The 115,343-nt window shown below is 52.7% G+C and carries 88 protein-coding genes and 1 tRNA gene (1 of these 89 running past the window's edge); 50 read left to right on the top strand and 39 right to left on the bottom strand.

What is annotated here, in order from left to right; all coding sequences use genetic code 11:
* Positions 1-840: the 5' portion of a sensor histidine kinase gene (locus FHS90_RS00445; protein WP_182511167.1), read on the bottom strand. 294 nt of this gene lie to the left of the window's left edge; 840 of the gene's 1,134 nt are visible here — the first part of the coding sequence; it begins with the start codon at positions 838-840; its stop codon lies beyond the left edge, outside the window.
* Between the two features lie 335 nt (positions 841-1,175).
* Here FHS90_RS00445 and FHS90_RS00440 point away from each other — a divergent pair, with 335 nt between their 5' ends.
* Positions 1,176-2,069 carry a cyanophycinase gene (locus FHS90_RS00440; protein ID WP_066838080.1) on the top strand — a complete coding sequence of 298 codons (894 nt, stop codon included), beginning with the start codon at positions 1,176-1,178 and terminating at the stop codon, positions 2,067-2,069.
* Positions 2,070-2,454: 385 nt separating this feature from the next.
* On the opposite strand, the gene FHS90_RS00435 is transcribed toward FHS90_RS00440, so the two are convergent.
* From FHS90_RS00435 to FHS90_RS22700, 6 genes are all read right to left on the bottom strand, one after another.
* Positions 2,455-3,375: a bestrophin family protein gene (locus FHS90_RS00435; RefSeq protein WP_182511166.1), complete on the bottom strand. Its 921-nt coding sequence runs from the start codon at positions 3,373-3,375 to the stop codon at positions 2,455-2,457.
* A gap of 52 nt (positions 3,376-3,427) precedes the next feature.
* Complete coding sequence (locus FHS90_RS00430) at positions 3,428-3,880, bottom strand: hypothetical protein (RefSeq protein ID WP_182511165.1); 453 nt, start codon at positions 3,878-3,880, stop codon at positions 3,428-3,430.
* Positions 3,881-4,309: 429 nt separating this feature from the next.
* Positions 4,310-5,689, bottom strand: coding sequence for a sensor histidine kinase (locus FHS90_RS00425; RefSeq protein ID WP_066836176.1), 1,380 nt, complete (start codon positions 5,687-5,689; stop codon positions 4,310-4,312).
* Entirely contained in the window at positions 5,686-6,372 is a 687-nt protein-coding gene (locus FHS90_RS00420; protein ID WP_182511547.1) for a response regulator transcription factor, read from the bottom strand. The genes FHS90_RS00425 and FHS90_RS00420 overlap by 4 nt, the downstream gene beginning before the upstream one ends.
* A 246-nt stretch (positions 6,373-6,618) precedes the next feature.
* Complete coding sequence (locus tag FHS90_RS00415) at positions 6,619-6,924, bottom strand: DUF3817 domain-containing protein (protein WP_066836167.1); 306 nt, start codon at positions 6,922-6,924, stop codon at positions 6,619-6,621.
* Between the two features lie 64 nt (positions 6,925-6,988).
* The gene (locus tag FHS90_RS22700) at positions 6,989-7,510 is read right to left on the bottom strand and encodes a copper resistance protein NlpE (protein WP_182511164.1); all 522 of its coding nucleotides are present in this window, start codon (positions 7,508-7,510) and stop codon (positions 6,989-6,991) included.
* 172 nt (positions 7,511-7,682) lie between these two features.
* On the opposite strand from FHS90_RS22700, the gene dnaE reads away from it, so the two are divergent.
* Positions 7,683-11,318, top strand: coding sequence for a DNA polymerase III subunit alpha (gene dnaE, locus FHS90_RS00405; RefSeq protein WP_182511163.1), 3,636 nt, complete (start codon positions 7,683-7,685; stop codon positions 11,316-11,318).
* Between the two features lie 566 nt (positions 11,319-11,884).
* Here dnaE and FHS90_RS00400 read toward each other — a convergent pair.
* Complete coding sequence (locus FHS90_RS00400) at positions 11,885-12,967, bottom strand: J domain-containing protein (protein WP_182511162.1); 1,083 nt, start codon at positions 12,965-12,967, stop codon at positions 11,885-11,887.
* A gap of 1,343 nt (positions 12,968-14,310) precedes the next feature.
* Here FHS90_RS00400 and trxA point away from each other — a divergent pair.
* Positions 14,311-14,637 carry a thioredoxin gene (trxA, locus tag FHS90_RS00395; RefSeq protein WP_062542637.1) on the top strand — a complete coding sequence of 109 codons (327 nt, stop codon included), beginning with the start codon at positions 14,311-14,313 and terminating at the stop codon, positions 14,635-14,637.
* Between the two features lie 102 nt (positions 14,638-14,739).
* Here trxA and FHS90_RS00390 read toward each other — a convergent pair whose 3' ends face one another.
* The 5 genes from FHS90_RS00390 to FHS90_RS00370 form a co-directional block, all read right to left on the bottom strand.
* The gene (locus FHS90_RS00390; protein ID WP_082893665.1) at positions 14,740-16,593 is read right to left on the bottom strand and encodes a hypothetical protein; all 1,854 of its coding nucleotides are present in this window, start codon (positions 16,591-16,593) and stop codon (positions 14,740-14,742) included.
* A gap of 337 nt (positions 16,594-16,930) precedes the next feature.
* Positions 16,931-19,921 carry a M4 family metallopeptidase gene (locus FHS90_RS00385; RefSeq protein ID WP_182511161.1) on the bottom strand — a complete coding sequence of 997 codons (2,991 nt, stop codon included), beginning with the start codon at positions 19,919-19,921 and terminating at the stop codon, positions 16,931-16,933.
* Between the two features lie 31 nt (positions 19,922-19,952).
* The gene (locus tag FHS90_RS00380) at positions 19,953-20,279 is read right to left on the bottom strand and encodes a hypothetical protein (protein WP_182511160.1); all 327 of its coding nucleotides are present in this window, start codon (positions 20,277-20,279) and stop codon (positions 19,953-19,955) included.
* Between the two features lie 408 nt (positions 20,280-20,687).
* Positions 20,688-21,731, bottom strand: a complete 1,044-nt coding sequence (locus tag FHS90_RS00375) for an isoaspartyl peptidase/L-asparaginase family protein (protein WP_182511159.1) — start codon at positions 21,729-21,731, stop codon at positions 20,688-20,690.
* A gap of 561 nt (positions 21,732-22,292) precedes the next feature.
* Entirely contained in the window at positions 22,293-22,856 is a 564-nt protein-coding gene (locus FHS90_RS00370; protein WP_153042762.1) for a hypothetical protein, read from the bottom strand.
* A 186-nt stretch (positions 22,857-23,042) separates the two neighbouring features.
* Between FHS90_RS00370 and FHS90_RS00365 the strand changes: the two genes are divergently transcribed.
* From FHS90_RS00365 to FHS90_RS00350, 4 genes are read left to right on the top strand one after another with little or no spacing between them, the layout of a single operon-like run.
* On the top strand, positions 23,043-23,594 hold the full coding sequence (locus tag FHS90_RS00365; protein WP_182511158.1) for an RNA polymerase sigma factor: 552 nt from the start codon (positions 23,043-23,045) through the stop codon (positions 23,592-23,594).
* Complete coding sequence (locus FHS90_RS00360; protein ID WP_182511157.1) at positions 23,575-23,847, top strand: hypothetical protein; 273 nt, start codon at positions 23,575-23,577, stop codon at positions 23,845-23,847. Before FHS90_RS00365 ends, FHS90_RS00360 begins: the two co-directional genes overlap by 20 nt.
* A gap of 19 nt (positions 23,848-23,866) precedes the next feature.
* Positions 23,867-24,532, top strand: a complete 666-nt coding sequence (locus tag FHS90_RS00355; protein WP_246386538.1) for a ClpP family protease — start codon at positions 23,867-23,869, stop codon at positions 24,530-24,532.
* Between the two features lie 38 nt (positions 24,533-24,570).
* On the top strand, positions 24,571-25,101 hold the full coding sequence (locus FHS90_RS00350; protein WP_182511155.1) for a DUF4385 family protein: 531 nt from the start codon (positions 24,571-24,573) through the stop codon (positions 25,099-25,101).
* Between the two features lie 45 nt (positions 25,102-25,146).
* On the opposite strand, the gene FHS90_RS00345 is transcribed toward FHS90_RS00350, so the two are convergent.
* The gene (locus FHS90_RS00345; RefSeq protein ID WP_066836135.1) at positions 25,147-26,409 is read right to left on the bottom strand and encodes a DUF819 family protein; all 1,263 of its coding nucleotides are present in this window, start codon (positions 26,407-26,409) and stop codon (positions 25,147-25,149) included.
* Positions 26,410-26,760: 351 nt separating this feature from the next.
* Positions 26,761-29,013 carry a protein-disulfide reductase DsbD family protein gene (locus FHS90_RS00340; RefSeq protein WP_182511154.1) on the bottom strand — a complete coding sequence of 751 codons (2,253 nt, stop codon included), beginning with the start codon at positions 29,011-29,013 and terminating at the stop codon, positions 26,761-26,763.
* Between the two features lie 214 nt (positions 29,014-29,227).
* Here FHS90_RS00340 and FHS90_RS00335 point away from each other — a divergent pair, with 214 nt between their 5' ends.
* The 11 genes from FHS90_RS00335 to FHS90_RS00285 all read left to right on the top strand — a co-directional run bounded on the left by FHS90_RS00335 (position 29,228) and on the right by FHS90_RS00285 (position 43,852).
* Entirely contained in the window at positions 29,228-30,538 is a 1,311-nt protein-coding gene (locus FHS90_RS00335) for a hemolysin family protein (RefSeq protein ID WP_182511153.1), read from the top strand.
* 222 nt (positions 30,539-30,760) lie between these two features.
* The gene (locus FHS90_RS00330; protein ID WP_182511152.1) at positions 30,761-31,564 is read left to right on the top strand and encodes a class I SAM-dependent methyltransferase; all 804 of its coding nucleotides are present in this window, start codon (positions 30,761-30,763) and stop codon (positions 31,562-31,564) included.
* A gap of 848 nt (positions 31,565-32,412) precedes the next feature.
* The gene (locus tag FHS90_RS00325) at positions 32,413-33,126 is read left to right on the top strand and encodes an SDR family oxidoreductase (protein WP_182511151.1); all 714 of its coding nucleotides are present in this window, start codon (positions 32,413-32,415) and stop codon (positions 33,124-33,126) included.
* 27 nt (positions 33,127-33,153) lie between these two features.
* On the top strand, positions 33,154-34,272 hold the full coding sequence (locus tag FHS90_RS00320) for an NAD-dependent epimerase/dehydratase family protein (RefSeq protein ID WP_182511150.1): 1,119 nt from the start codon (positions 33,154-33,156) through the stop codon (positions 34,270-34,272).
* A gap of 45 nt (positions 34,273-34,317) precedes the next feature.
* Complete coding sequence (locus tag FHS90_RS00315; protein ID WP_182511149.1) at positions 34,318-36,387, top strand: SDR family NAD(P)-dependent oxidoreductase; 2,070 nt, start codon at positions 34,318-34,320, stop codon at positions 36,385-36,387.
* Between the two features lie 4 nt (positions 36,388-36,391).
* A complete protein-coding gene (locus FHS90_RS00310) occupies positions 36,392-37,396 on the top strand; it encodes an MDR/zinc-dependent alcohol dehydrogenase-like family protein (protein ID WP_220482953.1) in 1,005 nt (334 codons plus the stop codon).
* 243 nt (positions 37,397-37,639) lie between these two features.
* On the top strand, positions 37,640-38,686 hold the full coding sequence (locus FHS90_RS00305) for a Gfo/Idh/MocA family protein (protein WP_182511148.1): 1,047 nt from the start codon (positions 37,640-37,642) through the stop codon (positions 38,684-38,686).
* A gap of 19 nt (positions 38,687-38,705) precedes the next feature.
* Entirely contained in the window at positions 38,706-39,800 is a 1,095-nt protein-coding gene (locus FHS90_RS00300; RefSeq protein ID WP_182511147.1) for a glycosyltransferase, read from the top strand.
* 311 nt (positions 39,801-40,111) lie between these two features.
* Complete coding sequence (locus FHS90_RS00295) at positions 40,112-41,251, top strand: CgeB family protein (protein WP_182511146.1); 1,140 nt, start codon at positions 40,112-40,114, stop codon at positions 41,249-41,251.
* On the top strand, positions 41,241-42,365 hold the full coding sequence (locus FHS90_RS00290) for a CgeB family protein (protein ID WP_182511145.1): 1,125 nt from the start codon (positions 41,241-41,243) through the stop codon (positions 42,363-42,365). Before FHS90_RS00295 ends, FHS90_RS00290 begins: the two co-directional genes overlap by 11 nt.
* A gap of 356 nt (positions 42,366-42,721) precedes the next feature.
* Complete coding sequence (locus FHS90_RS00285) at positions 42,722-43,852, top strand: CgeB family protein (protein WP_182511144.1); 1,131 nt, start codon at positions 42,722-42,724, stop codon at positions 43,850-43,852.
* A gap of 74 nt (positions 43,853-43,926) precedes the next feature.
* Here the strand turns inward: FHS90_RS00285 and FHS90_RS00280 are convergent, their stop codons facing one another.
* Together FHS90_RS00280 and FHS90_RS00275 are read right to left on the bottom strand one after the other, a co-directional pair.
* Positions 43,927-44,718, bottom strand: coding sequence for a polysaccharide deacetylase family protein (locus tag FHS90_RS00280; RefSeq protein ID WP_066836180.1), 792 nt, complete (start codon positions 44,716-44,718; stop codon positions 43,927-43,929).
* A 372-nt stretch (positions 44,719-45,090) separates the two neighbouring features.
* Entirely contained in the window at positions 45,091-48,147 is a 3,057-nt protein-coding gene (locus FHS90_RS00275; RefSeq protein WP_182511143.1) for a PAS domain-containing sensor histidine kinase, read from the bottom strand.
* Positions 48,148-48,561: 414 nt separating this feature from the next.
* Here FHS90_RS00275 and FHS90_RS00270 point away from each other — a divergent pair, with 414 nt between their 5' ends.
* The 4 genes from FHS90_RS00270 to FHS90_RS00255 all read left to right on the top strand — a co-directional run bounded on the left by FHS90_RS00270 (position 48,562) and on the right by FHS90_RS00255 (position 52,573).
* Positions 48,562-49,377 carry a TIGR04290 family methyltransferase gene (locus FHS90_RS00270; RefSeq protein WP_182511142.1) on the top strand — a complete coding sequence of 272 codons (816 nt, stop codon included), beginning with the start codon at positions 48,562-48,564 and terminating at the stop codon, positions 49,375-49,377.
* A 129-nt stretch (positions 49,378-49,506) separates the two neighbouring features.
* Positions 49,507-50,064 (top strand): NUDIX hydrolase, encoded by a 558-nt coding sequence (locus FHS90_RS00265; RefSeq protein WP_182511141.1) that lies wholly within the window; start codon positions 49,507-49,509, stop codon positions 50,062-50,064.
* Positions 50,065-50,227: 163 nt separating this feature from the next.
* Entirely contained in the window at positions 50,228-50,806 is a 579-nt protein-coding gene (locus tag FHS90_RS00260; protein WP_066838373.1) for a Pycsar system effector family protein, read from the top strand.
* Between the two features lie 414 nt (positions 50,807-51,220).
* Positions 51,221-52,573, top strand: coding sequence for a DUF2254 domain-containing protein (locus FHS90_RS00255; RefSeq protein WP_182511140.1), 1,353 nt, complete (start codon positions 51,221-51,223; stop codon positions 52,571-52,573).
* Positions 52,574-52,608: 35 nt separating this feature from the next.
* Here the strand turns inward: FHS90_RS00255 and FHS90_RS00250 are convergent, their stop codons facing one another.
* The 5 genes from FHS90_RS00250 to FHS90_RS00230 form a co-directional block, all read right to left on the bottom strand.
* Positions 52,609-52,893, bottom strand: coding sequence for a hypothetical protein (locus tag FHS90_RS00250; protein ID WP_066838364.1), 285 nt, complete (start codon positions 52,891-52,893; stop codon positions 52,609-52,611).
* 8 nt (positions 52,894-52,901) lie between these two features.
* A complete protein-coding gene (locus tag FHS90_RS00245) occupies positions 52,902-53,444 on the bottom strand; it encodes a gamma carbonic anhydrase family protein (protein WP_182511139.1) in 543 nt (180 codons plus the stop codon).
* Between the two features lie 280 nt (positions 53,445-53,724).
* Entirely contained in the window at positions 53,725-54,705 is a 981-nt protein-coding gene (locus tag FHS90_RS00240; RefSeq protein WP_182511138.1) for a radical SAM protein, read from the bottom strand.
* A gap of 493 nt (positions 54,706-55,198) precedes the next feature.
* Entirely contained in the window at positions 55,199-57,646 is a 2,448-nt protein-coding gene (locus tag FHS90_RS00235; RefSeq protein ID WP_182511137.1) for a TonB-dependent receptor, read from the bottom strand.
* Positions 57,647-58,129: 483 nt separating this feature from the next.
* The gene (locus FHS90_RS00230) at positions 58,130-58,837 is read right to left on the bottom strand and encodes an endonuclease III domain-containing protein (protein WP_182511136.1); all 708 of its coding nucleotides are present in this window, start codon (positions 58,835-58,837) and stop codon (positions 58,130-58,132) included.
* Positions 58,838-58,926: 89 nt separating this feature from the next.
* On the opposite strand from FHS90_RS00230, the gene FHS90_RS00225 reads away from it, so the two are divergent.
* Positions 58,927-59,652 carry an MBL fold metallo-hydrolase gene (locus FHS90_RS00225; protein ID WP_066838342.1) on the top strand — a complete coding sequence of 242 codons (726 nt, stop codon included), beginning with the start codon at positions 58,927-58,929 and terminating at the stop codon, positions 59,650-59,652.
* Positions 59,653-59,746: 94 nt separating this feature from the next.
* On the top strand, positions 59,747-60,388 hold the full coding sequence (locus tag FHS90_RS00220) for a DUF2238 domain-containing protein (RefSeq protein WP_182511135.1): 642 nt from the start codon (positions 59,747-59,749) through the stop codon (positions 60,386-60,388).
* 62 nt (positions 60,389-60,450) lie between these two features.
* Here FHS90_RS00220 and FHS90_RS00215 read toward each other — a convergent pair whose 3' ends face one another.
* The 3 genes from FHS90_RS00215 to accD form a co-directional block, all read right to left on the bottom strand.
* Complete coding sequence (locus FHS90_RS00215; protein WP_182511134.1) at positions 60,451-60,999, bottom strand: hypothetical protein; 549 nt, start codon at positions 60,997-60,999, stop codon at positions 60,451-60,453.
* A 148-nt stretch (positions 61,000-61,147) separates the two neighbouring features.
* Positions 61,148-61,864 carry a YiaD family glycine zipper/OmpA-like lipoprotein gene (locus tag FHS90_RS00210; protein ID WP_066838336.1) on the bottom strand — a complete coding sequence of 239 codons (717 nt, stop codon included), beginning with the start codon at positions 61,862-61,864 and terminating at the stop codon, positions 61,148-61,150.
* A 199-nt stretch (positions 61,865-62,063) separates the two neighbouring features.
* Positions 62,064-62,957: an acetyl-CoA carboxylase, carboxyltransferase subunit beta gene (gene accD, locus FHS90_RS00205; RefSeq protein WP_066838395.1), complete on the bottom strand. Its 894-nt coding sequence runs from the start codon at positions 62,955-62,957 to the stop codon at positions 62,064-62,066.
* Positions 62,958-63,648: 691 nt separating this feature from the next.
* Here accD and FHS90_RS00200 point away from each other — a divergent pair.
* From FHS90_RS00200 to FHS90_RS00175, 6 genes are all read left to right on the top strand, one after another.
* The gene (locus FHS90_RS00200; RefSeq protein WP_153042833.1) at positions 63,649-64,359 is read left to right on the top strand and encodes an OmpA/MotB family protein; all 711 of its coding nucleotides are present in this window, start codon (positions 63,649-63,651) and stop codon (positions 64,357-64,359) included.
* A gap of 253 nt (positions 64,360-64,612) precedes the next feature.
* Positions 64,613-65,608: an OmpA family protein gene (locus FHS90_RS00195; protein ID WP_066838334.1), complete on the top strand. Its 996-nt coding sequence runs from the start codon at positions 64,613-64,615 to the stop codon at positions 65,606-65,608.
* A 134-nt stretch (positions 65,609-65,742) separates the two neighbouring features.
* Positions 65,743-66,210 (top strand): MaoC family dehydratase, encoded by a 468-nt coding sequence (locus FHS90_RS00190; RefSeq protein ID WP_182511133.1) that lies wholly within the window; start codon positions 65,743-65,745, stop codon positions 66,208-66,210.
* Between the two features lie 793 nt (positions 66,211-67,003).
* Positions 67,004-68,410 carry an RtcB family protein gene (locus FHS90_RS00185; RefSeq protein ID WP_182511132.1) on the top strand — a complete coding sequence of 469 codons (1,407 nt, stop codon included), beginning with the start codon at positions 67,004-67,006 and terminating at the stop codon, positions 68,408-68,410.
* Between the two features lie 2 nt (positions 68,411-68,412).
* Complete coding sequence (gene prfH / locus FHS90_RS00180; RefSeq protein WP_182511131.1) at positions 68,413-69,027, top strand: peptide chain release factor H; 615 nt, start codon at positions 68,413-68,415, stop codon at positions 69,025-69,027.
* 219 nt (positions 69,028-69,246) lie between these two features.
* Positions 69,247-70,314 carry an NADH:flavin oxidoreductase/NADH oxidase gene (locus tag FHS90_RS00175; protein ID WP_182511130.1) on the top strand — a complete coding sequence of 356 codons (1,068 nt, stop codon included), beginning with the start codon at positions 69,247-69,249 and terminating at the stop codon, positions 70,312-70,314.
* Between the two features lie 270 nt (positions 70,315-70,584).
* Here the strand turns inward: FHS90_RS00175 and FHS90_RS00170 are convergent, their stop codons facing one another.
* Entirely contained in the window at positions 70,585-73,383 is a 2,799-nt protein-coding gene (locus FHS90_RS00170) for a triple tyrosine motif-containing protein (RefSeq protein WP_182511129.1), read from the bottom strand.
* Positions 73,384-73,709: 326 nt separating this feature from the next.
* On the opposite strand from FHS90_RS00170, the gene FHS90_RS00165 reads away from it, so the two are divergent.
* The 4 genes from FHS90_RS00165 to bglX all read left to right on the top strand — a co-directional run bounded on the left by FHS90_RS00165 (position 73,710) and on the right by bglX (position 82,083).
* Entirely contained in the window at positions 73,710-76,805 is a 3,096-nt protein-coding gene (locus FHS90_RS00165) for a SusC/RagA family TonB-linked outer membrane protein (protein WP_343049527.1), read from the top strand.
* 11 nt (positions 76,806-76,816) lie between these two features.
* Positions 76,817-78,340 carry a RagB/SusD family nutrient uptake outer membrane protein gene (locus FHS90_RS00160; protein WP_182511127.1) on the top strand — a complete coding sequence of 508 codons (1,524 nt, stop codon included), beginning with the start codon at positions 76,817-76,819 and terminating at the stop codon, positions 78,338-78,340.
* Positions 78,341-78,585: 245 nt separating this feature from the next.
* A complete protein-coding gene (locus FHS90_RS00155; protein WP_182511126.1) occupies positions 78,586-79,695 on the top strand; it encodes a family 16 glycosylhydrolase in 1,110 nt (369 codons plus the stop codon).
* Positions 79,696-79,821: 126 nt separating this feature from the next.
* Positions 79,822-82,083, top strand: coding sequence for a beta-glucosidase BglX (bglX, locus tag FHS90_RS00150; protein WP_182511125.1), 2,262 nt, complete (start codon positions 79,822-79,824; stop codon positions 82,081-82,083).
* 105 nt (positions 82,084-82,188) lie between these two features.
* Here bglX and FHS90_RS00145 read toward each other — a convergent pair whose 3' ends face one another.
* Together FHS90_RS00145 and FHS90_RS00140 are read right to left on the bottom strand one after the other, a co-directional pair.
* The gene (locus tag FHS90_RS00145; RefSeq protein ID WP_182511124.1) at positions 82,189-82,584 is read right to left on the bottom strand and encodes a hypothetical protein; all 396 of its coding nucleotides are present in this window, start codon (positions 82,582-82,584) and stop codon (positions 82,189-82,191) included.
* 78 nt (positions 82,585-82,662) lie between these two features.
* On the bottom strand, positions 82,663-83,103 hold the full coding sequence (locus FHS90_RS00140) for a nuclear transport factor 2 family protein (RefSeq protein ID WP_182511123.1): 441 nt from the start codon (positions 83,101-83,103) through the stop codon (positions 82,663-82,665).
* 162 nt (positions 83,104-83,265) lie between these two features.
* Here FHS90_RS00140 and FHS90_RS00135 point away from each other — a divergent pair, with 162 nt between their 5' ends.
* Positions 83,266-84,015: an SIMPL domain-containing protein gene (locus FHS90_RS00135; RefSeq protein WP_182511122.1), complete on the top strand. Its 750-nt coding sequence runs from the start codon at positions 83,266-83,268 to the stop codon at positions 84,013-84,015.
* Positions 84,016-84,070: 55 nt separating this feature from the next.
* On the opposite strand, the gene FHS90_RS00130 is transcribed toward FHS90_RS00135, so the two are convergent.
* From FHS90_RS00130 to FHS90_RS00120, 3 genes are all read right to left on the bottom strand, one after another.
* Entirely contained in the window at positions 84,071-84,754 is a 684-nt protein-coding gene (locus tag FHS90_RS00130) for a hypothetical protein (protein ID WP_182511121.1), read from the bottom strand.
* A 192-nt stretch (positions 84,755-84,946) separates the two neighbouring features.
* Complete coding sequence (locus FHS90_RS00125) at positions 84,947-85,336, bottom strand: hypothetical protein (protein ID WP_066829593.1); 390 nt, start codon at positions 85,334-85,336, stop codon at positions 84,947-84,949.
* 574 nt (positions 85,337-85,910) lie between these two features.
* Entirely contained in the window at positions 85,911-87,050 is a 1,140-nt protein-coding gene (locus FHS90_RS00120) for a cystathionine gamma-synthase (protein ID WP_182511120.1), read from the bottom strand.
* Positions 87,051-87,176: 126 nt separating this feature from the next.
* Here FHS90_RS00120 and FHS90_RS00115 point away from each other — a divergent pair, with 126 nt between their 5' ends.
* The 5 genes from FHS90_RS00115 (at position 87,177) to FHS90_RS00095 (ending at position 92,542) form a co-directional block, all read left to right on the top strand.
* Entirely contained in the window at positions 87,177-87,872 is a 696-nt protein-coding gene (locus FHS90_RS00115; protein ID WP_220482952.1) for a TVP38/TMEM64 family protein, read from the top strand.
* A gap of 399 nt (positions 87,873-88,271) precedes the next feature.
* Positions 88,272-88,345: transfer RNA gene (locus FHS90_RS00110), tRNA-Arg, on the top strand.
* A gap of 148 nt (positions 88,346-88,493) precedes the next feature.
* Positions 88,494-89,567 carry a DUF262 domain-containing protein gene (locus FHS90_RS00105; protein WP_182511119.1) on the top strand — a complete coding sequence of 358 codons (1,074 nt, stop codon included), beginning with the start codon at positions 88,494-88,496 and terminating at the stop codon, positions 89,565-89,567.
* Positions 89,560-90,171 (top strand): hypothetical protein, encoded by a 612-nt coding sequence (locus tag FHS90_RS00100; RefSeq protein ID WP_182511118.1) that lies wholly within the window; start codon positions 89,560-89,562, stop codon positions 90,169-90,171. Before FHS90_RS00105 ends, FHS90_RS00100 begins: the two co-directional genes overlap by 8 nt.
* Positions 90,172-90,469: 298 nt before the next feature.
* Positions 90,470-92,542, top strand: coding sequence for a PAS domain-containing sensor histidine kinase (locus tag FHS90_RS00095; RefSeq protein WP_182511117.1), 2,073 nt, complete (start codon positions 90,470-90,472; stop codon positions 92,540-92,542).
* 363 nt (positions 92,543-92,905) lie between these two features.
* Here the strand turns inward: FHS90_RS00095 and FHS90_RS00090 are convergent, their stop codons facing one another.
* Positions 92,906-93,343, bottom strand: a complete 438-nt coding sequence (locus FHS90_RS00090; protein WP_066829649.1) for a hypothetical protein — start codon at positions 93,341-93,343, stop codon at positions 92,906-92,908.
* A 545-nt stretch (positions 93,344-93,888) separates the two neighbouring features.
* On the bottom strand, positions 93,889-96,111 hold the full coding sequence (locus FHS90_RS00085) for an ATP-binding protein (RefSeq protein WP_182511116.1): 2,223 nt from the start codon (positions 96,109-96,111) through the stop codon (positions 93,889-93,891).
* 390 nt (positions 96,112-96,501) lie between these two features.
* Between FHS90_RS00085 and FHS90_RS00080 the strand changes: the two genes are divergently transcribed.
* Positions 96,502-96,831, top strand: a complete 330-nt coding sequence (locus FHS90_RS00080; RefSeq protein WP_182511115.1) for a hypothetical protein — start codon at positions 96,502-96,504, stop codon at positions 96,829-96,831.
* Between the two features lie 260 nt (positions 96,832-97,091).
* Here the strand turns inward: FHS90_RS00080 and FHS90_RS00075 are convergent, their stop codons facing one another.
* The 5 genes from FHS90_RS00075 to FHS90_RS00055 form a co-directional block, all read right to left on the bottom strand.
* Entirely contained in the window at positions 97,092-97,346 is a 255-nt protein-coding gene (locus tag FHS90_RS00075) for a hypothetical protein (RefSeq protein WP_182511114.1), read from the bottom strand.
* 237 nt (positions 97,347-97,583) lie between these two features.
* Positions 97,584-99,017 carry a TolC family protein gene (locus FHS90_RS00070; protein WP_066829659.1) on the bottom strand — a complete coding sequence of 478 codons (1,434 nt, stop codon included), beginning with the start codon at positions 99,015-99,017 and terminating at the stop codon, positions 97,584-97,586.
* 61 nt (positions 99,018-99,078) lie between these two features.
* Positions 99,079-100,440, bottom strand: a complete 1,362-nt coding sequence (locus FHS90_RS00065) for an HlyD family secretion protein (protein WP_182511113.1) — start codon at positions 100,438-100,440, stop codon at positions 99,079-99,081.
* Between the two features lie 14 nt (positions 100,441-100,454).
* Positions 100,455-102,146, bottom strand: coding sequence for a peptidase domain-containing ABC transporter (locus tag FHS90_RS00060; protein WP_182511112.1), 1,692 nt, complete (start codon positions 102,144-102,146; stop codon positions 100,455-100,457).
* 50 nt (positions 102,147-102,196) lie between these two features.
* Positions 102,197-102,895 carry a TetR/AcrR family transcriptional regulator gene (locus tag FHS90_RS00055; protein ID WP_182511111.1) on the bottom strand — a complete coding sequence of 233 codons (699 nt, stop codon included), beginning with the start codon at positions 102,893-102,895 and terminating at the stop codon, positions 102,197-102,199.
* Positions 102,896-103,674: 779 nt separating this feature from the next.
* Between FHS90_RS00055 and FHS90_RS00050 the strand changes: the two genes are divergently transcribed.
* The 8 genes from FHS90_RS00050 (at position 103,675) to FHS90_RS00015 (ending at position 113,692) form a co-directional block, all read left to right on the top strand.
* Complete coding sequence (locus FHS90_RS00050) at positions 103,675-104,871, top strand: porin (RefSeq protein WP_182511110.1); 1,197 nt, start codon at positions 103,675-103,677, stop codon at positions 104,869-104,871.
* A gap of 60 nt (positions 104,872-104,931) precedes the next feature.
* Positions 104,932-105,933, top strand: a complete 1,002-nt coding sequence (locus tag FHS90_RS00045; protein WP_182511109.1) for a PstS family phosphate ABC transporter substrate-binding protein — start codon at positions 104,932-104,934, stop codon at positions 105,931-105,933.
* Positions 105,934-106,431: 498 nt separating this feature from the next.
* Positions 106,432-107,307, top strand: a complete 876-nt coding sequence (gene pstC / locus FHS90_RS00040) for a phosphate ABC transporter permease subunit PstC (protein ID WP_066829672.1) — start codon at positions 106,432-106,434, stop codon at positions 107,305-107,307.
* Complete coding sequence (gene pstA, locus FHS90_RS00035; RefSeq protein ID WP_066829677.1) at positions 107,300-108,157, top strand: phosphate ABC transporter permease PstA; 858 nt, start codon at positions 107,300-107,302, stop codon at positions 108,155-108,157. The genes pstC and pstA overlap by 8 nt, the downstream gene beginning before the upstream one ends.
* Positions 108,158-108,185: 28 nt before the next feature.
* Positions 108,186-108,935: a phosphate ABC transporter ATP-binding protein PstB gene (pstB, locus tag FHS90_RS00030; protein WP_241498909.1), complete on the top strand. Its 750-nt coding sequence runs from the start codon at positions 108,186-108,188 to the stop codon at positions 108,933-108,935.
* Positions 108,936-109,087: 152 nt separating this feature from the next.
* On the top strand, positions 109,088-109,807 hold the full coding sequence (gene phoU / locus FHS90_RS00025) for a phosphate signaling complex protein PhoU (RefSeq protein WP_066829683.1): 720 nt from the start codon (positions 109,088-109,090) through the stop codon (positions 109,805-109,807).
* A 535-nt stretch (positions 109,808-110,342) separates the two neighbouring features.
* Positions 110,343-110,762, top strand: coding sequence for a SpoIIAA family protein (locus FHS90_RS00020; protein WP_182511108.1), 420 nt, complete (start codon positions 110,343-110,345; stop codon positions 110,760-110,762).
* An 83-nt stretch (positions 110,763-110,845) separates the two neighbouring features.
* Positions 110,846-113,692 carry an endonuclease gene (locus tag FHS90_RS00015; RefSeq protein WP_182511107.1) on the top strand — a complete coding sequence of 949 codons (2,847 nt, stop codon included), beginning with the start codon at positions 110,846-110,848 and terminating at the stop codon, positions 113,690-113,692.
* 126 nt (positions 113,693-113,818) lie between these two features.
* Here the strand turns inward: FHS90_RS00015 and FHS90_RS00010 are convergent, their stop codons facing one another.
* Positions 113,819-114,016 carry a hypothetical protein gene (locus FHS90_RS00010; RefSeq protein ID WP_066829692.1) on the bottom strand — a complete coding sequence of 66 codons (198 nt, stop codon included), beginning with the start codon at positions 114,014-114,016 and terminating at the stop codon, positions 113,819-113,821.
* Positions 114,017-114,260: 244 nt separating this feature from the next.
* Here FHS90_RS00010 and FHS90_RS00005 point away from each other — a divergent pair, with 244 nt between their 5' ends.
* A complete protein-coding gene (locus tag FHS90_RS00005; RefSeq protein WP_182511106.1) occupies positions 114,261-115,223 on the top strand; it encodes a YheT family hydrolase in 963 nt (320 codons plus the stop codon).
* Positions 115,224-115,343: the final 120 nt, after the last annotated feature.

Below are 115,343 nucleotides of genomic sequence, written 5' to 3'. Positions count from 1 at the left end.
CAGCAGGTTGTAGAGAATGCTTCTGAAGTTTTTCCTGGAGAACCGCACCTGGTACACCTGGAAATCAGTTTTCACAAAAAAGCGGTCTCTGCCGCTGGGGTTTTGCAGGTCAGCCATGATGTCTTCATACACCTCTTTCACACTGATGACCTCCTCCCCAAGGCTGGTACTGGCATCTTTCTGCAGCCTGCTGACCCGGGTGAGATCTTCAATGGTGCGTTTAAACCGGTCAACAGACGCCAGCACCCGCTGCAACACCCCTTCGGTTTCCTTGCTAAAGCAATTGGTCTCTCTCAGTTCTAGCTGCAGGAGTTTCATGAGCCCCTCAATGTTATGGATTGGGGACCGCAGATCATGGGAGACGGTGTAGATGAAGTTGTCCAGGTCCAGGTTAATGCGCTGCAGCTCCTCATTCTTATGCCGGAGGCTCTTTCTTCTTGCAGCAAGTTTTTCCTGCAGCTCCTTCTGCCGCGTCAGGTCACCGGTCACTTTGGTGAAGCCAATATGCTGGCCGTCTTCAGCGTAAATAGCCGTTAGGGTGACGCTGGCCCAGAAATGGCTGCCGTCTTTGCGTTTACGCCAGTCTTCGGCCTCATAGGTGCCGTGCTTCAGGGCCAGTTCCAGCTCCTCCTGGGGCTTTCCCGCCTGCTGGTATATATCTGGGAACAGTTTCCCGAAGAAGTGCCCCATGATCTCCTCCTCCTGATATCCCTTTAACCGTTGCGCCCCCTGGTTCCAGGTGGTCACAATGCCATGGGGGTCCAGGGCAAACACCGCGTAATCTTTTATCTGGTTGATAAAGTTGGCACTGGCACTCTCTGATATCGTAAGCGGGCTCATGCAGGCGTAAAGGTCAAGGGAACAGCATTCCAAAATGAACTTTTTACTGGTACTGACCGGAGAAGGTTAGCTCAATTTTTTCTGCAGAGCGGTTTGCCTGCCTCAATGAATCATCTCTGCACAGGGTGGAGGGGCTCAAGAAGCCGCTCTGCGGAAAACCGAAAGCCGCCCCTGACCACCCAGTCCTGGTCACCCATTCTTAAAACCCATAAAACAAACATCTTAAAGTCAATTCTTTACGTTTCACCAGAGGGAGTAGCCAAAATTGCTGACAAACCGTATTTATACCCGTTCCAATTATGGCCACGCTCCCCCTCACCTTCAAAAAATAAAGTATGGCAGACGCTAAAAACGCACCTAAACAGCCGCCAAAGGGCAGCCGCCTCATCCCGAAGGGGAAGTTACTGGCCATTGGCGGGAAAGAGGACAAAGGGCAGGGACAGGCTCAGGACAAAGACCAGAATATCAACTTTGTTGACGAGCAGATCCTGAAACGGTTTGTGACCGAGCTGAAAGGAGACAACCCCCTGGTGGTGGTGATCCCTACGGCCTCACAGGAGCCGGTGCAGTCTGGCCAGGATTACGTGCAGGTGTTCCAGCAGCTGGGAGTAGCCAATGTACAGGTCATGGACATCAGGACCCGCAGAGACGCCCTGCAGCCAGAACACGTTGAAACAGTTAACCAGGCGGCTGGCATCATGTTCACGGGCGGGGATCAGCTCAGGCTTACCTCCATCTTTGGCGGCACAGACCTGCTGGAGGCCATGAAAGAGCGGTATGCGTTCACCAATATCATCATTGCGGGCACCAGCGCCGGGGCCGCGGCCATGTCTACCCCCATGATTTATGAAGGCGAGTCTGACGGCGGCTACATCAAAGGGGATGTTAGACTCACCACCGGTCTTGAGTTCCTCAAAGATGTGGCCATTGACACCCACTTTCTCGCCCGCGGCCGCATTGTGCGCATGACGCAGGCCATTGCCACCAACCCCGAGTGCATTGGCATTGGGCTGGAGGAAGACACCGCCATCCTGGTCACTGAGGGTGGCAAGGTGGAAGTGATTGGCAGCGGCCTCATTACCGTGGTAGACGGCATGGGTATTACGGAGACCAACATCTTTGACATTCAGAACGGGGAGCCCTTTACCGCCAAAGGCTTAAAAGTACACCTGCTGGGAGACAAAGACGAATACTTTATTCCTTCCTATTCACGGGTGCAGTTGAAATAAAGCCTCTTCCCTTGACAGGCAGACTTGCACTTGGAGCCTGGCTGAATTCTGATGTACAGGCGAAAAGTTCCAGAGAGAGGTTCTGCCCAAGCAGTCTTTGCTCCGCGCAGCAGCGCTACTGCGCCAAAAGAAGGGTGAACGCAGGTGCTTTTTATGCAGTTTTGCACTGCTATTTTTTCGCCTGCAAGACCAGAAGTTGAACAACCCCTCAGCGGCTACATTTTAATTTACCGCACACTTAGCAACAGCAGCTACCCCTACAAAAGAATTCCTTCCTGTTTTCGGGCTGTTTTTGAAAAAACAGCCCGAAAACAGGAAGGAAGCACTGCAGTATCAGCTTTATCAATGAAGGCAGGCCACCTGGTGCAGGGGCAACAGCCGGTCCCTACAGAATATAAAAAGTGGCAACTTTAGAAGAGGTTTTAGGCTTTTCCACTTCCTGCGATTCACGCAGCATCTGCTTCAGGTCCCGGTGAATGGTCTGGGCAATAGTGGTCATGGGGGTATCAGTGGGCTTGTTCTCAAACGGGTCCTGCAGGTGAATGGCCATTTTCTCAATGAGCAGGAAAGACGCCGCTACCGCTACCACAAACGGCACCATCATCACCCCAAACACATCAATGACCCCAAACGGAAGAACCAAAATGAACAGCACCAGCGCCAAATGGGTGTACAGGCTGTAGGTAGCGGGGAAAACAGTATTCTTGATGCGCTCACAGCCCCCCATTGCATTGCAGAGGCGGGTTAGGGTACGGTCCAGCTCCACCTGTTGGTACTGGTTGATCCAGCCTTCTTTGTAGGCACTGGCCAGATCTTCGCCGTGCAGCTCCAGCAGCCCCACCGGTTTGTTGGTGTACTCCTGCAGGTATGCCAGCTGGCCTTTGCCCATATGCTCAGAAGCGCCTTTGACCGGGTTCAGCCCCCTCAGCGACTGCCCCAGGCTGTAGCACCAGGCAATTTGCCGTTTCACAAATGTTTCTTTGAAGTAAAGCGCCTCTACAGAATTGTACGGCGTATCTACAAAATTCAGGATCTGGCGCGTGAGCGTGCGGGAGTCATTGACAATGGCTCCCCACAGGGTACGGGCCTCCCACCAGCGGTCATAGGCCTGGTTAGACCTGAACGCCAGCAGCAAAGACAGGATGGTGCCCAGCATGGTAGGCACGGCAATAGGAATGGAGATTCTGGTAAAATGGAAGTTCACGTACACCAACGCTACCAGCGTGGCATACATAAAGACCAGCAGCACTTCTGCCTTTATTTTCCCGAACACATACCTCACAGGGATATTCTTCTTCAACAACATAACTTCAACACGTTTAAAATACTGGAAATGTCTACCCCGCATTTGGGCTTGCTTATGCAAAGGCCTGGGCAAGCTGCGGCTCCCCGGGGGAAATGGTCACCAACGGCAGCACCGCTTTCTCCAGGAAAGGCAAAGGGTTCTGGCTGCGGGTGGACAACGCCTGAAAACAGAAGCCTTTGGGCACGGCCATGAAATCTATTCTATGGGCTTTCAAGAAATTAGTAAACGCTCTTTGGGTATTCCCATAGAAAACCGTGTGGGTCAGTTCCTGTATCTGCCCCAGTTCCTGCACCAGCCGTTGGCACTTTTGGGCGAAGCCTTTGGGGGCTAACTCCTCCCAACCGCCTTCTCTGGGCAGCATCAGTAACTCTGTGATAGAGGTAGGTATCTCTAAGGCATGGAACAGGACTACTTTGAGCGGAAGCCCAGAAAAAGTCTCTGTCAGCTCCACAAGACTGGCGAATGAATCTTCTTGAAAATTGGAAGGAAGGAGTACATGGGTCATGGGACAAAAAGTGGTTTCGGTAAACATACGCGCCCCCCATTAAGCCCATGTAAGAATGAGATTAGAATACCATTAGAAGGTAGAAAACCTTTGTTTGATGAACAGTTGCCGCTCTTTTGACACACCCAACCCCTCTCACCAGCCCCGTTAGGCGCACCTGAAGAAAGGGATATAAAAAGTACCCCGTGTGTCTCCTGGCTGTGTTTCTGGCCTGTTTTTCTGAAAACAGCCCAAAAGCAGAAAGAAGGCCAGCCAGAGAAGAGCGGTGCTTTTAAGCGCTTGTTTATCTTTTGATTAGCAGGCGAAGATCAGCCACGCATGGTTCTGGCTCAGCCCTTTTGAGCAGCAAAGCAACGGCAGATGAACGGGAGGAAAGCAGGTGCTGGCGGTGCCGGTTTGCAGCGCAATAGACAAAACAAATAGGCTCCTTTAAGGGGCACTGGCATCTATGGTGGGCAGGAGCACCTTTATTTCAGTGCCAATATCAACCTGTGTATTGATGATGATGCTGCCTTTGTGGAGGCGCACAATGTTCAGGGCCAGAGGAAGCCCCACCCCGTGCCCCTCAAAGCTGGCCGTGTTGGAAGCCCTGAAGAAAGGAACAAAGATATGCGGCAACTCCGGCTCTGGAATGCCAATGCCCTTGTCCCGCACCACCACCGCCACAAATGTGTTTTCGGCTTTAATGCCCAGCACCACCTCCTGGTTGCGGGAGTACTTACAGGCATTCATGACAATGTTGCTCACAGCCAACTTGAGCAGGTTCACATTGCCTTTTACCAGAAGCTGCTCCTCCTCAGTGGGCATCTGGGCGAAATCTAACCTGATGTGGTTGCCTGGGTACAGCTGGTCTGCAGATTCTTTGACCAGCCACAGCAGTTCGTCTACCCGCACCTGCTCCCAATTCTGCTTTTTGCCGTCAAAGCCGCTCTGCGCCATGCCCAGCAAGCTGGTGAGGATGTCTCTCAGCACGTTGGCCTCCTGGAGAATCACCTCAACCGACTGCCGCTGCACAGGAGTAAGACCAGGGCTGGCCAGGGTTAATTCGGCTTCGCCTTTGATCACCGTTAACGGGGTGCGCAGCTCATGGGAGGCATTGCTCACAAAGTTGTTCTGGGTCTCAAATGCGGTCTCCAGCCTGGTGAGCATATCATTGAAGGTTTGCGCCAGTTCTGCCAGCTCATCTTTGCTGTTCCCCACCACCAGCCGCAGGTTCAGGTTCTCAGCAGAGATGCCCTGCACGTTTTTAATGATGGCCCGCACAGGTTTAAAGGTGTGCCAGGTAAACCGCCTCCCTATGACGTACACCAGGGCAACAGACAGAACAAAGCCAATCAGGAGAACCCGTGACAGGGTGTTGATCTCCTCCAGCCAGTACGGGTCCTGTGCAGACACCACCACTAAGTAGGTTTTCCCGTCAACTTGCTGCAGCTTGCCCAGATACAGGGTATGGCTGGCTCTGTAGCGGGCGGTGCGGTTGGCCAGCGCTTCTTCTAGCAGGGGCTGTGGCAGGCCGCTTGTTTTCAGCTTTTTCAGGGTCCCCTCTTCTGGCACCTCCAACAGATATTCCCGCTCCCCCTGAAGCTTTTCCAGATACGCCTGCCGCATTTGCCGCACCAGCTGCTTGTCACTGTTTGAATTCAGGAACAGGTGCAGGTCAGAGGCTATGTTCACCCGCGTCTCCAGCCGCTGGTAGAAGTCTTCAAAGGCGTAATGGTTGGTGAAAAAATAGATAAAGCCACTGAACACCAGAATGACCAGGGTGGTGAGTGCCGAAAACAGCAGGGTGGCCTTGGTCTGGATTTTCATGCCCCCTCCCCCTCTTTCAGCACATAGCCCATGCCAATGATGGTGTGGATCAGCTTGGGCTGGTAGTGCTTGTCCAGCTTCTTCCGGAGGTAGTTGATGTACACGTCTACCACGTTGGTGCCCAGGTTAAAGTCTATATTCCAGACCTGCTCCAGAATCTCCATTCTGGAGTGTACCCGGTTAGGCCGCTGCACCAGAAACTCCAATAACCTGAACTCAGTGGCCGTGAGCGTGATGGGATTGCCGCTGCGGGTAACCGTTTTGCTTTGGGTGTCTATCTGTAAATCTGCAATAGTCAGGAGGTGGGAGGCCAGCGCCCCATTCTGCCGCCGCCGGGTCAAGGTTCTGATACGGGCGCTCAGCTCAGCAAAATTGAAAGGTTTTACCAGATAGTCATCGGCCCCGCCGTCCAGGCCTGACACTATGTTCTCCGGCGAATCAAGGGCGGTGAGCATGAGAATGGGGGTACAGACCGCCTGCCCCCTCAGTTGCTTGCACACTTCCAACCCGCTTAACCCGGGCAGCATAATGTCCAGAATGATCAGGTCAAAGTTGAATGACTTGGCCATTTCCAACCCAGAGGACCCGGTCATGGCCACGCTCACCTGATACCCCTCCTCCTTCAGTCCCCGTTGGAGCATGGAGGCCAGCTTTGCCTCATCTTCTACTATTAATATCTTCACCCCCATATAAGCACGCAATATTTCCAAAAATAAAGGCTACTGAGCAACAGGCCAAAATGGGAGATGTTTAAGCGCCGCCCCTTTTTTATCAGCTTTTCTCTTCATCTGTGACTTTAAGGGATAACAGGCACTAATTTCATAACCGTTTCAAACGAATGCTCCTGTTTTGGGGCTGTTTTTCTAAAAACAGCCCCAAAACAGGAGCACCTGGCAATTTTGATAAAGTTGAAAAAATGTGCGGCCGCCTTACAGCTGCTTATCATGGGCAATTTTCTTATCCAGGTAAAACGTACCGAAGGGGAGCAACGAAGCCACAAACGCCAGAGCCACCTTCCAGAAAGACCAGCGGTACTGGATCCAGACCTGCAGCAGCAACCCCATAAACAACACAAACAGGGCTCCGTGCGCCCAGCCTACGTATTTAACAGGCTCAGGAATGCCTGCCATATATTTGAGGGGCATGGCAATCAGCAGCAGGACCAGGTAAGAAATGCCTTCCAGAACGGCAATAAGCCTGAAACGGCCAAGGGTAGTATCTAAATGGAAACTCATAACAGAACAGGATTTTGATAACGCAAAGGTACTGGTTCCTCTGCAATTTACCTGCCACCCTGTGTTATTCTGCCATCTCAATATCAGTGGAGTCAACTCTGGCTAACATATAGTCCAGGGAGTTCTCAATGCGCTCTTCTTGGGGCAGCACCACCCGCAGGGTCTTTCCGTCAATCACCTCAAAGTACCGCACCTCTTCCCCCTCGTCTTTCAGAAGCATGACCTGCTCACCGCCTTCCCGCGTAGTCCAGCGGCCCTCGCTTTCCTGGGGGTAGGGGCGTTCACGTATGTATTCTTCTATCAGCAGATATTTCTGGTCTGGCTGCAGCGTGAGGGAGGTGTAGATTCCTTCACAGTCTCCACAGGGCACCGTACCGGAATACGTGCCCACCAAAGCCATTTCATGGGCTGGTTCTTCCACTGCGGCGGCACCTGGTTGTTGCTGGTCGGTTTCCTTCTTTTGGCACGCCACCAGCACGCAGCCCGCCAGCAGAAGGGGCGCGAACGTTGTCATGAAACAGGAAACAGACACTTCCATTTTCATACTCTCATTTTTACTCGCCTCTACCAGATAAAGTTTAGACACCTTAAAAATTTGATTTCCTGTTTTTGGCCTGATTTCCAGAAAACAGCCCGGAAACGCCCTCCGCAGCAGCAACTTTTACTCAGGTTTCCGGTGTTTTCTTCGTATCTTCGTAGTCCGTTTCGGGTTCATTTTCAACTCTGGACTCAAGACTCAGAACTCTAGACTCTTTACCGTGCCAGATTTTTCCCACCTCCATACCCACACCCAGTACTCCTTGCTAGACGGGGCCGCCAGCATTGGCGCGCTCATGAAAAAGGCCCAGGCCGATGGCATGAAAGCCGTGGCCATGACCGATCACGGCAACATGTTCGGAGCGTTCAACTTCGTGGCCGAGGCCAACAAGTACAACGTGAAACCCATTGTGGGCTGTGAGTTTTACCTGGTGGAAGACCGGCACCAGAAGAGTTTCTCTAAAGAGCAGAAAGACGTGCGCCACCACCAGCTGCTGCTGGCCAAAGACCAGGAAGGCTACCAGAACCTGGCCAAGCTCTGCTCCTACTCCTACATTGACGGCCTCTACAGCAAATGGCCCCGCATTGACAAGGAACTGCTGGTGAAATACCACAAAGGCCTCATCGCCACCAGTTGCTGCATCGGGGCCGAATTACCCCAGGCCATTCTCTGGAAAGGCGAAGAAGAAGCCGAGAAGCTTCTGAAATGGTGGCTGGATTTGTTTGGCGACGATTTCTACATTGAGATTCAGCGCCACGGCCTCATGAACATTGACGGCACCGGCCTATCTCAGGAAGACGTGAACCAGGTGCTTTTGAAGTGGGCCATCAAGTACAACGTGAAAGTCATTTGTACCAATGACTCGCACTACGTAGACCAAACCGACTGGAGCGCGCATGATATTCTGTTGTGCGTAAATACAGGTGAGCAGCAGAGCGTGCCCGTGGGCGATTTTAGAACGAACTACTTCCGGTTGATGAGCGGCCGCGGCGAAGTGATTTATGACACCTTAGACAATATTCGGCAGAGTTACAGCCACGACGAGAACGTGCGCCGCATGCTTTACCGCATTGACGAAGAACTGCAGAAACCCCGCCCCGCAGACCGCTTCGGGTTCCCCAATGACCAGTTCTATTTCAAGTCTCAGGCCGAGATGAACGAGCTGTTCAAGGACGTTCCTTTTGCGGTAGATAACACCAACGAGATTGTAGACAAAATCACGCCACCCAAGCTGCAGCGCGATATCCTGTTGCCTAACTTCCCGCTCCCTCCGGAGCACCCCACCGCTGACTTATTCCTGCGCCACCTCACCTTTGAGGGCGCCAAGAAACGGTACATTGACATTACCCCTGAGGTAGAGGAACGCCTGAACTATGAGCTGGGCATCATTGAGACCATGGGTTTTGCGGGGTACTTTTTGATCGTGCAGGACTTCATCAACAAAGGCCGTGACATGGGCGTGGCCGTGGGTCCGGGCCGGGGGTCGGCGGCGGGTTCTGCCGTGGCGTACTGTGTGGGGATCACCAACATTGACCCCATCAAGTACTCGCTGCTGTTCGAGCGTTTCCTGAATCCGGAGCGGGTATCCATGCCCGATATTGATATTGACTTTGACGACGTGAACCGCCAGCGCGTGATTGACTACGTGGTAGATAAATACGGCAAGACGCAGGTGGCCCAAATCATCACCTTCGGTACCATGGCTGCCAAATCGTCTATCAAAGACGTAGCCCGTGCCCTGGATTTACCGTTGTCAGAAGCGAACGAACTGGCAAAACTGGTCCCCGAAGTACCGGGCACTACGCTAGCCAAGGCCTTTGTGGAGTCTCCGGAACTGGCTGCGTTTAGAGAAGGGAACGACCTGAAAGGTGAAACCCTTCGGCTCGCCGAAAAACTGGAAGGCTCCGTGCGTAACACCGGTATTCACGCGGCGGGCGTAATCATCGCGCCAGATGACATCACCAATTACATTCCCGTTTCCACCTCCAAGGACTCTGACCTCTTGGTGACGCAGTTTGATGGCAAGGTGATTGAGAGCGCGGGCATGCTGAAGATGGACTTCCTGGGCCTGAAAACCCTGTCCATCCTGAAAGACGCCATGGCTCTCATCAAGCGGAACCACGGCGTGGAGATTGACATCGACAACATTCCGCTGGACGATGAGAAAACCTACGCCCTCTACCAGCGCGGTGATACCATCGGGACGTTCCAGTTTGAGTCTGAGGGCATGCGCATGTACCTCAAAGACCTGAAGCCCACCAATATTGAGGACTTGATTGCCATGAACGCCTTGTACCGCCCAGGGCCTATGCAGTTCATCCCGAACTTCATTAACCGGAAGCAAGGCAAGGAGGAAGTGGAATACCCGCATGACCTGCTGGAACCTATCCTGAAGAATACCTACGGAATTATGGTGTACCAGGAGCAGATTATGCAAACGGCCCAGATTCTGGCGGGCTACTCTCTGGGTGGTGCCGACTTGCTGCGCCGTGCGATGGGTAAAAAGGACATGAAGAAAATGGCCCAGGAGCGCGAGAAATTCGTGGCCGGAGCCAAAGAGATTCATAACATCCCGGCCAAGCATGCCTCTGAGGTGTTTGACGTGATGGAGAAGTTCGCGCAGTACGGCTTCAACCGCTCACACTCCGCCGCTTACTCTGTAGTAGCCTACCAGACCGGTTACCTCAAGGCGCACTACCCTGCTGAATACATGGCCGCCGTGCTCACCCATAACATGAACGACATCAAGAAGGTGACGTTCTTTATTGAGGAAGCACGTAAGCAGCAAATTCAGGTACTGGGGCCAGATGTGAACGAATCTATCCACCAGTTCAACGTGAACCAGCAGGGGCAAATCCGCTTTGGCATGGGCGCCGTGAAAGGAACTGGTGAGGCCGCCGTGGAAGCCATTATTGAGGAACGCGAAAAGAACGGACCTTACACTGATATCTTTGACTTCGCAAAGCGCGTGAACCTGCGCGCCGTGAATAAGAAGACCTTTGAAAGTCTGGCTCAAGCTGGTGCTTTTGACTCCTTTGAACGTTACCACCGCGCCCAGTATCTGGAAACCCCAGAAGGCGAAAGCATCAACCTGATTGAAAAGGCCGTACGCTTCGGCAACCAGTTCCAGGCCGAGAAAAACGCAGCCCAGCAGTCATTGTTTGGCGGAGGCGGAGCCGTGGACATGCCGCTGCCCAAAGTACCAGACGTACAGCCCTGGACCTTGACGGAAATGCTACGCCGCGAAAAGGAAGTGATTGGTTTCTACCTCTCGGGTCACCCGCTGGACCAATTCAAGCTGGAAATTGACTCGTACTGCACCTGCAGTCTGGACCGCATTGCTGAGTTCAAGAACCGCGATGTAAACGTGGCCGGCATTGTGAGCAACGTGGTGGTACGCACCGGTAAAAACGGTAACCCTTTCATGCTCTTCTCTTTTGAAGACTATGACAACACCATGGGGTTGGCGCTGTTTGGGGAGGATTTTGTGAAGTTCTCGCCATACATCAAAGAAGGCATGTACCTGTTCATAAGAGCCAAAGTAACGCTGCGCTACAAGTCTGAAGACCAATGGGAACTGAAGCCTGTCTCCATGCAGCTGCTTTCTGATGTGGCAGACAAAATGGCCAAAGGCGTGCGCATGGACATTGACATCCGGAACATCAACGCCCTGCTCATTGACCGCCTGGAGGAAGCCGCCATCAACAGCCCCGGCCAGAAGAAACTGGAACTGGTCTTGACGGAGCCTGGGGAGCGGTTAGCGGTGGAATTATTTAGTCGCAAGTATCGCATTGACCCGAAGGCGTTTTTGCAGAATGTGAAGGATTTGGAAGTGGCTACTTGCCAGTTGATATAGCTTCGCAGTATCAGGTAGCACGTATCACGTAGCAAGACTTTTGGAAAAGCCTAGCTGAGGACATTTGATTCTTCGGCTAGGCTTTTCCTGTTTTTGGGCTGTTTTTCAGAAAACAGCCCAAAAACAGGAAAAGTGATTAGTCTTCAGCTCCGTTCTCCTCAGCACTCACAGCTTATTTGCACTTCATAAATCTGCTTTTGTCTGCTCTTCCAGATTTTTCGCTGTTCCGTTTTTACCAATCCCAAGCAGCAGCTAAAGCAACTTCCATTCAGCATTAGCAACCGTACAAACCTTCTTCCGCAGCTTTCACTTACTTCAATGGAAGTCATAACTGAAGATTGCATAAGCCTTCTCTTCCAGAGTTTACCAGCTCTTTCTGAGTAGAACTGGGGAAGAGCAAAAAGTAGAACTCTGATAGAGCAACTAAAATGAAAGGCCAGCCCGAAGAAGCAGAGCATATCCTAGTCCCTCCACCTAGATAACTCTTGGCTAAGAAAATTTGCGTTTTAGGGCTGTTTTTCAGAAAACAGCCCTAAAACGCCATCTATAAAACTCTTTACTTCCCTCTAAAACTTCAGATCCTTTAGGTATTGGCGCAGGAACTGGGGATCCTGAAATTCCAGGGTGTCCAATTGAAGTTGCTTTATCTCAGCTTGGATTTCTTTTTTGGCGCGGTTGAATTTGGCTTCCATTTGTTTGGGTAGCCCTCCAAATTGATAGAAAAGCTGGGCGTCTGGTCCGTAGAAGTAGCTGCTTTGCTCTTCCTGCAGCTCCCGTATTTGCTCGTTGAGCAGCTTCACAAAGTATTTCAACTGTTCTTCAGGAATGCGGTCCAGGTGCAGTTCCTGCTCGTGCATGAACTCCATCTGCAGCCTTAGCAGTTCAAAGAAATCATCCTGGTTGTAGGCGGTGGTAACTTTTTTCATGGCCTCCTCTTTCCAGGCTTTGGCGGCGGGGTCCTGCTCTTTGTCTGGGTGCAGCAGCTTGACCAGGTCTGTGTAGAGGCGGCGGGTGGCTTTGCTGATGTTCTGGAGCTCGGTCTTGGCTTTCTCTTCTTTGGCAAGTTGGGCTTTGGTCTTTTGGCGCTTCTTCTGCTGGGCTTCGCGCTTCTGCTGCTCTTCCCGCATTTGCCCCTCCAGCTTCTCTTGCAACGTTCCAAAATCATCCAGGTCTTTGAGGTCTACGTCTAGGCCCAGCAGGTTTTTGAGCAGGGTTTGGGTCATTTCTTTGGCTTCGGCGTCAGCCAGTTCCTCTTCCTCCTCAAAGGTGGTTTCAGCGTATTTGTCAAAGTACTCCTTCATCTCCTCCACCCCGTAAGTATGAATGAGGGAATAGGAAAGGTCTTCAATCAGATAACCCAGTTTCTCTTTTTCTTTCTTCCGGAAGAAATCTTGCCCGCACATCTGGTCCAGCATTTTCACGTACGCCACCCGTTGCTGCACCAGTTCCTGCACCAGCGGGTGAATCTCCTGCTGCACCCGGGCCCTGATCTCATCCAGCACCCTGACCCGCTCGGCCAGGTCGGCTTTGAGTTTGTCTATCTTTTTCACCTTGCTGTTGAATTGCTGCTGCAACTTAGAAAGGCTGGCTTTTTCCTTCTGCTGAATCTGCGGGAGCAGGGTATCCTGGGCTGGTTTGGTTTTGGCCATGGTAAAAAGCGTTTATCAGTACAAATCAAGTGGCACTAGATGTTCTTCTACTTTTTGCGAACAGTTATGTTGTAAAAACCGCCAAGCTCTTAAAAGAAACTCTGCTCCTCTGCTCTCTTCTCTTTCGGAGTCCTACTGTCTGCTCGTCTGCTCTTTCGGAGTTCTACCTCTGCTCTTTCGGAGTCCTACTCCGAAAGCCATCTGCCGGGGAGTTCCACTGCCCTTCTTCTGCCCGTGGTTCCCGCGGAGTGGAACTCCGTAGCAGATACGTTCGGGAGTGGAATTCCCGAACAGCACACCGTAGAACTCCCAAACAGCAACTACAGGAATCCAAAAGTACCGAACAAATACAACTACTCCACCAGAATCATCTCCAGCAGACCTTTCCCGCCTGCATAATCAATGGCAGAGCTGTAGACCTACTGCTCTGGTTCCTGCACAATCTCCGTGCGTACCGGGCTTTTGTGAATGTAATCCAGTCTCTGTGATGTTGCGGCTGGTAAATTGTTTAAAATCCCGAAGAATGTTAAACAGAGGATACCCATCTTTGGCGGCGGCAATCAAAGGAAGGTGGTTGCTCACCACCACCACGCCTAAATTTCCAGGTCTTTCTTTTCTTGGCAGAATTTAAGAGAGTCTATAAGTCTGCTCCGCTATACTGAACGTGTGAAAAAGTCTACCCAACCTACTACTGCTATGGTTAAAAAGGAAAGGTGTCTTCATGTATTTTACCCTTCACCCCCATAGAAGCCTTACCGGCAACAGTTTGAGCCCGTTCAGGCGAATCTGAAAAGGATACCGGAAAGTAGAAACGCCCTAGCAGTTAGCATACGAAGCAGAACTCCGGTAGGGCAGATGACGGCCTGTAAGGAGACAGGCCACCGTAAAGCTGCAAAGGGGTGCTGGAGCTGGCTTTATAGCCGGCCTTTGCAAAACCATCTCCTTTCGGCTTGCCCGCCATCACAACTTTGCCTATCTTTGTCCCAACCTTCGGGTTCTGGGCTTTTCCGGGTTAAGTTGGCTTCCACCTCTTTTCTCTGGGAAAGCCTTGTTTTTTCAGGGACCTCCCGCTGCCGGGCAGAAACGGCAGCTGCTCAGGCAAGGCACAGACGTTGACATTCTGTCAGGTACAAACTTCCGGGCCAACCTAACCTTTTCACATAGTAATCAGTAGATATACTGACTGTTTTCGGGCTGTTTTCCAGAAAACAGGCCAAAAACGGTATCCTGGGGGAAACTAGATTTCCTGCTAGAAAAGTGGTAGTTTTACCTGAAGACCAAATTTGGTTCTATCTTTGAACAGAGATAATTACGTTAGACTAAGCAATCATAAACTGACAATTATGGCACATAAAGCAATAGAGATCACCGATGCTAACTTTGAGGAGATCATCAATTCTGATAAACCCGTTTTAGTAGACTTCTGGGCCGAGTGGTGCGGACCTTGCCGCATGGTTGGCCCCGTGGTGGAAGAACTGGCCGGCGACTATGAAGGCCGCGTGGTAGTAGGAAAAGTAGACGTAGACGCCAACCCGCAGACGTCTGCCAAGTTTGGTATCAGAAGCATTCCTACCCTGCTGGTTTTCAAAAACGGCCAAGTGGTAGACAAACAAGTGGGCGCCGTTCCTAAGAACGTGCTGGCCCAGAAATTAGACGGTCAGCTGGCGTAAGCTGATTCTGCCCTCATCAAACAGAAAAGCCGCTCCTTTGCAGGAGCGGCTTTTCTGTTTTCGGCCTGTTTTTCAGAAAACAGGCCGAAAACAGAAGTCACGCTAGTCACAGCCACAGAGGGTTTTCTCAGCGGTACAGATATCGGCGTAGCCTTGGTCCAGGAGCTTTAAACGAACGGCCAGACGCTGGTTATGCTCTTTGAGCAAAGATAACTTCAGCTCCTTGGGAGGGGCCTTGTACAGGTTATCCAGCTCTGTCACCTGCTTCCTTAGCTCAACCTTCTTTTCATACAACCGCTGAATGAAGTCAGGCAGGGCGTCTGCCGGATATTGGGTCTTGAAAATAGTATCCAGGCAGTCGTCACGCTTGAGGTAGGCGAAGATCTTTTGCTCCACCTGCTGGTTGAGCTCTTGCAGCTTAATGCGTTCCTGCTGCAGCTGCTGCTCTTCCAGCCGCTGGTTAAACTGCCGGGCCGCCTGCTGCACCTCGTCACGGCAGCTTCGGCACTTGGTGGTGCTGGCTTTCTCCAGCACTGAGTTCCTGAAAGAGACATTCTCCTCAGTGGGCGGGGCATCGCGCAGGCGCACCACGTCTCTGGCGAAGAGGTCTGTGTACTGGGCAGTTTCCAGGCGGTTGAGGTGGCGGGAAATGCCTTCGCCCTCCAGGGTGCTGGTCAGGTAGTCTTTGCTGGGCAGCTCCACTGAATACAGCCGGCTCAGGTAAAACTCGCGCTGGGGCTGGGTGTACGGTTTGGTCTGCTCACGGTCCAGCACCAGCAGGGTGTTCACCAGTTCCTTTCCGTTTTTAAGGTTGTGGTCAGACTCCATGTAGCCATCAGCGTTTGCCAGAATAGACTCATACTCGTTTTTGAAGATGCGCTGGTAGGTGCTGTTGCGTGAAAACTCCTGGTCGCGCAGGCTGGCCATGGTTTTCAGGCGCTTGTACTCCTGAATTACCGCAAAGAGGGTTTTGGCGTTGGCCTCTGGGCTGTTGTTCTTGTAGTTGAGCTGGTAGCTGTTCAGCTTCTGTTTAAGATCTGCGAAGCTGCGCAGGAACTCAATAAAGAACTTTTCCTGCTTATAGGCGTCATCATTCACCAGACCGGCGCCGTAGGCGTTCTCAATGCGCACGCGGCGGCGCTCAATGGTCTCAGAGGTAATCTCAGAGCCGGTGAGGGCATCCATGCGGTACAGTGACTTGTAGTTGGCCACCACCAGCACCGGATAATCTTTATACGCCAGCGCCGCCTCCAGTTTGGCGCGTTCAAAGCCCTGCGGGCTGCTGCTCAGCAGCTCTGTCAACCGGGCTGTGCGCAGCGCCGGAATCTTGGCAAAGCTGGGCACGAAAACATACACGCGCACAGAGTGCAACCGGGTATCAAAGTTCTGCCCCTCATACAGCCTGATGGTAGAGCTGAACTTGTACTCCTTCCGCTGCGCGGAGTTCCGGATCAAATTCCCAAACTCCCCCACCAGGGAGAGCATGGCCGCCTGCAGAGACACCTGCTTGGAGATATTGGTGAGCTGGTTGGCTATGAGGTGGAAGAACAGCTCGCGGCTGTCTGAGGTGAACAGCTTGGCCTCTACCAGGGCGTCAATGTTGCGCTCATCTGCGGCCAGCGGCAGTTTGTCTATGATACGGATGGCGTCAATGTTGTCTGAGGTGGTGGTGGTATAGCCCTGCTTGGAGTTGTCAATAGAGAAATTGTACAACGGGTACACCACCGGTTCCTGCCCAAACAGCTTGGCGTTCTTGAGCTGCGCCGAAATAAACAACGACTCCAGGTTGATGTAGTCCCGCCTCCTGGCTTTGGTAGTGCCCTGCTCCAGCTCATTGATCACCCTGGAAAATTTGCTGGGGTTAAAGAGGTACATGTCTGTTGAGAGGTACTGCCACTCATCTGTAAACTCAAACTTGTCCAGGTAATTATAGCCCAGGCGGGTGTCAATCTGCATGTCCTGCGCTTTTGCAGAGAAAGCGCCTAGTAGTAGAAAAAGCAAAAAGAAGTGGCGTAAGCTACTTGACCTCATGTACTCAATGATTAATTCTGTATCCCTAACGATTTAATTGCCCCAACGCGTGTGTGCCTGCGTAAAGTTCGGTGAATCTGAGGCTTTTGCCAAGCCGGCAGGGCAGGTTTCTCAGCGTACCCCTTTCCTGTTTTAGGTCTGTTTTCTGAAAAACAGGCTTAAAACAGGATTTCTACCCGCCATGGCTCCCTGGGTCTAAGGCAAAAAAAATCCCCAGAGGTTTTTGGTTCCTCTGGGGAAAGGGGGCTTTGTCCCCTTTTCTTTACTGTTTAAGCAGGCGGTAACTACTGGTTACCTCCCCGTTGGTGAGACGCAGAATGTAGGGTCCCGCGGGGAGCCCCTGCAGAGAAAGCGTCTCCAGGTTCTGCCCTACAGCCGCCCGGGGAACAGTCACGGTTTTGCATTCCTGCCCCAGCAGGTTGATAAGTGTCATAGAGACGGCCCCTTTGCCCTTGTAGTCATACCGCACGGTCAACTCTGAGAGGAAAGGGTTGGGATACACCTGCGCATTCACCTGGGTGGCCACATCTTCTTCAGACCCCAGAATGCGGGTGCCCTGGGCATACCAGACGGCCCAGTTGCCTTGCCCAATAAAGCCCACCGGCCCTGCAGAGGCAAGTAATTTATCTTCGGCCATTGGCAGGTAACCTATCAACTCAGAGCCGGTGGTGCTGCGGCCGCCAAAAATAAGTCTGTCATCTGTTCTGGAGAATGACGGGTAGTGCATGACCTGTCCGCCAAAAACCCCTCTGAACACTGACGTTTTCAAGTTTAAGGTAACCAATGTATAAGAGACAGAGGTAGGGTTGGCAGGGTCCTTTCCCACATAGTCAAAAGCTACAATATGGGGAGAGTTCTTGGAAAAAGTGGGGTTGATGATATCTGAGTTCAGCAGAATAAAGTTCTTAGTAGCCCCATCTCCCACGCTTGCACTGGTGTTGCTCCAGGCACTCAGAAGCCCAATGTTTCTGATCTCTTTTTTGGCAGCGCCACTTGTGTAAGAATACAGGGCATCAAAAAGGAGCTTTTCACCGGTGTAGTCCCACTCCAGGCTTTTGATATCAAGTAGCTTCTCATCTTGCAGAAGCGGGTCAGGATTAACGGCAGTCACGGCAGACCACTGGCCCCGGGCTAAGTCATAAATATGGACTACCGGTTCCAGGACAGACTTTACTGCCGCCAGTTTAGAGCCGTCTTTAGATACTGCCACATAGTCCCAAACCGGCTGGCTGTCTATTACCCGCTCGTTTACCGCCCCGGTGAGGTTTACAGCCTTGATCATACCGTTCTGGGCTACAAAGTAGGCGACCGTTCCGTTATCTGTCACACTAGGTTTGCCTTTCATCAGGGTAGTGGTGACGGTGGTGTACGTCATGCTAGCGATATTTACGTTCCGCAATGACTTATCTGGGGCATACTGATACAACAGGAAGTCAGCGCCCGGGTTGGGAGCCATGGTAAATTGGTACCCCTCCTGGGTAGGCCCGGTGCCCGGGTCCACAATCCCCACGGTGGTAAAGGCAGTGCGGGCGGCCGCCACCTCTGCTGAGTTAGCCCCATATAAATCTGTGGCCGCCTGAATTACCGCATACCTGAGGTCAGTAAACTGAGACAGGCTGGTCAGGTAGACACTCAGCGCCCGGTAGTACACCCGCCCGGCTTTGTCTTTACTCATGCCTGTAGCGGTGGCAAACTGATAGAAAGCTTTATTGGGAACCCCGCTGTTTACGTGTACGCCACCATTGTCTTGCGTGCCAGTGTAGCGCTCACTGTAATGCGCCGGCTGCCAGCCTTTGTTGACATCTTGCAACCCGGTGCCGCCGTTATGCGGGTCTTGCATGCTCCTTAGAGCCCCAGACGGGTAAGCGGTAGCCTTGACAATGTCTTCGCCAATCAACCAGTTGCGGCCTTCTACCAACACCCCAAACACATCTGCCATTGACTCATTGATAGCACCAGGCTCATCCTGGTACTCTAACCCTGCGGTGTATTGCACTACGCCATGTGACATCTCATGGCCTGCCACATCTAAGGCGCCCGCCAGAGGTTTGAATGCCTTGTCTCCATTCCCGTAGAAAATTGCCTCTCCATTCCAGAAGGCGTTATCCAATATTTCCCCTTTATCACTTTTCACATTGATGACGGAGACAATGGAACTTCCCTTATTATCAATGGAGTTACGCCCATGCTTGGTTTTAAAATACTCATACACCACCCCGGCATTGTAATGCGCCGAAACGGAGGCAGAGCTAGCCCAGAGGTTATCAGTAGAGGTTACCTGCTGAAAAGCGCCATTGAACGTGTAGGCGGCGTCTCTCAGATCTAAGGTATAGATCACGCCCGTTCCTTTCTCTGGCAGAACAGAACTTGGGTTATACATGGCCCGGGAGGCGTCTATCAGGTAGTAAGAAGCGCCCAGCTGGTAGGTGTTCAAAGACTGGTTGACGTTGTTGAGGTCTTTGCCGGTGGCTGTTCTGGGGCCGTCTGCCGAACAGAGGTGGTTGTACCTGTGGAGCACTTCCCCATTCAGGGCATCAATAAAGTATTCCCACCGGTGCACCAGATCAGGATAGACCGTTACATGCCACGTAAGCCGTTCTGCCAAATGGTTTCTCTTGGGGTGGTAAATCACCAGCCGGGCCTTGTTTTCCCCCTTGCCCAGCATAGAATGGCTTTGCAAATGCGCAGCAGTGCCCGTAGTACCCAGAGAAGCCAGGGCTGTTTTAATGGCCGCCTCCCCAGACACGGTTGGCAACACGCTTACCAGCGAAGGGGTGGGAAAATACTGCCCGTTCAACACAGAAACCTGGTTATTCTGGGTATGCAGCATCACCTCGCCGCCGTACACCGGCACCCCGCGGTACTGCTGGCGCATGCGAAGGTGGGTTTGCTGCAGCTCATCTGTCTGCACGTTGGCCACCACAAACTCCTGGTCTGGTTCAATAATCTGCAGGGTAGCCTTGAGCTCCCTTAAATAGCTATAACCTGCTTCCTGCGGAGAGCTGCTTTTGCGGGCATTTGGTTGGCCCTTGGCCGGCAATTTGCCTGTAATGAAAACAGGCAGGTGCGATTGCTGCGCACGCTTAACCTCAAGGCCTTCTGGCAACGCGGAAAAATGGGGAATTTCTGCCTCTACCACAGAAACATCTGCAGCCGGCAAACGCACCGGCTTCTGCTGCCCGTGGGCCATTGGGAGCTGTAGTAAACAAAACAGAGCGGCAACAGAGGTGGCCCGTGTAAAAATTGACTGCATAAAATTCTGGATATAAGAATAGCTGATTCGTTTATAAAACCAAGGATTGTAACTGACGGTAAAGGGCCTCTATCTCTGCGGGCGGGGTAAACCTGTTTTCTCCCCACACGGCTTCTTTCTGCACCGCGCCTTCTTTTTCTAATTTAATATATTGGTACATGTTGCCAGGCCGGTGAAAGGAAGCCGGCAGGGAGGTCATCTGCCTGAAGAATTGGAGAGTCTCTGCCTGGCCTAACGTTTTCACGTCTTTCAGCTCCCTGGTAAAAGCATCCCTTTCTGAGAGCTGCCCGTTGGGCATAAGCACGTATTCAGTCACTTTACCCGTCACACCGCCGCCTTTGCCCCATACCAGGGCCATACCTGTATACTCACTGGCAGTGGGGGCCTGTGTTACACACGCTGAGAGGCTGCAGGCCAGAAGGAACACCCACCAGCCGGAAAGGTGAAAAAAGCAACTTGGCTTCATGTAAAAAGAATAACAGCATCCTGTTCAGTGGGAACGGCGGAAGGCAGAGGTAGGTAAATGATTTTCAAGTAAATATAGGCAGCAGCCCTGCATGTTTCCAAATGCTTCTACCGGGGAGGACAGAGAAATTTAAAATCCTCATGAACGGCCCCAGCTCAGGCTGCTCCTACCCCCAGAGAGGCGGGCAATTCCAGTGTAGGCAAAAAAAGAGGCCGGAGCGTTTCCGGCCTCTTTTTCTGAAAACAGCGCTAAAACAGAAAACCGCTTGAGGCACAGGCTTTCAGCTGTTCTCCAGCTGCCTCAGTTCTTGTAAATCAGCACTTCGCTTTTCTTCTGGTTGATGTAGCCGCGGTACATGCCCTCAGAGTTGAACGGCATGGCAAAATTCCCATTCCTGTCCAGGGCAATCACGCCACCTTCGCCGCCAAACGTCACCAGCTTGTCATTCACCACCTCCTCGGCGGCTTTCTTCACGCTGGCATTCTTGTATTTCATGATGGCGGCAATGTCATAGGCCACCACTGACCTGATGAAAAACTCGCCGTGGCCGGTGGCCGAAACCGCACACGTGCCGTTGTCTGCGTAGGTGCCCGCGCCAATGATGGGGGCATCCCCAACCCGGCCGTAGCGTTTGTTGGTCATGCCGCCGGTAGAGGTGGCCGCGGCCAGGTTACCGTAGGCGTCCAGGGCCACGGCACCCACCGTCCCAAACTTTTTGCCTTCGGTGAAGATGTTCTCGCCGTTGTTAAGGCTGCTGGTGGTGTCTGAATGGTCCAGGGTGGGTTTCTCCTTATCCTTGGCCCTCTGGAGCTGCTGGAACCGGGTCTCGGTTCTAAAGTACCCCGGATCTACCAGGGTCTGCCCCTGCTCCTTCGCAAATTTTTCTGCGCCGGAGCCAATCATCATCACGTGCTCAGATTTCTCCATCACCGCCCGGGCCGTGGAGATGGGGTTCCGGATGGTGGTGACGCTGGCAATGGCACCTGCTTTGCGGGTCTTGCCGTCCATGATGGCGGCATCCAGCTCATTCCTGCCTTCATTGGTGAACACGGCACCCTTGCCGGCATTGAACAAAGGGGAGTCTTCCATCACGCGCACGGTGGCCTCTACCGCATCAAGGCTGGAGCCGCCTTTTTTGAGAACGGCAAAGCCGGTTTGCAACGCCTGGTTCAGAACCTCCTGATAGGCTTTCTCCCGTTCGGGCGTCATGTTCTTGCGCGTAATGGTGCCGGCGCCGCCATGAATCACCAGTGTGATTTTGCTAAAGTCCTGCTTTGGGGCCTGGGCCCACCCGGTCAGGGCCAAAAAGCAGCAGAACCAGGTAAGGAGTAGTTGTTTTTTCAAGGGATTAAGGTGCTAAGGTGAGAATGGGCTGATGTGCTAATTTACAGAATGTAATTGAGAAATCTGGAGATGTGAGAATTTGAAGATAAAGGGTATTGGGGAGCAATGAAGCGGAGCCCAGGATTGAGAGCATGTCTGTTTTTGACCTGTTTTTCAGAAAACAGGCTCAAAACGCAACCCCCGCAAGTTTAGCGACACCGTAACTTGCGGGTTTACTTGACAGGAAGTTTTCAACTTCCTTCTTCTGCCCGGGCTACACGCCAAGCGGAACAGGCATGCTGGTATTTCAACTGAGACTAATGGGGAAGTTTTTAAACTTACCTTATGGCCCCCATAAGGTATGCTGCCGCTAAACTTGCGGGAAAGGTTTATTATTGAATTGTTACTCTGAAATTGAGTACAGTTCACAGATTGCGCATTTAGAAAAAGCCACTACCGTTCGCCCACAAGATCCTTTCAGGATGACAGGAGAAGTTAAGTGAAGCAACCCATTCCCACATCTCCAAATTGCGAAAAACTTCAAATCCCAATTAGCACATCAGCACATTCAAAAATTAGCAATTACTGGCCCTGCTCTTTCTTGATGCGCTGGTAATCTTTTAAATCAGCCCGGTTCTCCAGGGCCAGGTATTCGGCCTGCAGGGCCTTGATCTTGGTGGCGTGGCGTAAGATGATATCTTCATGCAACACTTTCTCGCGTTCGTTCAGGCGCTTGTAAATGCCGTTGGCGTAGTCCCAGTCTTCCATGGTCCAGACGTCTTTGCGGTCACGCACCTGCTGGAGGAAATGCACGTAGGCATCTTTGATATTTTCTGCCGAAACCTGGGACAGGAAGCGGTACTCCCCCAGCAGCTCCTGCTCCATCTGCTGCTGCTTGCCCGCCACGGGGCCGCGGGCTTTGCGCTCCAATGATTGGGCGCGCTTTCTGGCCAGGGCGGCTTTGGCCTCTTTGGCTTCCTCCCTGGTTTTGTTGGCGGCGCTTTCCACCCGCTCATCCAGCTTGTCCAGCTCCCGGCTAACCGTTTCCTTCCGCTCCCGCGGAGTGGTGTCACAGGAGATGGTGGCCGTGAGCAGGCCGGTGAGAAACATGAACAGCGAAAGCGGGAACAGGAAAGGACGTTTCATGGTACAACAAAGGTTGAAATACCCCTCATACGAAATTCTGCCGTTGCAGATGCTTTTCTGTTGTTCTGCAGGTAGCATCTGTTGGAAAGAGGGCGGGCTAGAAGTCAGCAGGAAAAATTAAACTCAGGTTTTCAGGTGATACGTCTGCTGAATCAGGCACATATAGGCAAACAAAAAAACAAAGCCATGACCCAGAGCATGTTAGTAGCGCCCGCCGCGGCTGAACGGGAGGCGCTCTTTACAGAACTGTACCAGCAGGTATTTCCAGCGGTGGCCAGGTATGTCAGCAGAAGAGGCGGCACGTTAGACCAGGCCAAAGATGTTTTCCAGGACACTGTGGTGGTGTATTATGAGAAAGCGGCCAACGGGCACACCAATGAAATCCCCCATGTGCCCAAGTACCTGATGGGCATAGCCAAACACCTGTGGGCAAAGCGGTATAGCCAAGAGCAGCAACAGAAGTCACTTGACCCGGCGCAGCTGCAACTGGAAACGGCCACGCTAGAACCGCCAACGCCCTCAGTTCAAAAGGTGCTACGGTTCCTGAACACCGCTGGTCAAAAATGCATGGACTTGCTCAAGGCCTTCTACTATGACAGAATCCCCGCTGAGGAAATGGCCAGCTCCTTCGGGTTTTCCGGGCCGCGGTCTGCCACCGTTCAAAAGTTTAAATGCCTGGAGAAAGTAAGAGAAGCCGCACGCACCCAAGCCCTTGACTATGAAGACTTCTGTGATTGAAAGCAAGCAAATAGAACAGCACCTGCTTGGTCTGGGCCCAGCCGAAGACAAGTTGGTTTTTGAGGCAAACCTACTGCTTTCGCCGGCCCTGCAGGAGAAGGTGCAATGGCAGCAGAAGACCTACCAGCTGGTGCAGCTGTACGGCAGGCAGCAGTTGAAAGCCGAACTGGAGGCGGTGCACCAGAAACTGTTTCAGGCACCTGAACACCGCAGCTTCAGGCAACGCATTCTTCAGCTTTTCTCCCACTTATAATACTACCGCTATGTTTCCCATGAATTCTGGCCTTATTCCCATGGTGATTGACAACACCAGCCGCGGGGAGCGTGCCTTTGACATTTACAGCCTGCTCCTGAAAGAGCGCATCATCATCTTGGGCAGCGCCATTGATGACCAGTTAGCCAATGTAGTGGTAGCGCAGATGCTCTACCTCAACAGCCTGAGCCAGACTGAGCAGATCAACCTTTATATTCAGAGCCCCGGCGGAAGCGTTTATGCGGGCCTGGCCATCTATGACGCTATGCAAATGGTAGCAGCCCCAATCTCGACCGTCTCTGTCGGGTTTACGGGCAGCATGGCCACAGCTCTGCTCTCAGCGGGTGCCAAGGGCAAACGGTTGGCGCTGCCGCATGCCACCATTCACATGCACCCCACCACCAGCGGTTCTAAAGGATATACTGAGGATGTGCGCATTGCCACCCGTGAGCAGGAGCGCATTCAGACGCAGTTGTTCCACCTCATGGGCAAGCACTGCGGCCGCTCCTGGCGAGAAGTGGAGGAGTTCTTCATCAGGGACCGCTACATGAGCGTATTGGAGGCCAAGGCGTTTGGGCTGATTGATGAGGTACTGGGGGATACCACTGATCTGATCCAACTGAACCGTCCAGAGCTGGACATAAGGTTTTACAGCCAGGAGAAAGTGCTGAACGCATCAACTTAAGGCTCCAAACTTTTTCCCAGAAAACTGGTTGAAGAGACGTGGCCAAAAACAAATTCCCCTACCACCTAGATTTTACCACCACCAACTTCAGGCTGCACCCAGAGCTGTACCGCGTGGGGGTGGGCGAGCAGGGTGTGCTGCTGGTAGAGCCGTATAAAAGCGAGATACTGCCGCACTGGCGGTTTAAGAACGTGCAACTGGCCACCGCCTCTGCCCAGAAAATCTACCACCTATTTGAGGAGTACCTGGGGCAGCAGGATTTTGTGGGCGCTGACATGGCCCGCAAGTTTCTGCAGATGGGCTTCACCCGCGCCCGCCGCTACGCCAACCACCAGAGCGGCCGCAAATACACCGCCTCCCATGAAGACAAAAGCGCAAGCCTGCCTTACCCCTATTCCTCGGGCAGCGCCCATAAAGGCAACAAAGAGTTACCGCAGGCAGAAGATGCGTTGACCAATGAGAAAGCCCAGGCCGCCGCTATCTTCAAGGAATACTGGTTCAGGGCCAAAGACCACCCGGAGTACCTGCGGCAGAAGCAGTTGTTCAGGGAGAAATATTATGAGACGTAGCGTTTTTGGGCTGTTTTCTGAAAAACAGCCCAAAAACAGAAATCCTTACTGCGGCGCCACCATCTGCATGACCAGTGCACTGAGGTACGCCCCGTAGGTTCCAATGGCATAGCCCAGAATGGACAGCAACACGCCCACCGGGGCCAGGGCCGGATGAAACGCCCCCGCCAGAATAGACGCTGAGGCGGCCCCGCCCACGTTTGCCTGGCTGCCTACGGCGAAGAAGAAGAACGGCGCTTTGATCAGTTTCCCCACAATGATAAGCAGAACGGCGTGAATGGCAATCCAGATAAAGCCCACCAGGAACAGCCCCGGGTTATCAAACACCGCCAGCAGGTCCATCTGCATCCCAATGGTGGCCACCATAATATAGAGGAACACGCTGCCAATGCGGGAAGCGCCCACGCCTTCCAGCTCCCGGGCTTTGGTGAAGGAAAGCAGAATACCCAGGGCCGTGGCAATCACCACCAGCCAGAAGAAGCCGGAGGTTAGGCTGTACTGCTCCAGATACGGGGCATGCTCGGCAATCCAGGGGGCAATGATATCTGCGAAGAAGTGGGAAATACCGGTAATGCCCAGCCCTATCCCCACAATGGCCATGGTGTCTGACAGCGTGGGGATGCGGGTAATGCTTAGGCGGTAGGTTTCAATCTTGTTTTTCAGTTCGGTTACCGCAGTGCTGTCTGCGTTGAAGAAGGCATCTACCTTTTCGCTTTTGCCAATGCCGTAGAGCAACGTGGCCATCCAGACGTTGGCCACCACCACGTCTACCGCAATCATGGCTGAGAAAAGCGTAGGGCTTGGCTGAAACACCTCTTTCATGGCCAATTGGTTGGCGCCGCCGCCAATCCAGCTGCCCGCTATGGTAGAGAGCCCGCGCCACACGGCGTCTGGCCCGGCACCGCCCACCACGTCTGGTGCCACGGCAGACACCAGCAGAATAGCCAGGGGGCCGCCAATCATGATCCCAACGGTGCCCGTAATGAACATGGCCCCGGCCTTGTGCCGCAGCTTCCAGATTTCCTTCAGGTCCAGGCTAACGGTGAACAGCACCAAACTGGCCGGCAGCAGATACCGCGAGGCTACAAAATACAGCTTAGACACCTCCCCGTTAATGACCCCCGCCGAGTTCAGCAGGCTGGGGATCAGGTAGCACAGCAGCACCGAGGGCACAACCCCGTAAAACTTCTTGAAAAACGGGCGGTCACTGGAGGAGGTGGTAAAAACAAAAGCGAGAATGAGCACCAAAATGCCTAAGACAACGGCATCATTGGTAATAAGCGGTTCTGGCGTATGGGCTGGTTCCATGGAGAGAGCGTAAGTGGGTAGGTTAGGGTTTGTCTGTTGGGTTGGAAAGGGTGAAGATAAAGAGCTACACCCGTAAATCACCAGTCTTTTCTATTAAAATGCGCGGCAGGCCGAATCAAAATACGTTTTAAGGCTACTTTTCTAAAAACAGCCCCAAAACAGATTCCTAGGTTGCGCCAAAGGGTGAGCAGTACAGGGGTAGCGCGGCAGCATACCACCCTGCCATCTTAAAAGGACCTTCTGGGCAAACTAGAAAAGCAATTCAGAATCTTTCCTCCTGTTGGCCACCAAGATCCTTCCAGAATAGAAAAGCGTGCGGTTCATCAGAAAAGGGCGGTGCTTATAAGATAATTACTGCGCCTGCTGCCGGGCTTTATAGGCGGCCACACCAGCGTCTAAGAACCGGATGAACTTCTGCACGTCTTTCTCATACGCTACCGGGGCCACCAGTGAGTTCTCGTGTTCATCTAGGAGCACGTAATACGGCTGGGCGTTCACGTTGAACCTGGTGATCTGGTAATCAGCGTACTTCTTGCCTAACGTCTTTTTCTCCTTTCCGTCATAAGTGCTGGTGTACCACTCGCTCTGCGGAAGTTCGGTTTTGTCATCTACGTACAGGGCGGCAATCACAAAATTTTCCTTCAGACGCTTCAGCACCTCGGGGTGCGACCACACGTTGGCCTCCATCTCGCGGCAGTTCACGCAGCCGTGGCCGGTAAAGTCAATAAAGATAGGCTTGCCCTGCTCTGCGGCGCATTTCTTGGCCTGCTCCAGATCAAAATATCCCTGCAACCCGTGCGGGAGGTCCAGAAACTCATCATACTTGGGCGGTTCACAGATTGTGCTGGCCGTAGTAGTTCCCGCGGCACCGCGGTTAGCCATGAGATCAAAATCTAAGGTGGACTGTGGCGGAAGATAACCGGCCAAGGCCTTCAGGGGGGCGCCAAACAGCCCCGGTACCAGATAGACCACAAACGCAAAGGTGGCAATAGCCACAAACAGGCGCGGCACCCCCAGGTACGGCAGGTCTGAGTCATGGGAGAACTTGAGTTTGCCCAGCAGGTAAATGCCCATGAGGGAGAAAATGACAATCCAGAGCGCCAGATAGATTTCACGGTCCAGCAGACGCCAGTGGTACACCTGGTCAGCTACGCTCAAAAATTTCAGCGCCAGCGCCAGCTCTATAAACCCCAGACATACTTTTACGGAGTTCAGCCAGCCCCCAGATTTAGGTAAGCGGCTGAGCCAGTTGGGGAAAATGGCAAACAGCGTGAAGGGCAGCGCAAACGCCAGAGAATAGGCAAACATGCCCGCAATAGGTTTCAGGGTTTCGCCGCCGGCGGAAAGCACCAGCAGGGAACCCACAATGGGCCCCGTACAGGAAAACGACACCAGCACCAGCGTAAGCGCCATAAAAAAGACGCCGTAGTAACCGCCTTTATCGGCTTGGGCATCCGCTTTGTTCACCAGCCAGTGCGGTAGGGTAATTTCGAACATGCCCAGAAAAGACATGGCAAAAAAAAGGAAGATGGCAAAGAACAGGATGTTGGGGAACCAGTGCGTACTCAGGAAATTGGCGGCTTCGGGGCCAGCCAGTTTTGCCACCAGCGTGCCTATCAGCGTGTACACGGCAATGATAGAAAAGCCATAGACCAGCGCTTTCATGATGCCCTGGCTGCGGCTGGAGCTTCCGCCGGTAAAGAAGGTCACCGTCATGGGCACCATAGGGAACACACAGGGCGTAAGCAATGCCAGTAAGCCAGAGAGAAACGCCCCCAGCATGAACTCCCACAGGTTCTCCTCTACGGCAGCCTCTACCGCCGCCGCCGCCACGGGAGCACTGGCCGCCGGTGCAGGCGCCGTTTCAGTTTGTGGCGCAGTGCCACTGTCTAAAACTCCCGGCTGCGCTGAGCCCTCGGCACCGGTACCCAACAAGGAGCTATCTTGCGGGAAAACATCTGTAGTAGCAGCCGAAGCATTGTTTGTAGCCTGTCTGCCTGAACCTGCCCCTGCCGGGGCAGCCGCAGTGGTAGCCGCACCCAAAGCAGGCTGTTGCACAGCCCCAGTACCTGGTGAAGCGCCCGTACCAGAAGCAGGGGAGGCTGCCGGAGCGGCCCCCGCCACAACTTTGATCTGCGTGAAGTTGAAATCGCCTTCGCCGGGAATACACTGGCCACTCACTTCAGAGCAAACCTGGTATTCATAAGTGCCTTTGACCACCAGCGTGGGCTGCAGCACTTTGATGCGCTGCCTGAACTGAGCGGTTTTGGTAAAGTAGGTGTACTCCCCGCCCCACATCTCGTCATACTTTTTCTTGGGGTTGACCGGTTTGATCTTACCCACCAGCGCGTATGACGGGTGCTTCTGAAAGGAAAAAGACGTGACAATAGGCCCCAGGTCAGGATCAAAGTCTGAGGAATACAGGTACCAGTCTGGGATGATCTTTACGTTGAAAACCAGGTCTACCTCTTCGCCCACCTTCACCTCAGAGGCAGACACGTCATGGCTCCAGGTAGAGGGCTTCAGGATCTGGCCCAGAACCGTTTGGCTCAGCAACCACAAGGGCAACCACAACGCCCAGCTGCGTCTCAGGAATATAGTCATTTGTTCTTTTTTCAGTCTAGCAACGGACAAATTTACACAAATCCCTCACACCGTTTACCATTGCCGCCATTGCCTCTAAGGAACCACCCGCAAAATCACCTTTCTTCTGCATTTACCGTAAACCAAACGCAGATTCTCCCTTTGATAGTGTTAACAAACCGCTAAATTTGACGCAAGCTGGTCTGTCACACCCCGACTGCCCGGCGTTGAAACTATGATACTGAACATATTTTGGACCATCCTGCTGGTAGCACTCAACGGTTTCTTTGTAGCCGCAGAGTTTGCGCTGGTAAAAGTACGGTCCTCCCAAATTGAACTGAGAGCCCAGGCCGGAAACCAGCTGGCCAAGATTGCCCACCACATGATCAGCCACCTGGACGCCTATCTTTCGGCTACCCAGCTGGGCATCACCCTCGCCTCACTGGGGCTAGGCTGGATTGGCGAAGGGGTGGTGTCTGAGATTGTCATTGAGATCATGCATGCGTTTGGGGCCGCCCCTGACCCCGAACTGGCCCACCAGATTGCCCTGCCTATTTCCTTTGCCGTAATCACCGTATTGCACATTGTCTTTGGGGAACTGGCTCCCAAATCTTTGGCTATTCAGCGCCCCGAGTCTACCACGCTGGCCGTGGCACTTCCGCTCCGGATTGTGTATTACGTGCTGCTGCCTTTTATATGGGTGCTCAACGGCTTCTCCAACTTCATCTTGAAACGCATTGGGGTCACCCCCATGCACGGCTCAGAGGTACACACCGCTGAAGAGCTGAGGCTGTTGTTTGAGCAGAGCGCTGAAAGCGGCGAGATTGGCGGGAGCCAGCAGGAGCTGATTGAGAATGTGTTTGAGTTCAATGAGCGCATGGTGAAGCAGATCATGGTACCGCGCACCAAACTTATTGCCCTGGACCTAGACTCTACCGAGCAGGAAATCTTTGACGTGGTCTTCAACGAAGGCTACACCCGCATGCCCGTCTACCGTGACTCCATTGACAACATTGTGGGCATTCTCTATGTGAAAGACCTGCTGGTGGTGCTGCGGGCCGGCGAGCCCGTGAACCTGGAGAAGCTCATGCGCCCCGCCTACTTTGTGCCGGAGACCAAGCGCATCAGCCGTTTGCTCAAAGATTTCCAGCGCAACCGCATGCACATTGCCGTAGTCACTGATGAATTTGGCGGCACCTCAGGCATTGTGACCATTGAAGACATCATTGAAGAGCTGGTGGGCGAGATTCAGGACGAGTATGATGAGGAGGTACCGCTTATTGAGAAGATTGGGGACTTTGAGTACAAGGTAAGCACCTCCGTCTCCATTCAAGATGCCAATGACGACCTCCCTTACCCGCTGCCAGAGGGCGAAGACTATGAAACCGTGGGCGGTTACGTGACCATGATCTACGGCCGTATCCCTGAAGTGGGCGAAACGGTAGTACACGGCGTTTATGAAATCAAAGTGCTGGAAAAAACGGAGCGGAACATTGAATCTGTGCTGCTCACCGTGACTGAAGACAAGCGGGATGATATCTTGTAGATTGCCCCTACCATATAGTCTTCATGGTCCCAACCTCCCGTCAGCACCGGACCTGAGGGGTGAAAACGGCTACGGGCAATTTAGTCATTCACCCGCTTTACCTACAGATTGAAAACAAAACCCCGCGCTCACCTCCTGCAGGCGGGGTTTTGTTTTCGGTTTTAAAGTTCCTCATATTGGTTGTCTGTTTATCTTTGAGTTCACTCCTATTCCAGCTAGCCAATGCTCAAGGCGAAAATCAGTAATTTGCTCAGGCATCTTAGATTACTTTACCTAACTGACAAGGCCCGGTTCTATTTCCATTGGCTGAGGTACCGGAAATTGAACCAATCTTTTAGACAAGCTCACCCTGAAGTAAAGTTACCCCCAGATTACCTGCTCTATGAATCGTTCCAGCTGCACTACCCGCTGTACTATGAAGATGGCCAGGAAACCGCACAGGAGCTGGTAGAGTTGTTTCGTCAACATATTGAATTAAAGGATAAGAAAATTTTAGACTGGGGCTGCGGCCCCGGCCGAATTATACGGCACATGCCAGCCTTGATTGGGAATGGCTGTGAATTCTACGGTACTGACTACAACCAAAAATCAATTGCGTGGTGCTCCCAACACCTGAAAGGCATCACCTTCAACACCAACACCTTAGCCGCCCAGTTACCTTACCCAGACAACTTTTTTGACCTTATCTACGGTTACTCAATTTTTACCCATCTCTCTGAAACGCTTCATTATGAATGGTACGCAGAGCTCATCAGGGTTTTAAAGCCACAGGGAATCTTATTTTTAACCACCCAGGGCAACAACTACATAGCCAAGCTCACAGACACTGAACGGGAGTCCTTCAACCAAGGGCAACTGGTAGTGAGAGGGAAGGTAAAGGAAGGCCATAGAACCTATTCAGCGTTTCACCCTGAACCATTTATGCGGCACCTTTTCAGAAAGGAGGAAATTGTAGAGCATCTTACAGCTCCTCCGCACGCAAACGGTTGGCTCCCTCATGACTTCTGGATTGTTAAGAAAAAATAACAACAGCTTTTCTTCCCAACCCCGGGCTGCTGGGTATACCTCTTGGGCCTGTTTACTACCCGCAAGAGGTCTGCCGACTCCCTGTTAGGCGTACCTGGTCAGCAGCAGAACAATAACGATGACAACTTATTTTCTGGATTGAGCTAGCACCGGCTGGGCCAGATGCTCGCGACCAGGCTTTAAGAACGCTTCAAGGCAATGAGGGCGTCTCTTGTTAAAACTTGATTTTCCTTTTGGTTTTGCAGGCGAAAACGGGAGCAAAAGGTTCTTCTACAGCGTATTTTGAGCAGCATAACAGCGCTACGGGGAGAGACAACCGCCAGGTCAGGTTCTGTTGAGGCCCGTTTGAAGCGCAAAAGACAAATGTAAACCAGCTCTTAGATCGAGGTTTTTCAAGTTGCGGTTTTCTGTTTTGGAGCTGTTTTTCAGAAAACAGCTCCAAAACAGAAAACGGTTGTCCTACCTCAAAAAAGCAGATTACTCAACCATCTTCTTCTTGAACGCCTCTTTTGTCTGCCTTCCCTGAACAAGACTTTTCATTTTATCAGAATAGCACAAATCAATCGCATCTCTTTACATAGGCCACCTTTCCACCAAACACCTTGGAACCAGCCTCATACTACCAGGTCGCTCTTTCCCCCTCCATTCACGCTCTCATCTGCCCTCACTATTATTACAATTTCTATAAAAATAAAACTCCGGCAATAGACACAAAGGATAACGCCGTTGCCCTATCCGTATAAATACCTATTCATTGAATTTACCTAAACCCCATGCCGTTGAATCACGTTTTGTTGACTTGAAAGAAAGCAAAATAACTATATATAAATCCGTCAGCATCTTCTTCTATGGCAGCAACCTCTTCCCATACTCAGACTCCCATTGCCCTGGTAAGTGGCGGAGCGTCTGGAATTGGGAAAGCTATCGCGGAGAAACTGGCGGCAGCAGGCATGAACGTCATTGCAGCCGATGTGGCGGCTGGCCCAACAGGCACAGGAGTTGATCATGTCACCTGTGATGTCACCCAACCAGAGGACATTGACGCGCTCTATCCCCACGTAATCCAGACCTACGGCCACCCAGATGTACTAGTATGCTGCGCCGGGCAAGGCATTCATGAGAAACTTACGGAGGGCGATCCCGCCAAATGGCAGAAGGTGCTGGACCTGAACATCATGGGCACGCTGCGGCTCCTCAGGGCCTTTACGCCCGGTATGCTGGAACGCGGCCACGGCGACGTGGTCATCATCAGCTCGGTTTCGGCGGGGCAGGCATACCCGTACGGTGGCATTTACGCGGCCAGCAAAAGCGCCCTCAACATCATTGCCGAGACGCTCCGGCAGGAGACGCTGCCTAAAATACGGGTCACCACCATCGCCCCGGGTGTCACGGATACCTCCTTCTTTGAAAACACCATTTCTGGATATAACACTGTTGAATCTATCGGGTATGGCGCGTTGAGCCCTGCGGAGGTAGCCGAGACCGTGCTGTTTGCGTTGCAGCAACCCCGGCACGTCTCGCTGAACTACCTCACCCTTCGGCCCACGCCACAACCCTTTTAACCCCCTAAAAAACACCCACGAATGACGATGAAAAAGAAAGTATTGATTACGGGCGGTGCAGGCTTCATTGGCTCGCACCTGGCAGATGAACTGATCAACTTTGGGTATGAGGTACGCGCGCTGGACAACCTTTCTGAGCAGGTGCACGGCAAAGACTGTGAGCGCCCAGAATACCTGAACCCGGCCGTTGAACTGCAGGTAGGCGACGTGCGAGACAAGGCCGCCGTCATGAAAGCGTTGGAAGGCGTAGACGCCGTGTTCCACTTCGCGGCCATGGTGGGTGTGGGCCAGAGCATGTATGAGATCAAGGAGTACACAGACGTGAACAACATCGGCACCGCCGTTCTGTTGGAATGCCTCATTGAGAAGCCCGTAAGCAAGCTGGTGGTGGCCTCCAGCATGAGCATCTACGGCGAGGGCCTATATAAATCAGCTTCCGGTGAGACCGTCACTGCCGTTGAGCGCGGCCTGGAGCAATTGAAAGCCGGCAACTGGGAGCTACAGGACGGCCAAGGCGGAACCTTAACGCCCGTACCTACGCCAGAGTCTAAAATCCCGTCACTTTCGTCGGTGTATGCGCTGTCTAAGTATGACCAGGAGCGCCTTTGCCTTATGGTAGGCCGCGCCTATAACATCCCCACCGTGGCCATGCGTTTCTTCAACGTGTATGGCACGCGGCAGGCGCTTTCCAACCCGTACACGGGCGTGCTGGCCATCTTCGCGTCGCGCTTCCTGAACAACAACGCCCCTATGATTTTTGAGGACGGAAACCAACAGCGCGACTTCGTGCACGTGCGCGATGTGGCATTGGCCTGCCGTCTGGCCATGGAAAAAGAAGAAGCCAATGGGCAGGTTTTCAACGTGGGCAGCGGCAACAACTACACCATCAGAGAAATAGGCGAGCGTCTGGCCGAAGTAATGGGCAAACAAGACTTGATGCCAGAGATTACGGGCAAGTACCGCGTGGGCGACATCCGGCACTGCTACGCCGATATCAGCCTGGCCAATAAAGTGCTCGGTTTCTATCCGCAGGTTGAATTCAACAGCGGCTTAACCGAGCTGGCCGACTGGCTGGAGGGACAGATTGCGTACGACCGCGTGAATGAGGCCAGCGCCGAACTGGCGGCCAGAGGCTTAACCGTTTAACGATGCGTTTCTGACCTGTTTTTCCCAAAAGAAGCTAAAAACGCTATGACTAAAATCGCTAAAACTCAACCTATACATACTCCCCTCGCCGCCCCTATCATCGGCTTGGTTGAATGGTTCCAGCCCAACGAGCACGCCCGCGTGGAGAAAGTGCTCGCGGAACTGAAGGAACTGGGCGTGACCGAACTGCGCACGGGCATCTCCTGGGCCGACTATTACACCCCCAGCGGCAAAGACTGGTACGCCTGGTTAATCCCCACCCTCGCCCAACAGGTGAAGGTGCTGCCATGTTTCCTGTACACCCCGCCGTCCCTTGGCGAGGTCGCCAAAACCTCTTCCCCACCCAGAGACCTAAAGGCTTTCGCCGATTTCCTGGACGTGATCATCACCGACCTGGGCCAGCACTTTGAGTGGGTAGAGCTCTGGAACGAACCTAACAACAAAGTAGAATACGACTACACCCTGGACCACAGCTGGGACAAATTTGCGGAGATGATTGGCGGCGCGGCCTATTGGGCGAAGCACCGTGGCAAGAAAACCGTGCTGGGCGGCATGAGCCCCATTGACCCTAACTGGCTACAACTCATGTTTGACCGCGGCGTGATGCAGTACATTGATGCCGTGGGCATCCACGGCTTCCCCGATGTCTTCGATCAGATGTGGGAAGGCTGGGAAACCAACATCAGCCGCGTGCGCGAAGTCCTGGACCGCAACGGAAGCAAAGCCGAACTCTGGATTACCGAAGCTGGTTTCTCCACCTGGCAGCACGATGAGTTCAAGCAACTGCAGGAGTTCCGGAACGTGTGCCAGACACCGGTAAATAAAGTATTCTGGTACAGCCTGCATGACCTTGATCTGGAGCGTTCTACCGTGGGCGGCTTTCACGTAGATGACCGCGAATATTACTTCGGGCTAAAGCAAACCGACGGCTCGCCTAAACTCCTGTACCGCCTTTGGGCCGAGAACGGATTGGAAGGCTTAAACAAATTCAACTTCATCCGCCGCAAAACGGATTTCTCCAACCAGGAGCGCTATTCCGTAGTAACCGGTGGAGCCGGATTTGTGGGCACCAACTTAGCTAAGCGCCTGTTGGAGCAAGGCAAGCGCGTGCTCATTTTTGATAACCTTTCCCGCACGGGCGTGGAGCGCAACCTGCAGTGGCTGCACGAAAACTACGGCGACAAGCTGGAAGTCTACGTAGGCGATATCCGGGATTTGCAGTCGGTGAAGCGGGTGATGAAGTATGCCAATGAAGTGTTCCATTTCGCGGCACAAGTTGCCGTGACCACTTCGCTCACGGGTCCCATTCAGGACTTTGAAATCAACGCCCGCGGCGTGGTGAACGTGCTGGAAGCCATCAGAGCCCAGGACAATCCGCCGCCACTGGTGTTCACTTCTACCAATAAGGTATATGGCGGCCTGGAAGATTTACAGTTTCTGCCAGACAAAACCCGCTACAACCCGTCAGATAAAAACATCCTGGCCAGCGGTATCTCTGAGGCGCGTCCGCTGGATTTTCACAGCCCCTACGGTTGCTCAAAAGGCGCCGCCGACCAGTATGTGGTAGATTATGCCAGAACCTATGGCATTCCTGCCGTGGTGTTCAGAATGAGCTGCATCTACGGTCCGCACCAGTACGGCAACGAAGACCAGGGCTGGGTAGCTCACTTCGCCATACGGGCCATTGAAAACAAACCCATCAGCATTTACGGCGACGGCAAGCAGGTCCGCGACATCCTGTTCGTGGAAGATCTGGTAGATGCGTTCTTGCTGGCACAGGAGAACATGAAAGACCTGTCGGGGCAGGCGTTCAACATTGGCGGCGGCGTAAAAAACACCACCAGCCTGTTGGAGCTCCTGGATTTGATTGGTACCTACCGCGGCAAGAAAGTGAACCTGAGCTTCGGTGATTGGCGCCCCGGTGACCAGCACTACTATGTGTCTGACATCCGCAAGTTCCACGAGGCTACCGGTTGGTACCCTAAAAATAGTGTGCAGGAAGGTGTGGCCAAACTGTACCAGTGGCTCTGCGAAACCAGAGGCATTGAAGTGTCTTTGCCCGCCCCCGTTGCCACCGCCGTTGAACAAGAAACCGATAACGTAGCCGTCGCTTAGTTTTATGCAGACTGATCTTTTCCAAGACACTCCAGACACCGCCGTCGCCACCTCCATGGCCGCGGCGGTGATCACTGCGCCCAGGCAGGTTGAAATACAAGAAGTAGCCTTACCTGAGCCTACCGCCACGCAAGTGCGCATCAAGCTGGAAGGCTGCGGGCTGTGCGCCTCTAACATTCCCGTGTGGGAAGGCCGTGACTGGTTCACTTACCCCATCTCCGCCGGAAACCCGGGCCACGAAGGCTGGGGAATCATTGATGCCGTGGGCGAAGAAGTGAAAGAGCTGAAAGTAGGTGACCGTGTGGCGGCTCTTTCTTACAACTCTTACGCCGCCTATGACGTGGCCGAAGCTACTTCCGTGGTAAAATTGCCAGCCTCCTTGGCGGGTAAACCGTTCCCAGGTGAGCCGCTAGGCTGCGCCATGAACATCTTCAAGCGTTCCGACATCAAAGCGGGCCAGACCGTGGCCATTTTGGGCATCGGGTTTTTAGGCGCTTTACTCGTGCAATTAGCCAAAGAGGCGGGCGCCAGGGTTATTGCCATTTCCCAGCGTCCGTTCTCTCTGGACATTGCCCAGCAATGCGGTGCCGATGAAGTCATTGCCATGTACGACCACTACAAAATCATTGAGCAGGTAAAAGACCTCACCGGCGGCGTCTTCTGCGACCGCGTGATTGAGTGCACCGGCAAGGAGTGGCCCCTGAACCTAGCGGGTGAATTGTGTAAGGAGCGCGGCAGACTCATTATTGCCGGTTTCCACCAGGACGGCATGCGCCAGGTAAACATCCAACTCTGGAATTGGCGCGGCCTGGACGTCATCAACGCCCACGAGCGCGACCCGCAGATGTACCTTGACGGCATAAAAGAAGCCGTAGACGCCGTAGAAAGCGGCCGCCTGAAACCTGACCTACTCTACACCCACACCTTCCCGCTGGAAAATATGGAAGAGGCGTTTCAAGCCCTGACCAACCGCCCAGACGGATTCATGAAGGCGATTGTGACGATGTAATTGTCACGTATTCCGTCCCCCTTTGAAGAGGGTAGGGGGATGACAAGGCCGCTTAAAGCTTAATTAGCTCCGGCTATAAGCAATGGTTTGAAAATTGAAAGCGAGAACGCCAAACTCTGCAAGAGTAATCCTCCCCCTACCCCCTTCAAAGGGGGACGACCAACAACAAACACAAACCCGTTTTTGGCCTGTTTTTCCGAAAACAGGCCAAAAACGCAAAACACAACCATAACCCTTTACACTATGGCGGAAGAGACTGTACTAGAACCTACCCAGGCCGCAGCGGCCCCCACCGTTGCTCCTACTGATACCTTAAAACTCGGCTTTCTGGGCATCGGCTGGATTGGCCGTAACCGCATGGAAGCCATTGCCAATTCGGGCGTGGGCGAAGTAACCGCCGTGGCTGACCCTGCACCGCAAAACGTGGAGGAGGCCCAGAAAACCGCGCCTAACACCAAAATCTACCAAACCATCAATGAGCTTTTAACAGATGACATTGACGGAGTAGTCATCGCCACCCCCAGCGCCTTTCACCCCGAACAATCCATCATTGCGTTAGAGAGCGGCAAAGCAGTTTTCTGCCAGAAGCCGCTGGGCCGCTACGCCGAGGAAACCAAGCGCGTAGTAGAGGCCGCCCGCCAGGCCAATACCTTACTGGGCGTGGACCTTTCCTACCGCAGCACCGTGGCCATGCGCAAAGTCTATGAACTGGTAAAATCAGGGGAGCTAGGCGACATCTACGGCGTGGAGCTGGTCTTCCACAACGCCTATGGCCCCGACAAGGCCTGGTTCTATGACCCCAAACTGTCGGGCGGCGGCTGCGTGATTGACTTGGGCGTGCACTTAGTTGATTTAGCCCTCTGGACATTGGGTTTCCCCGAAGTAGAGAACGTGACCAGCAGCCTCTTCTCCAAAGGCAAACGCGTTACCCCCGCCGATGGCAAGGTGGAAGACTACGCCACCGCCAGCATTCACCTGGCTACGGGTCCGCACGTGCAGTTGAGCTGTTCCTGGAACTTGCCCGCGGGTCAGGAAGCCATCATCAGCGCTACCTTCTACGGCACCAATGGCGGCGCCTCGTTCAAGAACGTGAACGGTTCCTTCTATGATTTCGTGGCCGAGCGGTTCTGGGGCACCAAGACTGAAACGCTGGTTTCACCTCCAGACACCTGGGGCGGACGTGCCGCCGTAGAGTGGGCGCAACGCGTAGCCAACGGCGAGAAATTCAATGAAGAGGCAGAGCAGTTTGTAAAAGTAGCCACCGTTTTAGACCGCATCTATGGTAGATAAGCAGCACAGAACCGTTCTTATGACCACCGACACCGTAGGGGGCGTCTGGACGTACAGTCTGGAGCTCATCCGGGCTATGGCGCCGCACCACGTGCACTTTTACCTGGCCACCATGGGTGCCGCCATCACCCTGCAGCAACGGCAGGAACTGGCCGCCCTATCTAACGTGACGGTGTACGAAAGTGAATATCAGCTGGAGTGGATGGATTACCCCTGGGCCGATGTGGACGCGGCCGGCGAGTGGCTCCTGGAACTCAGCCGCGAGCTCAATCCAGACCTCATTCACCTCAACAACTTCTGCCACGGCCAACTGCCCTGGAACAAGCCCGTGCTCATGGTCATCCACTCGTGCGTGCAGACCTGGTGGCGCGCCGTGAAAAACGAAAAAGCCCCCGCCGGCCGTGACTATTACTTTGAGCGCGTGCGTGAAGGCCTGCATGCCGCCGATGTGGTAGTAGCCCCTACCCAAGCCATGCTCACCGAGGCCGAAGCCGTTTATGGCACGTTTTCGCAAAAACAGGTCATAAACAACGGCCGCGACCCACACGCCTTCCGCTTCGGGCGCAAAGAACCGTTCATCTTCAGCATGGGCCGCGTCTGGGACGAGGCTAAGAACATCGCCCTTCTCACCCAGGTGGCCGATGCCGTGGACTGGCCTATTTATATAGCTGGAGACGCTACCCACCCCGCCACCGGTGAAAACAAGCTCTTCAAGAACGTGCACTTCCTGGGCAAACTGTCCCAAAGGGAAATTTCTGATTGGCTTTCCCGCGCCTCTTTGTACGTGCTGCCTGCCAAATATGAGCCTTTCGGTTTGTCCATTCTGGAGGCTGCGTTTTCGGGCTGCGCCTTGGTGCTAGGCAAGATTGACAGCCTTAAGGAAGTCTGGGACCGCTCCGCAGAGTTCGTGGAAACAAACGATGTAGAAGGCCTCACCGCCATCCTCCAGAAACTGATTGATGACGAGTTCCTCCGCAACATCATGGCCTGCCGCGCCGTGAAAAAAGCCCAGGATTACACCACAGACCTCATGGCGCAAGAATACCTGCAAGCCTATGCAGATTTGCCCAAACGCGTGAAAGCCAAAAAAGCGAATCATGTAGAGACCTTGTAGTTGTAACGTAAGAACTGCACGCATTCCGTCCCCCTTTGGAGGGGGTAGGGGGAGGACAAGGACGGTTGAGGAACAGGTTATCTCTAGCGATGCAACAAAGGAAAATGTTTCTCGGGAAAGTAACTATCAACACGAGTAATCCTCCCCCTACCCCCTCCAAAGGGGGACCACCAGCAAAAGAAATTTGAGGCTGTGGCCTCAGGAAGTTGAAAACTTCCAGCCATTTTAGGTCCAAGTCCCAGACTTGAACCAGAATAAAAACTAGAAACCACGAGTCTTACATCTTGAGTCTTATGTCCCAAAAAACGCCTATGAAACTTGTCTTATTCTACCACTCCCTCCTATCAGACTGGAACCATGGCAACGCGCACTTCCTGCGCGGCGTGGTGACGGAACTGAAATCCAGAGGCCATGACGTGCAGGTCTATGAACCCAAAAGCGGCTGGAGCCTGAGCAACTTAATTGGCCATTACGGCGAGCAAAAACTGGAGGAACTGCAACAGTATTATCCGGGTCTGGAAACTAATTTTTATGAGCTGGATTCGCTTAATTTAGACGAAGTTCTGGCGGGTGCCGATTTGGTGCTCATGCACGAGTGGAACGACCATGAATTGGTACGCCGAGTAGGTGAACACAGAACGCAGAACAATTACCGCCTGCTTTTCCATGACACCCACCACCGTGCCGTAACCGAACGCGAAAGCATGGCCGCCTATGACCTCTCCAACTATGACGGGGTATTGGCCTTCGGCGAAGTCATCAAAGAATTGTACCTCAAAGAAGGCTGGACCCAAAAAGCCTGGACTTGGCACGAGGCCGCCGATACCCGCGTTTTTTACCCCCACACCAAAGATTCCTTTGACGGCGACCTGGTCTGGATTGGCAACTGGGGCGACGAAGAGCGTACCGCTGAATTGCACGAATTCCTCTTAAATCCAGTGAAAGAACTCGGCCTGAAGGCCAAAGTGTATGGTGTACGTTACCCAGACCATGCCATTAAATCCTTAGCCGAAGCCGGCATTGAGTATGGTGAGTGGCTGCCCAATTACAAAGCGCCCGAGGTATTTGCCAGGTACAAAGTAACGGTGCACGTGCCGCGCAGACCGTACGTAGAGGCGCTGCCAGGCATTCCTACCATTCGTCCGTTTGAGGCCATGGCCTGCGGTATTCCGCTCATTTCAGCGCCGTGGGAAGACGCTGAGAACCTGTTCACCCCGGGTAAAGATTTCCTGGTGGCCCGCAACGGCGAAGAAATGAAACAGCACCTGCAAACCGTGCTCACCGACCAACGCCGCGCCATGGACTTAATGTGCAACGGCCTGCGCGTCATCAACCGCCGCCATTCCTGCGCCCACCGCGTCAATGAACTGGAAGCCATCTGCGCAGAACTGGGCATTGCCCCCTCTAAAATTTCCTCCACGTCTAACTCCCCCGTAGCATATGCAGAATAAAAAGCTCAACATCGCCTTCTTCGGATCAAGTTTAGTATCAGCGTACTGGAACGGGGCCGCCACCTATTACCGTGGTATCGTGCGGGCCCTGCATGCCCGCGGCCATCAGGTTACTTTCTATGAGCCAGATGCCTACCAGCGCCAGGAAAACCGCGACATCCCAGACCCCGAGTACGCCAAAGTCGTGGTGTACCAAGCCACCGAGGAAGCAGTTTATAATGCCTTGGAAGACGCGGCTACCGCCGATGTGGTAGTGAAAGCCAGCGGCGTAGGCGTGTTTGACGAACTGCTGGAGGCCGAGGTGCTGAAACTGCAAAGCAAAGACCGCCTCGTGATTTTCTGGGACGTGGACGCCCCCGCTACCCTGGACCGCGTGGAAAGCGACCCCGCCGATCCGTTCCGCCCCTGCATTCCGCAGTATGACTTAATTCTGACCTACGGCGGCGGCGACCCTGTGGTAAACGCCTACACCAAGCTAGGAGCGAAGAAATGCGTGCCCATCTACAACGCCCTGGACACCGCCACGCATTATCCCGTTTCACCAGAAGCGAAGTTTGCCTGCGACCTCGCGTTCCTAGGCAACCGCCTACCCGACCGCGAAGCCCGCGTAGAGCAGTTCTTCTTAGATGTGGCCGCTAAACTACCCGAGCAGAAATTCATCATAGGAGGCAGCGGCTGGGGCGATAAACCTATGAGTGCCAACGTAAACTACATCGGGCACGTGTACACCAACGAGCACAATGCCTTCAACTGCACCCCCAAAGCCGTCCTGAACATCAGCCGCGAGAGCATGGCCCGCTACGGCTTCTCCCCCGCTACCCGCGTGTTTGAGGCCGCCGGAGCCGGTGCCTGCCTCATCACTGATTATTGGGAAGGCATTGACTTCTTCTTTGAGCCAGACACAGAGATTCTGGTAGCCAAAGACGGCGAGGAAGTAGCCAAGTTGCTGCAAGGCTTAACTCCGGAACGCGCCAAAGCCATCGGGGAAGCCGCCTACAAAAAAGTACTGGCTAAGCACACCTACGGGCACCGTGCCGATGAACTGGAGCAACTGCTCTTGACCACCCCACGCACCACTGCCAAATCTTCGGCCGCTGATGCGCTGGTGTCTTAAATGAGTTTCCGTTTTGGGGCTGTTTTTCAGAAAACAGCCCCAAAACAATAACTAGATATACCTACTTCTGGCGCAAGCGTCCGCTTGTGCCAACGCATAGCAGATTCAAAATGCGTGCGGACACAAGCGGACGCTTGCGCCAGGAAAATTGTTAGCCGCTTCTACTATTGCTGTTCGGGATTTGCAATCCCGAACCACTCTGTCGCGGATTTATCAATCCTCCGTGAACCACGAGCAGAATTGGCAGGCATGGGGATTCCAAACCCCCGACAGAGGGCTTTCGGATTGAGAAATCCGAAAGAGTAAAAAAGAAAAAAGTCTAGCATCTAACATCCAGATACTAACATCTCATCACCATGAGTCAAATAAAACCACTGAACATCGTCATTCTGGGTTTGTCCATCACCTCCAGCTGGGGGAACGGGCACGCTACTACCTTTAGAGGGCTAGTGCGCGAGTTGCGGAACCGTGGCCACCACATCTTGTTCTTGGAGCGCGATGTGCCGTGGTACGCCTCTAACCGCGATTTACCCAATCCTGAATACTGCCAACTGGAGCTATACCAATCCTTAGAGGATTTGCAGGCCCGCTTCACGGAGCAGGTGCGCGACGCTGATTTCGTGATGGTGGGGTCTTACGTGCCCGAGGGGGTGGCCGTGGGTGAATGGGCCATCAACACCGCGCAGGGCGTGACGGGCTTCTATGACATAGACACACCCGTGACCCTGGCCAAACTGGCCCGCGAAGATTACGAGTACCTGCACCCGCGCCTCATCCCGATGTACGACCTATACCTCTCGTTCACGGGCGGGCCCACGCTGGAGAAGCTGGAGAAAGAATTCGGGTCGCCCATGGCGCGGCCACTGTACTGCTCTTTTGACCCGGAGCTGTACTTTCCCGAACCCAACGAGGAGAAAGTATGGGACCTGGGTTACCTGGGCACCTACTCAGATGACCGCCAGCCGCCGCTGGAGAAACTTATGCTGGATGCCGCCCGCGAGTGGCCGCTGGGCAGTTTTGTGGTGGCCGGTCCGCAGTACCCAGATACCATCCAGTGGCCTGAGAACTGCGAGTACATCCACCACCTTCCGCCCGCTGAGCACCGTCAATTCTACAACCGCCAGCGCTTCACCCAGAACATTACCCGCGCCGATATGATCAAGGCCGGTTACTCGCCCAGCGTGCGTCTCTTTGAAGCCGCCGCCTGCGGTACCCCCATCATCTCCGACTACTGGGACGGGCTGGATGAAATATTTGAGTTCGGGAAAGAGATTCTGGTCTCCTACTCCGCTGAAGACACCCTAGGCTTCCTGATAGATTTACCCGAGGAAGAACGCCTCGCCATTGGCGAACGCGCCCGCCAGAAAGTACTTACCCAACACACCGCCGCCCACCGCGCGCAGGAGCTGGAAAACTATGTATTGGGAGTCCTGAGTTCTGAGTCTAGCGTTCTAAGTGCCAATGAGGAAGTGGAGCTGGGGAGTTGATTGTAGTTGAACGTATTTGTGATTTCCGTTTTCGGCCTGTTTTTCTCAAAACAGGCCGAAAACAGGACCCGCTCCTACTTCTTCACGGCGCCGGCCGTTTTTAAATGCTGGGCGGCCTCCAGAAAAGTGGTTGTCCAGATCTCTTTTTCGTGCTGTTTCAGAAACTGCGCCAACTGGCGGTGCGCCTCATTGGAGACGTTGAGGCCATGGCCGCCGCCTACACCGTGGAACAGGAACACAATCAGACTATTGCTCTGCATGGCCTTTTTCACCAGGTCAATCAGCTCTTGGCCGGTTTGGCCGTTGCCGCTGTAGCAGCCAATGGTGTAGAGGTCTCTGGGTGCAAAGGGCACCAGCTCATTGTGCACGCCACGGGCCGCTACAAACTCGCCCTTCATTTGATCCAGATAAGAAACACCGTTGAGTTTGGCATCGCCGCAGGGGTAGGCAAAGGTGCGTTCTTTTTTGCCGTCAATAGCTTCCAGCACGGTGTTGGTCATGCGCAGCTCATCTATAAGCCGCCGCATGGAGTATTTAGACAGATCATACTCAGACACGAAGTTGCGGCCGGGCAGGCTGCCGTCACAGGGGTGGAAAAGGGTGTGGTTGGCCAATTCGTGCTGGTTGGCGGCTACCTTCTTCCACTCGGGCAGGCGCTGGGTAAAGGCACGGGCCCCGGCGGTGAGGTAGAAGGTTCCTTTCAGGTGGAGCGAGTCCAGCACCGGAATCACGTTGTCCAGGTGCACGTCTAAGGCGTCATCATACGTAAGCACCACGGCACATTTTTTCTGGTTCCAATGCTGGGCCTCCGCCACAGAAAGGCTCAAACAGCAAAACAGGAACAGAAGGGTTTTTCTAAAGATCATCTGGGGTGGATAAGTGACCATACAACAATCAAGCGCCGGCCCTTGCGGTACAAAGCCTGAAATTACTACCCAATATACAGGATTTTCTAATTACCGGGGAGTGATTCTGCTCCGGAACCGGTCATGCTACCAGGCATCAGACTTGTTCAATCTGGCTTTGGGGGCAAGCACTCCATCTTCATTCCCCAACCACCCCTAGGGGCAACCGGTATCCAGCGGTAAGCCAGATACCCATAGAAAAAGATAAAGGCAATGATCTGCTTTAAGTGCCGGTACATTATTTCTTTAGCAGCAGGGCACGTTCTGTTTTCGGCCTGTTTTTGGAAAAACAGGCCGAAAACAGAACATATCCATTTTCTATCTTAGCCCGCTTTATCGCTTCAGGTAGACCTCAAAGGTGCTCCCCTCCTGCACCTTGCTTTGCACAGTGACTTTCCCGCCTAAAGCTTCTGCCTGGGTCTTGACCAGGAACAGCCCCACTCCCCTACCTTCAATATGGCTGTGGAACCGGTTATAGAGCCCGAAGAGCTTTTTCCCCTGCTTTTCCACATCAAACCCAAGGCCGTTGTCTTTGACCGTAAGCACCACATAGTCCCCCTGCAGGCGGGTGCTTATCTCAATGAGCGTCTCCTGGCCGGGTTGCCGGTATTTAATGGCGTTGGTAATCAGGTTATGCAGAATGCTGTACAGATAGCTCCCCACCGTGTAAATAGAGGGCGCCTCCTGGAAATTCATTTGCAGCTTTACCCGGTGCCTGGCCAACTCTAACTGCAACGGCTCCAGTACTTTTTCTACCTTCTCCCTAAAATTGATAGATTCCTTGATGCCGCCAATACTCCCCCTGATGGAAAGGATCTGGTTCAGGTCCCGGATAACCGTATCCAGGTTTTGGGCAGCGGTCCGCATTTTTTCGTTGATGGCCGCTCTGGTTTGCTCCGTCAGATTTGGGTGTTGGAACATCTCTGTCAGCCCCATGATGTTAGCCACCGGGGCCCGGAGGTTATGCGACACAATGTGCGTGAACTGCTGGAGGGCGTTGTTTCTGCCTTGCAGTTCCTCAATCAAATTCTCGCGCTCAATCTCGTAGCGTTTGCGGGTAGAGATATCCTGCATAGAGCCTATGACCCTGATGGACCGGTGGTTTTTGTCGCGCAGGATCCTGGCGTGGTCTGCCACCTGACTTATTTGGCCGTCGGCTTTCCGGAACCGGTATTCGGCTTGCCAATGGAAAACGTCTGGGCTCTCCAGGGCCAGATTAAAAGATGCCGTAATTTTCTCCCTGTCCTCAGGATGCAGGTTTTCTACCCAGACACTCTCAGAATTTTTTAGGGTTGCCCTGTTAAAGCCGAAGATCTTCTCAAAGCCTTCTCCCCAGTAAACCTTTTTGTACACCCGGTCAATATCATAAATGGCCTCACTGGTGGCAGATGCGGCCAGGTCATAGCGTTCATTGCTCAACTTCAGCTCAGCCTCTGTGAGTTTGTTTTCAATGATCAGCTGCAGCAGGTCCCGTGCTTTCTCAATGGCGTTCAGCTCTTCAGCAGACGGCTCACGCACCTGGCGGTGGTAAATGGCAAACGTACCCAGCACCCGGTGGTTGTAGCCGAAAATAGGCAAGGACCAGCAGGATTTAAGGCCGTTCTGCAGCGCCGCCTCCCGGTAATCTACCCAGAGCGGGTCCTGCTCCAGGTCACTCACAATCACTCTTTCCTTCTGGTACGCCGCGGTACCGCAGGAACCTACCGTGGGGCCAATCTTCACCCCTTCTATGGCATCTAAATAAGCTTTAGGCAAACTGGGCGAGGCCAGGTTAAACAGCTGCCCATTCTCCAGGTACAGCACACTGGTCAGCATGTCTGCCCTCTGCTCTTCAAGCCCCACCAGATAATGGTTCACCACCTCTTCCAGGGTACTTCCGGCGGTGGCATTCAGTTCCAGTACCCGTTTGCCTAATGCCTCCTGCTCTTCTATCTGCTTCTGACTGGTAATGTCGTTCAGGTACACAGACAACCCTTCTTCTGAGGGGTAAGCTTTCACCGCCAGCCAGACTTTCAGGGACTGGTGGTACAATTCATAGCAGATGGCTTCGCCAGATTTTATGGCTTTGTAAAACTCAGGGAAACTTTGCCCCAGCACTTCTTTGGGAAAGTAAGACCAGAAGCTCTTTCCTATGATTTCTTCACTCTTTACCTGCACAAGCCGTTCAAACTCGCTGTTGGCGTAGGTAAAGCACCAGTTTTCGTCTAAGGCAAAAAAAGCGTCTGTAATACTCTCCAGAATGATTTTTTGCCGGGCCGCCTGCCTCTGAATGGTTTCATAGGCTCTCACAATGGGGGTGATGTCTTTGGCAATACTGAACACCCCCTCTACCTTTCCGTCTACTAGTATGGGAAACTTAGTGATGTCCATAACCTTTGCGCCTTTGCCTGAAAATGGGATTTCCAGGTCAAACCGAACGGTACTGCCCAGCAGCGCCTGCTCAAAGTACCGGCTACAGATATCTACCACACTGGCTGGCAAAAAGTCTGTAAAAGGCTGGTGGAGCATAGCAGAAGCCGGCAAGCCGGAAATAGCTAGCTGGGCCTGGTTCACATCTGTCACCAACCCGTTTACGTCTTCCAGCAAAATGGCATCTGGGTTGTTGTTGAACAGGCATTTGTATAACTGCTCGCTCTGCCTGAGCCGCTGCTGAGACAGTTTGCGCTCGGTTACATCCCGCGAGTTGACCACAAGCCCCTGCACCGCCGGGTTCAGCAGCTGGTTGCTTGCCATTGACTCCAGCCATTTCCACTCCCCGCTGGCGTTCCTGTACCTGAACTCAGAGGCGGTCACTATGTCTTTGCCCTGCAGCTCCACAAGTTTTTCCTGAATGGCCGGCGCATCACCGGGATGAATGAACTCCAGTACGTTTTTCCCGATCAGGTACTCTGCCGGGTAGCCCATTATTCTCACGTAGCTGCCCCCTACAAAAACGTAGTTCCCTTCCCGGTCTAAGACCACCATCATATCAGAGCTGTTCTCTACCAGCGCCTCAAAAAATGCTTCCTTTTCTTTTTCTTTTGCCTGGGCTTGCTTGAGCTGCGTGGCATCACGGGCCACACAGAACATGGTATTGTCTTCTTCAGACCAGTAAGCAGACCAGAATAAAGGAACCTCTTTGCCAGTCTTATGAAGGTAGCGGTTCTCAAAACCCGTAACATTGGCCCCTTTCAGAATAGTTTTGGCTATGGCTAACGTCTTTTCCCGGTCTTTAGGAACCACTAATTGCAGATACGAGGCACCAATTAATTCTTCCTGCCCATACCCCAATATACTTTTGCTGGCGTCACTCACCTGCACAAACTTTCCTTCTGCGTTGACTACACAGATCATGTCCAATGAATACCGCATCAGCTTCTCCAGGAGCCCCTCCCGGCTTACATTATTCATATCCAATTCATAATACCAACCTCACTATTATTTAATTTTCAGCTTACCAGAGTCAACTATATCAACTCCATGCGTTAGTCAGTATAAAATTAGTAAACAAACCTTTATCCCCGAATAATATTTTCCTTTAAAATGCAAATAATCATCCCTTAAACGCCTTTCCCGCCATACATCAGAATAATACAATCTATCCTGTTAACAGGCCGCAGTTCAGCAGATGCCCCTCCACAGCCTAGTATGGGGGCCGCATCCAGTTTCTGAGGCCACTCCTAACTGGTCTGCACCGTTTTTTAGGTTTAGTAAAAAGAGCTGTTCCCGGGTTCCCCAAAGAAGCAGGAAGAAGACACATATAACTTTTGCTATCCCTTTCTGCGTACAAGCGTTTGAACATTTCTCAACCTCAAACGCACCTTCATGAGCCTGACACAGGAAATTGCCAACCTTGGCCCCTGGTTCCATAACCTGCACCTACCAGACGGTACCCAAACCGCCCCCAACCATACCTTAGGAGATTTCCCGGCCTTTAAGTGGCAACAGATAGAAAGCTACCTCCCGAAGGACCTGAGCGGTTGGCGCGTCTTAGACGTGGGCTGCAACGCGGGTTTCTACACCATGGAGCTGGCCCGGCGCGGCGCCTCAGTACTGGGCATTGATGTTGACCCGCACTACCTGCGCCAGGCCCAGTGGGTGGCCGGGCAGTTTGGGTTGGAGGACCAGGTAGAGTTCAGGCAGATGCAGGTCTATGACGTGGCGCACCTGCAGGAGAAGTTTGACCTGATCTGGTACATGGGCGTGTTGTACCACCTGCGCTATCCGCTGCTTTCCCTGGACATCCTGTCCCAGAAAATGACGCGGTTGATGGTGTTTCAGACGTTGACCATGCCGGGCGAAGAAGTGACCCCACTGCCCGAAGACATTGACTTTCACGGCCGTGACATTATGCTGGAGAACGGCTACCCCAAGATGGCGTTCATTGAGCACAAACTGGCCGGAGATGTCACCAACTGGTGGGCCCCCAACCACGCCTGCATAGAGGCCATGCTCCGCTCCTGCGGCCTCAAGGTCACCCAGAAACCAGGCCATGAGGTGTATCTCTGTGAGCCAGACGCCCACAGCCAGAGCAGCCACTTCGGGTGGAACAACTCAGAATTGCTTTCGGCCACCGGCCAGGCGTGGCAAGAGGCCGTGGCCGCCAAGGTAGGAGACAAGAACCGCACCCTTACCCAATAACCTACCAGTGCGGCAGTTGCGCCTTTAGGCCCTGTACTTTCTTAACAAACAGGTAATGTCTGTTTTTGGCCTGTTTTCTGGAAAATAGCCCGAAAACAGACATCTTTGCTTTTCACTATTTTTAAACCAATGTCTAGTCTGCGCCCCTGGCGATTGCTTCGCTCCCAGATTGCCTTTAAGCACAAATGGTACACCTTGCGCCGTGATGAGGTGGAACTGTCTAACGGCCACCGCCTGGATGATTATTTTGTAAGTGAGCGGCCAGACGGCGCGTATGTCTTTCCGGTGACAGAGCAGCACGAGGTGCTGTTTGTGCGCCAGTACAAGCATGCCGCCGGCCAGGTGTTTCTGGAGCTGCCCGCCGGCTCTTTTTTCCCGGACCAGGAAGACGCCCAGAACGCCGCCACCCGCGAGCTGCTGGAGGAAACAGGTGCGGTGCTCACCCAGGAGCTGGTTCAGCTGGGCGTTCTCTATGACAACCCCGCCAAAGACACCAGCCGCATTCACCTGTTCCTGGCCCAGAACGTGCGGGTAGAGCAGCCCCAGAAACTGGATTTGACCGAGGAGATTGAAGTGGTGCGGGTGCCTTTGCCCCAGGTGCTGCCGCTGGTCATGCAGGGCAAGGTCTGCGTCTCCGGCTCAGTAGCCCTCTGTTTCCTGGCCTTGCAGAAGCTGGGGATGGCGTAAATGCCCGGTGGGCGAAGGGTTGTACAATAAAAAGTTTTGTTGAAACTCAACTTCGGCCGTTGAACGTAGTATAGGGGTAACAGATAGCGCGGCCACTCCCTGAAAGTAGCGCAACCGCTTTCTTAGAAATTGAACCCATCCCCACCATACACCAAGATGTTCCATGGCCGAGGCACCAGAGGAAAAGCGTACTCCTGAGCAAAAAGAGAAGAAACCTAAAAAGTCAAGGAGAGGGGTGGAAACCCTTTTCAGAATCACGGCGGCCAACCAGATGCGCCTCAGTGACATGGCAGACAACAAGGCCCATATCCTGCTGACCATCAACTCCATTATAGTGTCTGTGCTGCTGTCTGTGCTGTTCAGAAAACTGGAGGAAGAGCCAGAACTGTTGATTCCCAGCATTCTCTTTTTAACCACCTCTCTGGTTACCATTGTCATGGCCATACTGGTCACCATGCCCAGAATCAGGAAGAACAACCCCACGCCGCCCGCCCCGGCAGGCAGCAAGGTCAACCTTCTCTTTTTCGGTGATTTTTACAGTATGAGCCTGCTGGAGTATGAAAAGGAGTTCACCAGTCTCATGGAAGATTCACCCGCCATGTATAGCAGCATGATCAAAGACAATTACCACCTGGGGGTGGTGCTGCAGAAGAAATACACCAGCCTGCGGGTGGCATACCTGTTCTTCATGATAGGCTTTATTGTTTCGGCCCTCTCATTTGTGGTGACCCAGATTACCTGACCCTGGGCACACCGGTTGCCTGGCGGCAGAGCAGCCCGCAGACGCACGCCTGTTTCCGGGCTTTTTTTGGAAAACAGCCCGGAAACAGAAAGGTACCTTCGGTTGAAAATCAGGAAGATGTCAGTTTTTTTTTAGTCTCTGGCGCAAACGTATGCTGGTGCCTTTACAGGACAGAAAGCTTCTGTTTCCGGGCTGTTTTTGGGAAAGCAGCCCCAAACTGTGGGCCCAAGCCCATGCCTGCGCCAGCCAAGGCCCTCTACGTGCAGAAAACGGAAAACTTTAATCAGGGTCTGTCCGGCCCTTTGCCAACCGCCCAGCAGCCAAGAATAAATACGGATTTTTAGAACGCTATTTTCAGTAGTTATTCCCCATCTCGGCACCAGCTTCTTGCGTTTTATAGAGCCACTACGCGCCATGAACAGACTCTATAAAAGGTTTTACCAGGTATTTCTTTCCGTCTCCAGCAGCATTGCCCTGTGGCCTACGGTCATTGCGGCTCTGTTTCTACTGTTAGGCTTCTTCACTTTTTATTTTGAGCGAACGCCCGCAGGAATTTACCTGGAGAAACAACTGGGGTTCATCAACAGTGAGCCTGAAAACGCCCGCCTCATTTTGAACACCGTTGTCTCAGGGATTATTTCGCTGCTGGTGTTCAGTTTTTCAATGGTGATGATTGTGCTGGGGCAGGCTACCTCCCACCTTTCACCGCGCGTAATCCCAGGGCTTATCTCCCAGAAAACAAACCAGATGGTGTTGGGCATATACGTAGGCACCATCTTGTATACCCTTATCCTGATCCTCAGCTTCAAACCCGGCGAAGAAAACACCAGTGTGCCTGTTCTGGGCGTTTTGCTCACGGTTTTGTTTGGTATCACCTGCGTGAGCCTTTTTGTCTACTTCATCCACACCATCTCCCGCGCCATTAAGCCAGACACTATCCTGACCCGCATCTACAAAGCCAGCCAGGCGGCCTTGAGAAAAGAGGTACAAGGCACCAGTGAAAACCAGGCCCTGCGCTCAGCCATGAACACAGAGAAATGGTTTGAGCTCCCCAGCAAGGAAGGCGGCTACCTGCGGCAGATAGAAATTGAGAACCTGAACCGCATTGCCAAACGGGAAGACCTGATGATTGAGATTCCTGTCTCTATTGGCAAATTCATTGTGCCCGGCTTACCGTTTTTACGCCTGAACAAAGACATACGGGAGAATGAATCACTGCATGACGCCATTCAGGACTGTTTTATTTTTTCGTTGGAGGAAGTGTTGGTATTTAGTTTTGAGACGGGGCTTAGGCAAATCTCAGAGGTGGCGGTCAAGGCCCTGAGCCCGGGTATCAATGACCCCGGCACGGCACTGAGCGCCATTGATTTTCTCACGTTGCTTTTCCTGCAGCGCATGGAAGCCATTGCCCCCAACTGTCTCCTGGATGAGCACCAGCAGGTGCGTATCATCAAGCACCCTACCCCGCTGCAAGACCTGCTCTACCGTTTCCTCACCCCTATCAGAACCTATGGCAAAGCAGATGTGATGGTGATGCGCAAACTGCTTCTGTGCCTGAACCACCTGCTGTACGCCGACCTCCAAAATCAGGCCCATACCATAGTGCTGTCTGAACAAATCAAAGTGATCAGGGATGATGCCGACCAGAGCCTCCAAAACCCGAAAGACCGGGACCAGATTGACCTGGTGTTGCAGGACCTTAATCAGCATTTCCACACCTCTGCAGATAAAATCACGCTGTTATCTGGCACTCCGGCCCACGCATAAACCCCTCCTTTACAGAAGCAGAAAACCCAGCACCGCTACAGAAACACCTGCACCAGCTGCTCCCATTCTTGCTGTAACGTGTTTGCCGGGCGCTTTTTCCCGGCACGGCGGTACCAGTAATCTGCGTTCCAGAGGTCGCCTTCCTGGCGGTGCAGATACGCGTGAATCCAGGCGGCATTCGCATCAGGCAGGTCCTGGATCAATTCATGGGCACGCTCCCAGTTCCCCTGCGCATCATGCCACAGTGCCTGCAGATACACAGACGCCCCTGCAGGTGGCATAGGTTCTGACAGACTCTCCTGGAAGGCTACAAATTCCATGATAGCATTTATTGGGCAGAGTTTTCCCGGCCGCCCTCCCCCTCCTGAAACCAGCTGGCGTACATCACATAGTTATCGGCGGTTTTGGCCATGCCGGCAATTTGTTCGGGCGTTAAGGCTTTCACTTTCTTGGCCGGCACACCCGCGTAGATATGGCCGCGCTCGCAGACGGTGTTTTCCAGCACCACCGCCCCGGCCGCTATGATGCAATGCTCCTGCACCACCGCGTTGTCCATGACAATGGCGCCCATGCCAATCAACACGTTGTCCTGCACCGTGCAGCCGTGTACCAGCGCGTTATGCCCAATGCTCACGTTATGGCCAATGGTGGTGGGCGCTTTCTGGTAGGTGCAGTGAATGATGGCCCCGTCCTGAATATTAGTCTTGTTCCCGATTCTGATGCTGTGCACATCTCCCCTGATGACCGCGTTAAACCAGACGGTACATTGGTCGCCCAAGACTACATCGCCCACAATGGTGGCGTTGGGGGCCATAAAACAATCTTGGCCAATGGTGGGGTGAATCCCCTTTACAGGAAGCAGCAGCGGCATAATTATAATTGGGAATTTAGAATTAGGAATGAACCAAAGTTAGCAAGTGTAGCGGAGAAGTAATTCAGGAATAACCCTGTTTTTGACCTGATTTTCAGAAAACAGGTCAAAAACAGAAAATACAGATTCCCACGTCTAGGAGGGAAACTCTCCAGGTTGGGGCCTATGAAATTTCAAAGCCGTGGTTTTGGCTTGTTTTCAGGAAAATAGGCCAGAAACGCAAACTTCGCTTATGTACTTTTGAGTACGTGCTATCTGATACTTGATACCTGACACGACATCAAGACAGCATACGCTTCCAGGTGCCTTTGTGCAGGTTGTATTTGAGGGTGCTGGGCAGGGCTTTCCACCAGTAGCGGCTCATCTCTACCGCGAAGCTGGGTTGCATGTAGCAGTTGATGGTGCAGCCTTCGCAGGCGGGCAGGCGGCCTTCCAGGGCAATGAGTTGCTTGACTTCTTTGGATTTGTAGAGCTCGTAGAGGTTGCCTTCAATCGGGAATTTCTGCGCGCCCAGGTGGTAACACGGCAGCACCAACTCATTCTCCGGCGAAATCACCAAGGTGGAGCTGGCGGCTTTGCAGACAGGTTTATCAATGTGGTTGCCGCCGTCTTTGCGCAGTTGAATGAAAGCTTCGTTCAGGTACACCCACTTCTGCTTGCTGAACTTCACCAAGTAGTCCAATTCTTCCTCTGAAAGCTGGTCCCCGGTTTCTACCTGATTGTACTCAAAGGCGGGGTTCAGGAGCAGCATGAGCTTGTTGGGTACGCAGATTTCGTGGTACACGCGCTCAATCTGGTGCAGGTTGTGCTTGAAAACCGTGAACAGAATATCAGGCCGTTCGCCCAGGTTTTTGGCTATTTTGATGGACTCCAGCACAAAGTCAAAGCACGCCACCCCGCGCCCGGTATCATGTTCGTCCTTATCGGCCGAGTCAAGGGAGAAATGCAGCATGTCTACCTTGCCCTTCAGCCGCTCGGCCCACTTGGGGTACAGCATTCCGTTGGTAGTCAACGTGGTAATAAACCCGAAACTGTGCGCCAACGCCAGGAACTGGTCAATCTGCCGGTGCAGCAGCGGCTCGCCGCCCGTAAAATCCACCACGTTCACCCCCAGTTTGCGCAGGTCGCTCAGGTTCTGCCGCACGTCTTCCAGCTCAATGTACGGCGACGGCTTCTCCCAAATGTCACAGAACGAGCACTTGGCGTTGCAGCGGTACGTCACGTAGTAATTGGCCAGAACGGGGTGAGGAATTAAGCGCATAGGTTGAGAATTACGGCGGCCTTGGCACCTGCAAGGTAAACAGAACATACGGATTTCACCCGCTCCCCAGTTTTACCCCGAGGTTAACTTTCAGTAAAATCATCTCCCGGGAAGGCGAAGACCCGCTTTTCAAGTATGCCAATTCCTATTTTCGGCCTGTTTTTCTAAAAACAGCCCGAAAACAGGAATCTCATGATTCCAACGCTCTTCCAGAGTTCTACTCAACGCTCTTCAACGCTCTTCCGGAGTTCTACTCCGGAAGCAACCTGCCGGGGAGTTCTACTCCCCTTCTTTTGCCCGCGGTTCCCAGCGGAGTGGAACTCCGCAGCAGATAAGCTCGGGAGTGGAACTTCCGAACAGCAAAAGGAGCAAAAGGAGCATTAACAGAAAAATTCTCTTCAAGGCAAAGCGTTTTTACCTTCACTTCGCCAAAACAGCCCCAAACGCATCAGCAGAAAAGCCCCTCTCCGTGGGAGAGGGGTTGGGGTGAGGTCTAAAACTCCAGCACAAACCCCACACTAGGCAGAAACGTCACGTCATCCTCGTCCAAAATCAGCGGGATGGCATTGGAACCGTTGGGTTGCAGCGGCTGGCCGTCTGTAGTGGCGAAACCGGTGTTATCTGCGGTGCGCTGGAACGTGTACTGCGGCAGGCTTGGACCTTTAAACCGGAAGATGTTCTGGATATCCACGTACAGGTCAAGGGTGGTGCGTTTGTAGTTCCATTTCTTGTCTAGACGCACATCTAGCTGCTGGAAAGAGCGCAACCGGAGCGTGTTCAGGCGGTCATAGTCCAGCAGGCCGGTGCCCAGCGAGGCGTAGTTCTGTTGCGAGGCTTCCAGGTCAAACGGCGTGTAGGGCGAACCTCCGGCGAAGCGGTATTTCCCGCCCAGTTCCCAGTTCTTGCCGAACTGCCAGCCCAGCAACGCCGACACCAGGTGCCGGTTATCCCACGCCGAGGCGATGTAGTTGTCATTGTTCAGCCCCGTAAACTCGCTGCGCACTAGTGTGTAAGAAAATAAGCCGTACAGACCGCGGGTGAGTTTCTGCTGAAAAAAGAATTCGGCCCCGTAGGCGCGTCCTTTGCCTACGCTGGCCACCGCCTCGTTCCCAATCGCCCCAAACTCAATGCCCTGGTTCGCCAGCGAAACGCCGTCACGCACAGAAACCGGGTAATTGCCGTAGCGTTTGTAGAAACCTTCCACGGTGAGGCGGTTGGCAATGGTGGGCAGAAACTCCACGCCGGCCACGTAGTGCGTGGACTTGATGTAGTCGATGTTTTTATTGACGTAGGCACCGGCGGCATCTTTGTAACCCAGCACCGTGTAAATAGGCAGGCGGTAATACGTGCCCACCGAGGCGTTCAGTTTCCAGCGCTCGGCCAGCGCGTAAGACGCCGACACCCGTGGCGAGAGCGTCTCCAGCGGGTTGTTGCCATCTTTGGTGAACGAGTTCATATCAGTGCGTACGCCCAAAGACAAACTTAACTTATCTTCAAAGAAGCTCTTTGACGTTTGCCCGTACACGCCGTAGCGGAAGAAATTCAAATCGGTGTCGAAATCCAGCACCACGCGGGGCTGCACCACGGCACCATTCTGGTCCCGCACCTCCTGCCGAATCTGGCTGAAAAAATCATTCGTATAGCCCACGTACTGGCCAATGGCGCCGTACGAGAACTTCCAACTACCCACAAACTTGTTCACGTCTACCCGCAGCTTGTTCTCCTTTTCCTGCGACCGCGCCTTGAGCACCCTCCTTGATTCATCGCCGTACTGCGCGTCCTCAAAGCGGTCCAGGCGGTTCTCAAACACGTTCCGGCTGAGAGACACCTGCACAAATCCGTTCTCCAAAGAGCGCTTCAAACTCGCCCCCACCGTGTAATTCCACTGGTTGATGAGCGGGTTAGACCGCAGCGCGTATTCTTTCTCCGGTGAAGACTCTTTGGGCACCGCGAAGCTGAATTCGTCAATAGCGCCAATACCCAGCGCGGTGAGCGTGGTTTTAGAATCCAGCTGGTGCGTGACCTTGTACTGGAAATCCCAGTAATTAGGCCTGATGGGCAAGTCAATGGCCTTGAACAGCAATTGCAAATAAGAGCGGCGCGCCGAAGCCAGGAACGTGGTCTTCGGCGCGAGCGGACCTTCCAGCGTAGCGGCCAACTCGGTCGCGCTCAGGCGCACGTTGCCTTGCAGGCGGTCGGGGTTGCCGTCGCGTTGCCGGAACTGGAACACGCTGGAGAGGGCATTGTCATAGCGGGCGTCAAAGGCGCTGGTACTCAGAGTCACGTCCTCAATAAACGACACGTTCAAAATGCCCTGCGGACCGCCGCTACTGCCCTGCGTGGAAAAGTGGTTGATGACCGGAATCTCAATGCCGTCCAGGAAAAACACGTTCTCGCCGGGCCCGCCGCCCCTGATCACGATGTCGTTCCGGAAACCGGCGCCCGTACTGCCTGCCCCGGCCACACCCGGCAACGTCTGAATCACGCGCGAAATATCAAAATTCCCGCCGGGGTTGCTCTTGATTTCCTCACTGCTGAGGCTCTGCACACTCAGCGGCGTCTCCAGCGTGGCCACCCGTATGGAGCGGTCAAAGGTAATATTCACCTCGTCTAAGCGGTTCTGGCTGGGCGCGAGCTCTAAATTAAGCGTAAGGGCGTTGCCCGACGTCACGGGTATATTATACCGCGTCACCGGCTCATAGCCCAGGAAAGAAGTCTTGAGATTGTAGCTGCCCGTGGGCACGTTCTCCAGCCGGTAACGCCCCTGTGCATCTGTGGCGGCGGCCACGGTGGTGCCTTCCAACTGCACGGTGGCGCCAATCACGGGTTCCTGGGTATTCCGGTCCCGTACTACGCCCGTGATTCTCCCGGTGCTTTGGGCAAGGATCTGAACCGATGTTATAAAAAAGAAAGCAAAGAAAAACGTATAGAATTTAGCCATATGACAGTGAAGAAAGCGCTTGCTGTTTGAGGTTGCAAACTAGCAACGCTTATATTTTGTTTTACAGATATAAAGAATAAACTTCTGTTTTTGGCCTACTTTTCGTAAAACAGCCCAGAAGCGGAAACCTAAGGTTTTACCTTCAGAATGTCTACGGCATACATGTCCGGTTGTGCATCCGTTTTTGGCCTACTTTACGTAAATCAGCCCGGAAACAGAAGTATTTTATCACATATATCGTCCCCCTTTGAAGGGGGTAGGGGGATGACAAAGGCAGTTGAAGAACCGTTTGCTTCAGATAAATGAAACGGGAAAATGAGTCTCGGGAATGCGTGACTCTACAAAAGCAATCCAGCACGGGTAATCATCCCCTCCCCCCTTCAAAAGGGGACGAGAGTGCGTGGAAAGAATCCACAACTAGCAATAACCTATTAATCCGTTTCCGGCCTGTTTTTCCCAAAACAGCCCCAAAACGCAAGCGATTCACCGGTCAATGCCTTTGCTCCGGACTTCTTCATAATAATTGCACAGGTCTTGGAGTACGCACTGTTCGCATTTGGGCGCACGCCAGGTACAGATTTTCTGGCCGTGACTGAGCAGGTGGCGGTGAAAGTTATACAGCACATGGGCCTCTGGCGGCAACATCTCCAGCAGGGTCTGGTGCGCTTTGTCATGGGTCACGGTGGCCCCAATCAACCCCACCCGCTGGCTCACCCGGTGCACGTGCGTGTCTACGGGCAGTACCGGTTTCTGGAAGTTGAACAGCAGCACCAGGGTGGCCGTCTTCAGCCCCACGCCCGGCAGCGCCATGAGCCAGTCCAGCGCCTCCGGCACGTCCAGGTCCCGCAGAAACTCCAGGGAAAAATCTGGGTGCTCCCGCTCAATGAGGCGCAGGGCTTTCTGAATGTTTTCGGCCTTGGCCCCGGGAAACTTGGCGGGTGAGAGGGCGTCTGCCAGCTCCTCAAACGGGGCATTGATGACGTCTTGCCACGTGGGGAACCTCTCCAGCATCTGGAAATACGCTTTCTCCTCATTGGCGTGGGTGGTGCGGTGTGAAAGCATGGTGGAAATCAGCTCCCGCATGGGCTCCCGCCGGGGCTCGCCCGAAAGAAGGCCCAACGCCTCATTCAGACGCAGGTGCACCTGCCATGTTTTCTCCTGGGGGGACAGTTCCCGGGCGGGGTTAGTCATAGGCCAAATCTTTTGCCTTCAAACGGTCTCCTTTTTGCAAAGTTTACGTAAAAGGCAGGTGGCACAAAACTTAACGCGGTAGGTATAGCATGAAATTTACGTTTTTAGGGACTGGTGGCGCCTTTGACATTGAGTTTGGCAACTCTGCCGCCTTGGTCGAATTCAAAACCCACACCATTCTGCTGGACTGCGGGTTTACGGTGTACCCGGTTTTACGGGCCAACCAGCTGACCCGGGGTATTCAATACATCTTATTGACGCACCTGCACAATGACCACACCGGCAGCCTGGCCAACATCCTGCTGCACTGCCATTTCTTCAACACCAACTGCCGGCCCGCTATTCTGTACCCAGATGATGATTTCAGAGATGAGATCTATGAGTTTCTGCGCCTGCAGCTGCAGAAACCAGAGAAGTATGTAGATTTTGTGCCGCTTTCAGAGCTGCCCGGCATCACCGCCGTTGACACCTTTGGGCAGCATGCCGACAACCTGCAGACCTATGCCTACATCTTTGAGGAGAACGGCCAGCGTATTGCCTATTCTGGGGACATGGGCCAGCCCGAAGCCTTTTACGCGTACCTGCGCGGCATGCCCCCCAAGCCCACCACGGTTTTCCAGGACATCACCTTTGACGAGGCGAACAGCGCCCATACCTACTACAAACGCCTGATTCCGCTGGCCAACGGCTATGAGTTGTTTGGCTACCACTGCAACCCGGGCAAGAGCCCTGAAGACAATCCATTCCCGCTTGTGCAGCAGCAGCCTTCCCTTATGCTGCCGGGGCTGGTAGAGGAAACTGCACGCCTGTCATAGCCGGCCCTTGGTAAATAAAAGCGGGCATGGTCTCTCCGGGCACGGTAAAGATTTCACCGCATCTGCTATCTTGCACCAATAACAGCAGAATCGCATGAGTTTTTCCTTCGCGCCAGACCAGGAACGCACCCACTACAAGAAGAACCTTTTACTGATTGCCTACTCTCTGGTATTTGCCCTGTACTGGGCCTACACCGGCTTCAACACCCCAGACCTGAACAACTGGTGGCTGGAGAACACCCTCACGTTTACTGCCATTATTCTGCTGGTGGCGTTTTACAAACATTTCCAGTTCTCTGATTTCAGCTACACCTGCCTTTTTCTCTTTATGATGCTGCACGTGTACGGGAGCCAGTACACTTATGCCGAAAACCCCTTTGGGTACTGGGTGAAAGACGAGCTGGACCTGCAGCGCAACCATTATGACCGGCTGGTGCACTTCGGGTTTGGGTTTCTGCTGTCTTACCCCATGCACGAGGTGCTGTGGCGGGTGACCCGCATGCGGCCGCTGTTCACCTACCTTCTGCCCGTTGACTTTGCCATTAGTTTTGGGGCGGTCTATGAACTCATTGAATGGTCTGTGGCTGATATCTTCTTCCCCGCCCAGGGCATGGCGTATTTAGGAACGCAGGGCGATGTCTGGGATGCCCAGAAAGACATTGCCCTGGCTGCCTTCGGCGCAGCCCTTACCATGCTGGCCGTGGGTCTGACCAGAAAAAAGAACCCTCACCGGTAAACAACTTTCTGTTTTTGAGCTGCTTTTCTGAAAACAGGCCAAAAACAGACTGCTATCATTGCTTAGTCCGGTTTGACTTTAATGTCATTGCCTTCTATCTTCACTTTGCCTCTGGCCGTCTCTATTTTTGTCTCTTCCTGGTTGATGTTGATTTTGGTGTGACCGGAAACATATTTCACCTCACCTACGGCCTTTCTGTAATAATGCTGGCGCTTGAGCCAGTATTGCTTCACCCCTTCCAGACCCATGCTGCCGGTTAGGCGGGCGTCTCTGCGTAACGCCAGCTGCACGTCTTTGGGGCTGGGCTTGGTGTATCTCTTTTTCACCGCCACCCTGTTTACGGGCTTCACAGACTTTGTTTCTGCTGAGGAGACGGGGGCAACGCCTGCGCCGGAAGATGAGGTTTCTGCCGCTGCCTCACGTTCACCCATTCGCTCTGCCTCACCCGCCGCCCCCCTGTCTGTCTCTACCCTATCTGCTATAAGGGGCGCCGGTTGGGCAGTGTCCTGCGCCAACACCAGGGTATCTCCTTTAGAGGCCACCGGTAGCTCAGCCAGAGACTCTTTGTCTTTTACGCGCTCGCAGCCCAGCACCAGAAGGACTACTGCCATACACACTCCGCTCTGCCAGTTCTCCATAGAAATTCCCAGTTAAATAAGCCTAAAACGTACAGGACACGCAGGGGTTCACAGGTTCTTGGGCAAAAAAAGAAGGCTTGCCATTGCTGGCAAGCCTTCTTTCATTTGTACTGCGTGTACTTTATTTGATCTCACCACGCTCAGCAGCTTTTTTCAGCTCTTCGCTGGCGAAGATGGCCACTTCTACCCGGCGGTTCTGCTGACGACCGGCAGCGGTTGAGTTATCAGCCACCGGCTGGGTAGAACCGTACCCGCGGGTTTGCATACGGCTGGCCTCTACGCCCAAAGATTGTGCGTAGTTGGCCACTGCCTGCGCTCTGCGCTCAGAAAGCGGCTGGTTGATGGCGTCTGTACCCGTGTTGTCTGCGTGGCCTTCAATCAACACGTTGGTGCCCGGGTATTTTTTCAGGGTCTCAGCCAGTTTCTGGATATCAGCCCTAGAAGAAGCCTGCAATTCTGCAGAGTTGGTGGCGAACAACAAGCCGGCGTCAAATGTTACTTTGATCCCCTCGCCTACACGCTCTACCTGGGCATTTTTCATTTCACGCTCCAGCTCCTCTGCCTGCTTGTCCATACGGCGGCCAATCACCGCGCCGGTGGTACCCCCTACCGCTGCCCCAATAATGGCGCCAGCAGCAGTGTTGCCGGCCATTTTACCAATGATACCGCCTACCACGGCGCCACCACCGGCTCCAATAATGCCGCCTTTGGCGGTTTTGCTCATGCCTTTATTTTGGGTACCGGTATTGCTGGTTGATCCTGTCTGGCTAGTTTGGCAAGAAGAGAAAATCAAGCTTCCTGCTAATAAGGCGGTTAATGATCCTTTCAGAAATTTCATAGTCTTGTGTTTTGGTTAATTAAAAGTGGTTAAAAAGGGTTTGCATCGCAGTTACATACTGATTCCAGCACAAAATGTTCAGATATAGCCGCAAATCTATATTGTTATCTGTAATAATCGTGCCAAAAAAATAAAAAGTGCGGGCCCTCCATTTCTTTTCTCTGGAGAGCCCGCACCCGGGGTAAATCAAAACGTAAAATTAGGCCAGACCGGCTTTGGCGGCAGGTGTGTTCTGCTCCTGCCCGGCCGCTGGGGCCAGCATAGAAATAAGGTTGGTAAGACGGTCTTTCAGTTCTTTGCGGTGCACAATAAAGTCTAAGAACCCGTGCTCCAGCACAAACTCGGCGCTCTGGAAGCCTTTGGGCAAGTCCTTGCCAATGGTCTCCTTGATCACGCGCGGGCCGGCAAACCCAATGAGCGCACCGGGCTCAGAGATATTGAAATCGCCCAGCATGGCGTAAGAGGCGGTCACCCCCCCGGTGGTGGGGTCTGTGAGCAGGGAGATATACGGGATTTTCTCTTCAGCCAGCAGGGCAAGTTTGGCAGAGGTTTTGGCCATCTGCATGAGCGAGAAACCAGCCTCCATCATACGTGCGCCCCCTGATTTGGAGATCATGAGGAACGGTATTCTGTGGGCGCGGCTGTAGTCAATGGCACGGGCAATCTTCTCACCCACCACTGAGCCCATAGAGCCGCCAATGAAGTTGAAGTCCATACACGCCACCACCAGGTCAAGGCCGTTGATCTTGCCATGGGCAGAGCGCAGGGCGTCTTTCAGTTGGGTTTTGCGCTGGGTTTCCCTAATGCGGTCTGGGTACGCTTTGGTGTCTACAAAGTTGAGCGGGTCAGATGAACTCATGTTCTCATCCATCTCTTTGAACTCGTTCCCGTCAAACAGGATTTCAAAATACTCATGCGAGTTCACCCGGTCATGAAAGCTGCAGCTGGGGCAGGTATACAGGTTCTGGCGGTGCTCCGCCTTGCTGATAACCGTTTTACAGCAGGTACATTTATGCCATAACCCGTCTGGGGTTTCCTTCTTTTGCTCCGTAGGGGTAACAATTCCTTTTTCTACTCTTCTAAACCAAGACATACTGTATTCTTTTTCAACCATGAGGCCTTCTGGGGATGAAACCACGTGCGGTTCATAAACAAGCTTGCAAAGATAAAAAAGAAAAGATAGCTCCCTAACGCCCGTACGAAGAATCAACGGCTCCTTCTCTTTTCTAGTGGGTGTACCCGTTCTTTCTGTAAAAGTTTAGCATTTGCCCTGTACCAGGAAGATTCCCCCGCTCCTTTCCGCCTTGCCCCACTCTTGCCCATCGTACATCTTCTAACGCAGCAGCAACGGTGGCCGCGTAAACTCTTAACGCGGGCCCAGGTAATGAATTGGGCAGCTGCGCAGCCGAAGGGCAAAGCAAGGGTCTCCCCTCCCTCAACTGCTAGATACAACTACCACCCTGCGTGTTGGGGAATTACGCGCCACCTTATTCCCCATAATTAGAATAATTCAATAACCCCTGAATTAATGCGCAATACTCCTTTCAATACCAAATATTAACCCACCCTTAAAAGAGGCTTTCCCCTGATTTCAAACCCAAATAAACTGCTTTTTATACCTTTATAAATCAGCAAGTTGTAACATAAATTATGTAATTTTGGCATCTATGGTATAATTATTCTTTATTTGCAGGCGTTACCATTGCAGGTCTTTGTCACCGGTGAGTGCAGGTAATTCGCCTGAATTCCTTTAAACAACAAACCCTTTATACTTAACTACCACTATGATCAAAACACGTTTCGCCTCTTCCGCCCTAGCCTTAGTATTGGGAGTCTCTGTACTGGGTTCTTGTGTCTCTTCAAAGAAATACAAAGAGCTGGAAGCAAGCAAAAACGCGCTGGAGCAAGAAAAAGCTGCCGCCCAGCGTAGCCTAGAGCAAGCCAACGCTGACTTGCGCGACCGCGATGCAAAACTGGCGCAGTACCAACAGCAGATTGCCCAGAAAGAAAGAATCCTGAACGAACTGAAAGCCTCTGTCAACAGCGCCCTGGCCGGTTTTCAGGAGCAGGGCCTGACCGTGAACATTAAAGACGGAAAAGTATATGTGACCATGCCGGAGAAACTGCTGTTTGCCACCGGTAGCACCAAAGTGAACCCTATTGGGCAATCTGCCCTGGGCAAACTGGCCAACGCTATCAAATCACAGCGTGATACCGAAATCATGGTAGAGGGCCACACAGATGACGTAGCCGTAGCCGCTGACAATGTAACCTACAAAGACAACTGGGACCTGAGCGTGCTGCGTGCCACTGAGGTAACCCGCCTGTTGATCAACAACGGGGTGCCGCCGCAGATGGTGGTTCCCGCCGGCCGCGGCCAGTTCACCCCGGTAGCCATGACCCGCACCCCGGAGGCCCGTCAGAGCAACCGCCGTACAGAGATCATCCTGGCGCCTAACTTTGAGAAAATCCTGCAGTTGCTCCAGAACAACTAATTCTGCTGGGGGCAACCCGCAACAGAACCTGTCCTTTCACAGAAGCCGAGACTCCTCTCGGCTTCTGCTGTTTTAGGGCTGTTTTCAGAAAAACAGCCCTAAAACAGCAGACTGGCCTTGCGTAAGGAACCAGTACAATTATCTTTGCATACCTACCAATACTACACCCGGAAGTACGGCTGCAGGTGCTTGTGTAGAACGCCAACACCTGCCCACACCCATAAATCTATACCCATTCAAACAAAGTTCTGTCATGTTAAAGAAACCCTTGCTGCAGTATGCGAGTGTGGTGCTCCTCACCACCGGCCTCCTGGGCTCCTGCACCACCACCAAGAAATACAATGCCCTGCTGGCCCAGAAGGTACGCCTGGAAAAAGAAAAGGCAGACTGCCAGAGCAACCTTTCCAAATCAAACAAAGAACGCACCGACCTCAGCAAACAGGTGGCCGACCTGACCGAGTACCGCTCCCAGCTGGCGGCAGACACGGCGTTACTGGGCAGCACCCTGCGCAAAACCCAGAACCTCTACGGCGACCTCAGCAACACGTATGACAAGCTCATCAAGAACCATGACAAACTCATGGCAAACAGTGCGCTGGAGTCATCTAAGCTTTCTAAAGACCTGGCCCGCCGAGATGATGAGTTGAAAAAGCTCAGCGAGTCTCTCACCAAGAACCGCTCCCAGCTAGACCAGCTGAGCGCAGATCTCAAAGCCCGTGAAGAGCGCCTCAATGAGCTGGAGCGTATTCTGGCAGAAAAAGACAAAGCCGTGAACGCCCTTCGGGCGAAGGTGAGCAACGCCCTGTTGGGCTTCAACAGCAAAGACCTGAGCGTAGACGTGCGCAACGGCAAAGTGTATGTATCTCTGTCTGAGCAGCTGCTGTTCAAGTCTGGCAGCACCAAGGTAGACGCCAAAGGCCAGGATGCGCTGCGTAAACTGGCCGTTGCCCTCAAAGACCAGGAAGACGTGAACGTGGTGGTAGAAGGCCACACAGATGACGTGCCCATTGCGCGCGGCACCGCCGGCCTGCAAGACAACTGGGATTTGAGCGTTTTGCGCGCCACTGAGATTACCCGCATCTTAACCAATGCCGGCCTGGGCCGAACCAAAATCACCCCTTCCGGCCGCGCCGACAACGTGCCGTTAGATCCCGCCAAAACCGCTGAGGCCCGCCAGAAAAACCGCCGCACTGAGATCATTCTCACGCCTAAGCTAGATGAGCTGTTCCAGATTCTGGAGGCCAACTAAGACACTGCCAGCAGAAACAGCAGCTTCTTACCTGAGCGCCTAATGTTGCTGTTTTGGGCTTGTTTTCAGGAAAACACGTAAAAAACGCCGGCTCTCCCAGCCGGCGTTTTTCAAACCCCAACCACTATACCACCATGAGCAAAGTAATTATTAAAAGTTATGCTGATCTGCAGGCGTATGAAGGCCAGGAGATTGGCGTTTCAGAGTACCACACCATCACGCAGGAGCAGATCAGCCTGTTTGCAGACGCCACCCTGGACCACCAGTGGATTCACCTGGACGCAGAGCGGGCCCAGACCGAATCGCCGTTTGGGAATACCATTGCCCACGGCTACCTCACGGTTTCTTTGTTGCCGTACCTCTGGGGCCAGATCATTAGCATTGAGAACCTCAAGATGCAGGTGAACTATGAGATAGAGAGCCTTCGGTTCAACCAGGCCGTGGTGGTGAACAGTGATGTGCGCCTGCGGGTGAAACTACTGAGCGCCAAAGACCTGCGCGGCGTGATCAAAGCCCAGCTGGAAGTAACCATGGAAATCAAAGACAGCCGCAAGCCCGCCTTTACCGGGGTCATCACCTTCCTGTACCACTTCAACGGGTAATCAAATTATATTCTATCCTACAGGAAACCCGAAGATGGTATAGCATCTCCGGGTTTCCTGTTTTTGGCCTGTTTTTATGAAAACAGGCCAAAAACGCACTTACTAAATTCCCGCTATCAAGCTTTCAGAGCAATTTTAACCGTTGATTTCCTCAGCCATGCAACTTTTTTTTGCCCGTCCCGAATAATCCCCTTAGCTTTGCCCCGTACAACTCCCTAACCGTCTACCATTTAGGCACAGGAGGACTAGCCATGTTAGCGCTACACCACATATCGCCCCTTTCGCTTCTTGCTTAGAAAAGCAAGGCATCTCCTTATTATCCATTTTCTCTGGTGAACCGGAAGCCGTGAAGGCTATTGCTTTGCTGTACCCTTGTCTCAATTAGAATTTTCTAAGTCAAAAGCGTCTTCTCTACCCCACCGTTTCAGGTTTTTGACTTTTATTCAGGTGGGTCGGCTCCTTCCTTTCCCCAGAATTTCTAGCTGTGGTTTGCCCAGATAAGCAGCCGTTCCCTCTGTAGCCATGAATGCTATTGCCTGACAGACGGCCACACCCGGTAGTACTCTGCTTTGCGTTTTGGAGCTGTTTTCAGAAAAACAGGCCAGAAACGCACCTAATGCTCTGCCTGTTGCCGGGCACCTGTTTTTCACCTTTAAATTTTTACCCCTATGATGGTCTCCTATTATCCTTCCACTGGCCAGATTTCAGAAATCGGTCAGCTTTTACCAGAGCAGTACCAAAGAGATGCTGCTCCCTTTAAAAAGTTGAAGCATAAAAGAATAGAAAGAAGCCCATGGGCAAACAATCAATTAGATCAAAAGACCTGAGTAAGATCGGGTACCGAAGTGATGTGGCGCGCGGCCTGGCCATGAATTTGGCGGCCCGTCATTTCAAACATTCCTCCAAAGAAGAAGTGCTGGCGCTGCTGCAGGAGGTACTGCAGCAGCCGGAAACGTTTTTAGAGCATCTGGCCCTGGCCCCGCTGGCGCTAAAGCTGTGCCCGCCAAAAGAGAGTAAAGCCTTTGAGGTGCATGGCCTTCGGCCGAAGGCCGGGTTTACCAAAGTGTATGGCGGCCATGAAATAGAAGGTAGCACCAAAAAACAGATGGAGCTGGCCATGCGGCTTCCGGTGGCGGTGCAGGGCGCGCTCATGCCAGACGCGCACGCGGGCTTCGGGCTGCCCATTGGCGGCGTGCTGGCCGTTGACAAGGCGGTGGTGCCGTACGCGGTGGGCGTAGACATTGGCTGTAGAATGGCCTTGTCAGTGTTTGACCTGCCAGAGAAATACCTGCTCACGCACACGTACCAGCTCAAGCAGGCCCTGAAGGAATTCACCCACTTTGGGATAACCGGGGGGCTGGAATTTATGCAGGAACACGAGGTGCTGGACAGCCCAGATTTCCAATTAACGCCTCTGCTCAGGAAACTACACGGCAAAGCGGTGAAGCAACTGGGCTCCTCAGGCAGCGGAAACCACTTTGTAGAGTTCGGGTTGCTGGAGCTGTACGGGCAGAACCAACTGGGGCTCCCGGCGGGGAATTACCTGGCGCTGCTATCGCACTCCAGCTCACGCGGCATGGGTGCGGCGGTGGCCAAACACTACACCCAGCTGGCCCTGGAAGTCTGCAAGCTGCCCAGAGAGGCGCAGGCACTGGCGTGGCTATCCCTGGACTCTGAGGCGGGGCAGGAATACTGGCTCAGCATGAACCTGGCCGGAGACTACGCCCGCGCCTGCCATGACCGCATTCACCTGAACCTGGCAAAAGCGCTGGGTGAGAAACCGGTGGCCAAGGTGGAGAACCACCACAACTTCGCGTGGCAAGACACGCTGCCAGACGGGCGCGGGGTTATCATTCACCGCAAAGGCGCCACGCCCGCGCATACCGGGGAGCTGGGCATTATTCCTGGCAGCATGACCACAGCGGGCTATCTGGTGAGCGGCAAAGGCTGCGCCGATTCTTTGTTCTCAGCTTCGCACGGGGCCGGCAGGAGACTTTCCCGGGGCCGCGCCAAGCAAAGCTTCACCATGTCTGACCTGAAGAAAACGCTCTCTGCCGCCGGAGTCACCCTTTTGGGCGGCAGCCCTGAAGAGCACACGCTGGCCTACAAAGACATTGAGGCGGTGATGCAGGCGCAGAAGCAACTGGTAGAGGTGCACGGCAGGTTTTTGCCCAAGGTAGTTCGCATGAACAAAGAATAGCCATGCAGGAACAAATCATCCAGATTACCTCGGGCCAAGGGCCAGAGGAATGTGAACGGGTAGTGGCCAAGGTGCAGGAACTGTTTTTGAAAGAAGCCCGCGCCCAACAGTTGCACGCAGAGGTGCTGGAGTCAGTATTGGGTCATTTGCCCGGCACGCTCCTGTCTACCCTTATTTTGGTGAGCGGCACCCAAGTCTCCAGTTTTCTGGCCAGGTGGGTGGGAACGGTGCAGTGGGTGGCGCAAAGCCCCTTCCGGAGGTACCACAAGCGCAAAAACTGGTTTGTGGGCGTGCAGGCGGTGAATGCCCTGCAGGCATTGGCCTGGAACGAGCAGGACGTGGTATATGAAAGCATGCGGGCCAGTGGTCCCGGCGGCCAGCACGTGAATAAGACAGAGTCGGCGGTGCGGGCCCGGCACGTGCCGTCTGGCGTGACGGTGGTTGCCTCAGAGCGGCGGTCGCAGCACCAGAACAAGGCCGAAGCGCGGCAGCGGCTGCAGGAGAAACTACGCGCCTGGCAGGTACAACAAGCCGCCCAGCTGGCCAAAGAGCAATGGCAGCAGCACCAGGCTTTGGCCAGGGGCAACGCCGTGCGAACCTTTACTGCCCGCTTATAACCCTAGGGCAGCAGCGGGAATCTGCCAGCGGTTCCCCTGCTGCCTTTTCACTTTGGGCGCGCCAGTTATTCTTCCCTAATGCCCCTGGTGCTATGACTTTGCACTACTGTTGCTGTTTTTGGCCTGTTTTTGTGAAAACAGGCCAAAAACAGGTTTTCCCTGCCCAGACCAACCTCTGCCCGCGGTAGAGAGTATGTACATTAAAACCAATTCATGACCATGAGCCAATTATTCAGCCCGCTCCAGATAAAAGACGTCACCTTTAAAAACAGAATTGCCGTTTCGCCCATGTGCCAGTACTCCAGCCAGGACGGTTTTGCCAATGACTGGCATCTGGTGCACCTGGGCAGCAAGGCCGTGGGCGGGGCTGGTTTAATTCTACTGGAGGCTACCGGGGTTTCGCCTGAGGCGCGCATCACCCCAGACGATCTGGGGATCTGGAAAGAAGATCACCTGCCGGAACTCAAACGCATTGTCTCTTTTCTGAAAAGCCAGGGGGCCGTGCCCGGCATCCAGCTGGCCCACGCCGGCCGTAAAGCCAGCCACCGTTCCCCGTGGAAAGGCGGCACCGCCCTGCATCCCGGGGAGGAAGGTGCCTGGACCACGGTAGCCCCCAGCGCCCTGGCGTTTCAGGAAGGCGGCATCACGCCCCAGGCCTTAGACGAGGCAGGAATTCAAAAAGTGAAAGATGATTTCAGGGCCGCCGCCGCGCGCTCTTTAGAGGCCGGTTTTCAGGTGGTGGAGATTCACGCCGCCCACGGCTACCTGCTGCACCAGTTCTACTCCCCGCTCAGCAACCACCGCACAGACCAGTACGGCGGCTCCTTTGACAACCGCATCAGGCTGCTGCTGGAGGTAGTGCAAAGCGTGCAGGAAGTATGGCCGCCGCATCTTCCGCTGCTGGTGCGCCTCTCAGCCACTGACTGGACCCAAGGCGGCTGGACCGTAGGAGATTCTGTGGAACTGGTCAGGCGCCTGAAGGCCCAGGGGGTAGACCTGATTGACACCTCCACCGGCGGGAATGTGCCCACCGCCCAGATTCCGGCCGGGCCGAATTACCAGGTGCCCTTTGCCGAGCAGATCAGGAAAGAAGCCCATATCTTAACCGGCGCCGTGGGCATCATCACCCAGCCCGGGCAGGCCGAGGAAATCATTGCTTCGGGCAAAGCCGATCTGGTGCTCATTGCCCGGGAGTTCCTGCGTGACCCGCACTTTCCGCTGCACGCCGCCAAGGCTCTGGGCGTAGACGTGGCCTGGCCGGTGCAGTATGAGCGGGCCAAACGGTAAGACTCTCTTTCTGTTTTGGGGCTGTTTTCTCAAAAACAAGCCAAAAACGCCAGCTGCACTAGCTGGCGTTTTTGTTTTAGAGGAAGGAGGTTTCACGTGCTTGCCCCGCAACAAAGGCCACTGCATTTACTGTGCCGAAAATCTGCAGTGCGTGGCAGAAGCAAGGCGGTAGCTGCTCTTTACACCAGTTTCTGTTTTCGGCCTGTTTTTGTGAAAACAGGCCGAAAACAGAAAAGGCACATTGGTGTTATCGCGGTTATGAGACAGCTTCTAGAATTTGAGCATAAAATCAGTGAGATTATCTGCCCGGTCAAGGTTCAGGCGTTTGCGCAGACGGTAGCGGCTAATCTCTACCCCGCGCACTGAGATGTTCAGCAGCTGGGCAATGTCTTTGGTTGTGAGGTTAAGCCGAAGATAAGTACTGAGTTTAATTTCCTGCGGCGTGAGGCTGGGGAACTGGTCCTGCAGGCGGTGAATGAAATCACCGTGCACATGGTTAAAATGCACTTCAAACTGTTTCCAGTCTACCTCACTGATAATGTTCTGGTCAATGCTCCTGATGATCTTTTTCAGCTCCTCCTGCGGCGCGGCAGACCCTCCGTTTTTGAGCATGCTCTGCAGCTCCAGCTTCACGCTGTTGAGCAACTCGTTCTTGTTGATCAGGTGCAACGTTGAATAGGTGAGCTCCCGGTTTTTATGGTCTATCTCGGCCTGTAGCTTCTCATCACGCAGACGGTCAATTTCCTGTTCACTTTGGTTTGTGATTTCCCTGATCTCCATTTCCTTTTGCCCCAACTTGCGCTCCTTGTCCAGAATCAACCGCCGCTTCTCTTTCTTAAACCTTCTGTCTACCTGAAAGAATACTGACCCCACCACCACTACTCCCAACAAAGTATAAATGGTAAAAGCGAAGGGGCTACGGTAGAAGGGAGGCTTGACGGTAAACTTGAAAGGCTTCGCCTCACTCACCGTATCATACATGTTCTTAGCCCTTACTCTAAAGATATAGGTGCCCTCTGGCAGGTTGGTGTACTCTTTTTCGGTTTTGTTGGTCCACCCGGACCAGCCTGTATCAAAGTTTTCCAGATAATACTGGTACTGGGTTTTCTCAAATTGTTCAAAATAAGAGGCAGCGTACACAAACCTGAGTGAGTTCAACGCAAACGGAAGCTCAGTATCAGTGGCCATGTCTAACTTTCTGCCTGTCAGCAACAGAGAGTCTTCCTCAGCAGAGGTACTTATCACATGTGCCAGGCGGGTATAATACGGGGCTAAACGTTTAGTTTTGGCAGCGTTGTAATGAATAAACCCGTCTTTGGCTCCAAATATTACATTGTTGAGGTCAAGAACTTGTATGTAGCTCAGGTCATCATTCAGTTGCTCTTTAATATTTTTAAAGAGCTTATCTTCAATACTTGGTTTCCCAAATTTGTCAAAAGTTATTTTACCTACCCTTTCATTAGATATGAAATAGATACTGCCATGAATATCCTGCTCCATCTCCACTACATGTTCCTCTGGGCCGAACAAAGCAGAATAAGCTTTATCTAGTTCAAACTTATTCTTTGCCTTGTTGAACCTGTATATCCCGCGCAGGGCTGGAAAAATCAACTCGTTGTTAATTTCTTCCATATTGATGAGTTGATCTGAGGGGAAACCGCTCTTAGAGTTATAGAATTGCACCGAGGAGATCTTCTGCAGGTCTGCATCAAATTTGATACGGAAAAGTCCTTTATAGCCGTGTGCCATCCACAGCTCCCCGTCTTTGTCAAACTCCAAGACACGTGAAGACTCCTCCAGCCCTTTAAACTGCTGCAAAAACTGTAACCCTTCTGGCGAAGAAGATAATAAGTTGATTCCAACGTAAGACCCAAAGATGAGCTTGTCTGGTTGATTGGGGACCGCTACAAAATCCCAGGCCCCGCCTTGCGGATAGATCAACCTGGCTATGTTATTCTGGATCACAAACGGCCCATTATGGTGGGCCATGAGCACTTGCCCGTTTATTTGGTTTAAATGGTAAACCTGGCCTGTACTGTTAGGTATAGGTTTGAAACTCTTTTTAGGTGTATTGAGATCTGAGACATACAAGCCACTGTTAGTACCCAGAAACAGCTGATTCCCTTGCTGCAAGGCGGCATACCCCGTTCCAGAGAGCCCTAAGGTTCTATCTAGTCTGCTAAAGGGAGAACTCAGCTCTACCATTGACAACCCGTTGTTCAATCCCAGCCAAACGTTGTCCTGGGTGTCCTGGTAAAGGGTGTGGATTGTATTATCAAGCAGACCATCCCGTACAGAGGAAGTGAGAATGACCTTGCCCCGGTTGTCCATTATAATCAACCCTTTGTTTTGCGTACCCAAAGCAACGTTGCCGTCTCTAAGAAGAATGGCCTGGTTGATGATCATGTCTTGAAAGAACTCTTCATCTTCTACCGCAAAAGGGCGCACCTGCTGCCCATCATAGAGATATATACCTTGCCTAATGGTCAGAATCAGCAGGTGATTCTTATCAAAGGGCAAGACAGAGGCAATTTTCTTCTGAGCAAAAAAATCACCTCCGGGCAAAAGCTTCAGCTTGTTATTTTCTAATTGATAGAGGCCTTTCCCCCAGGCCTGTGTATAAATGTTTTTATTTACCTGAAAAGAAAACTCCTGCGGCAGCCTTGTACTGATTACCTGCACAGGCTTACCTGGGGTGTATTGGTAGATATACTTGACCGTAAAAAAATAGATATGGCCAGCCTGCTCATAGATGCGCCATACCTCATCAAAATTGCGGTAGTTGCCCGGGAGGCTGTCAGCCAACGAATGGTAGCTAAGCTCCCCCGCCTTATTGGGCATAAAATATCCAAAATCGCCCTGGCTGCCTATATAGACCCGCCCTTCACGCCCTACATGTACAGACCTAACCTTAGTACCAGTTTTCACAGGATACAGATGCCAGGTTGCCCCGTCAAATTCAAGTAGCCCAAAGTTGTTGGCAACGTAGAGAATCTCTCTATCATCCTGCACAATTCCCCAACTCTGGATTCCTCCTTTGAACTCTTCCGGCTTAAAGTTTCTGATCACGGGGTTACCAAAGAAGTAGTGCTGCGCTTGAAGCGTAGTAGTGCAAAGCAGGCAACAGAGGGCTAAAACAGAGTAATAAAATTGTCTCTTCACTACCATCTTAAATATGACATTGCTATTTTCTATCTTAAATGTAGTGACGTATTTGATAAAAAGTGATTTTAAAGATAATTTTTTATAAAAACATCATTTAAAGCCTACCAGACGCTCTTTCACTGTCTTTGTAGTAGTACTGATGTAGTACCACAGCAGGGCTGATGTAGTATTGATGTATTGGTTTTTTAGGAGATTGAATTAACAAATCCGTATTTGGCTCCCACAAAACCATGCACCACTTAACAAAAATTCAATCTATGAAGCAAAAACTACTCATTTTTCTACTCCTGCATTTCTGTGGAGTTGCATTTGCCCAGACTACAATTTCAGGCAGGGTGACCTCGGCTAAAGGTTCTGAGCCTTTGCCAGGTGTGAGCATAATTGTAAAGGGGACCACTGTTGGAGCATCATCAGATGTGAACGGCAATTTCCAAATACAAGCTCCTGCCAATGCCACAACGTTAGTCGTTAGCTACATTGGTTTTACACAGCAGGAGATCCCTATTAACGGGCGAACCACTATCAATGTCTCTTTACAGGAAGACCAGAGAGCTTTAGAGGAAGTAGTGGTTATTGGGTACGGTACGCAACAAAAGAGCCTGGTGACCGGCGCTATTTCTTCTGTAAAAGCTGAAGAGATAGCCACCGTTTCCTCCAGCAGGATTGATCAGGCTTTGCAAGGGCGTACCGCTGGCGTGACTGTTTTACCAGCTTCTGGCTCACCTGGTAGCGGCATGCGCATTAGAGTACGGGGCACAGGATCAAACAAATCTTCAGAGCCCCTTTATATAGTAGACGGGGTGAGAACCGGCGGAATTGAGTATCTGGACCCTTCAGAAATAGCCTCAATTGAGGTTCTCAAAGATGCGGCTTCTGCCGCCATTTATGGATCTGAAGGCGCGAACGGGGTAGTAATCATTACTACCAAGACAGGTAAAACCAACTCCTCAGACATCAACTACAGCTTTCAGTATGGGGTACAGTCAGTAGGTAAGCTAATGCCTATGATGACTGCGCCACAATACCAGCAATACCTGGAAGAAGCAAAGGCAAATGGCAGACCTACGGTTGCTGATATAGCTGGCGTAGGAGAAGGCACTGACTGGTTTGATGAAGTTTTCCAAACCGCTCCACAGCAACGCCACACTATCAACTTTAGCGGAGGCACAGAAAAGTCCAGCATTCTGGTAGGCGGCAGCTATTTCACCCAGGAAGGGGTAATTGGCGGTGACAAGTCACAGTTTGAACGATATACCTTTAGAGTAAACACAGACCACAAGATCAAGTCCTGGCTCAACATTGGGGAGCGTTTTTCTTATTCAAACTTTAACAGAAGTGCGTTGGCTGAGAATGATGAGTTTGGCGGTCTGGTAACCAGCGCTCTTTCCCTAGACCCTATTACGCCCGTCATTTACACAGGTGCTTTACCCGCCCACGTACAAGCTGCCATAGATGAAGGCCACCCTTTGGTGCGGGATGCTAACGGTAACTACTACGGCCTCTCTAATTTTATCAGGGGAGAATATGGCAACCCTTTAGCTAGGATTGCCTCTACTCATGGTAACTCTGTTCAAAATAAATTTGTTGGAAACATCTATGCTGATGTGGAGCCAATTGCAGGCTTGAAATTCACCTCACGTTTTGGTATTGATGGTGCTTTTCAAAAGGACCACGCCTGGACCCCTACTTTCTGGTACTCTAGCGAAAGTAAAAATACTGTAGCAAGTGGCTCTGACAACCAAAACAACTGGTTTACCTGGCAGTGGGAAAACTTTGCTACCTACACTAAAAACATAGGGCAGCACAACTTCACGGTATTGGCAGGTACCTCTGCCATCAAAAGCACATGGAATTTTGTTGGAGGGAGTTATGCAGGTCTGTTCAGGGAGAGTGATGATTTCTCTTATGCAGAAGGCACGCCAGATGATAATGATAAAATTGGAAGCAATACATCAGTCAGTACTTTAGGCTCTTTCTTTGGTAGAGTCTCTTATGACTACGATGGTAAGTACCTCTTGAATGCCTCTTTCAGAAGAGACGGTTCATCTAGATTTGCAGCTGGGAAAAAATGGGGTAATTATCCTTCAGTGTCTTTAGGCTGGGTAGTTTCTAATGAAGATTTCTTTCCAGACACTAAAATCAATCACCTGAAGCTCCGCTCTAGCTGGGGACAAAATGGTTCTACATCTGCTGTAAATCCTGGCCAATGGTTTGCGGCCATTACACCGTCTGGGAAATATTTAGATGCTGCTGGCAACTATTTAGTAGCTGCTTCACCAGACATTATCTCAAACCGCAACCTAATGTGGGAAACAAGTGAGCAGCTGGACTTTGGTCTTGATGTAGGCTTGTTCAACAACCGAGTGTCTTTTACAGTTGATTATTACAATAAAGAAACCAAAGGATTGCTAACCCCAGGTCAGGCACCAGGTTTTGCCGGCAACCCTGCGGGAGACGTCAATGGCGGAAATGTACGCAACAGAGGGTGGGAATTTGAGTTAGCTTACCGCAGCGATGGCCAAAAGGCCTTCCAGTATGAAATTGCGGGTAACTTAACAACAGTTAAAAACAAAGTCACCTATCTGAATCCGCTTGTAAAGGAAATCCCGGGCGCAGGTATTGGCACCGGCTACAATGCAACGGTGTTTCAGGAGGGATACCCCATCTGGTATCTGCGCGGCTATAAAACAGATGGCATCTTACAAAACAAGCAGCAAGTTGATGAATATCTGGCAGGTGGTCTGAAAGGCTATGTTCCGGTACCCGGCGACCCTAGGGTGGTTGACGTAAACGGTGACAACCAAATCTCACCGGCAGATCATACAATGATAGGTAGCCCTCATCCAGATATGGTATTTGGTGTTCGTGTCAACCTTGCTTATAAAGGTTTTGACCTACTTGCCTTCTTACAAGGGCAATTTGGCAATGAGATCCTGATGGGCTTTAACCGCGTTGACCGCCCTACCGCCAACAAACCGGCTTTCTTCTTTGAAGACCGCTGGACCGGAGAAGGCAGCACCCAAACCTGGTTCAGAGCAAACACTGACAATGATAAAATCTACAACAGCGATCTAATGGTTTTTGATGGCTCTTATGCACGCTTACGCCAATTACAGGTTGGCTATACATTACCAAGCACTGTAACCAGCAGATTAAAGATCAAGAATGCCAGAGTCTATGTTTCGCTTGACAACTACTTCACTTTCACAGACTACCCAGGCCTGGACCCAGAGGCGGGCAGTAACAATGCCAACAGCTTAGGCATTGACCGTGGTACCTACCCTGTACCCAGATTGGCAATGTTTGGTCTAAACTTCAACTTCTAAGTAGAATCCTCATGACAAAGAATTATATAAAATGCGCGCTGTTAAGTTTTACCCTCTTAACCGGAGCTACTGGCTGTGAAGACTTTCTAGAACAACCGGTTCCAGGAAAGTTATCTGAAGAAGGGTTTTATAAAACAGACTCAGATGCGCTACAGGCCACTACCGCCATCTATGACATCATGCAGGCCCATTATAATACCGCATGGAGCAGTATTTACATGGTAAAGCTAATGCCCTCAGATGAAAGCAATGCCGCCGGCAGCGGTTCAGGTGACCAGCCGGCCTACCAAACCTTAGATGATTTCAACTTTGACAGTGAAAATGCGGCCGTAAAGGCAGCGTGGGATCTCACGTACCGTGCCGTTTTCAGAGCCAACAAAGTAGTCAAGAACGTTCCACCTGAAAATGCTTTACGCAAAAGGCTTATTGCCGAAGCTAAATTCTTAAGAGCCTTTAATTATTTTGAATTGGTAACGCTTTGGGGAGACGTACCCCTGGTGTTAGATGAGGTACCGGCGGAGCAATGGACCAGCACTCCCCGCGCCCCCAAAGCCGAAGTCTATGCTCAAATTGAGAAAGATTTACAGGAAGCCATTACCGACCTGCCCCTTAAAAGCGGTTATTCTGCCGCAGACAAGTTCAGGGCGTCTAAGGGAACGGCACAAGCCTTACTTGGGAAAGTATTCCTGTTCCAGGAAAAATGGAATGATGCCGCTACACAGTTTGAAAATGTGATATCTTCTAAGGAATATGGTCTGGAATCTTCTGTTGGAATAGTATTCTCTAAAAAAGGTGAGTTTGGGAAAGAATCCTTATTTGAAATTTCCTTCTCCTCTATAGAGAGATACAACTGGGGCAACTTTCCCTGGGACAGTAGACCAGAAAGTAACATTCACCTGCAGTTAATGGGGCCAAGAAGTGACTTCTATGTGAAAGCCCCTTCTGATTCACTCATAGGGGGTTGGGGGTTCAACTCCCCCAAAGCAAAGCTGTACCAGGCTTTCACCGCAGCCGGTGATGTAAAAAGAAGAGAGGTGACCGTTATGTCTGAAGCTGAACTAAAAGCAAAAGGCGGCAACTGGACAAACCCTAACGCCTATGAGTATGAGGGCTATTTTCAGCGTAAGTACGGCACCTATTTATCCCAAACGTCAACCACAGATGGTGATGCCGCCGAACTTAACTATGGTACCAACTGGCGTATGATACGGTATGCAGACGTTTTATTAATGGCGGCAGAAGCATACTACCGCGCGGGAAATGCGGGCAAGGCGCAGGAATATCTAAATGACGTAAGGGAGAGATCTGAGTTGCCTGAAATATTCCCAACTGGTACTGATCTTTTCAACGCCATAGTGAGAGAAAGATACCTGGAGCTTGCCTTTGAAGGCTTCCGCTATCAGGACTTGGTACGTTGGGGACTGGCTACCCAAGAACTTGGACCCTTAGGGTATCAAGCCAACAAGCACAACCTGTTACCTATTCCTGGGGCAGACATCAGAATAGCTGGTTTATCACAAAACCCTGGCTATTGATACTAAAGCAGTTTCTGCAGGAGCAGCGGGTAACGCTACTGCTCCTGCAGAAACTGCTTTTTCTAAGACAAACAACATTGAAACAACAGACAGAAGGCTAAGCAGGTAGAAGTCTCTACTAACTGAAACCCACAGGTGTGGGTATATTAAGGATCAAGCATTCCCAACTCAGCCAACTACGGGGAATGAGGCCTTCAGTAAGACAAGCGTTCACCTCCCGCCTGGTACTTCAAAACTAAAATAAAATGAAATTTAAACGTTACGTGGCGTTTTGCCTGGGGCTTGCCATGTCCAGTGGGGTGGCCGTGGCCCAGACGCCGCGCTTCAATGAACTGGTATGGGCAGATGAGTTCAACGGGAAAGGAACCTTGGATGCAACTAAATGGACCTATGACCTGGGCAGTAAGAACAACGGCTGGGGAAATCAGGAACTGCAGCATTACACCAATGCCCCTGAGAACGTACGGCAGGAGAATGGCCATCTGGTGATTGAAGCGCTTAAAAAAGACGGGAAATGGACCTCCGCCCGCGTGAAAACCCAGGGGAAATACGGTTTTACATACGGCCGGGCTGAATTTAGAGCCAAACTCCCAACGGGAGTAGGCACGTGGCCCGCCCTCTGGTTGCTGGGGGAGAGCATTACCACCAAAGACTGGCCAGCCTGCGGCGAAATTGACGTGATGGAACATGTGGGGAGACAACTGGGGCGGGTACAATCTGTCCTGCACACCCCAGCCAGCCACGGCAATACGGTCAATTTAGACGCCACCATGGTACCAGATGCCACTTCGGCTTTTCACCTGTATGCCATGGAATGGACCGAGCAGGACATCAAGTTTTACGTAGATGACAAGCTTTTCTACACCTATGCGCCAGCGGTTCAAGATGCCAGCACCTGGCCTTTCAAGGATGACTTCTTCCTCATCATCAATCTGGCCATTGGCGGAAACCTGGGCAGCGAAGCGTCTCTGGAAACCGACGGCAAGAAAAACGGAGTAGATCCGGCCCTGACCAGAGCCAGATATGAGGTAGACTACGTACGGGTGTACCAGAACTTTAAAGAGTTATCTCTTTCTGGGCCTTCTCAGCTCAACCCTATGTCAAAGAAGGCCACCTTCACCGCCAGTAAAGTGACAGATGCTTCTTATAAATGGGTTCTTCCGGCTGGCGCAACCATAGTGAAAGGGCAAGGCACGCCTGAAATACAGGTAAACTGGGGAAAAGCCTCGGGACCCGTACGGGTGCAGATGACCTTGAATGGCCAAACGTACCAAAAGACCTTACACGTAAAAGCCTCAAAACAAGCGGCGGGTAGTCCCTCTGCCCCTAAAAACGTTGGCTCTTCCACCAAGTAAACCTGTTTAGAATCTTCAGATTCCCCACCTCAAATTATTTCATTCACTTAAGCTGAGACAAAGAAACTTACCCTCCGCACGGCGGTGTGGGCGGGTGTGTACAGCCTCACAACTAACTCTTTCCCTATGAAAAGGACTGCAATCCCTCTCCTTTTGCTTCTAAGTTATCTTACCGCCTTTACCTCCTTCGGGCAGAAGAACCAGAAGGTACCTACTGAAAAGCGCATAGAAGACCTTTTGGCCAAGATGACGCTGGAAGAAAAAGTAGGACAGCTCAACTTTGTGGTAGGCGACCTCTTTAACACCGGCCCCACCGTGCGCACCTCAGAATCTGACCGGTTCAATGAGGCCATCAGGAAAGGTTCCATCACGGGCATCTTCAACATTCACGGCGCTGACTATATTGGTAAACTACAAAAAATTGCCGTAAAGGAGTCCCGACTGGGAATTCCCTTACTCATTGGGGCTGATATCATTCACGGCTTTAAAACAGTGTTCCCTATTCCGCTGGGCGAATCTGCCAGCTGGGACCTGGCTGCCATTGAGATGGGTTCGCGCGTAGCCGCCATTGAATCAACTGCGGGGGGTATTAACCTCACCTTCGCGCCCATGGTTGACATTGCCCGTGATTCGCGCTGGGGCCGCACCGCCGAGGGCGCCGGGGAAGACCCGTATCTGGGTTCTCTCATTGCCGCCGCCCGCGTAAAAGGCTTTCAGGGCAAAGACCTGTCTGACCCGCGCACCATGGCGGCCTGCGTGAAACATTTTGTGGCCTACGGCGCCGCCGAAGCCGGGCGTGATTACAATACCACAGACATGTCTGAGTACCTGCTGCGCGATGTGTACCTTCCGCCGTTCAAGGCGGCCTTAGACGCCGGTTCTGCCACCTTGATGTCTGCCTTCAATGAGTTGAATGGCATTCCGGCCACGGGCAATATGTTTACCATGCAGCAGATTCTGCGCAAGGAATGGGGCTTTCAGGGCGCAGTGATCTCAGACTGGCAGAACATCACCGAAATGGTGAACCACGGCTACTCCAAAGACCACGCCCAAGCCGCCGAGCAGGCCCTGAAAGCCGGTACCGATGTAGACATGATGGGCGAAGCCTATCTGAAATTCATCCCTGAACTGGTGCGCAGCGGTAAGTTTGACGAGAAAATCCTGAACGAATCGGTGCGCCGCGTGCTGTGGCTCAAGTTCAAACTGGGCCTGTTTGACAACCCTTACCTGTACTCCAGCACCAAACGGGAGAAAAACGAGATACGCAGCAAAGAGAATCTGGCCGCTGCCTTTGACATGGCCCGCAAATCAATTGTGCTGCTCAAGAACCAGGGCAACGTGCTACCGCTCACCGCTAATGTGAAGAAGATTGCGGTGATTGGTCCGCTGGCCAACAACAAGGCCGACATGAACGGTACCTGGTCATTCTTCGGGGAGGAGCAGCACCCGGTCACGTTCCTGGAAGGAATCAGGAAGTACGCCAAAGGCGCTGAGGTGACATATGCCCAGGGCTGTGAACTCTACAGCAACTCCACCTCCCTCTTCCAGGAGGCCGTAGCCGCCGCCCGTAACGCAGATGTGGTCATCATGGCCATTGGTGAAAGTGCCGTAATGAACGGGGAAGGCGCCTCGCGCGCTGACATTGGTCTCCCCGGCGTGCAATTAGATCTGGTGAAGGAAATCCATAAAACCGGCAAGCCCATAGTAGCTTTGGTGAGCAGCGGCCGCGCGTTGGAACTGAGCTGGCTAGACCAGAACATTCCGGCCATTCTGGCCACCTGGTCCTTGGGTTCAGAAGCCGGAAACGCAGCGGCCAGCGTACTATACGGCGAGTACAACCCGGCCGGCAAACTGCCGCTTTCTTTCCCGCGCCACGTGGGGCAGCTGCCCCTGTATTACAACTACAAGAACACCGGCCGTATGTATGAGGGCGACCACTCTGAACCCGGCAGCGAGCGCGTGTACAAATCCCGCTACCGCGATGTGCCCAACACGCCGCTCTACCCCTTTGGGTACGGCTTGAGCTACACCAATTTCAGCTACGGCAAACTCAGGTTAAACAAAAGCAGCATCTCAGGTAATGAGCCGCTGGTGGTGAGCGTAGACGTGACCAACGCCGGAAATGTAGCCGGCGAAGAGGTGGTGCAGCTGTACATCCAGGACCTGGTGGGCAGCACCGCCCGCCCCGTGAAACAGCTCAAGAAGTTCCAGAAACTGGCCTTCGCCCCCGGCGAAACCAAAACCATCACCTTCACCCTCACCAAAGAAGACCTCTCCTTCTGGCGCCAAGATATGACATTTGGCGCGGAGCCCGGTGATTTCAAAATAATGGTGGGCGGAAATTCACGGGATGTGCAGACGTTGCCGTTTACCTTGACAGCCCTGTAATTACAATTTCCTGTTTTGGGGCTGTTTTCCTGAAAACAAGCCAAAAACGCCAGCAGCACTAGCTGGCGTTATTGTTTTCTATACCTTGATTCTTCCCTTCTAACATCACGCGCTGTGATTTCTTGTTAGATTGAGCTGAAAAAATGAACCCGATAAAAGTAGTTGGCCTAGCAAAAACAAGAGGATCAGTACAGCAAAGACGTTCTGTAAGGCATGAGAAATATCAATTGGCACATGCAGATACAGCAGCAAAGGGATGGTTAGAAAACAGTGCAGGAAAACATTCCTATAAGACAAGACCTTCCCTTTTCTCTCTAAAAAATAATAGGCCCCCGCCAAAACCAACAGCCAGAAGTGCGCAAAAACACTTACTAAAGCGTACGGCGGAAGAATGACCGTATGCCAACCTGGAATCACTGAAACCGCAATGTCCTCAGAAAAGACCAACCTGATAAGTAGGAAAAAGAACAGGTTGAGGTAAATAAGATAGGTTCTCCGCATACAGTTAGGGCGCTGGCAGGTTAGACATTGTGTTTTCGGCCTGTTTTCTGGAAAACAGGCCAGAAACAGAAAGAACGCCTATATTTTATACGCCTGCCGGGCCAGCAGTTTCCAATGTCCGCGTTGCTTCTGCCACACCAGCAGCACGCCCAGTTTCACCGTGCCCGGGTTTCCGCTGTCATTGGTGGTGGCGGAGAGCTGGTGCCGCACAATGGCTGTCTTGCCAGAAACCTGAATGGTCTGGTTGGTCAGGTCAACGGTTACAAAATCTGATTTCCCGCTGGCCAGGGTCTCCACGAAGGTGGTTTTGTCCTCAATTTTACCGCTGGAGTGGCCGTAGCTCAGTTTATCGGTCACCAAGGCCTCCAGCGCGGCCCTTTCCCCAGAGATCAAAGCGGCTTTGAACTGATCTACGGCGGCGGCTACTTTGTTCTCTTCCTGGGTTCGCTTTGACTGTGCCTGGGCGGGCAACAGAAACACCAAAAAACAGATAACCCATAAAGAAAGGAACCTTTTCATACACTGAAATTTAAAACCACCCCCGGCAGCGGACTTCAAGATAATCATTCTTCGGCTATCGCCGAAAGCAGCACATACTAAAGTTGCCAAAAAGAGAGTTAGCTTCAATAAGAATTCTTCTATATAGCATTTCAATAACGCACACCTGTTATTTTATTCACTATGAATGTCTTCTCTTCTCCGTTCTCCCGCTTAAAAATGAATTTGGCGGTCCTTTATTTGCTGGCAATCCCCCTCTTAACTGCGTGCAATCCGCCGGCGGCAGTTGAGAAAAAACAGGTGAAAGTGCTGGGGTACGGTAGCGTGACGGCTTACCCAGATTATGCCGAGATCTCAGTGGAGTCTTCTTTCACCAAAGACCGCATGAAAGACGCCGTGAAAGAAGTGCTGGTGGTGACCAATGAGGCGATGGCGCTGGCCAAGAAATTCACCAACGCGCCAGAAGACGTTAGGGTGAGCAGCATTTCTGCGAACAAAGACTATGAGTATGCCAACGGGAAGCAGAAGTTTCTGGGGTATAACTCGGCCCAGTCTATCACGGTTAAAATCTCTGACCTCAAGAAGCTGGAGGCGTTTATGGAGGAGCTGCTCACCCTCAGAATCAACCGGATCCAGAACATCAGCTATTCGCACACCAAAGCAGACAGCCTGCGCCGCGAAGCCAGTGCGCTGGCCCTGGCAGATGCCACCAAGGCCGCCGACCAGCTTTGCCAGGCCAGCAACGCCAAAAGAGGCGCGGTGCTGGAGGTAGCCAATTACCGTACCCTGGAGACTGAAGACCGCGAGGTGTACGCGCAGCAGGAAGTGAACATGGGTTTGTACGGCAAGGGGTTTGGCGGCGAAGGCTTTAAAATCACCCCTGAACTGCTCAGATTCAAGGGCACCTGCCACGTGGTCTTTGAAATGGAGTAATTTATTTCTGTTTTGGGGCTGTTTTTAAGAAAACAGCCCCAAAATAGAAATCCTGCTACCACGCCACCGGTGGCTCGGCATCTGGGTTCCAGACCCGCCGGGCCAGCTCATTCAAGGCCAGGCGGGCGGGCCTGAAACCGTCAGCGAGTTGATGGTACACCTGGGCCAGTTCCAATTGATAGGCCAGTTTGTGGTGGGCGGCAGTCTTAAAGCTTGTGCGGCCTATGTCTTCATAGAAAGAGAAATCTGGCGCGCCGCGCTGCTGCCGCCGTTCAACCCAGGCATGGAACATGCCAGACAGGAACAAGGCGTAGTTGCCTATGTGAACACGTATCAAAAAAGCTTCGGCGGCCGAGGCGGTGGCCAGCGCCTCCAGCATCTCTACAATATAATTGAACTGGTGCGGCAGCTTCTCATGGGGGGATTGCAGTTGCTGGGTTTTGGAGAACTTCAGGAGCAAAGCGCCAATGTAGTCGGCCAGTTCGCGGTCTTCAATGCCCTGGCGCCTGAGCACGGTACGGGCTAAGATGTAGAAATACAGCTGCTGCGACACCTGCACCTGCCCTTCACGGGAGAGAAGCGCCCGGGTGAGGGCGTCATTGTCCAGCATCTCGTCGCGGCACTCGGGGTCGCTGAGCAGTTCTATGAGAGAGATACGGCTGCCCTGGCGGGATAAGACCCGCGCCACAAAATCAAAATCGGTGGCGGTGAATTGGGCACGGCAGTTGGCTAATACCATGGTTCCTACTCCTTTCCAAGTTCGTAGTTTAAACGTACAGATTGAATTTTTACCACTCTGAAAACCATAGATGGCTGCATGTCTAAGAACGTAATGGTATTTTAGAAGGTTGTACCGCAGGCATTGCCTCCCGCCTGGTTACACGGGCCGTGCGTTTTCGGCCTGTTTTCTGGAAAACAGGCCGAAAACGGGTTAAGCTTCCTGCCCGTTGCTGAACTGGTCAATCATGTCTTGCAGCACGTCTTTGCCGTAGCCAATCTGGTTGGCGTAGTGCAGGCACAGGTTGTACTCCCGCCTGGCCATGTGCCCGTCCTGCATCATCATCTGCACCAGCGTCTGCAGTTCCAGGGTTTTCTGCAGCCCCTCTTCCGGGATGGTGAAGGTGAGGTTGGTCACGTTGTCGCCAATGGCGCGGGTGTCTTCCTCTGACAGGTTGAGCTGCTGGCCAATGGTGACCAGGAAGTCGCTCTCCTCCTCTTCAATGTTTCTATCGGCTATGGCCACCAGCACCAGGTTCTGGAAGAAGGCCAGCTTTTTCTCTTTGGTATCAAATACGTCGTCAAATGATTTTCCGGTTGCCATGTGGTTTGGGGTTTGGTAAGTTCTCTCTCTTACTGGAATCTGGGGGGAAGGTTTTAATGCTTCTTCTATTCTGTGGTAGCCCTCTCCCTATTACAAATGCCGATACTCCCCCTGTGAAGGGGGCGAAGGGGGATGTTGACACCGGCTGTTCACGCATTGCTGATACTCCTCTCCTCGGAGGGGTGGGTCTCACGCATAGCTGAACTCCCCGCGACTCCCCGTCGAGTCTGGAGACTCGACCCATCGTTTGGCACGAGACTTCAGTCTCGCGCCAGTTCCAGTATTCAACCATCTGCAACACCGCCCGCTCATAAAGACCTCGTAGCGTCCGGAGGACCTGCGAGCGTCTGCGCCAACAGCTACCCCAACCCTGAAAATCCTGCTTCTCATAACTTGAGCCATCCTCATCCTACCCTTCTCCCAGCGGGAGAAGGAACATGGAAGTTTGCGTTTTCGGGCTGTTTTGGCCAAAACAGCCCGAAAACGCAAAAGAGCCTGCCCGGCTTCACAACCAGACAGGCTCTTTTCATATCAAGGTGAATCCATTCACACCTTCACTCCTTCACGCATTAAACTAACCAATGGCCTGCTCCAGATCAGCAATTAAATCTTCCACGTCTTCAATACCAACACTCAACCGAATCAGGGAATCTGACAAGCCGCCTTTCAGGCGCTCTACCTGCGGAATGCTGGCGTGGGTCATGGTGGCGGGGTGGCCGCAGAGCGATTCTACGCCGCCCAGCGACTCGGCCAGGGCGAAATAATGGAGTTTCTCCAGTACCTGTATGGCGTCTTCCTGCTTGTCGCCTTTCAAGACAAACGAAATCATGCCCCCGAAATCGCGCATCTGGTCTTTGGCAATCTGGTGGTTGGGGTGGCTCTCAAAGCCGGGCCAGAAGACTTTTTCTACTTTGGGGTGCTGTTTCAGGTATTCGGCAATTTTGCGGCCGTTCTCACAGTGGCGCTGCATGCGCACGTGCAGGGTTTTCAGGCCGCGCAGCACCAGGAAGCAGTCCTGCGGGCCAGGCGTTCCGCCGCAGGCGTTCTGCAAAAATGCCAGTTTCTCTGCCATTGCGTCTTCTTTCACCACAATTGCGCCCATCACCACGTCTGAGTGACCGGCCATGTACTTGGTGAGCGAGTGCATGACAATGTCAGCACCCAAGTCCAACGGGGTCTGCAGGTACGGCGTGCTGAAAGTGTTGTCTACCACCAGCGTGAGGTTGTGCTTTTTGCAGATATCGGCGGCGCCTTTGATGTCAATGATGTTCAACAGCGGATTGGTTGGCGTTTCTACCCACACCATTTTGGTATTCTCCGTTACATACTGCTCAATACTGCTGATATCGGCCATAGACACAAACGTGAACTTGATGCCGTAGTCCTGGAACACCTTGGTAAAGATGCGGTAGGTGCCGCCGTATAGGTCGTTGGTAGAGATAACTTCGTCACCGGGTTTCAGCATCTTGATGATGCAGTCAGTGGCGGCCATGCCCGAGGCGAAGCAAAGCCCGTGTTTGCCGTTCTCCAGGGCGGCAATGGCATTTTGCAAGGCGGTGCGGGTGGGGTTGTGCGTGCGGCTGTACTCGTAGCCGTTGTGGTCGCCGGGCGAACGCTGCACGTAGGTACTGGTTTGGTAAATAGGGGTCATGATGGCACCGGTGGTTGGGTCTGGCGCCACGCCCGCGTGTATGGTTTTAGTTCCGAATTTCATCCTTTCTTATACGGTAGTCTAGGCGCAAGTTAGAGAAATTAACGCTCCTTTTGCAAGGCCGCCCGCCGCAGCCTTTGTGCCCGTTTAGCCGTACTTTGGGAAAAACACCCGATATTGGGCCTGCCTATGTGGAAGAAACTCCTGCAACAGAACTCCGGAACGCTCATTTACTCTCTGCTGCTGGTGGTGGTGCCGGTGGTGGTGAGCTCGGGCCTGGGGTTCTGGCTCTACCGCAACCAGGAGCTCATGCACTCCCTCACCCCCGAGCAGATGCTGCTCTACTACCTGCTCATCTCGCTCACCATGGCCTTCGCGCTTACGCCCACCACGTTTGTAGCCTTGGCTACGGGCTTCTTCGTGGGCTGGGAAGGTTTTCCGGGCGTAGTCATCGCCTATGGCGCGGCTGCTTTGATTGGTTACCAGATGGCGCGGCTCATTGACCAGGGCAAATTGGAGCGCCTGCTGCACCAGTTCCCCAAGGCCGAGGGAATCCGGGACGAACTCCGGAGCCAGAGCTGGAGCCTGATTATCCTGACCCGCATCTCGCCGGTGCTGCCCTTCGCGTTCATGACCTTTGTGCTGTCTCTGGTGCGGGTACCCCGAATGCGGTTTCTGGTGGCCAGCATGGTGGGCATGCTGCCGCGCACGCTGTTCTTTTTCTGGGTGGGCACGCAGGCCCAGGATTTGCTGGCGCTGCTGCAAAACCCCAATGCGGGCACCAGCGGCAAACTCCTGATGGGTGGGCTGGTGGTGATTTCCTTCGGGGGGCTGTACGTGCTGCTGAACCGGGCGTTTAAAAAGGCGCTGGCGAAGTCTGCTTAGGCATTCATCTTTGCTTTGCCATTTGGGTCAGGGTCCTTCCGCTTGGTCTTTAGGGCCAACTCCCCCCCCTTTTGCCCTTCAGGAAGAATCCAGGGGGGCGAACTAGAAAAGCAGCTCCGTTTACTACGCGGTTTGTCTTCAAGCTCTTATCTCCGTTTCTGGGCTGTTTTCGTGAAAGTAGGCCCAAAACAGCGGGGGCTTATGGTCGCTAGCGCTCCGATGCAGGGTGTGAAGGAAATGCTTTTAAGTGATTAGCCGGCGTGGTCGCATAGGGAGGCGAGCCCCAAACCTTCTGATTTACAGCGGTTGTGCCACAACTTTCAGAAATTTCTTAAAAATCTTTGCCCCAATACTTGCGTATAAAGGAGAAAGCTGCTACTTTTGCATCACTAAATAACTGGTCACGTAGCTCAACTGGATAGAGCATCTGACTACGAATCAGAAGGTTTGGGGTTCGACTCCCTACGCGACCACTTAAAGCCCTTTAGCGAAAGCTGAAGGGCTTTTTTTGTTTTCATCAAATCAGGTTTTACATTCTTTAATTGCATTTGATCATATACAACTTAAATTTGAAGAGACAAAACACGCAAGACCTCATAGAGATTTAAAAAAAAGATAATAATGGAAATTATAATTCAAAAGACCTTTTATAAAGTTGTCGATTTTGTAACCTGGCTTAAAAATGGCCAACTAAAGCTTTCTCCTGAGTTTCAAAGAAGATCTGTATGGAAGTCAGGAGCAAAATCATATTTAATTGACACTATTATAAGAGGAATGCCTATTCCAATTATTTTTCTCAGAGATAAAAGAATCAATATAAATCAATTTGAACCATTAAGAGAAGTAGTCGACGGACAACAAAGACTTAGAACCGTATTAAGCTTTGTATGCCCTGAGTTCTTAGAAGATTATAATGAAGATAGAGACTATTTCACAATTTCAAAAGCACATAATGAAGAACTATCTGGCTTAAAATTTTCGGAACTAGATGACGAACTAAAAAGCAGGATTTTGGACTACGAATTTGATGTCCACATACTTCCTTCTAAAATTGATGATAGAGAAATCATTCAAATTTTCAGAAGAATGAATTCTACAAGCTATACAGTTAATAAACAAGAATTAAGGAATGCTCAGTATTTCGGAGAGTTTAAAACTTCAGTTTACGGCTTAGCTGCCGAACAATTGAAACGTTGGCGAAAGTGGAAAATCTTCTCAGAAGATAGTATTTCTCGAATGGATGAGGTAGAGCTAACCTCAGAATGCATTGGCGTAATGATTCAAAAAGGTATATTTGGAAAAACACCTAAGAGGCTTGATGATTTATATGCTGATTTCGATGAGCAGTATCCATATAGAGAAGAGACAGAGAAAAGGTTCCGAATTGTAATGGATATAATAGATGAGCACTTCGGAACTACATCTTCAGAGATTGTACTACTCAAAAAAACTCTTTTTTATACTTTTTTCAGCTTCTTATATTGGTATATTTTTAATTTTCAAGACCTCTCTATCAAGGCAAAACCTAAAAGATTAACTACAGAATATATTAGCCGAATTAAATTAGCAAATGATAGATTAAAAAACAGGACAGCTCCTCAAGAGGTTTTAGAAGCTACAGACAGAAGAACTACTAATCCACAAGAGAGAAATGACCTTTTCAACTATCTTAAAGTGCAAATAGAAAATGCCTAAACTCTCTATTCGTTTATTCGAAAAGTTTGAGATTAGTACTGCATCTATTGAAAGCACAAGGAATAAAATGGAACTTTTATTTTCAAGTGGAACCATAGACCTGCAAGATATAATTCATTCTTATTCTGGTTTATATATGGAACTGTTCACTGATTTTGAAGCCCTCCTAGAAGAACTTTTTTTTGGCTTATATGATGGTACATATATCTCAAAACATTATACAATAACTAAAAAATCTAAAATTTCGCCTTCGACCGAGATTCAACCCATTATTTATGGAGGCCAATCTTATGTTAATTGGCTCCCTTATGACCAACATATTCTAAAGAGAGCTAAACTTTTCTTTGCACAAGGGGAACCTTTCTGTCAATTGACTTCCTTAGAGCAAAAGAAAATCAAGGAATACCATATAATTAGAAATGCAATAGCACATAAAAGTCAACATAGTCTTTTAGAATTCAATAAAATAATAGCACCTTTAACACTTCTTCCTAGTGAAAAAACTCCAGCAGGTTATTTAAGAAGTAAACCTAGTAGCGGGCAAACTCAATTTGAAATCGCAATTATTGAATTGAAGCTTCTAACCAAAAAGTTATGTCTTTAATTCATACACATTAGATTTTTCTCTGCTATAAAACAAAAAGCCCTATTATTTAATTTAATTCAAACTCACTTCCAACATTAACCGCTTTATTCCGTATTTTAAGTAAAAAAAATTATTCTTTTCAATATAATCTATTATAAAATATTTCATCTATGACATAAATGGCATATTCTATTTATGCCTAAGAATAAATTTTATAATACAACACCTACCCCACCACCCATTCCTCCACAATAAAACCACACCGCCTTTCCAAAATAAAACCTACCTTTATTTAAAACCCACTTCCCGCCTGCCCATGAACGAAACCTCCCAACTCCTCTCGTTCTCCCCTGCCAGCACAGCGCTTCAGCCCGAAGACCTGTATGGCATCTTTATGCAGGCACCGGCCATGATGTGCGTGTTCAAAGGCCCAGACCACGTGTTTGCCTTTGTGAACCCGCCGTACCAGGCGCTGGTGGGTGACCGGCCGCTGCTGGGCAAACCCATTGCTGAGGCCATGCCCGAGTTGGAAGGGCAGCCTATCTTTGGGCTACTGGACCGCGTGTACCAGACCGGGGAGCCATTCCATGCCCATGAAATGCAGGTGCGGCTTTACCATGACAACTCCAACCAGAACCTGGGCGAGAATTACTACAATTTTGTGTACCAGGCCACCCATGACCTGAGCGGGCAGATAGACGGGGTGCTGGTGTTCGCCTATGAGGTCACCGCCCAGGTGCAGGCCCGGCAAGAAACCGAAAAGCTGAACCTGGAACTGCAGACCCTGAACCAACAGCTGGAGACGCGCGTGCAGGAACGCACCCAGGAAGTGCTGGAAGCCCGCGCTGATGCCCTGCGGGAATGGGAGCGCCTGCAGGACCTCTTCATGCAGGCCCTCTCCCCCATCTGCATCTTAGACGGCCCCCAGCTGGTGTACCAATTAGTGAACCCCGCGTACCAGCAGGCTTTCCCGGGCCGGGAGTTGCAGGGCAAGCCTTTGCTGGAGGCAATGCCTGAGTTGAAAACCTCTGAACTGCCCGCCATTCTGGAGAACGTCTACCAAACCGGCCAAACCTTTGTGGCGCAGGAGTTCCCCGTCCAAATTGCCCGCTTTGCCGAGGGGCCCCTGGAAGAGATGTACTGGAACATCACCTACCAGGCCCGTTACAACCGGCAGGGTCAAATAGACGGCATCATGGTATTTGCCTCTGAGGTAGCAGACCAGGTACATGCCCGGCTGGCCGCCGAAGGAAGTGCCCAGCAGCTTAGACTGGTGACAGACGCGCTGCCGGTGCTCATCAGCTACATTGACCAGGAGGAAAAGTACCAATTCACCAATAAATCTTATGAAACCTGGTTTCCGCTCAAAGCGGAAGACCTGTTAGGCAGAAAAGTACAGGACGTGGTAGGCAAGCACTCGTACCAGAACGTCAAACAATACATTGACCGGGCCCTGACTGGGGAACGGCTAGACTTTGAGGCCACCATGCCCTACCGGGAAGGCTTTACCAGACATATCTCCACCAGTTACGTGCCAGACATCCAGGAAGGCGAGGTAAAGGGGTTCTTTGCCCTGGTAACAGACATCACCCATCAGAAGGAGGCGCGCCTGGCGGTAGAGGAGAGTGAAAAACAGGCAAAGGCCCTGGCGCAGGAGTTAGAGCAGACCAATGAAGACCTGCGCCACACCAACCAGCAGCTCACCCACATCAACGTAGACTTAGACAACTTCATCTACACGGCCTCGCATGACCTCAAAGGCCCCATCCTGAACATTGACGGCCTGCTCACCGCCCTCCTGGAAGACCTGCCCCCCGACAGCCTGGCCCCTGTGCAGGTGCAGCAAACCGTAGAGTTGATGCAGAAATCAGTACAGCGGTTCAAGCGTACCATTGAACACCTCACAGAGATCACCAAGCTGCAGAAGGAAAACCGCCCCTCTACCACGTCAGTGCAACTGCAGGAGGTGTTCAATGACACCCTGTTAGACTTGGACCAGGCCGTGAAGGAGGCGCAGGCACAGGTCATAGCTGAGGGCATAGCAGGCGTCACCTTCCAGTTCTCAGAGAAAAGTCTGCGCAGCATTGTGTACAACCTGCTCTCTAATGCCATCAAATACGCTTCGCCAGAGCGGCCGCCGGTGGTACGGCTGCGGTACCGGCAGACTTCTGAACACCATCTTCTCTCTGTGCAGGATAACGGGCTGGGCATGAACCTGCAGCGCAACCACCAGCTGTTTGGCATGTTTCAGCGGTTGCATGACCACGTAGAAGGCTCAGGTATTGGCCTGTACATGGTCAAGCGCATGATAGACAACGCCGGGGGCCGTATTGAGGTAGAAAGCGAACCAGGGAAGGGCTCTACCTTTACCGTCTTCCTTCCGCGGTAAGCGGGAACAGGATTGCGCAACCAGTGAAAGCGGAGCCCGGCTGCTCTGCTCAGGAACAGCGCTTGTTGAACCTGCCTTTCCTGTGGGAACGGCTCAGGGCCAGAACCCAGGCCAGCCCCGGAACCGCCAGCCAACACCCCGGCGCCTGAGCACCCGTGCCGCAGGGCTGCCTTTCTGTTTTTGGCCTGTTTTTGAAAAAGTAGCCCGAAAACAGAAAAGCCAGTACTTTGCCCGCCTTCCTGCTACGCAGCAAAAGCAGGTTCTCCTGCTTTCACCCCAGCCCGGTGCACCATGAAACGTTAGAAACCAGGAACGCCCCAGGCCGGCCTCTCCCCCAGAGCCGTTGGGAACCCGGCAATCAGGTTAGACCAGTCTACTGCCCGCAAACCTGCCCGCCTTCAGCCACTCTGCGGCATCTTCCTTCCGGGAGAAGGACCTGAACTCAATGGGAGAGCCCAGCTGCATAAAGGTTTCATCTGTCACTGAGAGCGCCCGTACCTCATGGCTCTGCAGGGAATCATTCAGGCGGGCAAACCGCTTCAGGCGCGTAGCGGTCAGGGCCACCAGAAACTTCCAGATGAGTTTTTTGTACGCGTCATCCTGTATCTGGCTCACCATCACCCGGCTGGAGTCTAACAGCAGGTTGCTGGCGTCATAGCTGATCACGTGCTCGGCCACCATGTCCAGCGCCCGCGACAGCTCGGCCAGGCCGTACTCAGATACGTTCGGAAGCTCCGCCGAGAGGATATCAAAGGCGGGGTTAAAATCAATGGTGATAAGCCAGTTCTGGTAAACAATCATGGGCGTTGCCTGAATTACGCGGCGGCAATAGTACGCAGAAATTGTTGATCAGTTGTTTTCTCAGATGTGAAAATATTGTTCTTTTTTCTGCCGCCGCGGCCGGTGGCCTGACAAGTGCCACCGGCCGGGTTTCCTCCCGTTGGGTGGAGGTCTGGGAGAAGTTCTTTAGCCGGTTGCAGGCCCATCTCCAGGCACGGCCGCAAGGCTTATCTGAGGCTCCTTCTGCGCCAGAAAATACGTGTACTCCCGGCAAGACCCGGAGCCGCTGTTTTAGCGCTGTTTTCCCAAAAACAGCGCTAAAACGCATTTGCACACCACCGGGCAGCCAGGGCCGGAGGCTACGCCAGAACTGTAACGTTCAACTCTCTTTCAGTAGGCATTCCCAGCGTGTTCCAAAGAGGTGAGCCAAATATTAAACTCTGTACCAGAATTCCTGTTTTCGGCCTGTTTTTCTGAAAACAGCCTAGAAACAGAAAGTCGTTACTGTGCGCCAACAACCGGCAGAGCCGAATGGGCTGTGCACGTTGAAACAGACAGCCAGGGGGCTACACCACCACCTCAAAAGTAGTTCCCTCGCCTTCCTGGCTCTGCACCTGGATATCGCCATCCAGTGACTTTACCTGCAGGCGGGTGAGGTACAGCCCCAGGCCTTTGGCTTCTTTGTGGTAGTGAAAAACCTTGTACAGCCCAAACAGTTTATCGCCCACTTTCTTCAGGTTCATGCCTAAGCCGTTGTCTGACACGGCGAGGTGAAACTTGCCGCCGGCCTCCCAGGTTTTCACCAGCACCTGCGGCTGGCGGTCTGGGGAGTGGTACTTAAGGGCGTTTGACAGGAGGTTGTGCAGAATGCTCTCCAGGTAAATCTTGGGCATGAACACCGTAGGCGCCTGCAGGTCCAGCTGCACCTGGGCGCTGGTCTGCTGCACCACGGCCGCCAGGTTCTGGAGCTCTTTCTCCACCACTTCGGCCACGGGCACGTCTTCGCGGGGAAGGGTCTGGTGGGTCAGCTGCAGGTTGACAATGGTGTTCAGGTCCTGTATGGTGTCATTCATGTTGTCTGTCACCTGCGCAATGTGCTGCAGGGCAAAGGAGGCGCTTTCCTGCCCGGGCTCCTCTGCATGGTAAGCGAGCAGGCTCTTGATGTTGGCCAGCGGGGAACGCAGGTTGTGCGAAATAATACGGGCGAAGTCTTCCAGCTGCCCGTTGCGCGCCTGCAGCTGCTCAGCATTCTGCATCACGGCCTTGTACAGCACCTCCAGCTCAACGGTCTGGTTACGCAGGCGCAGGGCCACCAGGTCTTTCAGGAACAGCTGCGCCACCTCGCGCTCCCCCAGCAGCCACGGCTGGCTTTTCCCCTGAATCACCTCCACCCATTTCTCAAATGACTTTCTGGGGTGAATGTACCCTTCCTTGCCCCGCTCCTGCTTTTCAGGGTTGCCCGCCCACGTGCGCGTCTCCTTGATCTCGGGCTTGAAAAACAGCAGGTACTCTTTGTTGTACCGGGAGATCTCCAGGGCCAGCAGACCGCTGCCTACCGTTTTAAAGGCTTCGGCCGGAGGCCAGATTCTGGAGAGCTGGCTTGTGTAGAATGCCCCTTCAGGCACTTCCTGCGCCAGCCACGACACCAGGTCCTGGATCTGCTCCCTGGTGGGCACCTGCCCGGCACAGATGATCTTCTGGTCAATGCAAATGGCCGCCCCCTGCCCCAGGGTGATGTCTAGAATATTGGGGGAGGTGGAGCCAAAGGCCTGCGTCAGCTTCACGCCCTCGCGCAAGCGGCTGATCAGATGACGCCCCGCCTCTTTTAGCTGCAGGTACAGTTCCCGGCTATGCCTGGTTTGCAGCGAGGAGATCACGTTAGAGAACATCTTTACCATCTGGTCACAGACCTGCCGCCGCCACACGTCTACGTAAACGGGTTCCACGTGGTGGCACGGCACCACCCCCCATAGCTCCTCCTTCACCAGTATGGAGAAAGAGATGGTGGCGGCCACCCCGGTATTTTTAATGTATTCCAGGTGAATCTCAGAGGGGTTCCTGAACTCAGACTGCAGAATATTGGTGGGCTGCCCGGTGGTGGGGTTCAGGTACGGGAAAATCTCTGCCGCCTGCGCATGCACGTTGGGGATCTGCCGTATGTGCTTTTGCAGGAGCAGCGCCCGCGCGGGCGCCGGAATATCTGACGCCGGGAAATGGTGCCCTATAAACGAAGGGAGCTTGGAGTTTCGGCTTTCTGCCACTACGTCTGTGTGCCAGTCTTCATCAAAGCGGGTCACGTTCACGCGGTCATACGCCAGCACCTCTCTCAGGGCATGGGCCAGCGCCTCAGCCATGGGCTCCAGCTCCTCCAGTTTGTTCAGGTTCTGGTGCAGCTGCGTGAGCAGGCGGTGGTGGTGGAGCTTGGCGGCATCTGGGTAGGCGGCGGCCCGCTCAGCCTCCAGCACCAGCTTTCCCTCAGAGGCATGGCAGCAGAAGAGATACGGCTGGCCGCCTAGTTCTAGCAGCCGGGGGAATTGGGCCTGCGGCGAAAGCAGGCTCTCCCAGTTCTCTTTATCAGCAGAGGTGGTGGCCCAGGCCCCCAGCGGCTGCCCCAGCAGCTGCACAGGGGTGAACGGCAGAAAAGTGGAGATGTTCTGGCTTACCTGCTCTACGGTGTGCTCCTGCCCCAGCACCAGCAGGAATCCGTGGGGCTGTATGCGGCCAATGTGGTGTATAGGCTCCCTGTCACAGTTAGAGAGGTCAACCTGGTGGTTCTGGTAATTCTGCATGCCGCTACGTCCGGTCTTCTTTTGCTGGTGATGATAGGCGTGTACGCAAAGCGGGGACTTTGGTCTTACGGCGTTAAAGATAAGATGTGTTTAAGAGGGAACAAACAGGAACCAGAGGCTTTACATGCAGGAGACACCAGCCATCAAAGCCCCCAAGTCGTTTTCTCCGGTTTTCTGTTTTGGGGCTGTTTTTACAAAAACAGCCCCAAAACAGCGTTAAATGCAGCCATTGCCCACGGGCCGGCCTGCCCCCGGTACGGATGGAGCGGCCAAAATCTATTCTGAAAAATTCTTCAAAAGTCACCCAAGACTGTTCAGCATCCGTATTAACCCTCTAACAGGAGCGTATGTGTACTTAGTGAAACGTTAAGCAAGAGGGGGAAATGACAGATGAAACCGGCGTATACCAAAACCGAAGTTGAGGCCCAGATTGAGGCCTGTGACGATTTTGACCATCTGCACCTGCTCATAGACGTGATGCTTCACCACGAGCGGAAAAATTACCCCCCCGAGGAGTTCATGGACATCTTACTGAACCTGATCAGGAAGTACGCTGAGATCAGCTTCAGCCCGCTGCGGCCCGCGTCTGAAGACCGGCTTCTCAAAGAGCTCACTGACTGCCTGCTGGATGTGAGCTTCTGGCGGTGTAAGATCTGTGATTTCCCCAACCCCAAAGACTCCCCGTTCTGCCTGAAATGCGTAGGCGTTCTGGATAGATAAAGACAAGCCAAAGCGGTGCCCCCACTTTTCTGTTTCTGACCTGTTTTTCTCAAAACAGGCCGAAAACAGGTTGCCCGGGTTTGGAAGCGAGGGCATTGTCTTGATACAGTTGACGGAACGAGTGCAGTTTATACTTTGTACTTTGGCGCTGCCCGCAGCCTTGCAAGTACCAAAGCCTTTTTGGACCACCTTGGCATGGTCTGCTGCGCCAGCACCTCACGCAGTTAATTTGGCCTGCAAAATCAAAAGCCAAACCGGTATTATGCGGCTTGGTTTTGTTTTCGGCGCACGCGCGCCAATCCTGATCTGGTGAGGTACAGCAAAGGCGGGGTGCCAATGGGGCTGATTTTTATTAAACCTTCTTCTGTTAAACGGGCCAGTAAAACTGAAAGCTGCTGCTCTGTCAGCTCTAAGGCCTCCTGCACAGAGGCTATGGTCACGGGATTGTCACCAGGATCAGCCAAAGACGCCACCTGCACATATACCGCCAACAAGATCTGATCAAACTTTTCCACCCTTTCCATAGCCACCCTAAAACAAGTACTGTTCCAAATTGTTTTAATTGGCTGATACCGAAGGCAAAAGCAGAAAATTCAGTATTTATCGCAACGCGCGCCTATGGTATTAAAGCCAAGGCCATGTAATAACCTCTGTGACAGACATGCGGCAAGTGCTGTGACAAAATTATGCCTCACCCTCCTTCCTGTCATTCTTTCAGGCAGTTAACACGCAAAGTTTCTCTATCCAGCACCTTACTTCGCCTCTACGCCCATGGTACCGGCTGCCCACTGGAGGTAGTACTTGGCCTTGCCGTACTTTGCTTTGAGTTCATACAGTTTGATCTGCTGACTCACCAGGCTCATCTCTCTGGAGTTCAACAAAAACAAGGAGCTCTCCCCGTTCTCAAAGCGCTGCTGCTCCCCGTTGCGCAGGGTGGTGGCGTTGGCAATGATCTGCTCCTGCAGGGCAATCTGTTCTTCTAACTGCCGCCGCTCATTGAAGGCAGCCTGCACCAGATTCAGGTTCTCCCTTTGGGTCTGCTGCAGCTCCAGCTGGGTGGCATAGATTTTAAGCCGTGACACCTGCAGCTTGCCCCGCTCCTGCCGCAGAAACAGCGGCATACTGAAACTGGCACCTACTTTATAGTTGTTGGTCATGTAGCTGCCTTCCAGCCAGCTGTTGCCCAGGGTGCCGCCGGGGCCAATCAGGTTGTACTCCAGGTTGAGCTTGGGCAGGAGCTTGTTCTGGCTGAAACGCCGCTCCACCTCCAGCTGCCGCAGCTTGGCCTGCAGCTTGGCCACTTCTGGGTGGCTTTCGCGCGCCGTGGCGACCAGTTCAGAGAGCTGCCCCTCTGCCAGCACTTCTATCTGGGTGCCGGCCAGGGAGGGAATTACGCCCGCAGGGATTTCCAGCGGTGTCTGGTTTTCACCCCAGAGGAAGTTTGACACCAGCAGCCCGGCATTCTGGTACTCAACCAAGGCCTGCTTCAGTTGCGCCAGCCGGTTTTGCACTTCCATTTCTGCCTCCACGGCATCAATGGCAGCCAGGTCACCCTGCGCCACCCGGTCTTTGATGGCCTGCCACCGCACACGTGCCAGCTCATGGCTTTGGTCCAGCAGTCTCCAGCGCTGGTAGCTGTAGGCCCAGTCCCAGTAGGTTTTGGCGGCTTCAAACAACAGCTTGTTGATTATTTTTACCTGCTCTGCCTCAGCCACCTCCTGCGCCCGCAAGGCTTGCTGCAACGTGGCCCGGCGCTCATCTAAGAGCAGGCCCTGGCCAATAGGAACAGAAATGCCAAAATACTGCAGCCCCTGGGGCGGGGTGATGTTCTCGCCGTTCACGTTAACCCCGCTGTTGCGTTCATACCCGGCTTTCAGCTCCCCCACCCAGAGCGGCACTTTGAGCACGTTGTCCCAGAGGGTGTAGTAGTTTTTTCCGCCTAACTCCTTATGGTACAGTTTAGCGTTAGCCGTTGGGTCAAATGCGCCCCGCGCCATCCTGATCTCCTGCCGGGCCTGCTCCGTCAGCTGGTTTGCCTGCCGGGCCACGGGGTGGTGCACGAGCATTTGCCTCATAAGATCCTCAATGGTGAAAACAGCGGTAGAGTCTGCTGCGCGGGCGTTCAGCCCCACCAGCCCCAGCCACACCCCCACCAGGAGGCTATGTACAAGAGAAATTCTCTTCATGTCAGATCAGCTTTGTTCATCAGTTTAGAGCTTCTTTGATTTGCGCCCTAAATTTACCGGCTCACTTGTCACTTTTTTCTGCCGAATCTTTTTTTGCCTCTTTCGCCCCGCCCGTTCCAGACCCTACATAGTCTGGCGGAAAGGCGTTCAGCTGCCGCCACAGCTCATACCAGATGGGCACGTCATTGAGCATGGCCCAGCCGTAAGCCCCAGAGCCTACGCGTATGGCTTCTGGCCACGGTTCTGCCTTGGGGTCTGGCACCACCAGAATGCGGTACTTGCCCTGGCTGTCAACGTTGTCTATGACCGCCACCTCGCCCCCAAAGGTGCCAAACCCCACATTGGGCCAACCGGAAAACACCAGCGCCGGCCACCCTTCAAACTGCAGCCGCACCTGCCGCCCCACCTCCAGCAAGGGCATATCAATAGGGTTCACATACAGCTCCACGGCCAGCTGCGGATCTGACGGCATGATGCTGCACACCGCCTCCCCTTCTTTCAGGGTTTCGCCAAGGCCCGCTTTGAGGGCCCGTACCACGTAGCCGTCTTGCGGGGCAGTGATCTGGTAGAAGGAGTTCCTGATCTGGGTGTTGGCCACCTCATTCTGCATTTTTGATATTTCACCTTTGGTCTCTGCTATATAAGCCAGTGCCGAGTTTAGATCTGAGCGCGCTTTAGAGATTTTATCCTGGTATTCAGCCTGCAGGGAGTTGAGTTCAATGCGGGCGTTCAGCAGCTCATTGCGGCTAATGTTCACTTTGTTCTGGGTGCTCAGCAGCTTGGCCTGCACCTCCCTGAACTTCAGCCGGCGGCTCTCCAGCTCAGTCAGGGATTTCAGGCCCTGCTGGTAAAGCACCTCCTGCCGCTCAAACTGCGCCTTGGCCACCTCAAACTCGGTCTGCATGGCCACCAGGTCAGCGCTGTCACTCTGGATCTTCAGGCGGGCCTGCTGCACTTTGTTCCTTGCTTTCTGAAGGCTTAGCTGCAACCCCTCCTGCAGGGCGGTGATCTGGTTTTGCAGGGCAGTGGCTTTGGCTTGGTTTGCCTCCAGGCTTCCCTCTTTGGCCTGCACCTGCTCCCCAAGCCTAGGCAGCAACTGCGGGTCAAAATACTTCTCTTTCACCTCAGACAGCACCACCAGCGTGTCTCCTTTCTTAACCCGCTGCCCTTCCTGCACCCGCCACTCCTCAATGCGGCCGGCAATGGTGCTGTGCACCGTCTGCGGCCGGTCCTGCGGCTGGAGGGTGGTTACAGCACCCGCCGAGCGGATGTTCTGGGTCCAGGGGAGGAAGGTGGCCAGGAAGAGGGCGGAAAAAATACCCACACACCAGTACACCAGCGTCTTGGCCAGGCGCGGCTTGCTGACCAGTAGAAAGGAATTAAACTGCTCCCATTCCGGCGGAAGCGTAGTCTGTATCTTCATCTTAGGTTTTGCCATTACAGAATATTTTCAAGCTGACCGTTAGAGATTTCTTCTTTGGTGAGGTCACGGGTGAGGCGGCCGTGCTGCAGGAGCACCACGCGGGAGCACTGCTGCATGATGGCGGGGTCATTGGAGATCACCACCACCGTCCAGGGCATGGAGGCCGCCAACAGGCGCTGGGCAATGCGCTGCCGCTGGCGCTGGCTCACATCTGGCAGAAAGTGGTCCAGCAGCAGCAGGTTAGGGCGCCGCACTATGCTGCGAGCCAGCGCCAGCCGCTGGGTAATGCTTTCTGGAATATCAGGTGCGTGGCTTCTCACCATGGTTTGCAACCCGTCTGGCAGCCCTTGCACAAAATCAGAGAGCTCTACACACTCCAGCGCCCAGAGCACCTTTTCCAGTGTCACTTCTGGCTGCCCCAGGGTAATGTTTTCCAGGATGGAACCCGCAAAGGGTGGGGCGGGCAACAGGAAAAGCCCCATCTGCCCGTGCAGCACCTCCGGGTCATACTCCCGCAAAGAAAGCCCGTTGTACACCACCACGCCTTCATAGGCGGGCAAGATACCCGCCAATACCTGCAGCAGCGTAGACCGTCCCGCCTGTTCTCCCCCGGCCAGACAGACTTTCTCCCCGGGCGCTACCGTAAGCTCCACCTCCTGCAACGCGGTTCTTTTTAAGCCGGCATATTGGTAAGACAGGGCTTTGGTCTGGAGGGAAATCCCTTGCTGAATGGTTGGGTTTCCCGTAGAAAGTTCTTTTTTCTCTTCAGAGGGGAGATCTGTCACCGCGCCCAGTTTCTCCAGACTGGTTAACACATCATACACCACATCCAGTTTCACCAGCAACTTCTCTACGGCGTTGATGATGAGGATTATGATGATCTCTGACGCCACAAACTGCCCCAGGTTGATTTCCTGGTTCACCAGCAGGAGGCTCCCCATCAACAGCAGGCTGGCGGTGATGATGGTTTTGAACCCCACAAACCCTATGTACTGGGCAATGAGTACTTTAAAGTGGGCTTCCCGCGCCTTAAGGTAGCCGCTGGTGTATTTGTCTGTCTTCTGCAACGAGAGCTTTTCATGGGAGGCTGACTTAAAGACCGTGATGCTGCGGGCCACTTCCTCCAGCCAGTGCACCAGCTTGTACTTGTATTTAGACTCTTCCAGGCTGGTACTCATGCCTTTGGGCCCTGTTACGCGCAGAATCAGCACCAGAATGGCAATGAGCAGCAACCCGAAGATGATGAAGTACGGGTGGTAAAAAGACAGCAGCACCAGCCCAAAAACAATCTGGATGGCGGCCGCCGAAAAGTCAGTGAGCATTTTGGCCAGCCCCTTCTGCAGGGAGATGACATCAAAGAACCGGTTCATCATCTCGGGGAGGTCCTGCACCGCCAGTTGCCGCCCCTCCAGGGTAGTGAGCTTGGTGACAAACTGGAACGCCTTGGTGGCGAAGATGCGCTGCTGAATAGTTTCTACCAGCGACAGCTGCATTACCTGCAGGCCACCCACCACCAGCACCCCCAGCACAATAAAAAAGATAAGGACGGAGACAGAGGTGACCAACTGCCCCCCAGACACAAACCCGATCAGGCTTTGGATGCCCAGCGGCAGGGAAAGACTTACCAGCCCAGAGAAGAGGGCGTAGATATAGATATAACCAATGATTTTCCGTTCAGATGCCAAAAGCATCAGGAACCGTTTCATTGGGCTTGGCTTTGATAGTTTAGTAGCGGCCATGGTCTATAGAGTTACTGTTACTGCAGGGGGAGCCCCCTCTGCTGAATGGCTCCAAACGCCAGGTGGGTTAAGAAGACACTTAGGTTTTCCTGATCGCCTGCCGGGTTTTCCTGCACCTCAGTAAGCGAAGGAAGATGTTGGGAGAAAAAACGGTGCTTGCGGGCAGCCTCAAAAAGCGTACTGACCAGCGAATGCGGATACGGATAGGCAGGGTTTATCTCTAACACCACCTGCCCCATTTTGTGGCACAGGCTCTTGTAGTCCTGAAAAAGGCCGTCTTTGTTATCATTGTCTACTTCTTTGGTAAGATATGCCTTAGAGGCCTCCAGCACCACAATGCGGGCCAGCGCCTCCACATCAATAGTTGTGTTCAAAGGTTCAGCGGTCTGGCGCTCAGACAGAATATTGATAAAAATCTTGAGCCGCTCTACCGGGTCTGCCACATTATGGGTGTGGTACCCAATGCGGTAGTCCAGCCAGTTCCAGTACCAGGAAACCAGGTACAGCAGCAGCTTGTGCTTATTTTCAAAATATCTGTAGACAGAGGCTTCAGTAGAGGAGATCTGCTGCGCCAGCTTCTTAAAGGTAAACTGCTCAAACCCCAGCTCATCTACCAGCCTGATGCTGTGCTTCAGAATGGCCTTCCCCAGTTCCGTCTGGTCGGGATCCCGCAGGTAAAGCCTTTCGTTCAGCTCAATTTTGATTCCTGTGCTCATCTTGCATAGTGTTTCTACAAATATAGTAAAGGTTTTAACATTAATAGTATTACTATTACAAATAAAATTAAAGCACTTAGAATACGCTGCTTAAACAGTTCAGCTTCTGCAATGTTTAACTACTGTCTGCTAAAACCCTTATCCGGTGCGCGACCCTGCCCGCGAAAGGGTTTTCTCAGTTTTGGGCCTGTTTTCAGGAAAACAGGCTAAAAACAGAAAAGGTGTTTCAAGCCTTCTGGGTAGGAGGCAGCTTCTGATTCATTACTGCCTGCGCAGCGCACCCCTGCTGCCCTTGAGGGGCTGGCTGCAAAGCACCTGTAGCAGAGGGGCCAGGTGACCGGGCCGGCAACAGCTCATTTTCTTTCTGCCCCGCTTCCTTCTGTTTTAGGGTTGTTTTGGCGAAAACAGGCCAAAAACGCCAGCCTGCCTGCAGCCGCCAACCCAGCCCCTGGCCCTTCTCCCCTTGCTTAACAATTCCTTAACACAGCAGTAATATTCAGGCAATACTGTGGCTCTACTTTTGTATCAGGAAAATAGAAAACACTCTTTCTGCCGAGACTACAGAGGTAGTTGTTTCTCTCCTCCTAAACGAATATAGTTTTCTAACCTATCTACCCACATTCACGCTGACATGTGCCTGAGAGCCTGACTATCTCCCTCGCACCCGCATAGAGATAAAAAAAACATATTTTCTACTTCTTACTTCTGTTATGTTCTCACCCATTAACAAAGTAGTAGCTGCCTCTTATTTTCTTAAAATAAGCGCTGTCGCTGCATGTATGCTTACAGCACCCGTTGCCATTGCCCAAACCACCACGTCTGCAGACTCTATCACCGCCACCACTGTCCAGGGCGCTGGGGCTGACAAAACCCGGTGGTATGACAAGATTTCCTTGAGAGGCTATGTACAGGTGCGTTATAACCGCTTGCTGGAAACCAACCCCCAGCTTAAAACAGAATACGACAAATCAGTGGGCGACAAAGGAGGTTTTTTAATCAGGCGAGCCCGTCTGGTATTGAGCGGCGACATCAGTGAGCGCGTGTATCTCTATATTCAGCCAGATCTGGCCTCCTCCCCTTCTAACTCCTCCCTGCATTACGCCCAGCTGCGGGATGCTTATTTTGACGTGGCCCTTACTAAAAAAAAGGAGTACCGCCTGCGTGTGGGCCAGAGCAAGATCCCGTTCGGGTTTGAGAACATGCAGTCCAGCCAAAACCGCCTGACCCAGGACCGCGCTGACGGCCTCAACAGCGCCCTGCCCAATGAGCGGGACCTGGGGCTTATCTTCTACTGGGCACCCGCCCACATCAGGGAGAGGTTCAGTGAACTGGCCAGCAGAAGATTGAAAGGGTCTGGGGACTATGGCGTCTTTGCACTGGGTGTCTACAATGGGCAAACCGTGAACCGGGCAGAAGCCAATAACAACCAGCACCTTGTTACCCGGGTAAGCTACCCCATTGCCCTGAAAAACGGACAGATTATTGAACCCAGCCTGCAGGCATACACCGGCACGTATACCGTCACCGCTGACCAGCTGAGCAGCAACGCCATCAAAGGCGGTGACTTCAAAGACCGGAGAGTAGCCGCCAGCCTGGTGGTGTATCCCCAGCCGTTCGGGTTTCAGGCCGAATACAACCTAGGGGAGGGCCCGGAGTTTGACCCCGCCACCAGCACCATCAAAACCAAGCCATTAGAGGGTGGTTACGCCCAGGCCATGTACTTTTTCAAAGTTGCCGGGCAGGCCTTCATCCCGTTTGTAAAAGCCCAATACTATAACGGCGGCAAGAAATCTGAGACAGACGCCCGCCACAGCAAAGTGTATGAGACTGAACTGGGGGTAGAGTGGCAACCCATGTCAGCGTTTGAACTGGCGGCCCAGTACACCATCTCAGACAGAACCACCCAAGACGCCAGAAACCTGAACAACCGCCAACACGGGCAGTTCCTGAGACTGCAGGCCCAGTTCAATTTCTAAGCCCCCTATTTCAGACAACAACAATTCTAACCCATAGACACCACTTCTTACCAGACTCTTATGAAAAGCAACAAGGCATCTCTGTTCAACCTGAAGGCGGCCCTGCTCGTGAGCGGCGCCCTGTTCTTCAGCGCCTGCGGCGGAAACAACAAAGAAGGCAACAGCTCAACAACTGCGGGCGACAACCTTACCGGCAGCATCCAGATTGACGGGTCCTCTACCGTCTACCCTGTCACAGAGGCGGTAGCCGAAGAATTCAGGGCCGAAGCCCCGGACGTGAAAGTAACCGTGGGGGTTTCTGGCACCGGCGGAGGCTTCAAAAAATTTGTGCGCGGCGAAATAGACATCAACAACTCTTCCCGCTCCATAAAAGAGGAGGAGGCCGCCACCGCCAAAGAGAACAACATCTCATACCTTGAGCTGCCAATCACCTATGACGGCCTCACCGTGGTGGTAAACCCAGAAAACACCTGGGCTACCAGCATGACGGTGGCAGAGCTGAAGAAAATCTGGGAGCCGGCCGCCCAAGGCAAGATCATGCGCTGGAACCAGATCCGTCCGGAGTGGCCCAATGAGGAGATTCACCTTTTTGGGGCCGGGGTGGAGTCAGGCACCTATGACTATTTCACTGAGGCCATTGTAGGCAAAAGCCACTCCAGCCGCGGCGACTATACCGCCTCTGAAGATGACAACGTGCTGGTGCAAGGCGTGTCTACAGACAAAAACGCCCTGGGCTTTTTCGGTTACGCGTACTTCCTGGAGAACCAGGGCAAGCTGAAGGCCGTGGCCATTGATGACCAGAACGACGCCAACGGCAAAGGCGCCATCCTGCCAAGTGTAGAGACGGTGAAAAACGGCACCTACGCCCCACTTTCAAGGCCCTTGTTCATCTACATCAACTCCAAAGCCGCAGCCAGGCCAGAGGTGGTGCAGTTTGTGAACTTCTACCTGGACAACGCCAGCGACCTGAGCAGCGAGGTGGGCTACATTCCGCTGCCCGCCGAAGAGATCCAGAAGCAGAAGCAGAAGTTTCAGGAGTTTGCCTCCGGCCTGAAAAAGTAACGACCACCCTATCCTGTTTTCGGCCTGTTTTTCAGAAAACAGGCTGAAAACAGAAACTTCACACTCATTCAACGCGCTGTTTGGGTTCTGACACGCTCACACGGGGATTGGAAATCCCCAACAGACAACCCCCGGATTAGAAATCCGGAAGAGCGATGAAGGGCGTTGGTGCAATGGAAGAACGGGTTCAGCTTTGAATCCGCAGTTTCCGGATTAGTAATCCGGAAGAGCAAGTAATTCCGGAAGTGAAGAAAGAGCAGCAAATAGCTAGGGCTGTAATCTCATACCCCAGGCAGTTCAGAAAACGCACCACAGGCCTGAGAATTCCCTGACAGCACACCTAGGGGCTGGAAAACCCGAAGTGCGTAACGGTGAAGAGCGAAAGTGGCCTTTTATCAAGCAAATCAATCCTTTTCCTGTTTTGGAGCTATTTTCTGAAAAACAGGCCGGAAACAGGAAAAGGCAAAGACACAACAACAAAAATAACCAACCAGCAGCTTGAAAGCATCAGAGAAATTTATTGAGACCCTCTTGTGGCTGGCGGCGGTCATTACCATCCTGATCACCGTTGGGATCATCTGGGTGCTGCTGTCAGGGTCTATCCCGTTCTTTCAGGAGGTTTCAGTGGTAGACTTCCTCACCGAAAAAGAATGGACGCCCCTGTTTGCGCAGAAGCATTTTGGCATTCTGCCGCTGGTGGCGGGCACCTTCCTGACTACCGCCATTGCCATTGCCGTGGCCTTGCCCATTGGCCTGACCATTGCCGTTTACCTGAATGAGTATGCCCCCGGCGGCCTTAAACGCACCATTAAGCCAATACTGGAGGTGCTGGCCACCATTCCCACGGTGGTGTACGGCTTCTTTGCATTGACCGTGGTGACCCCGTTCCTGCAGAACTTCATACCGGGGCTGGCTGGTTTTAATGCGCTGTCACCGGGCATTGTGATGGGCATTATGATCATTCCCATGATCTCCTCCCTGAGCGAAGACGCCATCAGCTCGGTCCCCAAGGCTCTGAAGGAAGCCGCTTACGGCATGGGCTCCACCCGCTTACAAACCGCGTTCAGGGTAATGGTGCCGGCGGCCAGCTCAGGCATTATTGTGTCAGTGATTTTGGCCATCTCCAGGGCCGTGGGCGAAACCATGATTGTGGCCATTGCCGCCGGTCAGCAGCCGCGCCTCACGTTGAACCCGCTGGTGCCCGTTGAGACCATCACCACCTATATAGTGCAGGTGAGCCTGGGCGATGTGCCGCACGGCTCCCTGGAGTACCGCACCATCTTCGCGGCGGGCATTGTGCTGTTTATTTTCACCTTCGGGCTGAACAACCTCAGCTTCTGGATCAAAAAGAAATATCAGGAGAAGTATGACTAATACCACCCGCAATAGAATCAAAGACAAGGCCTTCCAGTTCTTTGGCGTATTCTGCCTTCTGGTGGGGCTGGTGTTTCTGGGGGCGCTGCTGGTAGACATTGTGACCAGGGGCATGGGCCGCATTGACTGGGACTTTCTCACCAGCCTGCCCTCCCGCCGCGCCAGCCGCTCGGGCATCCTTACCGCCTGGGCCGGCACCCTCTGGATTCTGGTTCTCACCAGCCTCATCGCGTTCCCGCTGGGCATTGCCGCCGGGGTGTACCTGGAGGAATACACTAAGAAGACTAAACTTTCTTCTTTTCTGGAAATCAACATAGCCAACCTGGCGGGGGTGCCGTCTATTATCTACGGTCTGCTGGGCCTGGAGGTCTTTGTGCGGCAGATGGGCCTGGGCGCGAGCCTGCTTTCCGGGGCCTTAACCCTGTCCCTGCTGATCCTCCCCATTGTGATTGTGACCACCCGTGAGGCCTTGAAAGCCGTGCCGCAGACGGTGCGGCAGGGATCCTTCGCCCTGGGCGCCACCAAATGGCAGACCACCTGGCGGCAGGTGCTGCCCGCCTCGTTCGGCGGAATCCTGACGGGCGTGATCCTGGCTTTGTCCAGGGCGGTGGGGGAAGCGGCCCCGCTCATTGTGGTGGGTGCCCTGGCCTACGTGCCGTTTGTGCCGTCTTCCCCCAATGACGAGTTCACGGTGCTGCCCATCCAGATCTTTAACTGGACCTCCCGGCCCCAGGCCGAGTTTCTGGTGAACGCCGCGGCGGCCATCATCATGTTGTTATTTATTACCTTCCTGCTGAACGGCATTGCCGTGTACCTGCGCAACCGGCAGCAGAAAAAAATTAAGTGGTAAGCGCACAAAAGCAATGAGCAAAAAACAGATAAAAATAGAGGCAAGAGACGTCAACGCCTACTACGGCAGCTTTCACGCGCTCAAAGGCATCAACATAGCCATGGAAGAGCGCACCGTCACCGCGTTCATTGGCCCGTCTGGCTGCGGGAAATCAACCTTCCTGCGCCTGTTCAACCGCATGAATGACTACATTGACGGCTTTAAAACCGAAGGTGAGATTCTCCTGGACGGTGAGAACATCTATGCCCGGAAAGTACAGGTAGACGAGCTGCGGAAGAAGGTGGGCATGGTGTTCCAAAAACCCAACCCCTTCCCCAAGAGTATCTACGAGAACGTGGTCTACGGCCTCAAGATCCAGGGCATCAACAGCAAAGCCGCCCTAACGGAGGCCGCTGAGATAGCCCTGCGCCAGGCCGCGCTCTGGAACGAGGTGAAAGACAAACTCAACAACTCTGCCCTGGCTTTGTCTGGCGGGCAGCAGCAGCGCCTGTGTATTGCCCGGGCACTGGCCATCTCCCCCTCTGTGCTGTTGATGGACGAACCGGCCTCAGCCCTGGACCCCATCTCCACGGCCAAGATTGAGGAGTTGATCCATGAGCTGAAGGAGCAGTACACCATTGTGATTGTAACCCATAATATGCAGCAGGCGGCCCGCGTAAGTGACACCACTGCATTTTTCTACATGGGCGAACTGGTGGAGCATGCCAAGACCAAAACCCTGTTCACCAACCCCAGCGACAAGCGCACCGAAGACTACATCACCGGCAGGTTTGGCTGATCTGCCAGCAGATCTGGTGAATTGCGTTTTGGGGCTGTTTTCCTGAAAACAGCCCCAAAACGCAAACCTTCCCCTGTTCCACCCTCCTTACTTCCTGCGGGAAAAACTGTATTTTTATTCACGCCTTACTATTGCAGCAAACGCTTATAGATATGAACCATTTAGAGAAAGAGCTCCTCGCTATTAAAAACAAGGTCAACGAAATGTGGAGCTTGGTGGAGTTTCAGGTATTGGCCGGGAAAGACGCTCTTCTGAACGGGGACCAGGAGCTGACCAAAAAGATCATCAAACGCGGCCGCAAGGTAAACGCCTATGACATCAAGATAGACCGCATGTGCGAAAACATTTTCGCGCTGTACAACCCCGTAGCGGTAGACCTGCGCTGGCTCATGGCCATTCTGAAAATAAATGCCAACATTGAGCGCATTGGTGACTCCTCTGAAGGCATTGCACGCCTGGTGAAAGAAGCCAAGGCCCCCATTGACCCGGAGCTGCTGCAGGTGACCCGGGTACTGGAAATGTATGAAGCCGCAGAAACCATGCTGGCAGAAGTGCAGCGCGCTTTCTATGAGGAGAACACCGCGCTGGCCCGCGCGATCATTAAGCGGGACAAACTGCTCAACAAGATCCACGTGAAAACCGACCAGGTGATCATCAAGTACATACAGGCCCACCCTGAGAATATTGCCCAAAGCCTTAAAATATCTGGCATCATCAGAAAACTGGAGCGCATTGGCGACCAGATCACCAATATAGCCGAGGAAATTATTTTCTACGTAGACGCCAAAGTGGTGAAGCACAAAGACAAGGCAAAGAAAAAGAAGAAGAAGGGCGGCGAAGACAAACCTTCTGGCACCACGCCTTCTTTATAAATGCTACACACAAAAAAGCCCTGGCCCCTTACAGTAGTCGGGGCTTTTTTTGTGTGTATTAAAGCCGTTAAGAGCTTTCTATTTTACACCAAGGCGCCAGCGTCTGCTTGTGTCTTACAGGAAGGATGGCTCCCTGGTTTAGGGCTGTTTTCTGAAAAGCAGCCCTAAAACGGCGGCACAAGCACATGACGGCATCCTTGAACCCTTACAGGAGATAAAGAAGAAATTCTGTACAGGGCTTTTTTATTCACTGTAGTCCTCTATCTGAAACACTACCGGCTTCCCTTTCTCCCGTCAAACAAATCTACGCTTACAACACCTGCTTCTATTCTCTCAGGCAGTCTACCGGAGCAGACACCGCCACTATTTATAAAATTCAATTACATTATAAAAATACTTATAGTCTACCTCTTTAAAATTTTCACAAACACACCCATAAGTATCTATCAGTAAATAAAATAGGCTATTATTAGCGAAATAATAAATTTATATAGTACTTTTAACATTCCTAATAATATACAATTCAACCTTATCAATGACAGAGAAATTTACTACCCATGCACATGTTGTTTGTGAAGGTGAGGGCGGTGACATCTTGTTTAGATGGCAAGGAGAGGTGATTGCGCAGGAATTTTACGAGGCAGCAACCAGCTTGCTGGAATTCTCCAAAGCCTACCCCAGCCCCAGCTGGCTTATTGACCTTCAGGAAATGGGTCCTATCCCCGTTGATGACCAGAGTTGGCTTTTCACAGAGTGGCTCCAGCAGTTCCTGCAGTTACGTTTGAAGAAAATTGCCTTGATCCCTTCTATGTCAACAGACAACCAGATGGCGATTGAATACCTGATCAGAGAAGCAAAAGCCGTGGCTACGTTTGACATCCAGTTTTTTGGCGAACTGGACGAAGCCAGGGAGTGGCTCACAGGAAGCGTACACCAGGAGACTTCACAGATTTAATACAAAGGTAACGTTATAGCCCCTCCACCAGTGGCACCGCCTGCTAAAACTGCCTACCTTTGCAGCTTAGCAGCACCTCTTACATGAAAAAAATTTTACACCCTCTTCTGGCCCTGATTCTTTTTATCTGGGCCAGCCAGTCACTTAATGCCCAAACCACCCCTCCTGCCAGTCTGGGGGGCGCAGAATTAAAAGCCTGGCTACGCCAAAACTGGTATGACGGCAAACGGCAGGTTTTAGACTATGGCACCGCCCGGGGCCGCATGTACAACTACATTGACAACTATGACAACAAGGTGACATGTGTTTACTCTGGTTATCAGCAGTCTTTTACGTTTAGCCGCACCGGCACCTCTACCAGTATCGCCAACATCAACTGTGAGCACACAGTACCCCAGTCTTGGTTTGATGAAGTAGTCAGAATGCGCTCAGATATTCACCACCTCTTCCCCACGGTAGACAAATGGAACAGTGCCCGCGGCAGTGATCCATTTGCTGAAATCCCAGACCGCCAAACTACCACCTGGATCAGGGGTATGACTCCCGTTACGTCTATTCCTACCAGTGATATTGACGAGTACAGTGAAGACACCAACTCCCAGTTTGAACCCCGCGAAGACCACAAGGGCAACCTGGCCCGTGCCATTTTCTATTTTTATACCATGCATGAGCTCCAGCGTTTTGACCCTGGAATGGAGCAGATCAGCGCTGCGGCCAACCTGCAGACACTGTACCAGTGGCACCTGCAAGACCCCGTTGATGCCCGGGAACAGGAGCGTAACAACCGGGTAGAAGAGGTGCAGGGAAACCGCAACCCTTACATAGACTACCCGGAACTGGTTGCCCGGGCCTATGGCTTAACGCCGGTGGCCTGCTCTGCCACCACCCAGGCCAGCCAGCCCGTTTTTAGTGAGGCCAGCCCTACCTCGTTCAAACTCACCTGGACCAACGGCTCCGGTGACCGTAGATTAGTGGTGGTCAAAGAAGGCTCTGCCTCGTCTTTTACCCCTGCCGGTGCCTATACCACAGGGGTTAATCCCAACTTTTCTTTGGCAACAGACCAGGGCAACGGTCATAAGATAGTCTATGCCGGTGCCCAAAGCACTGTGACCGTCACGGGCCTTACCGCCAACCAAACGTACCATGTGCAGGTGTTTGAGTTCTGTAACAGCAGCAACACCTACAGCAGCAGCCCTGCCCCTGCCGCCCACATCACCTTGCCAGATTTTGCCTGCCATGGCGCCCCATCACAGGGAGTTACAAATGTGACCACCCCTGCCATCACCGCCTCTGGCTTTGCGGCAACCTTTTCCGCAGGCACCGGAGACAGCCGCCTTTTGGTACTGAAGGAAGGCACTGCCTCTACTTTCACTACCCAAGCCGGAACCGCTTACCAGGGAGCTACTGCCAATTTCACGTCTGCCCCTTTGTTAGCAGACGGGTCGCGTCTCCTTTACCAGGGAGCGGGCACTTCAGTCACTGTTACAGGGCTTCAACCGGGCAGAACCTATTATCTAACCGCCATTGAAGCCTGCTCCAATGGCTGGCAATATGCCACCGGCTCATCGGCCGTTGAAATCACCACCCTGACCGGGGGCGGTACCGGGCCAGCGGGCACCATTGCCCAGCAAACCTTTGAAGGCACCCAGGAAGACGGCTGGGCGGTAACCTCCGGCTTTTCCAGTTCAGACAACAACTCCGGCTATCCTGCCGGGCAGCGTGTACGAAATGGCTCCAGATCCCTGCAGGCTAACAATACCACCAAAGAAGTTATTTTCCAGAACGTTTCTACTGCCGGCTTTGAAAAGATGGCCGTAGAGCTGTTTAACAGCTCTGTCTCTGGCTCTGAAGCAAACGGCATGGATCTTAATGATTTCATTGAGGTGTATGTAGCTTTGAACGACGCCCCTTTCTCCAGCACCCCAGATATAAAAATCACCGCAGACGCTTCTGACAGCAACATTAGGTACGGCATGGATGGCACCGGCGCGCTGGAAACCGCCGCAGGCAGTCCAATTTCCAAAACACTACTTAAATCAAGCACCCAAGGCAACCTGCCGGCCAACCTGGCACCTTCGCGCCTCAAGGTAACGGTACCAGACGGAACCACTTCTGTCAAATTAAAGGTGATTCTGAAGAACAATAACTCCAATGAGATCCTGAACCTGGATGATGTCACGCTCTATGGCACCCCATCTGCCTGCACCTTTGAAGGCGGCGCGTTGGCAGGAAGCGATGTAACCCTTTGCGTGTCGGCCTCTGGCACCCTTGGCACCGCTCCCGTGTCTGGGTACACCTACCGGTGGTCTCCCGCCACCGGCTTGTCAAATGCGGCCATTGCCAACCCAACGGTCACCTTCTCTTCTGCCCAGAGCATAGAATACACCCTTACCGCCACCAATGCCAGCGGGTGCACCTCTGCAGACAAGGTAACCGTTACAGCCGTAGCAGCCCCAGGCACCCCAACCATCAGCTTGTTGAATGGGAATGTTTTGCAGGCCAACCCTGCCGGGTTCAGCTATGAATGGAGAAAGGATGGCGTGCCCCTTGAGCAAGAGGGGGCCACCCATACGGTACTGGCTTCAGGGCGTTATTCTGTAAGGGCTAAGAATGAAGAAGACTGCCTCTCAGAATGGTCAGCAGAATACGTGTTCCAACAGACTACCACCGGTGTGCTGGAAGACTTAAACAGCGTACTCTCCCTCTACCCCAACCCTACTTCTGGCCTGGTCACCGTGTCTCTCCCAGACGCCCAAAAAGTGACTGGGATTCAGGTGTACAATTCACTGGGCCAGCCAACACAAGTGGCCACCGCCACCCGCCAGGGGGGGCTGCTGCACTTCAGCCTGGCACACCTGGGCAAGGGCATTTACCTGGTACACCTGCAAACTGACCACGGGATACTGGTACGCAGGGTATTGGTTCAATAGAAACACCCACCGTCTCTGCATAAAAAAAGCGGGAGCGTCTTTCCACCAGAAGGCCTCCCGCTTTTTTATGCCATCAAAGTTCAGTGGTGGAGCGGCTCTGCGCCCCAGCATACCGGTGCCTGGGTTTCAGCCACAGCAGCTCGCCGCAGAAGCGTCTTGCAGATCATACCCCAGCTGCTTCAGGTAGATTGCCTTTAACTGCGCAAGCCTGTCCCAGGAGGCTTTTTCCAGCTGCTCACCAGTGGCAAACCCTTCATTTCCCCGAGCAGTCTGCGGCTTCTGCACCGCTTCCTGCACCCCAAAAGCCAACAGCTGCTTTTTCATATTCTTTTGGTAAAGCATAGACAAGAGAGTTTAAATGTTACTCTAAATTACGCTTCCCCATTTTTGGAAACTTAAAACTTAGCCCTATCGGTTTACCCTCACGGTGAATCCCTTCTACTGACCGACGAATTAAAAAAGTACAAATAAAACACAGGATTCAGAAGCAGATTTGCCATATCTCCTTAAAACTGTTATTTTTACAATTATCCTATAATTAATACCGAAACCAAGATTTTACTCTTGAATGCCAGTACTACCCACCTCTGTTTACCAGGCCCCGTTTTACCTGTTTAACGGCCATCTGCAGACCATAGTCCCCAGCCAATTGCGGCAGAGCCTTCGCATTCAGTACACAAGAGAGCGTATTGACACCCCTGACCAGGACTTCCTGGATTTAGATTGGGCCGAAGTGAATTCTGAGACATTGGTGATCTTATCTCACGGCCTGGAGGGTGACAGCCACCGCCCGTACATAAAAGGAATGGTGCAGGCCGTGAACAAAGCCGGCTGGGACGCCCTGGCCTGGAACTTCAGGAGCTGCAGCGGCGAACCGAACAACCTTTTACGCTCTTACCACATGGGGGCCGTAGAAGACTTAGACGTAGTGGTCAGGCATGCCCTGGCCAAGAAACCATACCGCCAGGTTTTCCTGATAGGGTTTAGCATGGGCGGGAATCTTACCTTGAACTATCTGGGGAACCAGCAGAAAGAGGTACCGGACCAGGTACAGCGGGCGGTTGTCTTCTCAGTTCCGTGCCATATGAAGAGCGCCTGCCTGCAATTAGCCAGGCCCGCCAACCGCCTCTACATGCACCGCTTCCTGAGAAGCCTGCACCAAAAGCTGCAGCAGAAAGCCTCCCGCTTTACCGTAGATTTAGCAGGCTACCACCTGATCAGGACCTTTCAAGAATTTGACGAACGGTACACGGCACCCTTTCACGGGTTCAAAGACGCAGATGATTATTATGAGAAGTGCAGCTCTGTGCAGCACCTGCATAAGATTCGTATTCCTACGCTGCTCGTGAACGCCCAAAATGACCCATTCCTCTCAAAAGAATGCTTCCCCGTGGAACAGGCAACCCGGAGCCCCTTCTTTTTCCTGGAGATGCCAGAACACGGGGGCCACGTAGGATTCTCAGAGAATTTTCTCAAAGGCCACTATTACTCAGAGCGAAGAGCGGTTGAATTTTTGAAAGGCAACGTGTAGCCCCTGTTTTAGGGCTGTTTTCTGACAATACTTCGGACATTTTAAGGTAGAAGGATAAAAAAGGGCAGAAGCACTGTTAGCGGTGTGTGAAAACTACTACGGCTTCCGCCCCCGGCCCCG

The organism is Rufibacter ruber (assembly GCF_014138425.1).
Taxonomy (GTDB): domain Bacteria; phylum Bacteroidota; class Bacteroidia; order Cytophagales; family Hymenobacteraceae; genus Nibribacter; species Nibribacter ruber_C.
The sequence above is the reverse complement of the archived record's forward strand: the minus strand, read 5'-3'. Positions and strand labels throughout refer to the sequence as shown.

Excerpts from the sequence above, each read along its gene's own strand:
- trxA (WP_062542637.1), top strand. The coding sequence starts at position 14,311 with ATGGCACATAAAGCAATAGAGATCACCGATGCTAACTTTGAGGAGATC.
- FHS90_RS00085 (WP_182511116.1), bottom strand. The coding sequence starts at position 96,111 with ATGCAGAATTACCAGAACCACCAGGTTGACCTCTCTAACTGTGACAGG.
- FHS90_RS00330 (WP_182511152.1), top strand. The coding sequence starts at position 30,761 with ATGCTCAAGGCGAAAATCAGTAATTTGCTCAGGCATCTTAGATTACTT.
- FHS90_RS00415 (WP_066836167.1), bottom strand. The coding sequence starts at position 6,924 with ATGAGTTTCCATTTAGATACTACCCTTGGCCGTTTCAGGCTTATTGCC.
- FHS90_RS00095 (WP_182511117.1), top strand. The coding sequence starts at position 90,470 with ATGAACGAAACCTCCCAACTCCTCTCGTTCTCCCCTGCCAGCACAGCG.
- FHS90_RS00100 (WP_182511118.1), top strand. The coding sequence starts at position 89,560 with ATGCCTAAACTCTCTATTCGTTTATTCGAAAAGTTTGAGATTAGTACT.
- prfH (WP_182511131.1), top strand. The coding sequence starts at position 68,413 with ATGCAGGAACAAATCATCCAGATTACCTCGGGCCAAGGGCCAGAGGAA.
- FHS90_RS00245 (WP_182511139.1), bottom strand. The coding sequence starts at position 53,444 with ATGCCGCTGCTGCTTCCTGTAAAGGGGATTCACCCCACCATTGGCCAA.
- FHS90_RS00145 (WP_182511124.1), bottom strand. The coding sequence starts at position 82,584 with ATGCGGAGAACCTATCTTATTTACCTCAACCTGTTCTTTTTCCTACTT.
- FHS90_RS00250 (WP_066838364.1), bottom strand. The coding sequence starts at position 52,893 with ATGGAATTTGTAGCCTTCCAGGAGAGTCTGTCAGAACCTATGCCACCT.
- FHS90_RS00305 (WP_182511148.1), top strand. The coding sequence starts at position 37,640 with ATGGCGGAAGAGACTGTACTAGAACCTACCCAGGCCGCAGCGGCCCCC.
- FHS90_RS00265 (WP_182511141.1), top strand. The coding sequence starts at position 49,507 with ATGTCTAGTCTGCGCCCCTGGCGATTGCTTCGCTCCCAGATTGCCTTT.
- FHS90_RS00055 (WP_182511111.1), bottom strand. The coding sequence starts at position 102,895 with ATGAGCACAGGAATCAAAATTGAGCTGAACGAAAGGCTTTACCTGCGG.
- FHS90_RS00430 (WP_182511165.1), bottom strand. The coding sequence starts at position 3,880 with ATGACCCATGTACTCCTTCCTTCCAATTTTCAAGAAGATTCATTCGCC.
- FHS90_RS00325 (WP_182511151.1), top strand. The coding sequence starts at position 32,413 with ATGGCAGCAACCTCTTCCCATACTCAGACTCCCATTGCCCTGGTAAGT.
- FHS90_RS00310 (WP_220482953.1), top strand. The coding sequence starts at position 36,392 with ATGCAGACTGATCTTTTCCAAGACACTCCAGACACCGCCGTCGCCACC.
- FHS90_RS00115 (WP_220482952.1), top strand. The coding sequence starts at position 87,177 with ATGTGGAAGAAACTCCTGCAACAGAACTCCGGAACGCTCATTTACTCT.
- FHS90_RS00340 (WP_182511154.1), bottom strand. The coding sequence starts at position 29,013 with ATGACTATATTCCTGAGACGCAGCTGGGCGTTGTGGTTGCCCTTGTGG.
- FHS90_RS00315 (WP_182511149.1), top strand. The coding sequence starts at position 34,318 with ATGACTAAAATCGCTAAAACTCAACCTATACATACTCCCCTCGCCGCC.
- FHS90_RS00160 (WP_182511127.1), top strand. The coding sequence starts at position 76,817 with ATGACAAAGAATTATATAAAATGCGCGCTGTTAAGTTTTACCCTCTTA.
- FHS90_RS00355 (WP_246386538.1), top strand. The coding sequence starts at position 23,867 with ATGAATTCTGGCCTTATTCCCATGGTGATTGACAACACCAGCCGCGGG.
- FHS90_RS00335 (WP_182511153.1), top strand. The coding sequence starts at position 29,228 with ATGATACTGAACATATTTTGGACCATCCTGCTGGTAGCACTCAACGGT.
- FHS90_RS00240 (WP_182511138.1), bottom strand. The coding sequence starts at position 54,705 with ATGCGCTTAATTCCTCACCCCGTTCTGGCCAATTACTACGTGACGTAC.
- FHS90_RS00215 (WP_182511134.1), bottom strand. The coding sequence starts at position 60,999 with ATGGCAGTAGTCCTTCTGGTGCTGGGCTGCGAGCGCGTAAAAGACAAA.
- FHS90_RS00380 (WP_182511160.1), bottom strand. The coding sequence starts at position 20,279 with ATGGCCCTGGTATGGGGCAAAGGCGGCGGTGTGACGGGTAAAGTGACT.
- FHS90_RS00065 (WP_182511113.1), bottom strand. The coding sequence starts at position 100,440 with ATGAAGATACAGACTACGCTTCCGCCGGAATGGGAGCAGTTTAATTCC.
- phoU (WP_066829683.1), top strand. The coding sequence starts at position 109,088 with ATGAACCATTTAGAGAAAGAGCTCCTCGCTATTAAAAACAAGGTCAAC.
- FHS90_RS00280 (WP_066836180.1), bottom strand. The coding sequence starts at position 44,718 with ATGATCTTTAGAAAAACCCTTCTGTTCCTGTTTTGCTGTTTGAGCCTT.
- FHS90_RS00345 (WP_066836135.1), bottom strand. The coding sequence starts at position 26,409 with ATGGAACCAGCCCATACGCCAGAACCGCTTATTACCAATGATGCCGTT.
- FHS90_RS00210 (WP_066838336.1), bottom strand. The coding sequence starts at position 61,864 with ATGAAATTTCTGAAAGGATCATTAACCGCCTTATTAGCAGGAAGCTTG.
- FHS90_RS00290 (WP_182511145.1), top strand. The coding sequence starts at position 41,241 with ATGCAGAATAAAAAGCTCAACATCGCCTTCTTCGGATCAAGTTTAGTA.
- FHS90_RS00165 (WP_343049527.1), top strand. The coding sequence starts at position 73,710 with ATGCACCACTTAACAAAAATTCAATCTATGAAGCAAAAACTACTCATT.
- FHS90_RS00365 (WP_182511158.1), top strand. The coding sequence starts at position 23,043 with ATGACCCAGAGCATGTTAGTAGCGCCCGCCGCGGCTGAACGGGAGGCG.
- FHS90_RS00440 (WP_066838080.1), top strand. The coding sequence starts at position 1,176 with ATGGCAGACGCTAAAAACGCACCTAAACAGCCGCCAAAGGGCAGCCGC.
- FHS90_RS00260 (WP_066838373.1), top strand. The coding sequence starts at position 50,228 with ATGGCCGAGGCACCAGAGGAAAAGCGTACTCCTGAGCAAAAAGAGAAG.
- FHS90_RS00190 (WP_182511133.1), top strand. The coding sequence starts at position 65,743 with ATGAGCAAAGTAATTATTAAAAGTTATGCTGATCTGCAGGCGTATGAA.
- FHS90_RS00005 (WP_182511106.1), top strand. The coding sequence starts at position 114,261 with ATGCCAGTACTACCCACCTCTGTTTACCAGGCCCCGTTTTACCTGTTT.
- FHS90_RS00045 (WP_182511109.1), top strand. The coding sequence starts at position 104,932 with ATGAAAAGCAACAAGGCATCTCTGTTCAACCTGAAGGCGGCCCTGCTC.
- FHS90_RS00220 (WP_182511135.1), top strand. The coding sequence starts at position 59,747 with ATGAGTTTTTCCTTCGCGCCAGACCAGGAACGCACCCACTACAAGAAG.
- bglX (WP_182511125.1), top strand. The coding sequence starts at position 79,822 with ATGAAAAGGACTGCAATCCCTCTCCTTTTGCTTCTAAGTTATCTTACC.
- FHS90_RS00285 (WP_182511144.1), top strand. The coding sequence starts at position 42,722 with ATGAGTCAAATAAAACCACTGAACATCGTCATTCTGGGTTTGTCCATC.
- FHS90_RS00270 (WP_182511142.1), top strand. The coding sequence starts at position 48,562 with ATGAGCCTGACACAGGAAATTGCCAACCTTGGCCCCTGGTTCCATAAC.
- FHS90_RS00200 (WP_153042833.1), top strand. The coding sequence starts at position 63,649 with ATGATCAAAACACGTTTCGCCTCTTCCGCCCTAGCCTTAGTATTGGGA.
- FHS90_RS00360 (WP_182511157.1), top strand. The coding sequence starts at position 23,575 with ATGAAGACTTCTGTGATTGAAAGCAAGCAAATAGAACAGCACCTGCTT.
- FHS90_RS00125 (WP_066829593.1), bottom strand. The coding sequence starts at position 85,336 with ATGGCAACCGGAAAATCATTTGACGACGTATTTGATACCAAAGAGAAA.
- FHS90_RS00120 (WP_182511120.1), bottom strand. The coding sequence starts at position 87,050 with ATGAAATTCGGAACTAAAACCATACACGCGGGCGTGGCGCCAGACCCA.
- FHS90_RS00105 (WP_182511119.1), top strand. The coding sequence starts at position 88,494 with ATGGAAATTATAATTCAAAAGACCTTTTATAAAGTTGTCGATTTTGTA.
- FHS90_RS00300 (WP_182511147.1), top strand. The coding sequence starts at position 38,706 with ATGACCACCGACACCGTAGGGGGCGTCTGGACGTACAGTCTGGAGCTC.
- FHS90_RS00185 (WP_182511132.1), top strand. The coding sequence starts at position 67,004 with ATGGGCAAACAATCAATTAGATCAAAAGACCTGAGTAAGATCGGGTAC.
- FHS90_RS00090 (WP_066829649.1), bottom strand. The coding sequence starts at position 93,343 with ATGATTGTTTACCAGAACTGGCTTATCACCATTGATTTTAACCCCGCC.
- FHS90_RS00225 (WP_066838342.1), top strand. The coding sequence starts at position 58,927 with ATGAAATTTACGTTTTTAGGGACTGGTGGCGCCTTTGACATTGAGTTT.
- FHS90_RS00130 (WP_182511121.1), bottom strand. The coding sequence starts at position 84,754 with ATGGTATTAGCCAACTGCCGTGCCCAATTCACCGCCACCGATTTTGAT.
- pstA (WP_066829677.1), top strand. The coding sequence starts at position 107,300 with ATGACTAATACCACCCGCAATAGAATCAAAGACAAGGCCTTCCAGTTC.
- FHS90_RS00400 (WP_182511162.1), bottom strand. The coding sequence starts at position 12,967 with ATGGCCAAAACCAAACCAGCCCAGGATACCCTGCTCCCGCAGATTCAG.
- FHS90_RS00020 (WP_182511108.1), top strand. The coding sequence starts at position 110,343 with ATGACAGAGAAATTTACTACCCATGCACATGTTGTTTGTGAAGGTGAG.
- FHS90_RS00140 (WP_182511123.1), bottom strand. The coding sequence starts at position 83,103 with ATGAAAAGGTTCCTTTCTTTATGGGTTATCTGTTTTTTGGTGTTTCTG.
- FHS90_RS00070 (WP_066829659.1), bottom strand. The coding sequence starts at position 99,017 with ATGAAGAGAATTTCTCTTGTACATAGCCTCCTGGTGGGGGTGTGGCTG.
- FHS90_RS00370 (WP_153042762.1), bottom strand. The coding sequence starts at position 22,856 with ATGAAACGTCCTTTCCTGTTCCCGCTTTCGCTGTTCATGTTTCTCACC.
- FHS90_RS00435 (WP_182511166.1), bottom strand. The coding sequence starts at position 3,375 with ATGTTGTTGAAGAAGAATATCCCTGTGAGGTATGTGTTCGGGAAAATA.
- FHS90_RS00135 (WP_182511122.1), top strand. The coding sequence starts at position 83,266 with ATGAATGTCTTCTCTTCTCCGTTCTCCCGCTTAAAAATGAATTTGGCG.
- FHS90_RS00230 (WP_182511136.1), bottom strand. The coding sequence starts at position 58,837 with ATGACTAACCCCGCCCGGGAACTGTCCCCCCAGGAGAAAACATGGCAG.
- FHS90_RS00275 (WP_182511143.1), bottom strand. The coding sequence starts at position 48,147 with ATGAATAATGTAAGCCGGGAGGGGCTCCTGGAGAAGCTGATGCGGTAT.
- FHS90_RS00155 (WP_182511126.1), top strand. The coding sequence starts at position 78,586 with ATGAAATTTAAACGTTACGTGGCGTTTTGCCTGGGGCTTGCCATGTCC.
- FHS90_RS00010 (WP_066829692.1), bottom strand. The coding sequence starts at position 114,016 with ATGAAAAAGCAGCTGTTGGCTTTTGGGGTGCAGGAAGCGGTGCAGAAG.
- FHS90_RS00080 (WP_182511115.1), top strand. The coding sequence starts at position 96,502 with ATGAAACCGGCGTATACCAAAACCGAAGTTGAGGCCCAGATTGAGGCC.
- FHS90_RS00320 (WP_182511150.1), top strand. The coding sequence starts at position 33,154 with ATGAAAAAGAAAGTATTGATTACGGGCGGTGCAGGCTTCATTGGCTCG.
- FHS90_RS00295 (WP_182511146.1), top strand. The coding sequence starts at position 40,112 with ATGAAACTTGTCTTATTCTACCACTCCCTCCTATCAGACTGGAACCAT.
- FHS90_RS00235 (WP_182511137.1), bottom strand. The coding sequence starts at position 57,646 with ATGGCTAAATTCTATACGTTTTTCTTTGCTTTCTTTTTTATAACATCG.
- accD (WP_066838395.1), bottom strand. The coding sequence starts at position 62,957 with ATGTCTTGGTTTAGAAGAGTAGAAAAAGGAATTGTTACCCCTACGGAG.
- FHS90_RS00175 (WP_182511130.1), top strand. The coding sequence starts at position 69,247 with ATGAGCCAATTATTCAGCCCGCTCCAGATAAAAGACGTCACCTTTAAA.
- FHS90_RS00060 (WP_182511112.1), bottom strand. The coding sequence starts at position 102,146 with ATGAAACGGTTCCTGATGCTTTTGGCATCTGAACGGAAAATCATTGGT.
- FHS90_RS00390 (WP_082893665.1), bottom strand. The coding sequence starts at position 16,593 with ATGCAGATTGACACCCGCCTGGGCTATAATTACCTGGACAAGTTTGAG.
- FHS90_RS00255 (WP_182511140.1), top strand. The coding sequence starts at position 51,221 with ATGAACAGACTCTATAAAAGGTTTTACCAGGTATTTCTTTCCGTCTCC.
- FHS90_RS00385 (WP_182511161.1), bottom strand. The coding sequence starts at position 19,921 with ATGCAGTCAATTTTTACACGGGCCACCTCTGTTGCCGCTCTGTTTTGT.
- FHS90_RS00425 (WP_066836176.1), bottom strand. The coding sequence starts at position 5,689 with ATGAAAATCCAGACCAAGGCCACCCTGCTGTTTTCGGCACTCACCACC.
- FHS90_RS00195 (WP_066838334.1), top strand. The coding sequence starts at position 64,613 with ATGTTAAAGAAACCCTTGCTGCAGTATGCGAGTGTGGTGCTCCTCACC.
- FHS90_RS00015 (WP_182511107.1), top strand. The coding sequence starts at position 110,846 with ATGAAAAAAATTTTACACCCTCTTCTGGCCCTGATTCTTTTTATCTGG.
- FHS90_RS00050 (WP_182511110.1), top strand. The coding sequence starts at position 103,675 with ATGCTTACAGCACCCGTTGCCATTGCCCAAACCACCACGTCTGCAGAC.